The sequence below is a fragment of the Alteromonas sp. ABD4_190 genome (assembly GCF_056160105.1).
Genome location: NZ_JBSWWN010000002.1, coordinates 57672 through 173014 on the forward strand (window position 1 = coordinate 57672; position 115343 = coordinate 173014).

The 115343-nt window shown below is 43.3% G+C and carries 88 protein-coding genes (1 of these 88 only partly in view); 24 read left to right on the forward strand and 64 right to left on the reverse strand.

All coding sequences use genetic code 11. The features are described 5' to 3' along the window. Positions 1–128 precede the first annotated feature (128 nt). The 17 genes from ACXAFM_RS17850 to ACXAFM_RS17930 all read right to left on the reverse strand — a co-directional run bounded on the left by ACXAFM_RS17850 (position 129) and on the right by ACXAFM_RS17930 (position 20504). Positions 129–371, reverse strand: coding sequence for a DUF2835 family protein (locus ACXAFM_RS17850; RefSeq protein ID WP_474825653.1), 243 nt, complete (start codon positions 369–371; stop codon positions 129–131). Beyond that, positions 358–2967, reverse strand: coding sequence for an aminopeptidase N (pepN, locus tag ACXAFM_RS17855; RefSeq protein WP_474835625.1), 2610 nt, complete (start codon positions 2965–2967; stop codon positions 358–360). Before pepN ends, ACXAFM_RS17850 begins: the two co-directional genes overlap by 14 nt. Positions 2968–3014: 47 nt before the next feature. After that, positions 3015–4490: a Na+/H+ antiporter NhaC gene (gene nhaC, locus ACXAFM_RS17860; protein WP_474835626.1), complete on the reverse strand. Its 1476-nt coding sequence runs from the start codon at positions 4488–4490 to the stop codon at positions 3015–3017. Between the two features lie 73 nt (positions 4491–4563). After that, positions 4564–5898 (reverse strand): sodium-dependent transporter, encoded by a 1335-nt coding sequence (locus ACXAFM_RS17865; protein ID WP_474835627.1) that lies wholly within the window; start codon positions 5896–5898, stop codon positions 4564–4566. Between the two features lie 86 nt (positions 5899–5984). Then, positions 5985–8027 carry a carboxy terminal-processing peptidase gene (gene prc, locus ACXAFM_RS17870; RefSeq protein ID WP_474835629.1) on the reverse strand — a complete coding sequence of 681 codons (2043 nt, stop codon included), beginning with the start codon at positions 8025–8027 and terminating at the stop codon, positions 5985–5987. A 3-nt stretch (positions 8028–8030) separates the two neighbouring features. Next, positions 8031–8699 (reverse strand): RNA chaperone ProQ, encoded by a 669-nt coding sequence (gene proQ / locus ACXAFM_RS17875; RefSeq protein ID WP_474825643.1) that lies wholly within the window; start codon positions 8697–8699, stop codon positions 8031–8033. A gap of 16 nt (positions 8700–8715) precedes the next feature. Continuing rightward, positions 8716–9006, reverse strand: coding sequence for a hypothetical protein (locus tag ACXAFM_RS17880; RefSeq protein WP_118494789.1), 291 nt, complete (start codon positions 9004–9006; stop codon positions 8716–8718). Positions 9007–9008: 2 nt separating this feature from the next. Next, positions 9009–9464 (reverse strand): GAF domain-containing protein, encoded by a 456-nt coding sequence (locus ACXAFM_RS17885; RefSeq protein ID WP_474835630.1) that lies wholly within the window; start codon positions 9462–9464, stop codon positions 9009–9011. 12 nt (positions 9465–9476) lie between these two features. After that, positions 9477–10193 carry an SIMPL domain-containing protein gene (locus ACXAFM_RS17890; protein ID WP_474835631.1) on the reverse strand — a complete coding sequence of 239 codons (717 nt, stop codon included), beginning with the start codon at positions 10191–10193 and terminating at the stop codon, positions 9477–9479. A gap of 330 nt (positions 10194–10523) precedes the next feature. Beyond that, on the reverse strand, positions 10524–11645 hold the full coding sequence (locus tag ACXAFM_RS17895) for a pyridoxal-phosphate-dependent aminotransferase family protein (protein WP_474835632.1): 1122 nt from the start codon (positions 11643–11645) through the stop codon (positions 10524–10526). A gap of 508 nt (positions 11646–12153) precedes the next feature. Next, positions 12154–12678 carry a gamma carbonic anhydrase family protein gene (locus ACXAFM_RS17900; RefSeq protein ID WP_474825635.1) on the reverse strand — a complete coding sequence of 175 codons (525 nt, stop codon included), beginning with the start codon at positions 12676–12678 and terminating at the stop codon, positions 12154–12156. An 11-nt stretch (positions 12679–12689) separates the two neighbouring features. Continuing rightward, positions 12690–13550: an acyl-CoA thioesterase II gene (tesB, locus tag ACXAFM_RS17905; protein ID WP_474806742.1), complete on the reverse strand. Its 861-nt coding sequence runs from the start codon at positions 13548–13550 to the stop codon at positions 12690–12692. After that, positions 13537–15420: a protein kinase domain-containing protein gene (locus tag ACXAFM_RS17910; protein ID WP_474825632.1), complete on the reverse strand. Its 1884-nt coding sequence runs from the start codon at positions 15418–15420 to the stop codon at positions 13537–13539. Before ACXAFM_RS17910 ends, tesB begins: the two co-directional genes overlap by 14 nt. Positions 15421–15530: 110 nt before the next feature. After that, positions 15531–16448 (reverse strand): 23S rRNA (adenine(2030)-N(6))-methyltransferase RlmJ, encoded by a 918-nt coding sequence (locus ACXAFM_RS17915; protein ID WP_474835634.1) that lies wholly within the window; start codon positions 16446–16448, stop codon positions 15531–15533. Positions 16449–16592: 144 nt separating this feature from the next. Next, positions 16593–18323 (reverse strand): dihydrolipoyllysine-residue acetyltransferase, encoded by a 1731-nt coding sequence (locus ACXAFM_RS17920; protein ID WP_474835635.1) that lies wholly within the window; start codon positions 18321–18323, stop codon positions 16593–16595. A 16-nt stretch (positions 18324–18339) separates the two neighbouring features. After that, complete coding sequence (locus tag ACXAFM_RS17925; RefSeq protein ID WP_061095031.1) at positions 18340–19317, reverse strand: alpha-ketoacid dehydrogenase subunit beta; 978 nt, start codon at positions 19315–19317, stop codon at positions 18340–18342. Beyond that, positions 19317–20504: a thiamine pyrophosphate-dependent dehydrogenase E1 component subunit alpha gene (locus ACXAFM_RS17930; RefSeq protein WP_474835636.1), complete on the reverse strand. Its 1188-nt coding sequence runs from the start codon at positions 20502–20504 to the stop codon at positions 19317–19319. Before ACXAFM_RS17930 ends, ACXAFM_RS17925 begins: the two co-directional genes overlap by 1 nt. Before the next feature lie 518 nt (positions 20505–21022). Here ACXAFM_RS17930 and ACXAFM_RS17935 point away from each other — a divergent pair. Next, positions 21023–24991, forward strand: coding sequence for a S8 family serine peptidase (locus ACXAFM_RS17935; protein ID WP_474835637.1), 3969 nt, complete (start codon positions 21023–21025; stop codon positions 24989–24991). Between the two features lie 42 nt (positions 24992–25033). Here the strand turns inward: ACXAFM_RS17935 and rmuC are convergent, their stop codons facing one another. Beyond that, positions 25034–26323: a DNA recombination protein RmuC gene (gene rmuC, locus ACXAFM_RS17940; protein WP_474835852.1), complete on the reverse strand. Its 1290-nt coding sequence runs from the start codon at positions 26321–26323 to the stop codon at positions 25034–25036. 270 nt (positions 26324–26593) lie between these two features. Then, on the reverse strand, positions 26594–28123 hold the full coding sequence (locus ACXAFM_RS17945; RefSeq protein WP_474835638.1) for a fumarate hydratase: 1530 nt from the start codon (positions 28121–28123) through the stop codon (positions 26594–26596). Positions 28124–28390: 267 nt separating this feature from the next. On the opposite strand from ACXAFM_RS17945, the gene pabB reads away from it, so the two are divergent. The 3 genes from pabB to ACXAFM_RS17960 all read left to right on the forward strand — a co-directional run bounded on the left by pabB (position 28391) and on the right by ACXAFM_RS17960 (position 32030). Continuing rightward, positions 28391–29827 carry an aminodeoxychorismate synthase component I gene (gene pabB / locus ACXAFM_RS17950; RefSeq protein ID WP_474835853.1) on the forward strand — a complete coding sequence of 479 codons (1437 nt, stop codon included), beginning with the start codon at positions 28391–28393 and terminating at the stop codon, positions 29825–29827. 103 nt (positions 29828–29930) lie between these two features. Further along, a complete protein-coding gene (locus tag ACXAFM_RS17955) occupies positions 29931–30503 on the forward strand; it encodes a CoA pyrophosphatase (RefSeq protein WP_474835639.1) in 573 nt (190 codons plus the stop codon). Between the two features lie 153 nt (positions 30504–30656). Continuing rightward, a complete protein-coding gene (locus ACXAFM_RS17960) occupies positions 30657–32030 on the forward strand; it encodes an L-serine ammonia-lyase (protein ID WP_474835640.1) in 1374 nt (457 codons plus the stop codon). Between the two features lie 81 nt (positions 32031–32111). Here the strand turns inward: ACXAFM_RS17960 and cysB are convergent, their stop codons facing one another. Further along, a complete protein-coding gene (gene cysB / locus ACXAFM_RS17965) occupies positions 32112–33086 on the reverse strand; it encodes an HTH-type transcriptional regulator CysB (RefSeq protein WP_118494818.1) in 975 nt (324 codons plus the stop codon). A gap of 210 nt (positions 33087–33296) precedes the next feature. Here cysB and ACXAFM_RS17970 point away from each other — a divergent pair, with 210 nt between their 5' ends. Together ACXAFM_RS17970 and ACXAFM_RS17975 are read left to right on the forward strand one after the other, a co-directional pair. Further along, positions 33297–34001, forward strand: a complete 705-nt coding sequence (locus ACXAFM_RS17970) for a sensor histidine kinase (protein ID WP_474835641.1) — start codon at positions 33297–33299, stop codon at positions 33999–34001. 92 nt (positions 34002–34093) lie between these two features. Next, positions 34094–34852: a hypothetical protein gene (locus ACXAFM_RS17975; RefSeq protein WP_474835643.1), complete on the forward strand. Its 759-nt coding sequence runs from the start codon at positions 34094–34096 to the stop codon at positions 34850–34852. Between the two features lie 28 nt (positions 34853–34880). Here ACXAFM_RS17975 and ACXAFM_RS17980 read toward each other — a convergent pair whose 3' ends face one another. Beyond that, complete coding sequence (locus ACXAFM_RS17980) at positions 34881–35774, reverse strand: LysR family transcriptional regulator (RefSeq protein WP_474835645.1); 894 nt, start codon at positions 35772–35774, stop codon at positions 34881–34883. Between the two features lie 120 nt (positions 35775–35894). Between ACXAFM_RS17980 and ACXAFM_RS17985 the strand changes: the two genes are divergently transcribed. From ACXAFM_RS17985 to ACXAFM_RS18005, 5 genes are all read left to right on the forward strand, one after another. After that, positions 35895–36602 (forward strand): CoA transferase subunit A, encoded by a 708-nt coding sequence (locus tag ACXAFM_RS17985; RefSeq protein ID WP_474835647.1) that lies wholly within the window; start codon positions 35895–35897, stop codon positions 36600–36602. Further along, entirely contained in the window at positions 36602–37255 is a 654-nt protein-coding gene (locus ACXAFM_RS17990) for a CoA transferase subunit B (protein ID WP_474835649.1), read from the forward strand. The genes ACXAFM_RS17985 and ACXAFM_RS17990 overlap by 1 nt, the downstream gene beginning before the upstream one ends. A gap of 298 nt (positions 37256–37553) precedes the next feature. Then, positions 37554–38876, forward strand: a complete 1323-nt coding sequence (locus ACXAFM_RS17995) for a DEAD/DEAH box helicase (RefSeq protein ID WP_474835651.1) — start codon at positions 37554–37556, stop codon at positions 38874–38876. 250 nt (positions 38877–39126) lie between these two features. Then, on the forward strand, positions 39127–39660 hold the full coding sequence (locus ACXAFM_RS18000) for a hypothetical protein (protein WP_474835652.1): 534 nt from the start codon (positions 39127–39129) through the stop codon (positions 39658–39660). Positions 39661–40092: 432 nt separating this feature from the next. Then, the gene (locus tag ACXAFM_RS18005) at positions 40093–40329 is read left to right on the forward strand and encodes a hypothetical protein (protein ID WP_283626937.1); all 237 of its coding nucleotides are present in this window, start codon (positions 40093–40095) and stop codon (positions 40327–40329) included. Between the two features lie 399 nt (positions 40330–40728). Here ACXAFM_RS18005 and ACXAFM_RS18010 read toward each other — a convergent pair whose 3' ends face one another. The 4 genes from ACXAFM_RS18010 to ACXAFM_RS18025 all read right to left on the reverse strand — a co-directional run bounded on the left by ACXAFM_RS18010 (position 40729) and on the right by ACXAFM_RS18025 (position 44313). Continuing rightward, a complete protein-coding gene (locus tag ACXAFM_RS18010; protein ID WP_474835654.1) occupies positions 40729–41931 on the reverse strand; it encodes a hypothetical protein in 1203 nt (400 codons plus the stop codon). Positions 41932–42366: 435 nt separating this feature from the next. After that, the gene (locus ACXAFM_RS18015; RefSeq protein ID WP_474835655.1) at positions 42367–42609 is read right to left on the reverse strand and encodes an EF-hand domain-containing protein; all 243 of its coding nucleotides are present in this window, start codon (positions 42607–42609) and stop codon (positions 42367–42369) included. Positions 42610–42667: 58 nt separating this feature from the next. Continuing rightward, complete coding sequence (trhO, locus tag ACXAFM_RS18020; protein ID WP_474835657.1) at positions 42668–43663, reverse strand: oxygen-dependent tRNA uridine(34) hydroxylase TrhO; 996 nt, start codon at positions 43661–43663, stop codon at positions 42668–42670. Between the two features lie 77 nt (positions 43664–43740). Further along, positions 43741–44313, reverse strand: coding sequence for a VC2046/SO_2500 family protein (locus ACXAFM_RS18025; RefSeq protein ID WP_474835659.1), 573 nt, complete (start codon positions 44311–44313; stop codon positions 43741–43743). A gap of 121 nt (positions 44314–44434) precedes the next feature. On the opposite strand from ACXAFM_RS18025, the gene ACXAFM_RS18030 reads away from it, so the two are divergent. From ACXAFM_RS18030 to ACXAFM_RS18040, 3 genes are all read left to right on the forward strand, one after another. Continuing rightward, complete coding sequence (locus tag ACXAFM_RS18030) at positions 44435–46075, forward strand: response regulator (protein ID WP_474835660.1); 1641 nt, start codon at positions 44435–44437, stop codon at positions 46073–46075. A 250-nt stretch (positions 46076–46325) separates the two neighbouring features. Beyond that, positions 46326–47567, forward strand: coding sequence for a putative DNA modification/repair radical SAM protein (locus tag ACXAFM_RS18035; protein ID WP_474835661.1), 1242 nt, complete (start codon positions 46326–46328; stop codon positions 47565–47567). Positions 47568–47618: 51 nt separating this feature from the next. Further along, complete coding sequence (locus ACXAFM_RS18040) at positions 47619–48440, forward strand: TIGR03915 family putative DNA repair protein (RefSeq protein WP_474835663.1); 822 nt, start codon at positions 47619–47621, stop codon at positions 48438–48440. A 136-nt stretch (positions 48441–48576) separates the two neighbouring features. Here ACXAFM_RS18040 and ACXAFM_RS18045 read toward each other — a convergent pair whose 3' ends face one another. Beyond that, positions 48577–49419: a DUF6279 family lipoprotein gene (locus ACXAFM_RS18045; protein WP_474835664.1), complete on the reverse strand. Its 843-nt coding sequence runs from the start codon at positions 49417–49419 to the stop codon at positions 48577–48579. Between the two features lie 213 nt (positions 49420–49632). Between ACXAFM_RS18045 and ACXAFM_RS18050 the strand changes: the two genes are divergently transcribed. Continuing rightward, on the forward strand, positions 49633–50649 hold the full coding sequence (locus tag ACXAFM_RS18050; protein WP_474835665.1) for an ATP-dependent 6-phosphofructokinase: 1017 nt from the start codon (positions 49633–49635) through the stop codon (positions 50647–50649). Between the two features lie 123 nt (positions 50650–50772). Here ACXAFM_RS18050 and ACXAFM_RS18055 read toward each other — a convergent pair whose 3' ends face one another. From ACXAFM_RS18055 to ACXAFM_RS18070, 4 genes are all read right to left on the reverse strand, one after another. After that, positions 50773–51600: a LytR/AlgR family response regulator transcription factor gene (locus ACXAFM_RS18055; protein WP_179983431.1), complete on the reverse strand. Its 828-nt coding sequence runs from the start codon at positions 51598–51600 to the stop codon at positions 50773–50775. Position 51601: 1 nt separating this feature from the next. After that, positions 51602–52675 carry a sensor histidine kinase gene (locus tag ACXAFM_RS18060; RefSeq protein WP_474825569.1) on the reverse strand — a complete coding sequence of 358 codons (1074 nt, stop codon included), beginning with the start codon at positions 52673–52675 and terminating at the stop codon, positions 51602–51604. Between the two features lie 140 nt (positions 52676–52815). Next, positions 52816–53277, reverse strand: coding sequence for an Mpo1 family 2-hydroxy fatty acid dioxygenase (locus ACXAFM_RS18065; RefSeq protein ID WP_474835667.1), 462 nt, complete (start codon positions 53275–53277; stop codon positions 52816–52818). A gap of 64 nt (positions 53278–53341) precedes the next feature. Continuing rightward, positions 53342–54025 carry a PilZ domain-containing protein gene (locus ACXAFM_RS18070; protein WP_474835668.1) on the reverse strand — a complete coding sequence of 228 codons (684 nt, stop codon included), beginning with the start codon at positions 54023–54025 and terminating at the stop codon, positions 53342–53344. 189 nt (positions 54026–54214) lie between these two features. Here ACXAFM_RS18070 and ACXAFM_RS18075 point away from each other — a divergent pair, with 189 nt between their 5' ends. Continuing rightward, positions 54215–56047 carry a M61 family metallopeptidase gene (locus ACXAFM_RS18075; protein ID WP_474835670.1) on the forward strand — a complete coding sequence of 611 codons (1833 nt, stop codon included), beginning with the start codon at positions 54215–54217 and terminating at the stop codon, positions 56045–56047. Positions 56048–56171: 124 nt separating this feature from the next. Here the strand turns inward: ACXAFM_RS18075 and ACXAFM_RS18080 are convergent, their stop codons facing one another. From ACXAFM_RS18080 to yejK, 3 genes are all read right to left on the reverse strand, one after another. Then, a complete protein-coding gene (locus tag ACXAFM_RS18080; protein WP_474835854.1) occupies positions 56172–57023 on the reverse strand; it encodes a M23 family metallopeptidase in 852 nt (283 codons plus the stop codon). Positions 57024–57162: 139 nt separating this feature from the next. Further along, positions 57163–58038, reverse strand: coding sequence for a 6-carboxytetrahydropterin synthase (locus ACXAFM_RS18085; RefSeq protein WP_474835671.1), 876 nt, complete (start codon positions 58036–58038; stop codon positions 57163–57165). 66 nt (positions 58039–58104) lie between these two features. Then, positions 58105–59211: a nucleoid-associated protein YejK gene (yejK, locus tag ACXAFM_RS18090; protein ID WP_474825552.1), complete on the reverse strand. Its 1107-nt coding sequence runs from the start codon at positions 59209–59211 to the stop codon at positions 58105–58107. Between the two features lie 160 nt (positions 59212–59371). On the opposite strand from yejK, the gene ACXAFM_RS18095 reads away from it, so the two are divergent. Further along, positions 59372–59590, forward strand: a complete 219-nt coding sequence (locus tag ACXAFM_RS18095) for a YejL family protein (protein WP_179983423.1) — start codon at positions 59372–59374, stop codon at positions 59588–59590. A gap of 8 nt (positions 59591–59598) precedes the next feature. After that, entirely contained in the window at positions 59599–61125 is a 1527-nt protein-coding gene (locus tag ACXAFM_RS18100; protein ID WP_474835672.1) for a DUF3413 domain-containing protein, read from the forward strand. An 83-nt stretch (positions 61126–61208) separates the two neighbouring features. Here the strand turns inward: ACXAFM_RS18100 and gmhB are convergent, their stop codons facing one another. The 4 genes from gmhB to ACXAFM_RS18120 form a co-directional block, all read right to left on the reverse strand. Beyond that, a complete protein-coding gene (gene gmhB, locus ACXAFM_RS18105; protein WP_474835673.1) occupies positions 61209–61787 on the reverse strand; it encodes a D-glycero-beta-D-manno-heptose 1,7-bisphosphate 7-phosphatase in 579 nt (192 codons plus the stop codon). Further along, positions 61774–62664: a putative RNA methyltransferase gene (locus tag ACXAFM_RS18110; protein ID WP_474835675.1), complete on the reverse strand. Its 891-nt coding sequence runs from the start codon at positions 62662–62664 to the stop codon at positions 61774–61776. The genes gmhB and ACXAFM_RS18110 overlap by 14 nt, the downstream gene beginning before the upstream one ends. 207 nt (positions 62665–62871) lie before the next feature. Next, positions 62872–64002: an enoyl-CoA hydratase/isomerase family protein gene (locus ACXAFM_RS18115; protein ID WP_474835855.1), complete on the reverse strand. Its 1131-nt coding sequence runs from the start codon at positions 64000–64002 to the stop codon at positions 62872–62874. Positions 64003–64064: 62 nt separating this feature from the next. Next, a complete protein-coding gene (locus tag ACXAFM_RS18120) occupies positions 64065–65219 on the reverse strand; it encodes an acyl-CoA dehydrogenase family protein (protein WP_474835676.1) in 1155 nt (384 codons plus the stop codon). A 229-nt stretch (positions 65220–65448) separates the two neighbouring features. Here ACXAFM_RS18120 and ACXAFM_RS18125 point away from each other — a divergent pair, with 229 nt between their 5' ends. Continuing rightward, the gene (locus ACXAFM_RS18125; RefSeq protein ID WP_474835677.1) at positions 65449–67059 is read left to right on the forward strand and encodes a response regulator; all 1611 of its coding nucleotides are present in this window, start codon (positions 65449–65451) and stop codon (positions 67057–67059) included. A gap of 53 nt (positions 67060–67112) precedes the next feature. On the opposite strand, the gene ACXAFM_RS18130 is transcribed toward ACXAFM_RS18125, so the two are convergent. Next, positions 67113–67982, reverse strand: a complete 870-nt coding sequence (locus ACXAFM_RS18130) for an NAD(P)-dependent oxidoreductase (protein WP_474825540.1) — start codon at positions 67980–67982, stop codon at positions 67113–67115. A gap of 94 nt (positions 67983–68076) precedes the next feature. Between ACXAFM_RS18130 and ACXAFM_RS18135 the strand changes: the two genes are divergently transcribed. Both ACXAFM_RS18135 and ACXAFM_RS18140 read left to right on the forward strand, forming a co-directional pair. Further along, positions 68077–68559 carry a glutathione peroxidase gene (locus tag ACXAFM_RS18135; RefSeq protein WP_474825538.1) on the forward strand — a complete coding sequence of 161 codons (483 nt, stop codon included), beginning with the start codon at positions 68077–68079 and terminating at the stop codon, positions 68557–68559. Positions 68560–68757: 198 nt separating this feature from the next. After that, complete coding sequence (locus ACXAFM_RS18140; RefSeq protein ID WP_474835679.1) at positions 68758–69753, forward strand: 2-hydroxyacid dehydrogenase; 996 nt, start codon at positions 68758–68760, stop codon at positions 69751–69753. Between the two features lie 44 nt (positions 69754–69797). Here ACXAFM_RS18140 and ACXAFM_RS18145 read toward each other — a convergent pair whose 3' ends face one another. Both ACXAFM_RS18145 and ACXAFM_RS18150 read right to left on the reverse strand, forming a co-directional pair. Next, complete coding sequence (locus ACXAFM_RS18145; protein ID WP_474835680.1) at positions 69798–70550, reverse strand: methyltransferase domain-containing protein; 753 nt, start codon at positions 70548–70550, stop codon at positions 69798–69800. A gap of 15 nt (positions 70551–70565) precedes the next feature. Further along, positions 70566–71327 carry a Nif3-like dinuclear metal center hexameric protein gene (locus ACXAFM_RS18150; protein ID WP_474835681.1) on the reverse strand — a complete coding sequence of 254 codons (762 nt, stop codon included), beginning with the start codon at positions 71325–71327 and terminating at the stop codon, positions 70566–70568. Between the two features lie 249 nt (positions 71328–71576). Here ACXAFM_RS18150 and ACXAFM_RS18155 point away from each other — a divergent pair, with 249 nt between their 5' ends. After that, positions 71577–71912, forward strand: coding sequence for a hypothetical protein (locus ACXAFM_RS18155; RefSeq protein WP_474825530.1), 336 nt, complete (start codon positions 71577–71579; stop codon positions 71910–71912). A 95-nt stretch (positions 71913–72007) separates the two neighbouring features. Here ACXAFM_RS18155 and ACXAFM_RS18160 read toward each other — a convergent pair whose 3' ends face one another. The 4 genes from ACXAFM_RS18160 to ACXAFM_RS18175 form a co-directional block, all read right to left on the reverse strand. Next, a complete protein-coding gene (locus tag ACXAFM_RS18160; RefSeq protein WP_474835683.1) occupies positions 72008–72631 on the reverse strand; it encodes a TetR/AcrR family transcriptional regulator in 624 nt (207 codons plus the stop codon). 106 nt (positions 72632–72737) lie between these two features. Further along, the gene (sohB, locus tag ACXAFM_RS18165) at positions 72738–73778 is read right to left on the reverse strand and encodes a protease SohB (RefSeq protein ID WP_474835685.1); all 1041 of its coding nucleotides are present in this window, start codon (positions 73776–73778) and stop codon (positions 72738–72740) included. A gap of 119 nt (positions 73779–73897) precedes the next feature. Continuing rightward, positions 73898–76423 carry an acylase gene (locus ACXAFM_RS18170; RefSeq protein WP_474835687.1) on the reverse strand — a complete coding sequence of 842 codons (2526 nt, stop codon included), beginning with the start codon at positions 76421–76423 and terminating at the stop codon, positions 73898–73900. 240 nt (positions 76424–76663) lie between these two features. After that, positions 76664–79261, reverse strand: a complete 2598-nt coding sequence (locus tag ACXAFM_RS18175) for a VolA/Pla-1 family phospholipase (protein ID WP_474835688.1) — start codon at positions 79259–79261, stop codon at positions 76664–76666. A gap of 319 nt (positions 79262–79580) precedes the next feature. On the opposite strand from ACXAFM_RS18175, the gene ACXAFM_RS18180 reads away from it, so the two are divergent. Beyond that, entirely contained in the window at positions 79581–80324 is a 744-nt protein-coding gene (locus ACXAFM_RS18180; protein WP_474835689.1) for a YciK family oxidoreductase, read from the forward strand. 95 nt (positions 80325–80419) lie between these two features. Here ACXAFM_RS18180 and glnS read toward each other — a convergent pair whose 3' ends face one another. Next, complete coding sequence (gene glnS, locus ACXAFM_RS18185) at positions 80420–82087, reverse strand: glutamine--tRNA ligase (RefSeq protein WP_474835690.1); 1668 nt, start codon at positions 82085–82087, stop codon at positions 80420–80422. A gap of 298 nt (positions 82088–82385) precedes the next feature. On the opposite strand from glnS, the gene ACXAFM_RS18190 reads away from it, so the two are divergent. Next, positions 82386–83408, forward strand: coding sequence for a LacI family DNA-binding transcriptional regulator (locus tag ACXAFM_RS18190; RefSeq protein ID WP_474806833.1), 1023 nt, complete (start codon positions 82386–82388; stop codon positions 83406–83408). A gap of 109 nt (positions 83409–83517) precedes the next feature. Here ACXAFM_RS18190 and ACXAFM_RS18195 read toward each other — a convergent pair whose 3' ends face one another. From ACXAFM_RS18195 to sucA, 19 genes are all read right to left on the reverse strand, one after another. Further along, positions 83518–85218, reverse strand: coding sequence for an alpha-amylase family glycosyl hydrolase (locus ACXAFM_RS18195; protein WP_474835692.1), 1701 nt, complete (start codon positions 85216–85218; stop codon positions 83518–83520). Between the two features lies 1 nt (position 85219). Continuing rightward, complete coding sequence (locus ACXAFM_RS18200; protein WP_474835693.1) at positions 85220–86701, reverse strand: MFS transporter; 1482 nt, start codon at positions 86699–86701, stop codon at positions 85220–85222. 38 nt (positions 86702–86739) lie between these two features. Next, positions 86740–88638, reverse strand: a complete 1899-nt coding sequence (locus ACXAFM_RS18205; RefSeq protein WP_474835695.1) for a glycoside hydrolase family 13 protein — start codon at positions 88636–88638, stop codon at positions 86740–86742. Between the two features lie 176 nt (positions 88639–88814). Further along, a complete protein-coding gene (locus tag ACXAFM_RS18210; protein WP_474835697.1) occupies positions 88815–90758 on the reverse strand; it encodes an alpha-amylase family protein in 1944 nt (647 codons plus the stop codon). A gap of 131 nt (positions 90759–90889) precedes the next feature. Continuing rightward, on the reverse strand, positions 90890–91801 hold the full coding sequence (locus tag ACXAFM_RS18215) for a PEP-CTERM/exosortase system-associated acyltransferase (protein WP_474835699.1): 912 nt from the start codon (positions 91799–91801) through the stop codon (positions 90890–90892). Positions 91802–91902: 101 nt separating this feature from the next. Further along, positions 91903–92412, reverse strand: coding sequence for an RNA methyltransferase (locus ACXAFM_RS18220; RefSeq protein ID WP_474835700.1), 510 nt, complete (start codon positions 92410–92412; stop codon positions 91903–91905). 697 nt (positions 92413–93109) lie between these two features. After that, positions 93110–93970 (reverse strand): patatin-like phospholipase family protein, encoded by an 861-nt coding sequence (locus tag ACXAFM_RS18225; RefSeq protein WP_474835702.1) that lies wholly within the window; start codon positions 93968–93970, stop codon positions 93110–93112. Positions 93971–94137: 167 nt separating this feature from the next. Next, positions 94138–98469 carry an alpha-1,6-glucosidase domain-containing protein gene (locus tag ACXAFM_RS18230; protein WP_474835857.1) on the reverse strand — a complete coding sequence of 1444 codons (4332 nt, stop codon included), beginning with the start codon at positions 98467–98469 and terminating at the stop codon, positions 94138–94140. An 83-nt stretch (positions 98470–98552) separates the two neighbouring features. Beyond that, positions 98553–101603 carry a TonB-dependent receptor gene (locus ACXAFM_RS18235; protein WP_474835703.1) on the reverse strand — a complete coding sequence of 1017 codons (3051 nt, stop codon included), beginning with the start codon at positions 101601–101603 and terminating at the stop codon, positions 98553–98555. A 348-nt stretch (positions 101604–101951) separates the two neighbouring features. Next, positions 101952–103454: a tryptophan halogenase family protein gene (locus ACXAFM_RS18240; RefSeq protein ID WP_474835705.1), complete on the reverse strand. Its 1503-nt coding sequence runs from the start codon at positions 103452–103454 to the stop codon at positions 101952–101954. Between the two features lie 9 nt (positions 103455–103463). Further along, positions 103464–104951 (reverse strand): tryptophan halogenase family protein, encoded by a 1488-nt coding sequence (locus tag ACXAFM_RS18245; protein ID WP_474835859.1) that lies wholly within the window; start codon positions 104949–104951, stop codon positions 103464–103466. Positions 104952–105119: 168 nt separating this feature from the next. Next, the gene (locus tag ACXAFM_RS18250) at positions 105120–107987 is read right to left on the reverse strand and encodes a TonB-dependent receptor (RefSeq protein WP_474835707.1); all 2868 of its coding nucleotides are present in this window, start codon (positions 107985–107987) and stop codon (positions 105120–105122) included. A 327-nt stretch (positions 107988–108314) separates the two neighbouring features. Continuing rightward, a complete protein-coding gene (locus ACXAFM_RS18255) occupies positions 108315–109085 on the reverse strand; it encodes a polysaccharide deacetylase family protein (RefSeq protein ID WP_474835708.1) in 771 nt (256 codons plus the stop codon). Beyond that, a complete protein-coding gene (locus tag ACXAFM_RS18260) occupies positions 109082–109777 on the reverse strand; it encodes a GDSL-type esterase/lipase family protein (protein WP_474835710.1) in 696 nt (231 codons plus the stop codon). Before ACXAFM_RS18260 ends, ACXAFM_RS18255 begins: the two co-directional genes overlap by 4 nt. A gap of 1 nt (position 109778) precedes the next feature. Next, on the reverse strand, positions 109779–110687 hold the full coding sequence (locus tag ACXAFM_RS18265) for a sialate O-acetylesterase (RefSeq protein WP_474835712.1): 909 nt from the start codon (positions 110685–110687) through the stop codon (positions 109779–109781). Between the two features lie 163 nt (positions 110688–110850). Further along, positions 110851–111723, reverse strand: coding sequence for a succinate--CoA ligase subunit alpha (gene sucD, locus ACXAFM_RS18270; protein WP_025255209.1), 873 nt, complete (start codon positions 111721–111723; stop codon positions 110851–110853). Next, a complete protein-coding gene (sucC, locus tag ACXAFM_RS18275) occupies positions 111723–112889 on the reverse strand; it encodes an ADP-forming succinate--CoA ligase subunit beta (RefSeq protein ID WP_012518365.1) in 1167 nt (388 codons plus the stop codon). Before sucC ends, sucD begins: the two co-directional genes overlap by 1 nt. Positions 112890–113041: 152 nt before the next feature. Next, on the reverse strand, positions 113042–114553 hold the full coding sequence (gene odhB / locus ACXAFM_RS18280) for a 2-oxoglutarate dehydrogenase complex dihydrolipoyllysine-residue succinyltransferase (RefSeq protein WP_474835714.1): 1512 nt from the start codon (positions 114551–114553) through the stop codon (positions 113042–113044). A 9-nt stretch (positions 114554–114562) separates the two neighbouring features. Further along, positions 114563–115343 carry the 3' end of a 2-oxoglutarate dehydrogenase E1 component gene (sucA, locus tag ACXAFM_RS18285; protein ID WP_474835716.1) on the reverse strand. Its footprint extends 2039 nt past the window's final position, so only the last 781 of its 2820 coding nucleotides appear in the window; the start codon falls outside the window, past its right edge — the gene reads right to left on this strand; its stop codon occupies positions 114563–114565.

A 115343-nucleotide genomic window follows, 5' to 3' on the forward strand; every position in this document is an offset into this window, starting at 1 on the left:
AGGATTTATCTTATTTACCGTTAAGTAGCATTTTTAAGCGTGTTGCGTACTACTGAAGACCGTGAACTAAAGACGCGGAGGTAATTGAAGTATTGTTTAAATTATAGCTTTGAAAAAATAAAAAGGCCCTATCCGAGCCTCTCAAAAGATTTAATTTTTTTATTAGCGTCAATGACCATTCTGAAACGGCCTTTAATACCGTCCGATGTGATAAATTGGCGAAGCCGATTCGTAGGTACCTGAACACTAAGACCAGATTCACTCAACATGACCACATCGGGCATAGACGGGACATAAAGCACCTCACATTGTTTGTAAGGTGCGTTTATTGAAAAATAAAAGACGGAATCTGATGCGTTAATGCTTTTCATAAGCAAGACTTTTACTTACTTTTTCAAACAAGTCTTTACTTAGGCCCTTATGGTTAAGTAAGCGTCCAAGCTGCTGCTTCATATGAACTTGGTGTTCACTAGAGAAACCTTGCCATTGGGTTAACGGTGTTACAATACGAGCGGCAACTTGCGGGTTGACTGCATCAAGCTCTAGCAAATAGTCAGTTACAAACTTATAACCGCTACCATCTACGGCATGGAACCTTTCGCTATTATAGAACGCAAAACTACCGATAACAGAGCGGACACGGTTTGGATTGCTCATTGCAAACTGCGGGTGCTCACACAGCATAGTTATAGTAGCAAAGATATCTTCGCGATTTTGCGTTGCATGAAGCGCAAACCATTTGTCCAGAACCAGAGGGTCGTGGTTCCACGTTTGTTCAAAACTAGCCATCAAGCTATCGAACGTAGTTGAACTGCAGTGTTGCGCACTTCTCAGTGCCCCTAGTGTATCGGTCATGTTATCTGCATTTTCAAATTGCGACACGACGAGGTCTTCGTATTGAGATAAGCGTGCTAAATGCGCAAGCACGACATTTTTACAACGGCGCTGATTAATTGCATCTTGCGTGTAGCTATAGGCGCTGTGTTCAATGTTGTTAAACACCGCTAATAATTCTTGCTCTAGCGCGCGGGAAAACTGCTCACAAAATGCCTTTCGTGCTTTTGATAGCGCGGAGACAGTGATATTGCTACGACTTTGACACAAGGTTTCAAAAGAAGGAATAACTAGGCATTCGCCAAGCAGTTCCAGATTATTCTGCTCTTGAGCTATTGCTTGTTTAACGCCGTTCCAAATAGTGTTACTGATGGCAGAGCCCGGAGATTCTTCTAACTGCTTTATACAGCGGTCATACAAGGCTTGCATTGCGTCCCAGCGATTGAACGGATCTTTTGCGTGTTTGAAAATAGTAAGTAATGATTCTGTATCTAGCGGATTTTCTACTTTCGCTGGTGCCGAAAAGTTACCTAATACTACCGGTGTTAAATCAGTACTTTTAGCATTTACGGTTAAACGCAAAGAGGCATCTTTTAAGATAACCATACCATCATCAATGAGCGATTCGTTGTCAGCATAGGTATTGCCCTCTTTATCGATGATCTCAATATTCACTGGGATATAAAGGGGAAGCTTTTCACTTTGGTCTGAGGTGGCGGGTGTGTGCTGCGTCAAAGTAAAGGTATGCTTGACGGTGTCGTTGCCGATAGCTTCCGTACTGTGCTTAACAGAAATCACAGGTGTTCCAGATTGGCTATACCAGCGCGTAAACTGAGTTAAATCTAAATCAGTCGCCGACTGCATGGCGGAAATAAAGTCGTCACACGTGACCGCTTGACCATCGTGCCTTCTGAAGTACTCATCCATGCCACGTCTGAATCCATCAGGTCCAAGTAATGTGTGGAACATGCGAATGACTTCTGCACCTTTGTCATAAACTGTTACCGTGTAGAAGTTATTCATTTCAATCACTTCTTCAGGGCGAATTGGGTGGCTCATTGCGCTAGCATCTTCAGCGAACTGATGCTCTCGCATTACGCGAACATGCTTTATACGGTTACTTAGCGCCGAGGTCATATCAGCACTAAACTGTTGGTCTCTGAATACAGTAAGCCCTTCTTTGAGGCTTAGCTGGAACCAATCGCGACAAGTAACCCGGTTGCCCGTCCAATTGTGGAAATATTCATGTGCAATAACAGATTCGACATTGAAAAAGTCATCATCGGTAGCGCTTTTTTGATCAGCTAAAACAAACTTGCTGTTAAAGACGTTTAAGCCTTTGTTTTCCATCGCTCCCATGTTGAAGAAGTCGACGGCAACAATCATGTAAATATCTAAATCGTACTCTAGCCCGAAAACATCTTCGTCCCATTTCATCGCTCGTTTAAGGGATTCTAAAGCGAAGACGCCCTGGGACTTTTTGCCTTTATCGACATACAACTCTAGCGCAACGTCTTTACCGCTTGTCGTTGTGTAGCTATCGGTTAGTAAATCGAAATCACCGGCCACCAATGCAAAAAGATAACAAGGTTTAGGGTGCGGGTCATGCCATTTCACGAAATGGGTGTTTTCATCGATATCCCCTTTGTCTACAGGGTTACCGTTCGCAAGTAACATAGGTACTGATTTATCGGCAACGACAGTAACCGTGTAAACGGACAAAACGTCAGGGCGGTCCATGAAATAAGTAATTCGACGAAACCCTTCCGCTTCACACTGCGTACAATAGGCGCCGCCCGATAAATACAAGCCTTCAAGGGCTTTATTTTGTTCAGGGGCAATGGTGTTAGTAATTTCTAAGACAAATTCATTGAGATGAGTGGCAACGCTTAACGACGTATCCGAAACCGAATATTCGTCACCAGATAAAGCATTACCGTTAATAGCAATAGCGTTAAGCGATAAGTTATCGCCATCAAGGATTAAAGGGCTATCATGATTGCCATTGCGTGAGACAGATAATGTACTGACAACCTTAGTTTTCGTTGGATGTAGCGTAATATGTAGGTCAACTGTCGCTATTGAAAAAGCGGGCGGCTGATAATCCGACCGGCGTTTAGCTTGAACTGACATAGATCCTCCTAAAAGAAAGCCTACGTGGGTTTATTTGGAACGTTTGGTTAAACCGTTTCTTTACTGTTAACTTCAACGTGTGGTGGTGTAATACGTAGAATCTTAATACCTAAATACGCGTACACAACAGCAAGGATCGGGTTGATTACGTTAAAGAATGCATAGAATACGTAATCAAATGGGTTTACCAATAAAACACTGTGCATGTAGGCACCACAAGTGTTCCAAGGAATGAGCGGAGATGTAAGTGTACCGCCGTCTTCAAGACTACGAGAAAGGTTAAGTTGGTCTAACCCTCGCTTTTTAAATTCTTCTTTGTACATGCGCCCTGGCATAACGATAGAAATATACTGATCGGCCGTTACAAGGTTAGTTCCAAAACACGTAAGAATGGTTCGACTTACCATATCACCGGCTGACTTAGCGCCAATTAATATGGCAGACACGGCACGTTTTAACAAACCTACACGCTCAAGTACGGCTCCGAACGACATAGCACAAATAATAAGCCAAATAGTATTTAGCATAGAAGACATGCCGCCGCGAGACAGCAAGCTATTTAAATTTTCGTCTGGCGTAGAAAAGCTCACGCCATCAAATAGCGCTGTCCACACAACTTTTAGCGCGCCAATGTTTGCTGAGTCATCGCTACTTGCCATGGATGTAACCACATCCCACTGAAACACAACTGCCCAAACGCCCCCTAACAAAGCGCCAATAAAAACCGCAGGGAAAGCCGGCATCTTCTTAATTGCTAAAGTAAGTAGAACCACAAGAGGAATTAGCAAATGCCACCCCAAGTCAAAAGAGTCATTAAGCAAAAGCTGCATTTGTTCTATACGCTCTGCTTTAGCTTCACCTACTTCGCTAAAGCCAAGAACAGTGAATAATACAAGGGCAATGACAAAACTTGGGATGGTCGTCCAAAGCATGTAGCGAATGTGCTCAAATAAATCAGTGCCTGCAACAGCGGGAGCTAAGTTAGTTGTTTCAGACAATGGCGAAATTTTGTCGCCAAAGTACGCTCCAGAGACCACAGCGCCGGCTGTGATAGCAGCAGACATTTCCATCCCCGCAGATACGCCCATTAACGCCACACCTACCGTTGCTGCGGTAGTCCAAGAACTCCCAATACTCATAGCAACTACGGCACAGATTAGACATGCAGCGGCGTAGAAAAACGAAGGGTTAAGTAGCTCTAACCCAAAATAAATAAGTGTAGGCACGGTGCCGGCAAGCATCCATGTACCTATGAGTGAGCCTACGGCTAACAATATGAGGCAGGCCCCCAGAGACATGGAAATACCATCAACGATCCCCTTTTCAATGGTTTTCCAGCTGTACCCGTTTTTCATGCCGATAATAGCAGCTAAGCCCATTGCCAAAAGTAACGCAATTTGGTTTGGACCATATGAAGAATTATCCGCAAACAGGTAAACCGCACTTCCCATCATGACCACTAGCGCAAGAATAGGAAGTATTGCATCAAGTAGTGACGGCGTCTTTATCTCATTATTCGTCATTGTCGTTTTTAAAAACCTTTTTTATTGTATTTATAACGCGTTAAACGTGCTTTTTGCTGCAACTTATGGCGCTTTAGAACACAGAGCGATAAAACATCAGCGCAATGATAACTGGGCAAACGAAACGCACGTACCAAGGCCAGATTTTCCAGAAAATACTGTGTTCAGCAAACTCATCACCTTGCTTGAGTTCTTCCAGAATTGCGTCTCTTCGCCACACCCAACCAGCAAAAATACACAACGCAAGCCCAAGGAGTGGCTGGCTGTACTCTGTGGTTAGTGCGATTACAAGTCCAAACAAGGTTTCAAAATTTAGTATGATTATGCAGCTTAAAACAAAGATGATTGATGCCATCAATAGCACGGCTTTTTTACGTTGAAGACCTTTGCTTTCTACCATAAACGCAACGGGAACTTCTAACATTGAAATTGAAGACGTGACTGCCGCAATCGCCATTAGCGCGAAAAAGGTAAAGGCAACGAAAAGCCCTACAGTACCAATGGTATCAAACAGTGCTGGCAGTACTTTAAAAATCAGCGTGTCACCTTGGATTAACGCGCCTTCTGGCGTGAAGATTTCGACGCCGTTGTTCAGTGCAACGTACATAGCCGGAATAATTAACATACCAGCAATCACGGCTACACCTATATCGACTAGCGCAACGGAAGCGCCAATGCTTGGTAGGTTCTCACTTTTACTAAGGTATGAGCCGTAGACCAGCATAGTACCTACACCTAAAGACATTGAGAAAAACGCTTGCCCCATTGCATTAATTAGTAATTCCGGGTCTAAAACACGGGAGAAGTCAGGCACTAAATAAGCCGACCACCCCTCTGATGCTCCAGGTTGAAGACTTACATAAACGATTAGCGCGAGGATTAATATAACTAAAGTTGGCATAAGTCGTACTGACCACTTCTCAATACCTGACTTTACACCGCCAACAACAATAAATGCGGTTAAGCCCATGAATAAAAAGCAGAATACAACGTTACGCGTAACTGAGGAGGTGAGCAGCCATTCGCTTGCACTGGTTAATCCAACCATACTGACGGCAGCATCGGCAAAATAAACTAGCATCCATCCACCAACAATAGCGTAGAAGGCAAGAATGAGTGAAACGGTTACACAGCCCCAAATTCCGGTTAGCCTTCCGGCAAAATTACCTGAAATTTTACCTAAAGCGTCAACCATATTCGAACGTGAACTACGTCCAATGATGAGTTCAGCCATGAGAACCGGGTAAGCGAGAACGAAGGCAAGGAGTAAGTATACAAGAACAAACGCAGCCCCTCCGTTACTCGCTACTTTTGTGGGGAAACCCCAAATATTGCCGAGTCCAACTGCTGAGCCTGCCGCTGCTAGCACGAACCCTATCCGAGAGGAAAATTCGCCTCTGATAGCCATGTTATTTCCCTTTATTATTGTTTTATTAGTTTATTTATAGACACAAAAAAAGGGCTGGCCCTAGACCAGCCCTTTTTTCTAATCACTTAGTTTCTTGTGATAGCGTAACGGCCTGTTTCAATCATATCGAATGTAATGTTGGCGGCTTCATCCAAGAATGGGTCTAATTCTTCCATATCTTCCGGTAAGTCGTCCAATGATGTGACAGTTTCCATTCCCATTCGCTGTAAACGTTCGTTAGCACGTGCGAGAGACTTCTCTTCCGCCTCTTTCTTGTCTGCTTCGCGCACAGACTTCACCAGTGAAATAAAGTTCTTATCTTTGTTTTCTTTATATTCTTCAATATCATCATAAATATAAGAAAACTCTGGGTTTTGCAGAATGCGCTTGTTGTGTTTGGCTGTTAATACGTCCAAAGCAGCAGTGCCATCAGCAAACGTTGTGTAGTTAGCACGATTTATACTATCCCATGGCAGGGCGTTTTCTGCCTGCGCTTCGCCCCACTCTGATGGCTCTACAGCAGATGGATAAAGAATGTCAGGAATAACGCCCTTATGCTGAGTACTTCCACCGTCGATACGATAGAACTTAGCGATAGTGAACTGAACACTGCCTAGAGGGTTATCGTAAAGGTCATAAATCTTGCCTAAACCGCGGTGTTGTTGAACTGTGCCTTTACCAAAAGTTTGTTCGCCAACAATGAGTGCGCGGTTATAGTCTTGCATGGCCGCTGCAAAAATTTCTGATGCTGATGCGCTATAACGATCAACTAATACCGTCAGTGGACCATCGTAGGCGACCTCACCATCAGTATCACGATTTACGCTTACTTTGCTTTGACCATAGCGAATTTGAACTACCGGGCCTTTTTCTATGAATAAACCAGTTAACAATGTGGCCTCGGTAAGTGAGCCACCACCGTTACCACGTAAATCAACAATCACGCCTTTCACGTTTTGTGCTTTCAAGCTTTCTATTTCTTTTGCAACATCCATACTTAGATTGTTGTAAAAGCTTGGAATAGTGATAACACCTAAGGGTTCGCCTGAGTGCGGACCCGTTTCAGGTACATAAACTTCAGACTTTGCGGCGCGATCTTCAAGTTTAATTTTATCGCGAGTAAGACTAACCACCGAGGTTGTTTTAGACTCAGAGGCGCCTTTTTCAACTTGTAATCGGACAGTACTTCCTTTCGGGCCTTTGATAAGCTCAACGACCTCGTCTAGTCGCCATCCAATTACGTCTACAAATTCTTCATCGTCTTGCGCTACGCCAACAATCTTATCTTCAGGCTTTATTGCGCCAGACTCGTCTGCTGGCCCGCCTGGCACTACACTTTTTATAACTGTGTAGTCGTCTTCGCTTTGTAATACCGCACCGATACCTTCAAACGACAAGTTCATGTCCATTTGGAAACGTTCAGCGTTTCGCGGAGACAAATAACTAGTGTGAGCTTCTATAGTGCGAGCAAACGCATTCATGGCAGTTTGGAACACATCTTCGCTTTTCGCTTGTTTAGTACGTTTAATTGCTCGCGTGTAACGTTTGGTAAGCAGCTCTTTTGCTTCTTCCCACGTTTTATCTGCAAGTATCAAATTCAACGCATCATACTTAACCCGTTGACGCCAGATTTCATCAAGCTCAGCTTTATTTGCAGGCCAGTCTGCGTCTTCTCTATTGTAAAAGAATTTATCGCCTTCTTTTTCGAAATCAAATGGCCCTTTTTCTAACAATGATAATGCAAACTCATAACGTTCAATGCGGCGTTTCGCACTTACATTGTACATATCATAGGCAACAGAAAGGTTACCTTTACTCAGCGCATCATCGAACAGGGTGCGGTATTTTTCAAAACCTACCACGTCAGACAATAACAATACTTGCTTATTGTGATCTAATGAATCGATAAAGCGCTGATAAACTCGAGCAGAGAGCGCGTCATCCAACGATATTTCCTTGTAATGCGCCCTTGTAAAAAGTGCACTTACTCGCTTTGCGGCAACACTATGTTGAGATTCCTGCTGTAAAATAGGAAGCTCGACTACCTCTGGTGTTGACGTAACTGCGCCCGCTCCTACACCTACGGTAAGAAAAGCACTGGCGATGGAAATTCGAAGGATGTCTCTCATATATTACGACCTCTTGGAGCGTGCCAAACGTAAAGCGTCTGCGTTTACTTTAACTACCATGCCTGAGTCTAATTGAACGTGAATGCCATCTTTAGCAACTTCGGTAATTACTGCTGGCATAGGTGCTTTACCTAATTTAACGGTAACTTGCGTACCTTGCTGTAAATCGCTGTCGGTCAATTTCGCAGGTGGTGTAGTGTTTGGTCTGTTATTTTTCGGCTTAGTTCCGCGCTTACTATCAGCATGGTCCGAATTTGCAGATTTTTCACCTTTTGGACGATTAAATTGACGTTTGTCTTTACGCTTAGGCTGTTGTGCAAGCTTAGCTTTACGCTTTTCAGCGGCTTTTGCTTTGCTTTCTTCAAGCTGCTGTTGCGCGTGATCAGCATGTTCTTTTTCAATCGCATCGCCTTCAACGCCGTCTAAATCTACACGGTTTGCACCTTCTTTGATGCTATAAAGATAGCGCCAACTGTTGGTGTAATGACGTAGTGTAGAGCGAAGAAGCGTCTTGCTAACGCGTTCCTCTTCTTCTAAACGAGTGGCTAGATCTTGAAAAATACCGATCTTAAGTGGGCGGGCCTCGCCTTCAATGCTAAAACATTTAGGAAAGGTCTCTGCAAGGAAAGCTATCACTTCCTTACTGTTAGTAAACTTCTCTGGTGATTCCATTAACTTTCTAAATTATTCAGGAGATTTCATCGTTACTTGCATCATCCCAAGTTGCCAGCGTGTGGTCAACCCAATCAAGCAATTCGTCGTCATCTATTTCTAATAAATGCTTATCTTGTTGCCAAGATTCCCATGCGTAGTGCAAAATTTGCTCTAAACGCTGTGTTTCAATATCTTCTTCTGCATTGTCATAAACCGCGTGAAGAATAAAGTTTAAACGTTCAGATGCCTCATCCGGGTCATCATGAAAGTCTTCCATATCTTCAAATGTGGATAAAACAACGTGTATATCGACACTGGATTTCATAATTATTTCTGCGAATCCATGAGAATTTGAGCAATTTCAACGAGCCCTTTTTCGTCTTCTTCGTTAAAGCGTTCAAAAACAGGGCTGTCGATATCAAGTACGCCGATAAGCTTATCATTGAGTACAAGTGGAACAACAATCTCAGAGTTAGACGCGGCATCACAAGCAATGTGTCCTGCAAACTGATGAACATCGGCTATACGCTGAACGGTCTTGGTACTTGCACTTGTACCGCAAACGCCCTTTCCAAGGGGAATACGAATGCATGCGGGCTGACCTTGGAATGGACCAAGTACCAATTGCTCTTCTTTAAAAAGATAAAAGCCTGCCCAATTTACCTCTTCGAGGTTATTGAAAAGCAGCGCACTGATGTTGGCCATATTGGCAATAAGATCATGCTCACCAGAAACCAAGCTCTTTGCTTGGGCAACTAACCGGCTGTACTGTTGTTCTTTCAAACGAATTTCCTGCTATTGAACAATATTAAAAGACACATTAATCCGCGCTTCTACACGCTCTTGACCCGGTAAAGACATAGACATGTCTTTGGCAAAAGCTTCAGCACGCATTACTGGAATCGGCATATTGCCACCAGATTCTGAGATTGCAACTACTTCACCTACTTCCACCTCTAATTCTTTCGCCAACAGGTGGGCGCGTTGCTTTGCGTCTTTCACTGCAGCAATAAGTGCTTTTTGGTATGCATCGTCTTCGCCAATAGTAATAAAGTTAAACTGTTGGATACGATCAACACCACGTTTTAGCACACCATCTAGCACTTTATCGTAGGTTTCAAGATCGGTTGAGGTGACTGTGATATCACGAGACAGAATAAAACCTTCTTGCTGTCGCCCCTGTGGTGTATTGGTATAACGAGGTTGCAAACGCACTTGCATACTTTGAATATGCTTTTCGTCTATGCCTTGATTAAGTAAAAACTTAACAATAGAACGCAAGTCTGCATCTAGTCGCGTATTAAGTTTGCCTACTGTCGCACCCTTTTCTTCAACAACCAGCTTCACTGAGTAAGCATTTGGCGTCACTTCTACTGCACCTACACCTTGTACATTTATTACAGCATCTTGCGCTGCTTGAGCAGAAACCATTGGGGCGGACAATGCGATTACTGCTGAAGCCCAAAGCGCTCTTGTTAACATGATTGGTTTAGTATGCGTAAATAATTTCATAATGATTCCTTTTCAGATGACATGTTTAATCACTCTGTTTTGAGAATAAATGTACATGACTGAATAGTGTATGAATGTATTTGATGCAGGAAATATTAGCACTTAACTGTAAGTTAGAGAGTTACAACTTCGTCGAGCAGCGTTATTTATGAGGTAAGCCTCTTGTTAACAATAGAAAGAAGAGGCGACTAGTTGGAATTATTTCAAAAGGTGAAGCTCAAAAAGCCAACATGTTTAACAACTTAGAAGCTTCGCATGTTGGCGTTTATTAGGCATTAGGTAAAAGTAAATATTTGGGGTTTGGTCACCCTAGCTTGTTTCAAAGAGCTGCTATTTCAATACGCTTCGCAACGCTGCAAGACAGTGGTCTATGTTGCGTGGCTTACACGCATAACCCATTAGCCCGATACGCCATACTTTTCCTGCATGATCACCCAGCCCAGCCCCTATTTCTAAATTAAAATCTTCAAGCAATTGCTTTCGAACGGCTGCATCATCTACGCCGTCTGGTATTTTGACAACATTTAGCTGAGGTAAGCGATAAGCACTGTCTACGGTTAGCTCTAAACCAATGTCACTTAAACCTTGTGCAAGTTTTTCGTGGCCTGAAGCATGTCGCTGCCACGCATTTTCTAACCCTTCTTCTTTTAGTATTAGAAGTGATTCGTACATTGCATACATAGTGTTCACGGGCGCAGTATGATGGTACGCACGTTTTGCGCCTTGGCCCCAGTAACCGACAATCAAATTCATGTCTAAGAACCAGCTCTGCACTTTTGTATTTCTGTTTTGAATGACGTGAACTGCTTTATCGCTAAAAGAAACTGGCGAAATTCCCGGCACGCAACTTAAGCATTTTTGTGAGCCTGAATAAATAGCATCAATACCCCACCCATCAACGTCTAACTCAATACCGCCTAATGAAGTAACCGCGTCGACAATAGTTAAACAACCGTATTTTTGGGCTAGTTCACAAAGTACTTTTGCTTCATTACGTACGCCCGTTGATGTTTCTGCATGAACAAAGGCGAGAATTTTAATATCGGGATTGGCTTTTAGGGCATCTTCAACAGCATTAAGGTCGGTTTGCTCACCCCACGTATCATTTATAGTGATAGCTTCCCCACCGCATCGCTCAACATTTTCGACCATGCGGTTACCAAATACGCCGTTAATGCATACAAGTACTTTATCGCCTGGCTCAACCAGGTTAACGAAACACGCTTCCATACCCGCTGAACCAGGAGCAGAAATAGGCATAGTGAGTGCATTTTCGGTTTTAAATGCATATTGTAGTAGCTGTTTCGTTTGATCCATTAACTCAATGAATAGAGGATCTAAATGGCCTAAAGTAGGTCTGGCCATGGCATTTAGTATTCTAGGATTAACGTCGGATGGTCCTGGTCCCATTAAAGTACGCTCAGGCGGTATAAAAGTAGAAAACGATTGCATAATCCAACCTTATTTGTTGTGAGGGCTAATTATTATAGTAACCCTAAGCATGACTGATAACGTCATACTACAAGTTTAGTGAAACGGAACAACCGTCTGTGTTCAACATAAGCAACATGAATGGAAGTCATGCATTATATCTTTATTTAAAATATAAACAGAAGGTTTTAGGCCGAACGACAAATTGGGGAATATAACCAAGTAGAGCGATTAAATAACGGAATACAAAAATTTTTTACCACATCCGACCAGAGCTTAGTTCTTTGAATTTTAATGTTTTAATTGCGTCTTTAACCCACTTTATGGCCTGTAAGATAAAATTCACACAATTGTTGTTTATATTTTGAGCGCATTTAAACTATACTTATTGTCCGTTTAAAGTATTTTATTTAAACTCTCCCTGTAAAAGTTAGCGCACGGCTCAGCAATGAGCCATTCCCCTAGGCCCGGAACGTTTGTTCTGGGCATTTTTTATGGGGAAAGAAAAGTTAAATGGCGAGCAGGATTATTATTCATCAATTTGTTGCAAAGATGTCATGTAAGTCTTTGCGTTGCTGACATAGTGGTCTGCAGATGCCTTCAATTTTGGCTCCACACTTCCATCAAAAGTCTTGATAACTTTGCCTGGTGCGCCCACCACTAAACTGTAGTCTGGAATTTCCATGTTTTCAGTGATTAGTGCATTAGCACCAATAATACAAAACTTACCAATTTTGGCACCATTTAGTACAACAGCGTTGATTCCAACTAATGAATAATCACCAATTTCACAGCCGTGCAGCATAACTTTGTGGCCTACGGTTACACCTTTGCCGAGTACCAAAGGAATTCCCGCATCAGTATGTAACACGCTGCCGTCTTGGATATTTGTATTCTCACCCACCGATATTTTGTCCATGTCGCCACGGATTACCGCGTTAAACCAAACACTGGCACCCTCTTTAAGTTCTGTGTCTCCAATAACGTGAGCCCCCGGTGCAATGAAAGCGCTCTGGTGAACTTGCGGTGTTGTTGAACCTAACTTATAACGCATTCGCTTATTCCCTATTCGTCTACTTTTCTCATTAACCCTTCTTGCATGGTTGATGCAATAAGTTCGCCTTTTTGATTAAAAATCTGACCGCGAACTAAGCCCCTAGACCCACCACTAAATGGGCTTTCCATTGCATATAACATCCATTCATTCATGCTAATTGGACGGTGAAACCACATTGCATGATCAATGGTTGCGATACGAAGCGACTTATCAGTTACAGCAACACCATGAGGTTGTAAAGATGTACTTAAAAAATGATAGTCTGATGCATAAGCAAGTGCAGCTTGGTGCACGGCTAGTTGTGCATCCATGGTATCTCTTGCTTTTAACCAGATATAGCGGGTCGGTTCACGCTTAGCCGAGTGGTATGAATTCGCTGCATCTACGGTGCGAATATCAACCGGTTTGTGGTAGCTCAACGCTTCCTGCATAGGGCGCGCAATTTTGTTGAAGTTCGCTTCGTAAAACTCTATGTCAGATTGCACTTCTTCTGGTGGAGGGACATCGGGCATGGTGGGATTCTGATGCTCCATACCTTCTTGTGGCACTTGGAAAGATGCAGTCATGTAGAATATGTTTCTGCCATCTTGTATCGCTTTGACGCGACGAGCCGAGAAACTTCTTCCGTCTCGTACTATTTCTACGTCGTATACAACAGGTTTTTTAGCATCGCCTGGTAATAGGAAGTAGGTATGAAATGAATGGGCCACTCTGTCTGGTGATACGGTCTCATAAGCAGCTGCCAGAGCTTGTCCCAAAACTTGCCCGCCAAATAAAGCTCTAAAGCCTAAATCCCAGCTTTGACCTCGATAGATGCCAGCTTCCACTGTTTCAAGTTCAAATAGTGATGATAGTTTAATCTCGGACATGTTGTACGTTCTCTTCTATAACTGCTTTGGGGTTTCGCGGGTAATATTTTTCAGGCAATTTTGCTTTATGCTCAAAAAAGCGCGTATCTTTATAGGGTAACTTCATAAACCCTGAAATGCCTAGCCCTTTTATGTTAGGAATTTGTTGCACTAACTGCGCCAGTAAAGCTTTAAAGCGCTCTTCTTGGCTATGGTCAAGCAAGGTATAATAGTTGTGTATCTTCAGGTGTTTAGGTAATGCTTCAAATATAATACATCCTGTGTGATGAATTGTGTTTAACTGTACGATAGTTTCGATGATATCTTTCGGCAGCTTAAGTAATTCATCAGGATCATCGCCGTCTTCAAAGTAAGAGTGAGTTCGGCTCTCGTCTTTTTGTGCAGAAACACGTGACAATTCATAAGGAATGGAAAGGTCATTACCAGGCAAAAAATCTTCATCTTCGCTGTCGCGCTCAATATGAAGCGTATTCTTCGCATTAAACATACAACATTTAAATACCGCTGGTTTGTGTATGGCTCTCGCTAAATTGATGACGTTATTTACCGCTAAATCAAAGGCAGTTTTGAGGGTTTCATCATACAAATTCAAGCTGGAATCTACATAAATACCCTCTGGCTCCCAACGAACCGCCATTCCGCCTACTACTGGGTAGCGTCCTAGCCTACTGATGGCAGATACGAATGCTTTTTCAGTATCTCCCATACCTTGCAGGTAGTTTTTGTAGTAGCGGTCAAATTGCGCATCGTCTATGTAGCGTAACTCTTCTACGTCTTTATCATCTAAAGAGTCAGATAGCAGCGCCTGTTGGCGTAAATAAGACTTCCGCGAACTGTAAACGACGGTTTCAATATCAGCATTTAGAGTATGGGTGAGCCAAGTGGGTATTAACGGCGTGTATTGCGTAGGTTTGTCTTGGGTGAAAACCATGTTTTTTAAAACGTGAAGGTGGTTAAACAAATAATCGCCTCCCTGTCTTCTTTTAACAGGGTCATCACTAAGCATATATTCCAAAATATTAGCAAGCATTTTGGGTAACCCGAGGGATGATGGTGTAATAACTTTACTTCCATAGCGACAAGATTGCCCTGATGCTAGCGCATATAGGGTGCTAGCTAATCCCTGCTCATCAAAGCGCGGGCTTGAAAGCGCACCGTTTAACTGCTCTTCGCCGATAAAGTAAACGTCGCCAAGCCGTGCGTTTGTCTGATGAAGTTCGCCGGACATCAAATCCATGACGTTGTTACCCACATATTGCCCAGCGATATCGGTCTGAGCGAATACCGAAGACCCCCAGTCTATTAAGCCTATGGATTCATTAGTGGCATCCCAAACCAGATTCGAGGGTTTAATATCGCCGTGCACAATGGGTTTAATTTCTCCATTCTCGCTGTATTGGCGAAAACTCGACAAAAGCTCGCCCACTTGAACGGCTATTTTCACGATAATACGGGGCGACAAAGGGCCTGTTTTCAAGCTTACTTTTTCTAAATCTTCGCCAGGCGCTCTGCCCATCACTAAGATTGATTGCTTACGTATCTGCTGATATTCGATAAAACGCGGCACAAACTCGTGGTTAACGTGAGAAAGCATAAAGGCTTCCTCTTCTAACCTGTCCTGAACGTGCTGCGGTAAGGTTATACGCGAGAACTTAAATACCCGTGATTCTCCACTCGGCGCATTCCCTGCAAATGCAAAACCAAATGCGCCTTTTCCTAAAAGTTCAATGTCGCTATACCCTAACCCTTCTAGTTGAGACATACAGAGATTTACCCAGTCCTTTAGTTTTTTTGCATCCGCATGAGATAGCAAATAAATCGACTGTTCGTCGGGTATGTAAAAGTGTTTTAAACCCTTGAGCTGAGACATTTCATTATTTCACGGTTATGGATTTATAGTTGTGCTATTCACCCAGTAATAAGCCAATTAACTATGCGCTTGCCGTTAATTGGCCTCTAGTTGACCATCGATAGCATTAATTAGGTATCTTCATTTACCCAAGTGACCTGCGCCGTAGCATGAAAACCTGATTCATTTTCACCGAGCATGTCAATAACGCTTGTTAATGCACTGTCTAGGTTCGTATCTAGCTGCCATGGCGGGTTCAGTACAAACACACCAGAACCATACATGCCTGCGTCAGACGTATTTTCTGCAACACATATCTCAGCTTTGAAGCAGGGTCTGCCAAGTTCTGCGAGTTTGTCGCACATAGCCTCACTTGCACCGCTTTTAGCGCCAGCCCTTTCTGATAGCAGTGGGTACCACACGACAATTTGCGCCTGCTGCCAACGTTTCAACACCTGTGCAACGCCTTTAACAAGGTCGCTATACTCATTCGCTCTTTCGTATGGAGGGTCAATTAGAATAGCACCGCGATTGGGCTTTGGTGGGGTGAGAGCACGAAGTCCCTCGTAGCCATCCCGTTTGTGTGTATGGCTATGTCCGGTACGAAGTCGCGACACGTTTTTCTCTAATTTTTGAAACTCGCCAGGATGAAGCTCCATTAAATGTAAAGTATCAATACCGCGTTTAGCCTTAGCGCTTATTGCAGGAGAGCCTGGATATTGCTGTTGCGCTAAGAAAGGTTCACATAATGACAGGTAGTCATTAAGTAAGCTTGGCAAATTTTCCGTAGTTTTATTTTCTGGCGCCAGGTTTTCTGAAGCTGCAGTTCCATTACTTTGCCCAAAAAGACGGGAAATACCTGATTCGTACTCTTTGTTCTTTGACGATAGGTCGTCGGTTAAATCATATGTGCCAGCACCGGCATGCGTGTCAAAAAGCGTAAAGGGTTTATCTTTCTTTTTTAAGGCGTTGATAACACCAATCCAACAGAGATGTTTGATGACGTCGGCGTGATTGCCAGCATGAAAGGCGTGTTGATAACTAAGCACAAAACCTCAGTAAAATTTTTGTTTGTTTATAGTGAGCTATAATAACGCCATCCCGCGATGAGGTACACAAAACAAAAAAGGCCAATACGCTAATATTGGCCTCCTTCCTATTTCGCTACAGCACATAAAAATGCACTAAATAGATTATTTAAGGTGCATTAGCATTTTTTCTGGCTGGGTAAGATAACTCATCCATAAATTATTGAAGCGCACCATAGTTGCACCATCAATAATTCGGTGATCACCCGACCAATTAACTGCCATGATATGTTGTGCGCTAACACTACCCTCATCGTCAAAGCGAGGAAGTTTTTGTGTTTTACCTAACGCCACAATAGCGGCTTCCGGCTTGTTAATTACTGGCGTAGCAGTGATACCGCCGATAGCCCCAATGTTTGAGATACTGATAGTACCACCTTTTAAATGCTCACCGGCTACGCGCCCTGCTCTTGCTTGCTCAATGATTTCTTGCATTTGAACGGCAATATCTAGCAGTGAAAGGTCTTGTACCCTTTTAATGTTAGGCACAAGAAGCCCAATTTTGGAATCTACCGCAAAGCCAATATTGTGATCAGAATAGTAGCTAATCTCAGTGGCATCCTCATTGAGTTGACTGTTAATTACAGGGAACTCGGTAAGTGCCAACGACATTGCTTTTACAAAAAACGGCATAAAGCTTAATTTAACGTTGTTAGCCTCAAACTCAGGCTTAAGCAAGTTACGTAACGACATTAGGTTGTCCATCACTAACTCATCGCTTACAGTGAAGTGAGGAATTGTGTAGACCGACGCGGACATCTGCTTGGCCATTGCGGCCTGTATACCGCGCACTTTTTCCGTCTTAACACTGCCTTTAACTACAATATGTGCGCTATTTATATCGCCTTTTTGTGTGGTGGGCTCGTTTGACGAAGCAGTTGACGTATCTTGTGCCGACGCGCCACCATTTGTTTGTTGTAGATTCATTACGTCAGACTTAAGAATACGCCCTTTTTTACCAGAGCCTTTAACTGTAGACAGGTCGATATTCTTTTCTCTAGCAACACGTCTTACCGCAGGGCTCGCTAGCACTTTACCTTCTATAGCAATAGGTGGCTCGTATTCGCCGTCGCTGAATTTTGAAGGAGCAACTTGTGCTGATTGCTGACTTGAACCGTTTGTTTGCGTTTTCAGAGAACTTTGAGATGCAACGCTTGAAGCACTGTTGTTTACCGATGGTGATTCGTCATTAGTACCGCTAGTAATTGTGGCTTCACCGGCAACTTCTAGCGCAAACAATGCACTATGCACTTTGGCAATGTCGCCTTGGGCGTAATAAAGCCGATGCACGGTTCCTGCATTTTTGGCAGGAATTTCAACCACCGCTTTATCGGTCATCACTTCAACAACAGCTTCATCTTCTTCGATGTCGTCACCTTCAGCCACGTTCCATTTCACAATTTCACATTCAACAATACCTTCACCAATATCTGGCAATATAAAGTCTTCAATGTGCTTGCCGTTGGAATTACCTGAAGCTGATAAACGTCCTTGGTCGGCAGGTGTGTATTCAGGCCCTTCAGCGCTATCGTTTTCTTTTACACTCTGCGTATTTGCCTCAGTGCTTGTGTCGCTACTTGCACTTTCATCGTTCGCATCATCAGGCGTCATTGAAAATAGTGGTTCATGAACCTTAGCAATATCGCCAACTGCATAATGCAACTTGTTAACAATCCCAGCATGCATAGCTGGAATTTGAACGGTGGCTTTGTCGGTCATTACTTCAGCTACGGGCTGATCTTCTTCGATATGTTCACCTTCTGAAACTAACCATTCTAAAAGTTCACATTCAACAATACCTTCACCAATATCCGGTAAGATAAATTCAATTGTCATTTCATTGTCTCCCGGCTTAATAATGAAGCGTACGCTTGATAGCTTCGTATGTTTTGGTTTCGTCTGGCATGTATTCTTTTTCATGAGCCAATGGATACGGCGTATCTAAACCACAAACCCTCGCAATCGGCGCCTCAAGATATAGAAAACAACGCTCTTGAATGCTTGCTGCTATTTCACTTGCAAAACCGCCTGTTAATGGGGCTTCATGGTTGATAAGTAGACGACCTGTTTTCATGACAGATTGCATCACCGTTTCAACATCCCACGGAAGAATGCTACGCAAGTCGATAATTTCACAGGACACGCCATCTTCAAGGGCCATTTCTGCAGCTTTTTGCAAGATTTCTATCTGTGCCCCCCAACCTAGAAGCGTAATATCGCTACCTTCCTGCACAATATCCGCTTTGCCCAGCGGTAGCTCGTAATCTTCTTCTGGTACTTCTGATACGGAGGCACGGTAAAGTCGCTTAGGCTCCATAAACAATACGGGGTTTTTATCGCGAATTGACGCAAGTAATAAACCTTTTGCTTGGTATGGATCGCGAGGGATAACAATCTTGAGTCCTGGGCAGTGTGCAAAAAACGCTTCAGGTGATTGGCTATGGTAATGTCCGCCTGCGATCCCACCGCCGTATGGTGTGCGGATGGTTAATGTACCTACATCAAACTGTCCACCTGAACGATAACGCCACTTCGCTGTTTCGTTCACTATTTGATCAAAAGCTGGAAAGATGTAATCGCCGAACTGAATTTCTGCAACAGGAACCGAACCTTGCGAGGCTAAACCATTGGCAAAGCCAATAATGCCTTGTTCAGTGAGTGGCGTGTTGAAGCAACGGGCTTTACCAAATTTTTCTTGAAGGTGGCTCGTTGCCCGAAATACACCACCAAAGTGACCCACGTCTTCACCAAAGACCATTACTTTCTCATCTTCGGTCATGGCAGTGATGAGTGCATTATTAATTGCTTGTAGTAAGTTCATCTTGGCCATTATTTCACTCTCCCTGCGGTTTTAGGGTACATCTTTGGGTATTTCTTTATGTGTGCTTTTAGTTCGTTAAGTTGTTCTTTTAGGTGCCATGGCGCTGTGTCGTAAACGTCTTCTACTATATCGTCGATAGCACATACGTCTGTTTTCTCACAACTCTTCATCGCAGCTAATACGTCTTGTCTTGCTTTATCAACACGTTTTTGATTTTCAGCTGTATCAAACCACCCTTTGCTTTCTAGCCATTTTTCCATACGAGCGATAGGGTCTTTTGCACGCCATTTGTCTTCTTCTTCACGAGAGCGATAGCCTGTTGGGTCGTCTGATGTTGAGTGTGCAGCTAAGCGGTAAGTCATGGCTTCAATGAGCACAGGGCACTTTTCTTCAATGGCGATTCGGCGGGCTTCTTTAGTGGCGGCATAAATTGCTAACACATCGTTACCGTCAACACGGATAGTTTTGATACCGTAGCCTAAGCCACGAGACGCAATACCATCACCGGCAAATTGCTCTTCTGCGGGCGTTGATATGGCGTAACCATTGTTACGACAAAAGAAAATCACCGGGCAATTCAGTACAGCTGCCATATTTAAGCCAGCATGGAAATCGCCCTCTGAAGCTGCACCTTCACCAAAGTAGCAAATGGTCACCACGTCTTTACCCGACATTTTTTGTCCGTAAGCGTAGCCAGAAGCCTGGGGAATTTGTGTGCCTAACGGCGACGAAATAGTCATGAAGTTTAGGGGCTTGTCACCATAATGAATAGGCATTTGACGACCTTTGTTCGGGTCATCCTTATTGCTAAACATTTGGTTCATGAATTGTTCGGTCGTATAACCACGGTAGGCCAGCGCGCCCTGCTCACGATATTGAGACATAATCATGTCATCACTTGAAAGCGCTGCTGCGCTTGCTACTGATGCAGCTTCTTCACCAGTGCTGGCGAGATAGAAACTGATACGCCCCTGGCGTTGTGCACCAACCATGCGTTCGTCCAACACACGGATATAATGCATCGTGTTAAATATTTTTAATGCTTCATCTTTATCAAGTTCAGGCTCTACCGCTTTTTCGATAAGTTCGCCGTCTGCTGACAAAATTTGAAGCATTGGGATATCGACAACCCCTTTAGTGATGATTTCGACCTTATTTGTTGTTTTTACTTCGGCCAAATGATTTCTGTCTTTCACGTTTGTTCCCCTTAAATATGAGGGTTAATAGCGACTTAAAAAGATTTAAAATATGCTAGATGAGAAAACGCAGGAGCGTCTTACTTATTCAAAGGTAAATATTCAGATGTATGAGATAGGTATACTCAATTAACTACATTCAGAAGGATAGCTGTCCTAACAAAGTAAAAATTGTGTAAATATTATGATAACGCCGTAGGATAAAGCTTTTGCAATACGCGTTTTATTTAACGTAACGCTACAGATAGACGATGCTTTTTTATGTAATTTAATTACAGCTCAATGCGAAACTTCGACATTATTTCAGCCAATTATTCTAGCTTTATTTCATATTTAGCTTACACCTAAATGTAACAAAATATGTAAATTGTGTATTTCTGAAATACACATTACATAACCTCAAAAAGTGTGCTAACAATTAATGTGTCATGACGATCAATGGATATTAAAAAGGCAAGTGACCTTTAGAGCGTTACATAGATCGTCAGACCCAGGGAACTATTCACACGAGAATAATTATGAAAAAAACAATTATCAGTACGGTAGTCGCAACCGCACTTGCAGGCTCTGCATTTGGCGCGTTCGCACTAACAAATCAAATCTCCGGCCACAGCGTTGAACAACAAAACGCAATCGAGGCCTCATTCGACAAGAAAAACATACTTGCTAATGCTATCCAGGTAAACAGCGATAGTGTTCGTGTAATCATTCAGCTAAACGATGCGCCGATGGCGCAGTTCAGCGGAGTAAACCCCAGTGTTAGCAGCATGGCTGCGCACAAGGGACAAAAGGTTAACTTTGAATCTAATGCAGCGAAGGAATATAAATCATTCCTAGAGGCACAACAGCAATCTGTTATTCAATCGATCAAAGCTTTTGACAAGTCTTTTAAAGCAGATCTTTCTTATACTGCAGCATTTAACGGTTTTGCAGGTATCGTTTCTAAGAGTGCATTAGATAAGTTATCTAGCCTTTCAACAGTGAAGGCGGTATACCCTGACGTTATCCATCACGCACAAATGGATGCTAGTCTCGACCTGATCGGTGCAGTTGAGACTTGGGAGCAATTTGGCGGTAAAGAAAGTGCTGGTGCTGGTGTTAAAGTGGCCATCATCGATAGTGGTATCCGCCCAGAAAACCCACTGTTTAGCGGTGAGAATTTCGAAGCGCCTGCTGCTGATACGCTACCTACTGACGATTACTGTTCAGAAGACCCTGACTTCTGTAACAACAAACTAATCGTGGCACGTGCAGCCGACATCGTAGAAGGTTTTGCTGTTGTTGAAGAAGAATATGAAAGCCCGCTAGGTTTTAACGGTCACGGTACGCACGTTGCTGGTACTGCCGTTGGTAACTTTGGCGTTATGGCTGAACGTGATGGTGCTGAAGCGGAAATTTCAGGTGTTGCTCCTGCGGCGTATCTTATGGCTTATAAAGGCCTTTATGCCACACCGGCAAACCCTGCTTCTTCTAGCGGTGCTTCTTCAATGTTGCTTTCTATGCTGGAAGCAGCGCTAACAGACGGCGCTGATGTTGTTAATAACTCTTGGGGCGGCGGCGCTGGCGGTAACCCTAACGGTTCTGTATACGAAGATGTACTTGAAGCCATGCACGATGCTGGCGTAGTAACCGTATTTGCAGCGGGTAACGATGGTCCGGGTGAGGGAACTATAGGTTGCCCTGGTTGTTCTGAAGACGTTATTACTGTAGCTGCGACAACAACAGATCGCTTATTTGCTAACGAGTTGACAATTGAAGGTGACACTTCAATCGGTACTATCCCTGCGCTCTACTCTGTTGGTAACCCTGATATCGTTTTTGATACGGCTTTAACTGCACCTGTTGTTTATGCTGGTGAAGTTGCAGAGGCAAACGTTGAAGGCTGTGAAGAGTTTGCTGCCGGTGCGTTTGACGGTGCTATTGCACTTATCAGCCGTGGTACATGTGGATTCGTAACAAAAATTGAAAATGCTGAAGCTGCAGGTGCGGTTGCGGTTGTAATTCATAACGTTGATGGTCGCGGCGAAGCTCCTATCTTAATGGGCGGTCTTAGCCCAGATCAGACAGTTCCTTCATTCATGGTACCTGCAACGCCGGGTCAAGAGTTAGCAACCCTAGTATCAGGTACCGAGGAAGCGGTAAACATTACCATTGGTGCTGAAGTAGTTCGCGTCGTTTCTGAAAGCTTAGCAGATATTATGGCTGACTTTAGCTCACGTGGTCCAAACGGCGATCCTACTTTCCTTAAGCCGAACATTGCTGCACCGGGTGTGAGAATTTTCTCTGGTGAATCTCCAGATGCTCCTAATCATGAAGGTGAGAACTTCTCGTTTAAAGGTGGTACGTCAATGGCGTCTCCACACGTAGCTGGCGCAGCGGCTCTACTTAAACAAATGCACCCAGATTGGACTGCACAACAAATTAAGAGTGCCCTTGTAACTTCTTCTATCCGTGATGTACTTAAAGAAGATGCAGCTACTCAAGCAGACAACTTTGACATGGGTGCAGGTCGTCTAGATCTTCCTCGTGCTACTAGTGTTGAACTTACTTATAGCGACTTAAGCCTAGTAGATGGTAACTGTTATCTGAATTGTGAAATGTCTATAACGGTAACAAATACAAGCGACGAAGATGTGACTGTTGATGCAACGGCAATGTTTAACGACCCTGCAATTGTAGCAACCGTTACACCACAAATGGCTACCCTAGCAGCAGGTGCTTCAGCTGAGATTATGGTTGCAGTAGACGTTACTACAGCCTCTACAGGCTCATGGTCTTTCGGTGGCATCAACTGGGCAGATACAGACGATACTACGACGGATTACTTTATCCCTGTAGCGGTTTATCCAATTAGCAGCGATGAGCCTTCTCTATTTGATAGTGACGTAAGTAATCAATTCGCAGCTGAAGGTGAACTAGTCGTTACTGAAGCATTTGCTACTAACACTGACGTTACTGGTATGATTAGTATTTCTGGTGAAATTGATCACAAATACGACATCAACCCGTCAACGATTTCTGCTGTTAAAAACGGTAACCAAGAACCTGTAAGCTACGACGCTGAATCAGGCACGGTATATTGGGAAGGTGCGCTTAATACTGCGTCATTCTCAATGAATGCAGACACCACAATTGGCGACCTACTTGAAGGCTTCGGCTTAGGTAGATACGTTCCTATGGCTTCAATAGGCGTTGAGCCGCTTGTGTGTTCTGGTGCGTGTGATGATGCGTCTATCGAAATTAGCTTACCGCGTACTATCACCTATCTAGGTGCTGAGTACACTACCATGCAGATTTCTTCGAATGGTTTTGTTTCACTAGGCACAAGTTCAGGAAACATTACTACTCCGTTTGCAGAAGTACTTCCTAGTTTAAGTGAGCCGAATAACGTTGTTGCTCCATATTGGACCGACTTGGATTTAGCTGGCGGTGGTGCTGGTACGGGTAGTATTTATGCGGTAAGCCTGACAACCGGTCACTTCGTTGTTGAGTGGGAAAATGCTCAGATTTGGAATGAAGACGGTACAAGCTTTAACTTCCAGCTATGGTTTGAGTACGAAACAGGTAACGTGAACTTTGTTTACGGTCCAATGGACACGCCAGTGTATGCAACTGTTGTTGGTGCAGAGAATTCATCTGGTAGTGTTGGTACTACCCTTGCCTCACTAACGTCAGCAGGCCTTCAGGGCACGCTTCCAGTTGAAGGTGATGAGTTCGTACTAACGGCTAATGCAGGCGATGAAGTAACAATCAGTTACGCAGGTACTGTAGTTCCTTCAAGCGAGTATATGGACGATATGCTCTCAGTTAACGAAGATGCGTCGGTAACGGCCAACATTCTTGCTAATGAAATGGATAGCACCATCATTAACACGTTTACTATGGAATCGCTTTCAGGAGACTTCCGTACGTTTACGCCTATTACTATCGATAAAGCCCCACTTGACCCGTCAACTGTTACAGTCACTACTGAAGCAGCGAACGGTACAGTGATGGTTAACGATGATGGTACGGTAACCTACACGCCAAATGCAGACTTCTTCGGTGAAGACTCATTTACCTATACAGTTCAGGTTGAGGGCACCACTACCGACGCAGGTGAAGTTGTTGAAGGCGACATCATTGGCGAAGGTACGGTAATGGTTGCAGTTGCAGGCGTGCAAGATGCACCTGTACTTTCAATCTCTGCACCATCCAGCGTAGATGAAGGTGAGTCGTTCACTGTAACTGCATCAGCCACTGACGCAGACGGCGACGACGTTACCATCACTATTGACGGTGTTGAAACTACGTCGTTTACTGGCACGGCACCAAGCCACGAGCAAGCTAATCGTGTAACGGTTCAGGTAACAGCAACTGACGGTATCGATACAACAACAGACAGCGTAACTATTAATGTTAACGATAAGTCTGGTGGCTCTATGGGTTGGATTGCACTGCTACTAGCACCTGCAGTTTACCTACGTAGACGTATGAAACGTTCATAACGTTCTCGTCATAAGCAAAAAAGGCCGCAATCGCGGCCTTTTTTAATCGTCGTTAGAAAGTTGCTGTAAGTGCTGAGACATCCGTTTACTTGGTTGAACCCCTAGCTCACGAAATTTCTCAATTTGCCTAACGATATTCCCTCGCCCGCTAGTTAATTTATTCATGGCTTGCTCATAACTTGCGTGAGCGCTATCCATAGACTTTCCTACCTTTTCCATGTCAACGACAAAGCCAACAAACTTGTCGTAAAGCTTTGCCGCTTGGTCCGCAATTAGCTGGGCATTTTGATTTTGGTATTCATATTGCCAAATATTGTTAATGGTTCTTAATGCAACCAGTAAATTTGTAGGGCTTACCAACATGATGTTGTGATTTAGCGCCATGGTGACTAATTCGGGCTCTTCTTCAACTGCGATAAGAAATGCTGGCTCTATGGGGATAAACAGCAAAACGTAATCCAGTGTTTTGATGCCTTGTAAGGTTTGATAGTCTTTTGCGCCAAGGCCCTTAATATGGCCTTTTATGGATGCTACATGTTGACTTAAATATTGCGCCTTCTCGGTTTCATTGTCGCAATTGTAATAACGCTCATAGGCGGCAAGACTTACTTTTGAGTCAATAATTACATCTTTATCGTTGGGCAAATGAACGACGACGTCTGGTTGGAAACGCTTGCCCTGATCTGATGTCGCAGACATTTGAGTTTCAAATTCATGCCCTTCGCGTAAACCCGACTCTTTCAAAATACGCTCCAGAACTACCTCGCCCCAGTTTCCTTGTTTTTTATTATCACCTTTAAGTGCACTGGTGAGTGCAGCTGCTTCTTCTGTTATTTTTTGATTTAAAGCTTTTAAGCCTAATATTTCTGTCTTAAGTGACGCTCGCTCCTGGCCTTCGCGTATATGCTGCTCTGAAATTTGGCGTTTGAAGCCATCTAATTCATTTTTGAACGGTGCCAGCACAGCCTCAATGTTGTGTTTGGTTTGTTGGGTGTAGCGCTGCTGTTTCTCTTCAAAAATACGGTTTGCTAAGTTCTCAAACTGAGTTTGCAGCCGTTGTTCAGATGCATTCATAGCAGCTAATTTATCTTCATGTGCCGTATGCAGCGCTTGAATTCTGGCCTGGTGAGCCTCGTTTTGTGCCTGAAGTTTTGCGTTAGCCACCCTCTCGCTGCTCAATTCATTTTGCAACTTGTCACAATGCTGTGAAGATTGAAAAAGCTTCGCCGAGATATTTTGGCTGCGGATGAAAGAATAGAGAGCTAATAGACAAACACTAATAAAAGCAATTAAGAAAGCGATGGGTTCGCTTGAGATAAGGTTGGTAATCATAGTGCGCATTCATACTGTTATTTTGTACAGCACTATAAACAAAATAAGGAAAATATACCAACTTACAAAGATATAAACGGCATGTCTCTGCTTCGTGGTGGTCTTTTACACGAGTTATGTTCTGTATATCGGTATTAAAAAACGGGCGTGGACACGCCCGTTTATCGAATAGATTGAAGCATTTAAATAAGTTTTGGTAACCCAAACAAACCCACTATGTGGCGATCTTTGTGTTTGCTAACGTTAATTTAAAAGCGACAGTGTCACTGACTATTTAGAAAGAGACTCGTCAAGCTCTTCTATTTTAGCTTTCCAAATAGCTGGGCCATTCTTATGTGCATTGGCACCCGTGCTGTCTACAGCAACGGTTACCGGCATGTCTTCTACGTCAAACTCGTAAATTGCTTCCATACCTAAATCTTCAAATGCCACAACGCGTGAATTCTTAATCGCTTTCGATACCAGATAAGCTGCTCCGCCTACGGCCATAAGATACACAGCTTTGTGTTTTGCAATGGAGTCAACCGTTGCTGGGCCACGCTCTGCTTTCCCAATCATGCCGATAAGACCTGTTTGTTCAAGCATCATGTCTGTGAACTTATCCATACGCGTCGCTGTGGTAGGGCCAGCCGGACCCACTACTTCGTCACCTACAGCGTCAACCGGACCCACGTAATAGATAAAGCGATTGGTTAGGTCAACACCTTCTGGAAGGCCTTCACCATTTTCCATCATGGTTTGAATGCGTTTATGTGCGGCATCACGACCTGTTAGCATTTTACCCGATAGTAGTACGGTTTCGCCTACTTTCCACTCTTGAATGTCTTCTTTGGTCACTTCATCAAGGTTTACGCGGCGGGTGTTTTCACTCACTTCCCACGTTACTTCTGGCCAATCTTCAAGCTTCGGCGGCGTTAGTTCTGCTGGACCTGAACCATCTAAGTAAAAGTGTGCGTGACGTGTAGCGGCACAGTTAGGGATCATAGCCACTGGTTTAGATGCAGCATGTGTAGGCAGAGACTTAATTTTTACGTCAACAACGGTCGTCAAACCGCCTAAGCCCTGTGCGCCGATACCTAATTTGTTAACTCGGTCAAAAATTTCTAAGCGTAGTTTTTCGTCAGTAGTTTGAGGGCCACGTTCAATAAGCTCTTGAATATCTACTGGGTCCATAAGGCTTTCTTTAGCAAGTACTGCAGCTTTTTCAGCGGTACCGCCAATGCCTATACCCAACATACCAGGAGGACACCATCCCGCCCCCATTGTAGGCAGTGTTTTAACAACCCAATCAGCAATATCATCGCTTGGGTTTAGCATTACCATTTTAGATTTATTCTCTGAACCGCCACCTTTTGCTGCGATCATAACTTCAATCTTTTCACCCACAACCATGTCGATGTGAACAACAGATGGCGTGTTATCTTTCGTGTTTTTACGCGCGCCGGCTGGGTCAGCGACGATAGATGCACGAAGCGGGTTGTCAGGATTGAGATAAGCGCGGCGTGTACCTTCATCGACCATTTCTTGAACGGTCATGTCAGTTTTGTCCCATGTTACGCCCATACCCACTTTAACGAAGCAGGTTACAATCCCAGTGTCTTGACACAATGGGCGCTTTCCTTCGGCCGACATACGCGAGTTAATAAGAATTTGGGCCATTGCATCTTTCGCGGCTTGGCTCTTCTCTTTGTTGTACGCTTCTTCTACGGCCTTTACATAGTCGAGTGGGTGATAGTAAGAAATAAACTGCAGGGCATCTTCAATGCTGTCAATGAAGTCTTGTTGACGGATAACGGTCATGACATCCTCTTTTTATTTGGCTTTCGTGGTCTTAGCTAGCTAAAAAAGCGTATACTAGCGCATCTCAAGACATCGCACCATGCAAAACCATGTGCTTGGGGCTAATTCCAGATATTTTTACGCGCTATATTAGTTATACGCATTAGAAAGCGTTGTAATAGCGACAAGAAAAACGCTTGCTCGCAAGTGTCAGTTACAAATTGAAGGTCGCTCTTTTCTGCTTTAAAGCACTCGACGGCCTAGATGAAAAGAAGTACAGAAAAACCTATGCCACACGCAGATACTATCATTGTTCATGTCACCCGTTTTACTCAACAGGAGTTAGCCAACGAATTTGCGCTAGACTGCAATAACACTGCAGTTTTCAATAGATTATTTGAACAAATATCTGCACAGCCCTACGCTATTTTATTCGATACTTCAGGCTCTTCTAAGAGCGATGGCCGATTTAATATAATGGCCTTTTCACCTACCGCTGTTATTGAGGCGAAAGGTGAACAAACAGAACTAATCGATTTACACACCTCTTCACGCCAGCGTCTTAACATGCGGCCTTTCGAAGCGGTTCGAGCGCATTTGCATGCCAAAGTAGAATCTATAGAAGTAAAGGCTACTTTTGACACTACCCACTTACCTTTCATTGTTGGTGTAGCGGGAATGGCTGGATATGACACAGGTCGATTTTATGAAACATTACCCAGTATGGCTCAAAACGACTACATTACACCTGATTTCACTGTTGGCTTGTATCAGAACTCACTTATTGAAGACACTCATACCGGATATATCTACTTTTGCAGCGCAGATAATCGTTCGATGTCGCAAGTATTCAAGTCGTTAAAGCAAGTAGCAACATCTAAGGATTTTAAGCTCACATCGTCCTTTGAATCTAATCTATCGAAAGACGCCTACGAAACATGTTTAGGTAAAATCAACGCTTACCTTCGTGCAGGCGACTGCTATCAGGTAAATATGGCACAGCGATTTAGTGCGGAGTTTGAAGGAAGCATGTGGCAGGCATATTGCGAGTTACGTAATCAGAATCAAGCGCCCTTTTCTGCCTATTACAACCTTCCACAAGGCTGTATAGCGTCTATTTCACCTGAACGTTTTTTACGTGTGAAAAACAAGGTTGTAGAAACTAAGCCCATTAAGGGCACTCGCCCTCGCTTTGACGATATTGAAAAAGATAAAGCCAGTGCACAGCGTTTGCTTAACGCCGAAAAGGATCGTGCCGAAAACCTTATGATTGTGGACCTGCTTCGTAACGATGTTTCAAAACACTGCAAGCCCCACACAGTAAAAGTCCCCTCACTCTTTGCACTTGAAAGTTATGAAGCCGTGCACCACCTAGTTAGTACCGTAACAGGCGAATTAAACGACGCGTCGTCGCCTTTGGCGCTTTTAGCATCTGCGTTCCCAGGCGGTTCAATTACCGGTGCACCTAAGATACGCGCTATGGAAGTGATAGATGAACTAGAACCCCATCGTCGCCATATATATTGTGGCAGCGTGTTTTATATGGGGTACCGAGAAGATATGGATTCAAGTATCTGTATACGCACGGTGTTAGCTGAGAATAATAGATTACATTGCTGGGCAGGCGGTGGTATCGTGCTAGATTCTGTACCAAGTGAAGAATATCAGGAAACACTTGATAAGGTATCAAAAATACTGCCAGTGCTAGCAATGATGAATCAGTAACAGAACAGTTTTATGCGCTCTAACGGCAAGCTTAATATCTGGCTTTTGACCTGCCCTAGTTTGTAACTTGCGTTGGATTGTGACTTATAAATAATAAGTATCTATGAAGAAAAGCGAATTTCTATCACAATTTCATCACTTAAGGCTGACTCACACTGAGCCTGACTTTCCTCTAAAGAAAACGGGGCGGCCTGCGGCGGTGTTAATTCCTTTGATAGATTATGGAAGTTCGCTACAGCTATTGCTAACTGAACGTGCACATCATCTGAAACATCACCCCGGCCAAATCAGCTTTCCGGGTGGAGCGGTGGATGAAACCGACAATTCTTTTTTTGCCGCTGCGCTTCGCGAAGCAGAAGAAGAAGTTGGCCTTCCGTCTACTCACGTAGATGTTATTGGCATGCTGCCAAAATATAGAACAATCAGTGGCTATGAAATAGCCCCTGTTGTGGGCTTTGTAAACCCAGACTTCACACCTGTTATCGATAAAAATGAAGTAGAGAGCGCTTTCGAAGTCCCGCTTGCTCATGTGTTAGATAGAAAGAACCACCTGGTCCATAATACTCACCGAAATAACAAAACTTTTCCTATATACTTTATTCCTTGGCAGCACCGTATGATTTGGGGCGCAACAGCTGCTATGCTCCGAAACCTTTCGCACCATATTCACCCCTGATAGCGAAAGTTAGGCGCCTTTATCTAAAGCGCTATAAATTAAACTTTACAGCCTATTAGCAAAACTAATCTCACTATTAGCATTTCTGTATTGAGCTTTTAACGTAGTAGATGCATGATCTTAATATTACTTAGTTTTAATTAATGAATATTTATGATCAGTGTATTCGATATGTTCAGTGTGGGTATTGGCCCATCAAGTTCGCACACAGTAGGACCGATGAAAGCAGGTGCCGAGTTCGTTTCTGAACTTGCACAAGATACTGCGCTTTTCGATTCAGTTGATAGCGTAAAAGTTGAGCTATTTGGGTCACTAGGTCAAACTGGCATCGGACACGGTACCGGGAAAGCTGTCATCCTAGGTTTGTTAGGCGAAATTCCCGACTTAGTGGATGTTGATACTATTGACAGCAAACTCGAGGATATTCGTAATTCCGAACTACTTTGTCTCAATGGCCAGAAGCAGGTCCACTTCCCGAATAAAAATGCGATTGTATTTCATCGCCGTAAGACACTGCCCAAACATGCTAATGCACTGACGTTTTACGCTTACTCAAAAGATGAGCTGGTTAAAGAGCAAACCTATTACAGCATCGGTGGCGGCTTTATTATCAAAGACGAAGATTTTGACGCAACTAAAGCGCATGCCGCCAGCCTTCAAGCTTCGGTGCCCTTCCCTTTTAAAACCGCTGAAGAATTACTTACGCTGTGTAAGAACAACGGTTTAAGTATTAGCTCTTTAATGCTTCGTAACGAAACGACTTTTAGGCCGAAACATGAAGTAAAACAGCAGTTACATCATATTTGGCTAGTGATGAAGGCTTGTATCCAACGCGGTATTGAGAGCGAAGGCATACTGCCTGGTGGCTTAAAGGTAGTACGTCGCGCACCTGGGCTTTATCGTCGCCTTCAAACCGAGCATACGAACGATCCTATGCAAACTATGGATTGGGTGAACCTTTTTGCTTTGGCAGTAAACGAAGAAAATGCTGCGGGAGGGCGTGTTGTAACCGCGCCTACAAACGGTGCCGCTGGTATTATCCCCGCCGTACTTCAATACGTAGATAAATTTATTCGACCTGTTGATGAAGAAGTAGCAAACCGCTTTCTTCTCACCGCTGGAGCCATTGGCATACTTTACAAAGAGAACGCATCTATCTCTGGCGCTGAAGTAGGTTGCCAAGGAGAAGTGGGTGTTGCATGCTCAATGGCTGCAGGCGCCCTTGCCGAGATAATGGGCGGGACAGCGGCATCCGTAGAAAATGCTGCAGAAATCGGCATGGAACACAACCTTGGATTAACCTGTGATCCTGTAGGTGGCCTGGTGCAAGTTCCATGTATTGAGCGTAACGCCATGGGTGCAATAAAAGCAATAAATGCTTCTCGCCTTGCGCTTCGAGGCACCGGTGAGCAAAAAGTGTCGTTAGACAAGGTGATTAAAACCATGCGAGACACGGGTAATGATATGAAAACTAAATATAAAGAAACAGCCAGAGGCGGTCTCGCGGTAAATATCATCGAGTGTTAATCGTAAGCCCACCGTCAACATAGATTGAAAACAAAAAAGGGGCGACAGCCCCTTTTTCATTTATGCTCGTTTTTCACGCCGTCACTTTACTGGTAACGTTACGCCTTTGAACATTTTTTCAACTTCTTCATTATTTTTAAGCATCATGGCTTTTTCGACTTTGTCTTTAGTAAGGTGAGGCGCGAAACGTTCAATGAAGTCGTACATGTAACTTCTAAGGAATGACCCTTTTCTAAAGCCAATCTTTGTCGTGCTGTAATCAAACAAGTGGCTTGCGTCTATTTTTACTAAGTCATCGTCTAATTCTTCGCTCACGGCCATTGAGGCTATCACACCAATACCTACCCCTAAGCGCACGTAAGTTTTAATCACGTCGGCATCTGTAGCCGTGAAAACAATTTTTGGTGTTAACCCTGCTCTTTCGAAAGCCTGATCTAATTCCGAGCGCCCTGTAAACCCAAACACATATGTCACTAACGGATACTTTGCAATATCTGAGATATCTATCGTGCCTTTTTTGGAAAGTGGATGGTCTTTATTTACAATGACGCTTCGATTCCAATGATAACAAGGCAACATAACTAAATCGTTGTACAAGTGAAGCGCTTCAGTAGCGATAGCGAAGTCAGCTTCACCCTTGGCGGCTAGGTCACTAATTTGAGAAGGCGTACCTTGATGCATGTGTAATGACACCTTGGGGTACTTTGTCATAAAACCTTGGATCACGTCTGGTAACGCATAGCGTGCCTGAGTGTGGGTGGTAGCTATATTCAGCTTGCCTTGGTCGGGAAGTGTATGTTCTCTTGCGACGGCTTTAATGCTTTCCACTTTAGCAAGAATCTCGCGAGCAATGTTGATAACATCATTACCCGCGTCTGTTACGTGAGTAAGGTGCTTACCGCTACGGCCAAAAATTTGAACGCCTAATTCGTCCTCTAGCATACGCACTTGCTTGCTAATACCTGGCTGTGAGGTATACAAACTTTCTGCCGTTGCAGACACATTCAAATTATTATTGAGAACTTCTACGATATACCGTAGTTGCTGTAGCTTCATATTTTACACCGTATTATGGGATCGACTGACACTTTACTCCCTCCGTTATAACCAAAACTACGGTTTTTTACTAGTTGCTATTACAAAATTAGCATTATAAAGTTGAATTTAATTCATTTTTTTACAAATTTACGCGTAATTTGCCCTTCATTTTCAAATCTCTTCTACAGTATGTTTAGGGTTAAAAAGTCGCACGGCGTTTAATAGATAATGAGCAGTAGAAAACAAGTTACATCTTCAATCGATTTTTCATCTGTATTGGCTGCTGCTGTACACGATATGAAGAATTCACTATTTCTTTTAATTCAATCTATTGAAACATTAAGCGATTCGCTTTCACCGCAAAACACTGAAGCAAGAGAACAAGTAGCAAGTGTCCATTATGAAGCATCAAGGCTAAACACGAATCTTGTACAGATACTCTCTTTATATCGAGCAGAATTAGAAAGCCTGCCTATTACTGTTGATGAAAGTTTTGTCAAAGATTTAGTTGAGGATGTTGTCGGCTCCAACGCACTCTACGTCTCTCAGAAAAATATCGAAATTACTGTCGATGCTGAAGAGGACCTCAGTTGGTATTTAGACAGTGAGCTAATTTATTTGCTCTTAAACGATGTGATTATAAATGCAATGCGCTATGGCACGTCGAAGATACTTGTTTCAGCCCGTATTGATGAAGATGAGTTTATGACTTTAAGGGTTGAAGATGATGGGAGTGGATACCCCGAAGCAATGTTGTCTAAAAGCCACGACGCGCTATGTGACTTTGAATTAAGTCAAGGAAGGACGGGGCTAGGGCTGTTTTTTGCTAAACTCATTGCAAGCGCGCATTCTCAAGGCGACAGAAAGGGAACAATAAGCCTTTCTAATGGGGGAAGTTTAGGCGGGAGTGTATTTGAAGTAAAAATACCGTAAGATTGTCCGATAACAATAGATAATTCAAAAAGTAACGCTCGCGGTTAATAAAACTGACGTTATAAGATATAAAAACAGACGGAAACACACGCATGTACGTGATTATTATTATTTTGATTGTTGTTTTGCTCATTGCCGCTATTTTCATAAATGCAATTCAACAGCATCGTCAAAAACAAGAGGCAGAGCGTCGCACCGAGCTTGCTAAGCAGCGCACTATTGTCGACGAAACCGAGAACATTTTGTCTGCCAGTCTAAACATGCCTGTTTCTTCGCGCTTAATGGGGATTCTTCACAACCGAATTCTTCATGCGCTCAAAACCATGAATGAATTATCTAGCACCTCAGAATTAAAACAAAGGATAGCGAGTAGCGAGCAAGCAACCTCAGCCGCACTGTCAGACAAGTCGACCAGCTCTTCTGAATTTTCGTTGCCTGACAACGATAAAATGATAATTCAGTACATCCAAGCAGTAAAAAAACTTCGCATTATACTCCGCTCTGAACATAGCAAAGGGCAAATCGATTCAAAAGTGTTTATGGATGAAGATAAACAGCTAGAGCGTTTGCAATTAAAAGTAAACGTTGAAACCCTTATTAAACGGGGTCGCGCTGCTCTACAAACTAATATGTTTGGCTCCGCAAGGCAATATTTCGAAAAAGCCAAGACAGCGCTTGAGAACCAAAACCCGCAGGATGAATACTCTGCATCTAAGCTTTCCACACTAAACGAGTGGCTAAACGATATTCAAAGTAATCTTAAGAGTGTGAATGAACAAGATCGCGCTAAAAAGCAGGAAGAAGAGCGGGACGAGTTGGACGAGTTATTTGCACCGAAAAAGAAGTGGTAGTCCCTACTCTCATCAATTACGTTGCGTATTATGTCGTTTGAGCATAATGCGCAATAACCAAGTCCCACATAGACTGAGCCGGTAACGACAAGCCCTTTCTTGCGTTTTTGATTATTCCTATGTTTTTCACTAAAGGTTCATCAGTAATACTTTGTGCTACAAGACCAAGCCCCTCCATTTGATCTTTACAAATAGCAGGCATAATAGATATGCCTAAGCCATTTTGTATAAGCTTTCCAAGGGTAGATAGCTGACCGGTTTCTGCAATAATATTTAACTCGCCGTACTGCTGAAGCTTAGACTGCGTCCAGTGACGTACCGCCGACCCTCGGTTCATCATTACTAAGGGAAACTGAAGACAATCTTTCCAATTAAGTGCTTCTCCCATGTTAGGCAATAACGCTTTACTTCCTACCACAACAAATTCATCGGTAAAAAGGCTGGAAAACACCAAGCCGTCTTTTCGTTCCGGCTCGAAAGAAAAGCCTATTTCACTGCGCCCGGTAGTTACTTCGTGAATAACCTGTTCCATAACAACGTCTACTATTCTTAGGTTTACGTTAGGTATGCGCTGATGAAACATCGATAATATATTGGGCAAATGTGACTCGGCAAACGACGGCATAGCACATACAGTGAGTTGGCCTTTAGCCATAGCAAATAGGTTTTGCATGTCTGAGAATGTATTATCCCAGTCGTGTAGCAATCGCAGAGCGTTTGGAAAAAGCACCTCTCCTTCAGGTGTTAAACTGACATTCCGTGTATTACGCTGGAACAGCTTACCGCCTAATTGCTCTTCCATTTTTTTTATCGCAGAAGACAAAGCGGGCTGGGTTAAGTGCAGATTCACCGCAGCTTCAGCAAACGTCGAGGACTTTGCCACTTCTACAAACGCCTTTACTTGACGATATGAGACATCCATAAACACGCACCTTAACGGCTTATTAATAAATAATATCTATTAATTGAAAGATTAATTCGATTTTACATATCCTGCAACAATGCTGATACTTATTTTTAACAAAAGCATTGGAGGTAAAAAATGGCAGGGTTTAACAAAGTTGTTTCCTCATACGATGAAGCCATGAAAGGCCTTGAAGACGGGATGACGATTATTGCTGGAGGCTTCGGCCTTTGTGGAATTCCAGAAGGCCTAATTAGTCAAATTAAGACGTTGGGAGTGTCAGGCCTTACGGTAGTGTCTAACAATTGTGGTGTGGATGGTTTTGGGTTAGGTCTTTTACTTGAAGATAAACAAATCGCAAAGATGGTGTCTTCCTATGTGGGTGAAAATGCGCTGTTTGAAAAGCAATTGCTCAACGGCGAGTTAGAAGTTGAACTTACACCACAAGGCACGTTAGCTGAAAAAATGCGAGCTGGTGGCGCAGGAATCCCCGCGTTCTATACTGCCACAGGTTATGGCACGCCGGTCGGCGAAGGGAAAGAAGTTAAAGAGTTTGATGGACGCCCTTATATTCTTGAGCACGCCATTACTGGCGACTTTGCAATTGTAAAGGCGTGGAAAGCAGATACCTACGGTAATTGTGTTTATCGCCACACCGCACAGAACTTTAACCCTATGGCGGCAACCGCCGGCAAGATCACTGTTGTAGAAGCAGAAGAAATTGTAGAGCCTGGCGAGCTAAACCCTAGCGAGATCCACACCCCTGGAATTTATGTAAACCGCGTTATTAAAGGGTCATTTGAGAAACGTATAGAACGCCGTGTAGTTAGTAAGGAGACCGTATAATGCTTAGTAGAGAACAGATTGCAATGCGCGTAGCCCAAGAATTCAAAGATGGCGATTACGTGAATTTAGGCATAGGTATCCCTACCCTTGCGGCTAATTATGTCCCTGATGATATCAGCGTTATGCTGCAGTCGGAAAACGGTCTTTTAGGTATGGGCCGTTACCCTACTGAAAGTGAAGTCGACGCCGACATGATAAACGCAGGTAAAGAGACGGTGACAGCTATAACCGGGGCATCGATATTCAATAGTGCAGAGAGCTTTGCCATGATCCGTGGCGGACATGTGGATTTTACTGTGCTTGGTGCGTTTGAAGTTGATGTATCGGGCAATATTGCCTCGTGGATGATACCGGGCAAACTGGTCAAAGGCATGGGCGGCGCTATGGACCTTGTTGCTGGCGCAAAAAACATAATTGTTACCATGACCCATACTGATAAACGCGGTAACCCTAAGTTACTAAGCGAATGTACATTACCGTTAACCGGTGTGAACTGCATTACACGTATAATCACCGACTTAGCAGTGCTGAGCGTAGAGGACGGCGCCTTTGTTCTTCAGGAGCGCGCACCAGGCGTTAGCGTAGATGAAATCAAAGAGAAAACCGCTGGCAAGCTTGTTGTACCTGAGAACGTGGCAGAGATGCAGTTTTAGTAACTTCAGCAAGCACATACGACACACTTACATTCAACATTATACATTTACGTTTAAATGGCCCGCGCTTACCAAGTAACACATTGTGTGTTCAAGGTAAGCGCGACTTGTAAGGCAACACCATAATTCGTCCATTTTAAGACTAACGAGCTCCTCTATTATAGGATTACAGGCATTGTTTGTTCGTTATCAGTGCCATACACCCGAGTTTATAGCGGCTAACGCAATAAGCCTTTTAATACACTGTGCATTAAGGGATAATGCGTATGAACGTTATTTTTAAAGAGGCTCACCTTTCTTGCTAGTTACTGATTTACCTGTCCATCATAAAATTATTTCAAAGCTCGAAACGAAAAACATTTCGACGCTAACCGAAATTCAAGAGCGTACTATGCTTCCCGCGATTCAAGGTAAGGATATTATTGCGTCTTCAAAAACAGGGTCAGGTAAAACTTTCGCCTTTTTAGTACCTGCTATAAATAGGCTAATGTCGCAAAAAGCGTTAAGTAGACAAGACCCTCGTGCACTTATTCTTGCGCCTACCCGTGAACTTGCTAAACAAGTTTTCATTGAAGCCAAGTCAATGTGTACAGGTTTAAACCTTACTTGCTTACTTGTTGTGGGCGGTGAAAACTACAACGACCAAGTTAAAGCACTTCGCCGTAATCCCCACATTATTGTAGGCACAGCGGGCCGTGTAGCTGATCACCTATTAGATAAAAGTGTGTATTTGAATGGTTTAGAGCTGCTGATCTTTGATGAAGCCGACCGCATGTTAGATCTAGGCTTTTCTGCTCAGCTTAAAATGATCAACGACTATGCTGATCACAGAAAGCGTCAAACTATGCTGTTTTCTGCCACGCTCGATAATATTGAGCTTAAGCATATGACAACGCAGTTGACCCAAGGCGCTGTGCGAGTAGCGGTAGGAGACTCAACGGCAGAGCATGGCGATATTGAGCAGAAGTGCTTCTTTGCAGACAACGTTGATAACAAAGATCAAATTTTGCAGTTTGAGCTGGCCAATCGTACCTACAACCAAGCTATCGTATTTACCGCCACCCGTGAAGATACCGATAGAATTGCAGCTTTGCTTAACGAACAGAACTTAGAAGCTATTGCGCTCCGTGGCGATATGCTACAAAGCCAACGCGCAGCTGTAATGAGTGCGTTTGCTCGTGGACAGCACAGTGTTTTAGTTACTACCGACCTCGCCTCCCGTGGTCTAGACCTGTCAAAAGTTGGCTTGGTAGTTAACTTCGACCTACCGAAAAACGCCGATGAGTATATTCACCGTATTGGACGCACAGGTCGTGCTGGGCAAAAAGGCGAAGCTTTCTCGTTAATTGGCCCACGTGACTGGAACAGTTTTGAAGGGCTTAAGAATCACCTTCAATATGCGTTAGAGTGCTCACCGCACGACGAGTTTACAGCCTCGTTCAAGGGTTTCAAACCAAAGAAAAAAGTGTCGAAAAAAGCTAATGCGCAAAATGGCAAAAAGCGTGTAGCGAAACCTGTTAAAACAAATGTGAAAAAGCGCGTTGACACCATGTTGGGTGAAGATATCGGAATGGTTCCAGTTAAACGCAAACCAAGGAATACACTGCAGGACGACGAGTAAAACACGTTAAATAGTTAATACTAATCCGCCGCTAATTATCACAGACTAGCGTTAATAGCGGCGGTCATCGCTTCATTTATTCCTAACGAACACTTTCTTACATACGCTCTCTTACATACTTTCTCTATCATAGCTTCGTAACACATGCTTTAATTTGCATATATAGCGAGAGGATATCCTCTAGCGTTATTCGTTACTCTAATTACCTTTAAAGCTTCTTAAGCCTATCTTTAAAATGGATTTTATAAACATGAGAGCACTAAAACTCGTTCCAATATTACTCATTGCTGTACTCATTATTTCCATACTTTTTTATGAAAAAATAATTGCGAGTGTCTTATTGCCTCAATACATCGAATGGGCGCATGAAACTGATCAGAAAGGGCTTGAAATAGGTAAACCGCTAAATGAACAAGAGTTGGCTCTAGCAGCTGAAATAGGCATCAAATACCCTGAAAAAGTAAGAATCGTCTATTTGGATGAAGTGCCATTCCCTTATGAAAACTTTGCTTTGAAAGTATTTGGTGAATCAGTTGAGCTTGTCGGCGAAGGTATCATTAACAACGCACAAGTCTTTGGTTATTCAATTTACGCGCGTAAAGACTTTGTACTTAACAGGCCAAAATTAGCCCATGAGCTGGTTCACGTGTTACAAATTGAAAAAGCTAGCTTAGACGAAGTTGTTACCCAACATTTCTTCGATATGGCTGAGTACGGCTACGACCAAGCACCACTGGAAGTCGAGGCAGCAAAAGCTAATATAAAATACAGCTCAGACTGGTAACTCTTACTAGCTGGCGTACTTTTCTACCTTCGTCCAATATATACGCCCGCCTCTTAAGGATTAAAGCTCTGTTATAGACAAACACCAGACCTTTAAGGGTTAGGATATAAACTTCCGATTTGTGCCAAAAGCTGCCGTTCAAATATTTGTAATTGAACGGGCGAAGAGTACGTATTCCAACCTTTCATTTGCCTAATATAAAGCGAGCGACCCAATTACGCATTTGTGTCCTAGCATTTATTCGCCTTAGTTTCTTGCTGCCATTGGTTGCCTAGGCTTTCACAAACTCGATAACAATGGCAGTATATACTGTAACGAGTGGTAGCTTAGTAAAAAACGCGCAAATTGCGCATTGTTAATTTGTTATACTGATAAGTGACAAACTAGATAATCACTAGTAGTCGTAAAACTCTTTTGAAATAAGGAAGTTCCATGAAAAGTCGTACAAAGATAGCTTTATCAATAATTGCTTTCACTACTGTAATTAGCTTGCAGTCGTTCATCCTATATCAACAAAATCGAGCTAATAATACTCTTCAGTTCAAAGTAGATAAGCTTCAGAGTCAAATTGACCAAACAAGCAAAGCTAATCAAGGTCTTCTTTCAAAAATAGAAAGGTTGGAAAGTAATTTAGAGCTTAAGCCTCGTAGCCTTCTATCTATGAATTAATTGGCTATTCGTTTAACAACTCAATTGACTCACTATGTTCGCTGGGACTCATGCACGTGGCCTGACCGACTTCATTCGGGCTTAGCCCACGTGCTAATCAACATAATTTGGCGATACGCGTCCGCTCTTTCTTTTGAAACCAATCATTCTGTGTGGCTGAAGTGTACGTAGAGCCGTTAGTTCATTTCATCGTCAAGATTTTAGTACACACTGTCAGGCTTACTACTTCACCGCTGAACTCGTGACCGTCTCTAATAGTGCGAAAACTAGCAGTACACCGAGCCAAACTCAAAAATTTACATCGCTCTTAGAGTAGTAGATTTGCTTCAATTCGTAATATCTCACTACGAGTAAAACTCAAATATTGAGACATGAGCGATTAAATTCGTTATTAATAGGCTAACTATCCAGATTGTGTGTAGAGTTTTCTTGAACGTATTCTCTAATTATTTTTTGAGCTTCGAATGACCCAATAATTCCAACTAGCTTTTTGATGAAAGATTCAGGAAGAAGCTCATCGCTCTCATAGTGAGCTAGTGTGTCTACCAAATCATCTAGTGATGAGTTGTTCTTTGCTAACTGCTCATCTATGGCCTGCCAAAATGCTGCGCCTTTAGTGTAAAAAAATAGAAGGTTTTCGTTACTTGGCTCCACCTCTCCTATTCTTTTCGATAAATCGCCTTGAGCATCTTGCTTTCGAATTAATTCTTCAATAGCCGATTCATACTTCGGCTCTATGAGTCTTAAGGCTTTATGGGTGTAATATTCGGTAAGGCTTTCAGAAATCCAAAAACTTAAAGGTATATCAGTTAACGTATGAATTGTTTCGTGAGCAACTAAGTGTGCAGTATGTTCAAATCTCTGTTCATTGAGTTTGCCATTATTGGTTACGTAATTGACAACCCAAGAATTATACCCAGCAGCACCTCCAACAGTTTTATATTTTTCATCAATATTAACGAAACTAAGATCCCAATTTACAGGACCATTTTGAGTATTAAATATGGGTCTTAGATAGGTTATGAGCTTTGACATTTTTTCGTTAATTGCATTCTTTTTGCTATCTAGCAAAATATCATCGGCGTATATATTGGCTTCAAATAGGTGATTTGATATTAGTATCGGCTTACCCCCCCAAGCTTTTATCAAAGGGGCTTGGTTCATGGTTGGGATCGGAGAACAGCTTTTTCCATTGATACACACTTGTGATTCCACTATTCCTTTAATTCTATGGATATCTCCCCATTCAAATAAGATCCAATGACCGCTTGAACTATAGACGTTTTGTTGAGAGGAAATATCTATTCCATTTATATCTAAGGGCTTGAAGCTAATGTCCCACGAAACGCTGTCACACTTTGTTTCTTTTTCAAACTCAATCTTACTTACCTGATTTGATAAATGACATTTTACTTCTGAAGTAATGGTAGAAGGTATAGCCCTTGAAGGGTTTAGGACAAAATGACCTAAATGTGAGGTGTCAATGGTTACACTCTTCAAAAGAAGGTTATTGTCATTAGATTTAATATCGTATGTGAGTATTTCTTTTGCCTTTATCACAGGAGAGAGCAAACAAAAGAGTAACATTACTTTTAGTGCCATTTAGCTTATGTTCCCGTTTCTAATTCGCGCTAGGTTTATGAGTTGTTGTTTATGTAAAAGTTCGTAGAGCTTACCTCCGGTAACTTTTTAATTATTAGCAAACAACTGAAGTGAGGGCGAGGTCAGATTCATCCATTTAGAAGTTACGGCCCACATTGATTTGTAAGGTTTCTTAACTTCCGCTCCTTGTCGAAGCGGTCTCGCGAGTCAAAAATATCCAATGTCCGCTTAACGCTCAAAGCAGCCATCCAAAAACTAAAACATATCAACCTAAATTTTGCCCACCCATACCAGCGCAAAACTTAAACATAAAAAAACGGGCGCTTTACAAAGCCCCCGTTTTAACGATTTATTTTTGCGCAGCAATAGACTTTTCCGACACACTCAACAGAGCGTGGACAAAACTGAGCTATGATGTGCTTGACTAAGTAAACCTTAGTACTCCCACCACCCTTCTTGCCACCACGCTAAAAACTCTTCAAAGTCGATGTAGCCATCGTCGTTGCTATCGATAAGCTTAAAGCCCTCTTGTACGTGGCTAGCTTTAGTCTTTGGTGAAATTACGGTTAGAAGCTCGATGAACTCTGGCAAATCGATTTGGCCATTGCCATCACGATCGAAAAAGCTGAAGTCCTTTCTAATTTCTTCAATTTTAGATTCTGAAAGTTGAGTGTCCACTCGCATTCCTTATTTCAACTGCAATAAACACGAGTGTAACGCCCTTCTTTCTGACTGTCTACGCCTGATTTTCTTTTGCTTTAAGTGCGCGTAAACGTTGAGCTTCTGCTTTTTCCTTACGCTTTTGTTCCATGGTCAAACGCGCTTCAGTACCTACGTGTTCCTGCTGACGCTCTTTCGCTAGCTGAACTTGCTTTTCACGTTCTCTAAAGCGGGCAATTTGTTCGTCAGTATGTGTGCCATGGCAATGTGGGCAGCTTACGCCAGGCTCATATTTATCGCTTTGTTTGTCTTCTTCGGTAATAGGAAGTCGACACGCGTAGCACTGTTCGTAATGACTCTTTTCAAGGTCGTGGTTTACCGCAACGCGATTATCAAATACAAAGCAGTCGCCTTCCCACATAGACTCTTCTTTTGGCACATCTTCAAGGTACTGTAAAATTCCGCCTTCTAGGTGATAAACCTCTTCAAACCCCTGCTCTTTCAAATAGGCTGTCGACTTTTCACAGCGAATGCCGCCGGTACAGAACATGGCCACTTTTTTATTTTTTGAAGGGTCGAGTTCTTTTTCTACGTATTCTGGGAATTCGCGGAACGTGTCGGTTTTAGGGTCGATGGCGTTCTTGAAAGTGCCAATTTCTATTTCGTAACCGTTTCGGGTGTCAATTACGGTTACATCTGGGTCGCTTATTAGTGCATTCCAGTCTTTAGGCTTAACGTATGTACCCACAGTTTGGCGAGGGTCGATACCTTCAACGCCCATGGTCACGATTTCTTTTTTAAGTTTCACCTTAGTGCGATAGAACGGCTGTTCGTCGTGAAGTGATTCTTTGTAAGAGATAGGATTGATACGTTCATCGCTATTCAGATAAGCGAGCAATGCGTCGATACCTTCTCGGGTACCTGAAACAGTACCGTTAATGCCTTCGTGAGCGAGTAGAAGCGTACCTTTTATACCATTTGCTTCCATAGTTTCTAGAAGCGGCTGGCGGATTTCTTTAAAGTTTTCAAGCGCAACAAATTTATACATTGCGCATACAATATATTTAGACATATTTTAACCTTTGCTGATTGGAGCGTAAGACCAGTGCAAAATGCGGCGCGGAATATACCAAAACTGAGCGTTAAAAACTAGGCGATATTTTCAAATGAAGAAAAGTCTGGCGTTGTAGCTTGGTGCATATCTTGCCCATATTTCCCGTCATCATCGTCGCCTTGTGAAGAGATAATATCGTAAAGTAACGTATTATCTTCTTTTATGGCTTTGGCATATTGCCGTTTTAATCGCTTCTGCGTTGCTAGACTGCAGTTGTTTACAACATCATCCGGAATGCGTTTTGCGTCATCAGTTTGAGCTAACGGCGCTGGCTTCATACTCAGATAAAGGCGTGCACTTTCATAGTCAATAGCGACTAAATTTGAGTGCACTTGCATGTCTGTCCACTCATTTTCACTGACGGACAACGACGGACGCCTGTAGTGATTTAATGCGGCAAGTTGCGCTTCTATACTTTTTGAAGTGTCAGCATCTGACGTGGCCGATTCAATTTCAAACGGTTCAGCTACACTATGCTGCTGCATTGCAAGGTATAACGAGAACAATGCCCCCTGTGATGAAGCACGAGCGAGCACACCACTTCGCTCCCAGTAAATACTGGGGTCTAGTGTTGTTTGTTCACTTGCTGAGGCCAAATCTGGTGACATACGTACACAGTGCTGTTTATGTATACGTATGTTGTCGGCAAGATAATGTTTTTCTTAAGCTTATTTTCTAAAGTTAGATATACTTTCAAATAATGATAAAGCGTTTATTCACGGATTCGAAATGCAATTTAGCAACAAACAAGTATTGATTGTTGAGGACCAACGTCCTTTCCTTCTTCTTTTGAAAGGACTAATGCATTCTATGGGTGCGTCTGATGTTGTTACTAAGCCTTCGGCTGAACAGGCAGTATCGCTGTGTAAAAAACATAAATTTGATATTGTCATCTGTGACTTACACTTGGGGGCTGATACCAAAAATGGCTATGAACTGATAGAAGAGTTGCGCACGCGAAGGCTTATTAACCCCACCTCAGTATTTATTCTTATCAGTGCTGATAGTGCTCGACCGGTAGTGCTTGGCAGTATTGAACGGCGGCCAGACGATTTTCTAATAAAGCCCTTCTCACAAGTACAATTAAAATCTCGTATTGTTCGTGCATGGCAAAAACGACAATTTCTTCAACAAGCGTTCAACCTAATAGAGCAAGGTGAATACAATAGCGCCATAGATCACATTGAGACACTGTTAGAAAACCCTCAGCACTACAAAGGACACTGCGAACAACTGCTAGTTGAACTCTATTGGCGCATCTCTCAACCTCAAAAAGCTTTAGATGTACTAAAAGAGTATATTGAAGGTAGACCTGTACTATGGGCACAGGTAGCGATAGGTAGAACCTATTTGCTGTTAAATGAATACGAAAAAGCGATATCCATTGCCAAGAAAACGTTAAAACGCAACCGTTTCAATGCTGATGCTCATGATATTCTTGCGCAAGCGCACCACGCCTTGGAAGCAGGTGAAAAAGCCCTAGATTCAATTAAAGAGGCTATTAAACTATCGCCCTTCTCTTTACCTCGCCACTTTAAGGCTTGTGAAATTGGCCGGGAAAATAACGATTTAGTGCTAGCGGCCAACTCTAGCCAAGCAATTTGGAACCTATCGAAACGCACTGTGCATAAAGCAAGCTTACATTGGTGCACAATGATACGCAGCTTACTCGATGTTGCTGAGTCAGCTGATGACAAAAGCCAGCGCAATAAGTATCAGCAAGAAGCGTTACTCACATTGCAGCGAGGGAAATTCGATGAGCACCTGTATAAAATCGACAGGGATTTCGACGTAGATATTTTTGGAAATATTGTAAATGCAAGGATAAGCGCTATTGATGGGAAGCTTATTGACGCGAAGCGTCATCTTGACCAGTCGCAAACGCAACTTGATGATAAATACTCAGAGGTACCCACTGTATTTATTCCAGATAGCATAAACGTTATGTACAAACTCGGTGAATTTGACGACGCGTTAGCGCTCAACGCCATTCTTAGCGCTAGAAATGATGAACTCGACCAGAACAGTTCAAAGATGCTGGAGGTCCAGGCACACAGCGCGCAAAAAAGCCTTGCGAGCTATCAGCAGTTTAATCGTGAGGGTATTCAACACTATCAGCAGCAAGACTATGAACGAGCCAAAGCCTCATTTGCTCTCGCTCAAGGTTTTGCACCGGTTAATACAGGCGTAGCGCTCAACTTGCTGCAGTGTCTACTTCAAATAGCTATTCAAGAAGATAAGGCCGAAGTAAAGTTAATAAACGAGTGTAAACGACTGTTTAAGCTAATTGATGACATGCCACTAAAAGCGGCCTACAAAGAAAAATACGATAACATTCGAGATGAACTATCTAAATTTATAGGATTTTAGCTTTAGCTTATTTTAATCGGTTAACAGCGAGATAGTCTTCGCCGTCACTCACCGGCGTCAATCCTGAATTGGGACAATCCTGCCAACATTAAATCTTCACCTTCAATTACCACGTGCAATTGCACTGTATATATATACATGCTATAACACTTTCACTCTCAGCCTAGATTACAAAACACGTTTAGTCGTGTTTCTAAAAGAATTACTAGGCTGTTTGACTGTAATTACTTATAGGAAAGTTAAATCTGCGATGTATGACAGACTGATACAAAAACTTGAAATTCTTTCCGATGCGGCCAAGTACGACGCGTCTTGCGCGAGTGGTTCAGCAGGTAAACGACAAGCTGGAAAAACCGAAAAGACCGGTATAGGTTCGCTTACTGGTGGCTCGGGAATATGCCATAGCTTCACACCTGATGGAAGGTGTGTTTCGCTGCTTAAGATCCTTATGACAAACTACTGTATTTATGATTGTCATTATTGCATTAATAGGGTTTCAAGCAATGTTCAACGGGCGCGTTTTACGGTTAAAGAAACGGTAGATTTAACCCTGAATTTTTATAAGCGCAATTACATTGAAGGTTTGTTTTTAAGCTCTGGAATTGTGGGTTCGCCCGATATCACTATGGAAAGCATGGTACGTATTGCAAAGTCGCTACGTCTTGATCACGGATTTAAGGGATATATCCACCTTAAAACTATCCCGAATGCGTCGCCAGAATTACAAGCAGAAGCAGGTCTTTATGCTGACAGACTTAGTATTAATGTGGAAATGCCTACACAGTCTTCGCTAAACAAGTATGCACCAGAAAAAGACCTTGGCGATATTCACGGCTCGATGAATACGCTAAAAGAAAAAATTGCAGAACATAAAGTTGACAAGACATATTCGGGTAAGCGCCCTCCCCGTTTCGCCCCAGGCGGGCAGTCTACGCAAATGATTATAGGTGCCGATGGGTCAAACGATAAAACCATTTTAGGTACAAGCGTAAAGCTCTACAGCGATCAAAAACTTCGTCGCGTGTATTACTCTGCATTTTCCCCTATTCCTGATGCTTCGGAAGTTTTACCGCTAAAACCGGCGCCATTGATACGAGAACACCGCCTGTATCAAGCGGATTGGCTTTTACGCTTTTACGGTTTTGGCCTAGATGAAATCTTGCAAGACGACATGTTAGATATGGACTACGACCCGAAGCTTTCATGGGCATTACGTAACCGTCACCTATTTCCTATTGATTTAAACAAAGCTGATAAACAAATGCTGCTACGCGTTCCCGGTCTTGGTGCGCGAACGGTACAAAAGATTTTATCCATAAGGCGTAATACAAAGCTCAACTGGATTGACCTTACTAAAATGCGGCTACCTCTTAAAAAGTTGAAGCCCTTTATCAGCGTGGGAGATTACTTCCCTGATATCCATTTACTCGACAGTAATAATTTCGAGCTTCAGTTTAAACAGCCTAAACAGTTTGAGTTGTTTAGCGCTTAAGTATGTTGACAACGAAAAAAACTTCAGCCGCAGTCTTAAAGGTTGTTTTATATGAAGACCATTACCATTACCTCAGTACCTGGCTTTGATGAATGGCGGGAAGCCTCTCGAGAGTGCATTGCTGAGCGTATCTCCCCTGAACATATTATTTGGCAGAGCGCTCATTCAGTACAAGACGATCTGTTCGGTAGTGGCGCTGAGCCATACGAAAGTAAAATGCCGCGAAAAAAGCCGCGAAGCAACCTTAGAATTCCTAAACCTACACTGATGCTTTTAAAGTACGCCCTGTGCCATAACGATGATAATCGATTTGCGCTTTGTTACCGGGTGTTGTGGCGTGTTGTTTATGAAAATAAGCAACTCATACAAATGAAAACTGACGACGATGTTATGCAGCTTTTCGCTATGGCGAAAGCGGTAAAGCGTGATGCTTATAAAATGAGTGCCTTCTTGAGGTTCAGAGAAATAGACGTAGAGGGGCAAGAGCATTTTGTCGCCTGGTATGAACCCGAGCATTTCAGTTTAGAGATAAAGCTTAACTTCTTCCAAACCCGATTTAAGAATATGCGTTGGTCAATTTTAACCCCCTATCGCGCAGCTCATTGGGATACCGAAACACTAGTTTTAGAAGATAATCCCGATTCAAGCGTAGTGCCTGACGATGACCGCATTGAAAAATATTGGCTGACCTATTACGCCAATATATTTAATCCTGCGCGTATCAAGACAAGTGCGATGTTAAATCAAATGCCGAAGAAGTACTGGAAAAATATGCCAGAGACATCGCTAATAGACGATATGATTAAGCAATCGAACGCTCGGGCCAGAAAGATGATCAGCGATGGTAATAAGCTTTGTGGTAACAAAAATTAGCCAATATAAACGAACTAATAGTACCGGGTTAGTATAACAGAGGTCATATATCAGAGCTTAGCCCGTTATCTTAGGGCCAAGCTCTGATTATACGTTGGTTTAACTGTAGAATAGCACTGGCGCTGTAAGAACCAACTTAGTCTCTGAAGTTGTCTACAGTATCAATCAGGTCGTCTATGTTTTCGATAAGGGTCTCTCGCTGCTTGTCAGTTAGCGTGGAAAAAAGCTCGGATATTAACGTAGCGCTAACGGTCATGTTATGGGCGCTACTTTGCTTGTAAATATCACTTTTATAGCTATCTGGGTTTTGCATCAAGTCAACGAGTTCTGCTTCGAAGTTGTCGTTAAATTTACGGGTTACAAATAGCTTTCGTGCCGCGTTTTGAATATTCCTGCGATAGGTTAGCCATTCCGCCCCCGTGGGAATAAACTGGGTCGCGTACGTGGACACTAACTGCTTTTGTTCGCTAGTCAGCTTGCCTATGCGTTCACTGATGGTCTCCTCAATGCGCTCAACACGGTCTTTTAACCGTTCTTCTTCAGACTTTTCCAGCGCCTCTTTTCGCTCTTCTTCTTCCTCTTTGTTGTCTTTCTCAAGGGCAGCAAAAAGCGTAACAACTTGTTCGTCATCAAGTGTTTTTGCAATTTGTGCAAGCTCAGGGCTTACTTCATCACGCACTCTTTCCCAATGCGTTCTTGCGTTTGCGAGATGCTCAAGGACAGTATCTGAATCTAAACGCCCTTCTTTGATTTGACGTTTAATTTCGGTAAGTTGAGCTTTGTAACGCTTAAGTTCAGAGGTTTTATGCCAGCGTAGCCAGTTTTGTAGATAGTCATCAAATTTTTCTTCTTGTGCATCTTTAAGCTCAATATAGTCGTCCATGTACCAGTAAACCCACCAATCCAAATTGTTGTAGGCTAATTTGGAACTACATGAAGCAAGAAACGCCACAGAAATAAATACTAACAGTACACGCATAACTTATCCTTTTTTGTTAACTACGTTATTTGCTGTAAATTCGCTTACTTATAAATTCAATTGAAAAGCAGACGTAAATAGTCAAGCGCTCAAGGCTCGTTCTGCACTCTTCCTTTCAGTTATTTAAATTCTCTACGAAACACATGTTCACTTTACGTCTTGATACCTTAACGTTACCTTAATTGTTATGCTGGTAAAAAGAAGGATTTTAATGTGTCAAAACGTGTCGCAATTTTAACCTCTGGTGGCGATGCACCAGGTATGAATGCATGTATACGTGCTGCAATTATTGCGTGCCAGAAAGCGAACTATACTTTGCTTGGCTATAAGCATGGATACAATGGACTGTTGCAACAAGAGTATATTCCCCTTTCACTAGACTCTACTCACAACTTGATTCAACAAGGCGGAACCATTTTGCACAGTGCAAGGTGTAAAGAGCTTAAGAGCCAAGAAGGAATTAAAAAAGCTGCTAACAACTTAATGAAGGCAGAAGTTGATACGCTTATTGTGATTGGTGGCGACGGGTCATTTCGTGGTGCAGCGGAATTAGGGAAAGAATGGGACGGCCAAATTTTAGGAATTCCCGGCACGATAGATAACGACATTAACGGCACAGATGCAACCATCGGCTATTTTACCGCTATAGACACTGCGATGAGCTCTATCGATAAAGTTCGAGATACTGCAGATGCATTTGAGCGTATATTTCTTATAGAAGTCATGGGCAGGAACGCGGGCTTTTTAGCATTGAATGCTGCACTCTCTTCTGCAGCCGACTACGTGGTTGTACCGGAATATTTTGAATCTGCTGACAAAGAGATAGAAAAGCTTGTAGCCCAAATAAAAGCCCAACGCGCGTTAAAAGGGCCAGTTAGTTTCATCGTTGTTGTTGCTGAAAACGTATGGCCAAATGGCTTAGCTGGCCTTACTGATGCATTACAGAGCCACGATATTATTGACGTCAGGCCGGTAACCTTAGGCCATGTTCAGCGTGGCGGTTCGCCTGTTGCGCAAGACAGGTTGCTTGCAACAACCCTCGGAGAATTCGCTATAAGTCTAGTCGGTAGCGACATTACTAACATTATGGTGGGTGAAGTAAATCAACGCCCTGTTACTGTGCCCCTTAATAAAACGTGGGAAAATACCAAACCTCTAAACCAGGCCCGTGTTGACGCTATGCGTACGCTTATGAATGAGCGATACAGCAGCAACTCAATTGACGGTTAGAGGCTATAATTAGAAAACAAGAAGCTTATACCAATCCGCATAGTTAGTTCCTGAAAACCACAAACAAAAAAGGCGTTGTCTATTTCTAAACAACGCCTTGGATATTTTATTACTTAAGCTTAGTTACATTTTCATAGCCGCTTTGACTTTATCGCGATGACTGCGACTCACCTTAAGTTCTGTATCGTTTTGGAGTATTAAGTGGTACTCGCCGCTGATGTGACTGACTAGCTTTTTAACAAAACGAATATTAGCTATGGCGGAACGGTGCACGCGAACGAAAAATTGCGGGTTTAGTTCTTGCTCAAGCTCTTTCATGGTTTTACGCATTATGTGCATGCCATCGAGCGCGTGTACGCACATATAATCCCCTGCCGCATCAATCCATTGAATGTCTTGTACATTTACACGGGTTACTTCTGAACCATCCTTAATTGCTAAAACATCAGGGTAAGGGTTCGTCTCAACCGGCTCTCCGCTAGCTAATTTACGTAGAATTTCCTCGCAATCATCACCGGTTAGTTCAGCCACTAGGCTCACCAACTTTTGAGACTGCTCATCTTGATGTTGGGTTGAGAAGTATTCGCGAACCTTATCTAACGCGGCGCCAAGACGCTCATCGTCCGCAGGCTTTAATAGATAGTCTAGCGCGTGTATGTCAAAAGCTTTGATCGCATAGTTGTCGTAGGCAGTTACGAAAACAATCATTGGAATTGGCTGCTTTAATTCACGAAGCTTGTGAATAACTTGAAAGCCATTTAAACCCGGCATTTGAATGTCTAAAAACACTAAGTCTGGACGATGCTGAGAAATACTGCTCACAGCTTCAAGACCGTTCTGACATTCTGCAAGAACCTGTACATCATCATGACGTTCTAACCTAGCACGAAGGCCTCTGCGCGCTAAAGGTTCGTCGTCCACTACAATGGTTTTAATCACTTGCTTTGTCATGTTATACGTCCTTAACTTCATACGGTATGCGAATTCTAACCCGCACACCGGAAGGCTGATTGTGTTCTATAGAGAATGCAAAATTACGATGATAAAGGGATTGCAAACGCTCTTTTATATTGGCTAAGCCCACACCATTTTCACGGCTAAGGTTTCCATCTTTGATATCTGCACCTGGGCCGTTATCAGCCACGTCCATCAATAAATCATTACCAAACGTACGTGCCGTTATGGAAATACGACCACCATTTTCCATCTTAGATATGGCATGCTTTATTGAATTTTCAATAATTGGCTGCAAGATCATACTAGGTACAAGAGCACTTTCGCAGCCTTCATCAATATCCCACTGTACATCCAACCTATCATCAAAACGCACTTTTTCTATTTCAAGATAAAGTCTTAACGCCTTTATCTCTTGACCTAACGGGACGCGTTTTATCGGGTCATTATCTAGCGAGTAGCGCAAGAAATCACTTAAGCGCGAGACCATAGCCTCCGCCGTATCATTTTCTTTCAAAAGGATAAGGGTAGAAATAGCGTTCAGCGTATTAAAAAGAAAATGCGGGTTAAGCTGATAGCGAAGCATTTTGATATGCGCCTGGTGGGCCATGGTGCTGGCTTTTAGCGCATTTTGCTTTTCTTTTTGCAGCATCTGAAAGTTTTTGATGCCGAAGTACACACCACTCCAGCAGCCGACCATTATCAGTGAGTTAATGGTGTTGGTGAAATACATATACCATTCATCTGGGCGATACCCGTGTTTATATATTTCCCAGTAGTTAATGTTTTTCACTACCGCCCACAATAACGCTATTAGATAACACGACACTATCACTATTATGATCATGTTTAGCGGCGATTGTTTTCTTGCCCAGCGATAAACGTAGCGCAGTGGAATAGTTAACAACCACCCTGCATAGGCATTAAGCATGATTATAAAAACCCAAATGGGCCTTACATCATGAAGAAACGAACCGATGTAATAAATTATCGCAAACCCTGCCCAGCCTGCGCTGTGCAACGTCCAAAATAACCGTTCATTACTTTCTATTACACGCTGAAAGCGACTCACAATATTACCAATTTAAAAACTAATAAGAAGATTATACGCCAGCGCTGCTGTGACCCAAGCGGCTTGGTCGTACACCTTATGCTTCTGGTCGCAGGGCAAATGTTTGAAATTAAGCATTTTTCAATAGAACGTTGCTTATATTAATAGCTTATGTTCATTCTCTTAAGCCAGTGAACCCACCACCAAGCGGGGCCAACTAACAGAAAACGTAGATCTTCGAAGAACGATGGTTTTTTGCCCTCTATATGGTGCCCAATAAACTGCAATACCCACATGACGACAAACAAAACTAAAGAGAATAACCATACTGAGATATTAAAGTGCTCTAACGTATTAACAGCGCCAAAGCATAATATGGTGAGCAGTGTCATTGCTGCACCTATTGGCCCAGACAACATGAAGTAATAATAAAGCACGGGTACTGCAATAATTTGTGCCCAGGTTATATCAAACTGGGCAATAAAATCCGGTACCGGCAAGCTCCAAAGCAAGCCTATAGAAACGAAGTAGATACTTGGTACGGCGATAGCGTGAATGATAACGTTCGTTTTGTTTTGATGACTTTCGCCATACTGCATTAAAAGACGCTCAATGCTTCTCATACCTGCCCCTTTGCCTGTTTTTAATAATTATCTAAATCGCCCCGTAAACACGTTTAACGAACCACTAGGTCAACAATGTATGTCGGGACAACAGTGTTTTTATCAGTTTTTCATCACAGGTAAAGGCGAGCCCATAATAAACCATATCACTTTCATGCTTATGGTTTTTAACCCTTGCTGTAAGGGCTACTTCTTTACCGTCTAACGAATAGTTTAGCCGAACTTCGGCTTCATCAAGCATTACAGGCCAATTTGGCTTGACCTGGAGTGCAACTTTGCATCCTTTCTCACTTAAATCAATGATTATACCTGTCACATTTTCATCATTTGGATACACTTCAGACTCCAATGTTACAGATACACCCAATTGCGCGCGCTTTACCGCGCGAAGCCCTATACTTTCGATGCGTTTAGGAAACGTTGTGATAAGTAAACCTGAAGGCTTGGCGAGCAACTTTAACACTTTTACTTTAAAGGCAATAACTTGGCCAGTATCGCCTTCGAGTACGGAACGAACGACAACCTCGTTACCTACAGTGAGTGCATCGCGAACGGTTATCCACTTGGCCGAGGTAGGGATATGAAAAAGCAAGCACTCATCTGTAAGCATGCCAATATAGTCTGTTTTTACACGCTTCGGGGCAGCAGGCATCGCAATTTGTAAGTCGACGATACCGCCAGGTACTAGCGTTCGCAACGATTCCAAATTATCTTCGCTCAGTAAGTCGCTTTGTATTTTGTCAGCCATTTGTATTTGTTATTGCTGGATTTAATGTAAGTTCGTCCAATTTACGCATCAAATCAAAACTTATCAACACTATGATGGAAAACCGATTTCTATAAACCTAAAAATCTATAGGGTGGTTTCCAATCTATTGGGATTAACCTAATAGGTTGATATAGTTAAGGTATCGTTTTTTTACCCTATTGGACGTCTATGCCTTCTGCTCTTCACTATACGTTAACTATTTCAAATTGGCGTGCACACCAATTTACTGTTGCGCTACACATTCCTGAACATGAAGATTCATCGCTAACACTTACTCTTCCAAGCTGGATCCCAGGAAGCTACATGGTTCGCGACTTTGCGAAAAGCATAGTTAGGTTAAGTGCTACGTCAAGTGCCAGCCACATAGAGAATGCTAGCGGCGAAAACGCTAATCATATTCCCGTAACTAAGCTCGATAAACAAACGTGGCGTGTTGAAACTGACGGTAAACCTTGCACCGTTAACTACACGGTTTATGCCAATGATTTGTCAATTCGCTCTGCCTTTATGAACGATCAGTACGCATTTATAAATGGCACGAGTGCGTTTTTACGCGTTTCCGGTTTTGAGCAATCAGCCTGCGAACTAGACATTGAACTCGATGATAGTGACCCATCTACCGCAAATTGGAAGGCTTACACCTCTATGCCAATTCGCAGTGAAAGTACGAGTTCGAAGCGCTGGCATTATGTCGAAAAGAATTACGATGAACTCATCGACCACCCTATTTACGTTGGTATTGCAGACACCCACAGCTTCGACGTAGACGGTATTACTTTTACGTTGCTTTTCTCTGGAAACAACAATATCGATTACCCGCGCATAGCTAGAGACCTCACACCTATTTGCAAGCATCACTTGGATTTGTTTGGTGCTCCCCAACCCATAAATAATTATCTGTTTATGACTTTGCTTGCCGATAACGGCTTTGGTGGTTTAGAGCATAAGCACTCAACCGCCCTTCTTTATCCACGTTTTGACTTGCCACAGATTGGTGAAGGTGAAAACAAAACCGACAGCTATATAACTTTCTTAAGCTTGTGTAGCCATGAATTCTTTCATACATGGCATGTGAAGCGCATCAAACCTGAGGTGATGGTTAAACCTGATTTATCTCAGGAAACCTACACCAATCAGCTTTGGATTTATGAAGGCTTTACAAGCTTTTACGATGACGTAACCCTAGCAAGAGCTGGTGTTATTGAGCCTCAAAAATACCTAGATATTGTGGCTCAAAATATCAGTCGACTGTTACAAAACGCTGGGCGTTTTAAACAAAGTGCAGCTGAAAGTAGCTTTGACGCTTGGACAAAGTTTTACAAGCAGGATGCGAGCGCTACCAACAACATCGTCAGTTATTACACTAAGGGCGGCATTATTGCCCTTGGTCTAGATTTGCTGCTTCGCGAAAGGTCAAACAACCAAGTAAGCTTAGACAACGTAATGCAACTGCTGTGGAAGCACTATGGTATTGACGAGTGTGGCACACCCGATAACGTGATCCAGTCGCTGTGCGATACCCATTTTGGCATTGATGTTTCAGACTATTTAGACCGAGTTGTTTATAGCACAGACGATGTAGAATTGGCGTCACTGGTTTCTGGTATGGGCGTTAGTTACAAAACACGTACACGTGTGTCAGCCGAAGATAAAGGCGGTTCTTCGCAGCAGCCTTCAATCAAAAACCAGCTTGGCGCCACGTTAAAAGCCGCAACGTTTGGACTTTCGGTAGTTCAGGTATTTGAAGGTCTTGCCGCGATGAAGGCAGGTATTCTTCTTAACGATGTGATAATTGCTCTAGACGGCCATATTGTTAATGCTCAAAAGCTACAACGCTTATTGGATAACGCGCAGACATCGACGGTAGACATAACGCTTATCCGCGATGGGCGACTTTTAACCCTGCCTCTTGAAGTCACTCGGGCTAGACAGGAAATGGCGTACTTTAAAATTACCGATGAAGAGAAACTTAATCAGTGGTTAGGTAAATCCAATAAGTGATTAGGTAAATAAGGCAACGCATAATTACTTAAAAGATCACTAAAAAAATACTAGAAAGGCGCCTTCGGGTTCTACCTGAAAGCGCCTTTCCTATGTTGCTTTAACCACTAAAATTTATTTGCTTTTATTGTTCGGGAGAACCAGAGATTATGGTCTGCGGATCTAGTCGAGTTTTCCCTAAGTTAATACGCCAGTCTAAATGCGGGCCGGTGGAGCGCCCAGTTGACCCAATCGTACCGATTTGTTCACCTTGTTTAACGGTATCACCCACTTCAACCGTAAAACTATCCATATGTAAAAACGTTGAAAAAACACGCATACCGTGATCTAGAATTAAGGTATTACCTGAATAATAGAGATCGTCGGCCATGGTAACCACACCATCCACAGGCGCATATACGGGAGTGCCTGTTTTGTTAGCGATATCTACGCCGTAATGCGGCCATTTCGGCACACCATTTAATATGCGTTGACTACCATACACGCCCGATATTCTACCTTTAGCTGGCCACTCAAAACGGGTGAACAAAGCGTCTAAATCGCTATTTCCGCTGCGCGCATTGGCAACGTTGACGTTATCTCGTTTTATCCGTGCAGTTACCTCAGCAGGCGGCGTAACCATTTTCTGCTCTAAACCATCAATGCGCTGAATATTGTACTCGCGCTTTTCAAGGGGAATGTCGCGCTTCCACGTTTTACCATTATCTAGCGTCACTATTAAACGTTGCTGAAGAGGTGCTTCTCTTTCAAAACCTACAACAAATTTGCCGTCCTTGTTTGTCTGCACTGGCTCGCCATTAAGAGTGACCGTAGCGTCTACTGGTGCCTGACCACGTAACAAGGCGCCTTGGGTAAATTTTCCATTTAGCGAAACTTCAATCTGGTCTTGCCCTTCGACTGAGCCAGACGATATTTCAATGCCTTCATTCGTTGCAGTTGCCGCAGTCACAACAGGGCTTGTGATAACAACACCCATTGCAAAAATACACGTTAATGCACTTGGTGCCCTATTACCCAACGCTTTTTTTATCACGCTGATTATGGGGTTAGTTAACGCGTCTTTAGTATGTGTGGAAGCCATATTATGCCCTATCCTTTGCTGCTTTATGCTAACGCTAACCTTTAACCGTAGCGCCTTTACCCACGCCCTCATAGGCAATTACTTGGCAAACGCCGTCAGGTGTGCGCTTCTTTTGTTCATCAAGAAGGTACTGCGCTAAACACTCAACCGTCGAATCGGTCTCGATGACTTCACAGTCTGATTTAGGAATAAGTAGTTCAAAATAGCCCTGTGATGATTCATAAGCAAAACAGTAGTAGTCTTCAGCATTTGATACTTCACCTTTAAGCTTTCTGTCGCTATAGGCTATTTCATCTTCACGGGTTGCAATATAAATGTCCGCCCAACGGTCTGCCCAATATTGCTGACTTTCCGTGCTCACTTCGCCATCAAGGATAATATCAATGCGAGAACGGTGTCCGTGAGCTATACGCTGACAGTTACCATCGTGCTTCTTAAGTCCATGAGTGTAGTGATAGAACGGTGAGTTGATAATTTCTTCACGCAAATGCAGCGTTATGTTCTCAACGTTTTCAGGTAGGTGTGTTGCCAACACTTCCTTTAGGTAAACGCCAACAGACTCCATGTTTATTTCATCTGAATAAACAAACGCATACGCTTCAGCCGGGCAATGTAGCATAATGCTACGCCCATCGGTGCAGGTAAAGCGGGTCTCTACCTGTTCAGTAACGTCATCGTGAATAACTTCTGAACCGCTATATTCCGCGGGTACTAAAAGCTTATGATCGACATATTCGTCAATAAGTCGCTTTAGGTTCTTTTTCACGTGACCGAAGTCTTGAACCATGCTCTCTTCATTAAGTTCACCGTCCAAAATCACATCGACAATCCAGCTTTCACCCACCATGCCGCGCTTCGGGCAAAGGTAAGAGAAGTCCATCACTGTCAAATCATTTACAAATAATTGCATAACACCCTTGAATCGAGTTGATATTCTGTTAACTAGTATACGTTTTTTAGCTTCGCTTCGCAGCGACTAGTCCATTGAAGATTGGCGATTAAGCTGATCTTTTAAATTTGGTGGAATTCCACGAATAGTTAGTGTGTCCGTAGCCGGGTCGTAAAACACCCTGTCGCCCATTAGCTTACGTTCAAAACTTAGCGATATGCCGCCACCCTGCCCGGTAAACTTCGCAAGCTGTTTCAACGCTGCTGGGTCGGGCTGAATCTCTTTTTCAAGCGGAGCTTCCATAGACTGAGTAAAGGCAGAAAAGTTACTGCTAGTCTCTTCGTTTTGAGGAAGTCGATTTGCCAGTTCATCCACCGACAGACTTTCACCGGCATCAATCTTTTCTTTGAAGTACGACTTAACTTCTTCTCTGTGTTGATGCTGCTCTTGCGGATCTAAAGACTCACTAGCTAGGTACGCATCCACCGTAGAAATTAACTGCTTATTCTGTTGCTTAACATCAACTAACTCTTCACAGCCCACAAACTGCATGAAGAAATCGGATACCTTGCGACCCATTCTACCTTTTATGAAGCTAACGTAACGCTGCTGCTCTGGCTGAATATCCCACTGTGTTAAATCAAAACGCACGGCCAGCTGCATTTTAGCTAAATCTAAATGTTCACGGGCAGACAGGTCTAATGAATTAGTCACCTCAACATGTGAACGAGTATTCAGTAGCGCTATCATTAAATACTGTGTGGCTAGGTATTCATACTGGCAGAATATAAGAAAGCCAGTTTCTACCGTACCTGTATCAGCTAAAGTACGTACTAAGCGGTTTGTCGCCGATACAGAAAACCCGTGAAACGCGTCTTCTACGTTGTCGCCCGCTGCTTTTTGAATATCCATGTACTGTCTAAGACCTTCAGCGAACTCAGCCACATTCTCGGTGCTTTTTTGTGTGGTTGCTTCGCCTTCTTCGTTTTCCACTTTTGCTTCGCGGGTAACCTCAGTGACAAAATGCCCCACGCCTTTTCCGGGTTTAGCATTGAAGCTATGGTTTATTTGATGGGCTAAAAGCTCAATTTCCGGCGTTACTGCCAAGCAGTTATCACGGGGAATTGCTTCAATTTTCTCTTCTTTGTTTACAATCAAGCGATGTACAACAAAGTGATGAATCAGTGCACTCATAGAGTATCTGGTGTCCTGTTGCTTAAAAAGTGTCAGAAATATTCAAAGAATTGCGGGATTTTAGAATGAATGATTGTACTCACTCAAACAACGATTATAATCATTTTACGTTTAAAACCATTCTTTTTATCAAAGATAATCATAAAAAAGAGGCGTAGCAATGCCCCAACAGAGCCGCTATAGCAACGACGAATTCGAAACGCTAATGAATAACGTTATTCTAACCCTAGAAGAAGGCGGTGCAAACCGCGATCTTTCACTTATGGTGTTAGGCAACGTCATTACACATATTTTAAATACTCAGGTTGCTCCTGAAAATCGCGAAGCCATGGCAGCACAGTTTGCCGATGTACTTAAGAAAAGCGTAACAAAAAGCTAAGGGATTGCATGATACTTGCCGAATCACCTCGTCGCCAGCGCGTTACTAAACTGGTAAATTGGGGGCACTGGTTTGCCCTGGCGAATATTATCATCGCCATTGTTATTGCCTCGATTTTTGTTTTCTCATCACCTATGCCAGGCACAGGTGTCGGCACCGTGTACCTTTTAGCCAATTGGTTTGGCCATATTGGGTTTATGACCTTTTTTGGCTTTGTCATTTTTGTTCTCCCACTTTGTTATTTGGTTAATAACCCGAGAGTGATAAAAGCTAGCGCATCCATTATTGCTGCGGTGGGCTTAGCACTTTTAGCGTTTGATGCTTTATTGTTCAACCGCACAGGGTTTCATATTAGCTTTCATGCTGCAGACTTACTGCGCAGCGAAGCACAATCTACAATGGCTATAGAGAGTTGGCAGCAGTGGGCCTTTTTGTTCCTTCTGTTCATTGTTTGGCTTGGTTTTCAGCTAGTTTTAGCTAATGCGATATGGAAGCGTGTTGAGCGCTTCACGCGCTATAAAGTGGGCATACCTGTTACAACATTTTTCGTGAGCTGTTTTGTAACCAGCCACGCTATTCATGTGTGGGCTGATGCCAAGCTTTATCAACCTATTATTGCCCAAGACAACATGTTTCCGCTTTCCTACCCTGCGACAGCTAAAACCACCATGTCGCGCTACGGTTTGCTTGACTTAGCGGCCTATGAAGAGCGAAAGCGGCTGCAATTTAACCCTGACATTCACAATATCACTTATCCTGCTGAACCAGTTTATTGTTCTATTGAAACCAATAGAAATCTTACCGTAGTCGTTCAAGTAGATAATGATAACGCTGTTGACTTAAATGGTATTGAAGGTGTGTCGTTAAATACCGTTGCCAATTATTATTCAACGGCCAGCAGTGTTGAAGGTCTTATGACGGCAACCTTATTTGGTGTACCGGAAATTTATCAGGATGCCTTGTCTCAAAAGCGGCCTGTACTATTGGCCTTGCCTCTAGGTTCGGGTATGCCGGTATCGATACATAGCGATGTCGCACTCCCCCTTCCTCAATTGTCTGGCTACGTACAGCCTTTAAGCAATAATCACGAAGGGCTGCACATTACGTTTATGAAAGGTTCGGATATCAAAGGCTACGTTGAAAATACTATTGATAGAAAACATGACGTACTAATAGCGACAGGCTTTGGCAGTGAAAACGGTAAGGGTACGCTTTACAGCACGCTAGATATCAAAGGTAAATTAGCGAGCACTGAAGATTTGGCTCCAACTATATTAAATGCCTTGGGTTGTAACGCACCGTCAACTTTCTATTCAACTGGGCAAAACTTATTGGCACCATCGCGCCCTTGGTTAGTAAGTACATCAGGCGAGCGAATCGTAGTATTTCATGGAAATAAACGGACAGACGTTCTAAGTAACGGTAGCTATGAAATCAGCGATTTATCTTCCGGCAAACGCAGTAAAGATTCCTTAAATATCGATTTACTCAGTCAGGCTATAAAGCATTTATCCCGCTTTTCCACACAAAACTAGTCAGAACTAGCGCTTCTTTGTAGCAGCGATAGAACAATCTATCGCTGCAACCCATTTTACATTTTTCTATTAGTAATAAAGACTTAAATGGTTACGCGTAACTGCTTTGTTATTTCAGATAAGCTAGCAACGCGAGATACACGGTGAGAAGAACAAAGCTTACTCAACTGCTCATCAGTTATAAGTTTATGTGACAAATAGAAGCTTTCCGTTAGACCCGCAGCATCAGCAGCCTCTATATCTCGCCAGCTATCCCCAATGAGTATGCTGTTCACTAAGTCGACATCAAGTTCTTTAGCAGCTTGGAGCAGCATGCCTGGCAATGGTTTTCTGCACTGGCACTCGATAGCAAACTTTTTTACGCTACCTTGGGTGTGGTGAGGGCAATAATAAACAGGGATATGTTTTACATCGTGAGAAGCGAAATCTTTTTGTACCCGCTCCATTAACCTATGAAAATCTTTTTCAGTGTAATAGCCTCGCGCTATTCCACTTTGATTTGTGACAATTACAGGTAGGTAACCCTCATTTTGAAACTTGCGCACAACGTCGAAGATACCTTTTACAAATTCAAAATTTTCATATTTACCTACGTAACCGTGGTCAACGTTAATAACACCGTCTCGGTCTAAAAACAGCGCTTTTTGTTTATGACTGGACATCTACTTTCTCATCACTAACAGCCGCGCCTTTTTTCCAAATTTGGATATGAAAGTCTGCGGTTACTTTTTCTAACGACGCTACAATAGACTCAATTTTACCGTGTGGTAACTTCCAATAAAAAGGCGTCATCTTTATAAGCGCTATCTTGTGATCTTCACTTTCAAAATTGATGGGAAATGAAAAACACTCGTCATGGATGCGAGTGAATCCGCTTCTAGGCCCATTATCAATTTGATGTTTTCTAGGTGTATCGTAGACTTGCTGTTTAAGCTCAAACAGATGGTTAGGCGCAGGGTCTACAGTTAAAAGTAGCCCTTCACTTTTCAATACCCTTTCATACTCGTCGTTGCTTCCAGGCGCAAAGACCTGTATCACTAAATCTTGAGTAGACTTTTCAAGGGGTAGTTCAAAGCTGCTTGCTACAACAAACTGAGCATGTTTATAAGCCTTAGCGGCTAACTCAACGGCTATTTTAGAGATATCACTGCCCGCAGCCTCAATAGAGAAACCTTTAAGCGAAAGACCCTGAACCATTGCATCTAAATAACTTCCTTCGCCGCAACCAGCGTCGTAAATAGAGATACTTTGTTTAGATGCGTACTCTGCCAATCCTTTTTCTTTGCACGACTCAGCAATTAAGCCCCCTACCAGCTCGATTAACCTGTCTTTCAGCGGTTGGTAGGTGTTTAATTGATGAAACTCTCTTCGGGCTTTCACCATGTCCTTATCGTCACCCGGAAGTTTCGACTTCTTAAACTGAACCGGTAATAAGTTAACATAGCCAGATTTTGCTTTATCGAAGCTATGATTATTTTCACAGCGGATTGGCGTTGAATTTAATAAAATAGGTGACTTACAAAGTGGGCAGTGCCACATGACAGGATCTTTATTATTGTGGATTTGCAGTAAAGGATATCAAAACCGACACCTTTACGGCAATAACAGCGCAAAATAACGGTAAAGGTGCAAAGGTACAAAGGAAATTAAACCCAACGTTATCAGTGATGATTACGCTGGGCACGCTGACTAAATTTATGCCTATTTGTTACAAATACCTTTGCTACATTCAATTAAAAAAGTATTTTATAACCCTGATAAGGGGTGCTTATCTTCCGGCCATGGAGAGGTAAAGAAATGCTCTACCACATCGTGAGGAACATCTTCTACGCTCTCAAATTTCCATTTGGGCGACATATCTTTGTCAATCAACAGAGCTCTAACGCCCTCCTGAAACTCACCACTTTCACCGCAGCGACATGACATATTAGCTTCCATTCTAAAGCAATCAGCGAGAGTCATAGCTGCCCCTCTTTTACACTGTTCATAAACTAAATGCATAGTTATCGGAGAGCCTTTCGCCAATGTGCTCTGTGCTCGAGACAACCATTTATCTTGGCTCACATCGGCGCTAAGAATTGCATTAACTACGTCAGTGACATTGTCAGCTGCACACAAGTCATCAATAAGTGCCATGTTAGGCTCTACATTGCTGCTAGGCACAGAATCCGGAGCCTTTAAAGATTCAAGGATAGAGGTTACAGACTCATTTAGACGTTTACTTTCTATTTCATCCCAAGAATAGTTCGAAAGCTTTTGTATCAAAGCCTCTTTTTCTGAGCTTGCTACTAACGCATCCGCTAGACCCACAAAACGGGCGTCGGAAGCATTCATCTGCCCGCCTGTTAAGCCTAAGAACAATCCTGATTTTCCCGGTAGACGGGGAAGGAAATAACTCCCACCTACATCAGGGTATAATCCGATAGTAATTTCAGGCATAGCTAACCGCGACGTTTCAGTTACAACGCGATGGCTAGCACCACATAGCAGCCCCATACCGCCGCCCATCACAATGCCGCTTCCCCACACTACAATGGGTTTGCTGTAGTTGTGAATGGTGTAATCTAAGGTATATTCGGTTTCAAAAAACGTTTCTAAGAACGATGGAATTTGCCCCTGCGCTTCCACCATCGACTTATACATAGATACGATGTCGCCACCAGCGCAAAACGCTTTATCACCAGCAGCATCAATGACTACAGCTACAACATCACTACGCGACTGCCACTGTTGAAGTGCCTTTAGCATGATTTCTGCCATCGCTAAATCCAGTGCATTCAGTGCTTTTGGCTTATTAAGCGTTAAACGTCCTATTGTAAAGTCGCCGTTCGATGTTTTTAACTCATCAACAATAACTACTGACTCCACATCTGTCATATTCACTTTCTCCATTGTTTGTGCCTTGAAACGCATTTTTTACTGACTTAATTACAAGCACGTTAAAGAACGCTTCGCTCGTCCGAAAGTAGGCGACGCCCAATAATCACGCGCATAATTTCGTTGGTGCCTTCAAGTATTTGATGAACACGAACATCTCTAAAGTGACGCTCTAGTGGATACTCTTTAATATAACCGTAACCACCGTGTAATTGGAGCGCATCGTTACACACATTAAAACCTACGTCAGTTGCAAAGCGTTTAGCCATAGCGCAGTAAGTCGTTTTATCAGCGTCATTGTTGTCCAATTTGCACGCTGCCATACGTACCATCTGTCTAGCCGCAACTAACTCAGTTGCCATATCAGCTAACTTAAATTGTAGAGCTTGGAAGCCTGCAATAGGTTTACCAAACTGCTCGCGCTCATTCATATAATCACGGGCTACGTTTAGCGCTTGCTGTGCTGTGCCTACTGAACAGGTAGCAATATTAATTCGGCCGCCATCAAGCCCTTGCATGGCCATTTTAAAGCCTTGACCTTCTTCACCTAGCATCCAGCTATTATCGAGCTTTACATTATCAAAAGTAATCATACGAGTGGGCTGGGCATTCCACCCCATTTTCTCTTCTGCTTTTCCGTATCCAATGCCATCTGCATTAGCTGGAACTGCAAATGCAGATACGCCTCTAGGGCCATCCTCGCCAGTACGAGCCATGACTACGAGAACATCTGTACTTCCTGCTCCAGAGATGAACACTTTAGAGCCATTTAGTACATATCCATCGTCAGTTTTAGCTGCTCTAGTCTTTAGTGAAGCAGCATCAGATCCAGCGCCAGGCTCTGTTAAGCAATAAGAGGCAAGTTTGTCACCTGTGACTAATTGTTCACACCACATATCCTTAACTTCACTGGCACCCCATGTCGCTATCATCCACGTGGCCATGTTGTGAATAGTTAACATGGCTGTAGTTGTAGTACACCCCATTGAAAGCTGTTCGAAGATAATTGAAGAATCGAGTCTTGACAGCCCAAGGCCACCTGCACTTTCAGGGGCATACAAGCCACAAAATCCTAACTCACCGGCTTTCTTAATTGCCTCTACGGGGAAATGGTGCTCTCTATCCCACATCGCAGCATTGGGTGCCAATTCTTGTTGTGCAAATTGGCGGGCGGTTTCTTCAAAGGCTAATTGGTCATCGGTTAATTCAAAGTTCATTAGACATACCTTCAACTGAGTTGCTTTCTAAACACAATAACCAATACCTACCCCTTACGTAAACGTAAAGGTAAATATTTATTTAAATATATGGATGTATAACGTAAATAATTTGTGACGAGATAATAATTTTGATTCTGAGACTAATACTGGTAGTCAAAACTTATCCTTTTTAATAATGCACTTTTTCCCAACCGCTGATAAGCTAGCTTTAGTTTAAAGTATTCATATGATCGCCGTGGAATTTAGAATAGCCATAGTAGAAGACAATGCTACCGCTCGAACCGCGCTTCGAGGCCACCTCATGTCTATTGCAAATTTATCGGTGAGTAGCTTTGCATCTGGCGTTGAATTGAAAGCGGCACTTAAAAAACAGAACTTTGAACTGTTATTAATGGACTACCACCTTGGTCAGGGCAAAACTGGTGTCGAGTGGGTGCAAAATTTAAGAGAAGCAGGATTCATTCGACCGAGCACAGGAGTTATCTTCCTGACTTCAGATCGCTCACCACAGATAATTGGCAGGATCATGGATCTGCAGCCGGATGTTTTGCTCATCAAGCCCTACACTATCGCTTCATTAACACGGCAAATAAATCACTATTTAACGTACCGTGAATTTATCAAAAACGTTTTACACTCCTTGGACAATAAACAATTAGAGAGAGCGATCTCTGTTGTACGGGCCAAGATTTCAGAAGGCATTCCCCCTCGTCTTGTGGCAGATATACGTAAGCTATATGCACGGCTGCTTTATGAAAACGGCGATATTCAAAGAGCATTGAGTATTTATGATGATGTGCTCACCCGCAGCGACAAAGTGCTGTGGGCGCAATGGGGCAAAGTTAAATGCCAGTACGCGTCTGGGCAATGGCCAAACTGCAAAAGCCATCTAAGCCAAATGGTAAATTCAAGCTTGGCACGGGATAAGGCATTTGAATGGCTAGCCTCTATTTCCTTTGAGCAAAACTCTTATGAACAAGTAGAAAAATACCTTAACGAAATAAAGTTCAGTGAATTGAGTTTGCCCGCCGCCAAACTTAAAACTCTTGCTTATCAAAAACAGGACAAAGTAGTTGAAGCTATAGATCTTTTGCAAAAAAAGCGTGCAATGCACCGCAGTGCAAAAGACAGCTTTAACGATTTCACCTTTGAATTGGCAGAGTTTTATTTGTTCTTGGCAGAAGAGTCTCCTGAAACCAATAGAGAAGAAAGCTTGTCTCAAGCGAGAAAGCTAGTTGGTATTGCGGGTAGAAGCCAAGGAGACCCACAAACACTGCAAAAAAGGGATTACCTTTTGGCATTTTCAGCCGTATTAGATGGCGATCTAGAAAAAGCTGCCCACCTACTAGAAGGTGATCATATCGATAATTACCTGCGTACCGAGCCATCTGTCTTGGTGATTGCTGCAAAGGTTCATCACGGGCTTGGCGATGAACGTAAGGCAGGTGAATTGTTGTTAATGGCGAAGCAGAAAAATGCTGAGCTACAGGCCATTTCAGAACAAGTGATGAACGATGAGTTAATTTTCACTGGTGGCGAACGGTTGGGGCTTAATCACGAGCAGGCTATTTCCATTAACGAAACCGGCACCCAACTGTTTATAGAAGGAATGTTTGATAAAGCAATGAAGCATTTCTACGATGCATTTCAGCTCTCGCCAGATACTGCAGCTTTTGGGTTGAATCTGCTTCAATGCATGATTGAAGCAGACACAGGCGTTTACCGTAAGTTCAATATCAATTTCTTACTTGAAAAAATCACTTCATTACCCTTGAGCGAGACAAATAAAAGCCGTTTAGAACAGCTTACCTTGTCCGCCCACGAGCAATCACTTTAGTTACCCGAAAGCAGGAGCGTTTTTTATTACGATAAATGCTTTGCGTAACGAGACTACTTTAATCGAGTAAGCAAACTCGACGTATCCCAACGACCACCACCAAGTTTCTGTACATCAGCATAGTATTGGTCCACGAGCGCTGTGAGCGCCAAGGTAGACCCGTTTTTACGCGCTTCATCAAGCGCTATGTTTAGGTCTTTACGCATCCAATCTACAGCGAAGCCAAAATCAAAACTGTTGTTTAACATGGTGCTGGCTCTGTTTTCCATCTGCCAAGACTGTGCAGCGCCTTTGCTTATAACATCAATGACTGCGTTACAATCTAGTCCAGCGCGCTGCCCGAAGTGAAGCGCCTCGGCTAGGCCCTGTACAATGCCAGCAATACAAATCTGATTCATCATTTTTGCTAGCTGACCACTGCCGCTTTTACCCAGCAACTGACTATGGCGAGCATAATGTGCCATTACTGGCTCTATTTGAGCGAAAACCGCTTCATCACCGCCAACCATGATAGTCAGTTGACCGTTTTCAGCCCCAGCCTGCCCTCCAGAAACTGGCGCATCTAAAAATCCAATTTGTTTATCTTTACTGCTTGCGTAAAGCTCTCTCGCCACATCTGCTGATGCGGTTGTGTGATCGACCAGCACGCTACCTGCTTTCATTATTTCCAGTGCTTGCGTACCAACATCTCTTACGTCATTGTCATTACCTACGCACATAAAAACGATATCTGCGCCTTTAACGGCTTCGGCCACCGAATTACACGCACTAGCATCAACGTTGCCATAGGTGGCTAGCCAATCTTGTGTCTTTTTCGCCGTACGGTTATATACAGTAACAGAATAACCCGCTTTGCTAAGGTGCCCTGCCATAGGAAACCCCATTACACCTAAGCCCAAAAAACTCACTTTCAAATTACTCATACAGAATATACTCTAGATACCAAATAAATAGGTTTGCATTACCTAAGAGTAACAGACTTAACAAAAACAAAAACAAAAACATAGGAATTCGAATTTGGAACTTTACACTCACCCTATTACGCTGAATAACGGCGAGCAAACTACACTTGAGCAATACAAAGGGAAAGTACTGCTCATCGTTAATACCGCCAGTAAATGCGGCTTTACACCTCAATACGAAGGGCTTGAAGCGCTTTATAAGAAACATAAAGACCGGGGGTTTGAAGTGCTAGGGTTTCCGTGCGACCAATTTGGCCATCAAGAACCCGGAAGTGATAGCGATATAGCACAATTTTGCAGCCTAAATTTTGGCGTGTCATTTCCGCTTTTTAAAAAGACAAATGTTAATGGGCCCGATGCAAACCCGCTTTTTGAGGCTTTAAAACAAGATGCACCCGGGCTACTGGGAACCAAACGTATTAAATGGAATTTCACAAAGTTCTTGGTCAATGCTGAAGGTAAAGTACTAAAACGCTACGCGCCTACCGTAAAGCCAGAAGCGATTGAAAAAGAAATTGGTAAACTTTTAGGGGCGTAAGCTATACGCCTCAGATATTTAAAGCAGAGTGCATTGGGTCGGCTAACGCTACTATTATTTTATTGATCTGTGTCTACACAGTGCAAATAGTAGCGTGCTAATTTATTGCGCATTGTTGCGCACTATATAGTGCATTAGCAGTTGAGTAGTTAAGTGATAACTACGCCTAATGAAAATACGTACACGTATGGAAATACTATGCAAAATAACCACATTGCCTTTTTTAGTACTCGTCCCTATGAGCAAGTGGTATTTTCACAGCTATTAGAAAAACACAATAGCGTCAATAGCCAAAGCATTAAAAGCACTTTTTTCGAACACCCACTTAACCCATCAACTGCTATAAGCTGTAAGGGATATAGCGATGTGGTTGTCTTTGTGAACGATGAACTAAATGCGGCGACCATCAAGGTGCTGAAAGAATGTGGTGTTAGACACATCGCGCTTCGCTGTGCAGGTTACAATAATGTAGATGTTGGCGCTGCAGCAGAAGCTGGCATAACTGTAAGTCGTGTACCCGCATATAGCCCTGAAACGGTAGCTGAACACACACTCGCGCTTATTCTTACCTTAAACCGAAAAACCCATAAAGCCTATAATCGGGTTAGAGAAGGTAACTTTAGCCTAGACGGATTGATGGGGTTCACTCTTCACGGAAAAACGGTAGGCGTTATAGGTACAGGGAAGATTGGTAAAGCCGTTATTCGCATACTTCTGGGGTTTGGGTGCAAAGTTCTTTGTTTTGACCCAAATCAGGATGATGATGTGCTCGCTATGGGAGCCCAATACGTTCCGCTAAACGAACTGTTAGAACAAAGCGTCATTGTGACGTTGCACTGCCCGCTCAACGACAAGAGTTATCATATTATCAATGCTGACAGCATAAATAAAATGCCTAAGGGCGTGATGCTCATCAATACCTCTCGGGGCGGATTAGTTGATGATACCGCCATTATAAAAGGGCTTAAATCTAAACAGATAGGCTATTTGGGGTTAGATGTTTACGAAAGAGAGTCTGAACTCTTTTTCAGTGACCATTCACAGGAAATCATACAAGACGACACTTTTCAGCGTTTAACAACCTTTCCAAATGTATTGATAACGGGGCATCAGGGCTTTTTCACTTATGAGGCATTAAATGAAATTGCGGTAACGACGCTTAACAACATCCTTACCGGTGACAACACGCTCTAAGCATCTTTTAGAATAAACCCGATACGTCAAAGCTGCCTGTAAACTCAACCGACTTGTGGCTTTTCCAGAATGAGTTGGAAGTATTTACCTAACCACAAATAGGGCTCCTGCTTGTGATACTTTCTTTCAAGAGCAAGCAGGTCATCAAATTTGCTGCTCTGGTGAGTAATATCGCGCATATAATCGTGAAAACAGCGAATGCCAGCTTTTTCCAGTATGTTGAAGCCCAACGACGCACAATACTCAACCACTCGCATTGCGCTAAGCGGCTGATTGGGATTTAGCCTCACCTGCTTTTTCGCCTTCATTCCTTTGGCGATATAATCAAAATTACCGTAAATGGCATTAGCAAATAAATTCGCATCTTGATTAAAGAAACTTAAGCTTAAGCGCGCTCCGGGTTTCATATTGCTATATATAAAATCTATGGCGTCAAAGGGCGCATCTAGCCATTCTAGAACCGCATGACAAACTACAAAGTCGAAATCACTAAGGTCTTCTAATTGTTGTAAATACTGATGCCGAATTTTTATATTCGGCGCATCAGAAAGGAAAGGTTCCGCTTGATCAAGCACATCCTTTGACGCATCGGTGAGCACAACAGAGTGTCCTTTCGCAGCTATATGAGCCGTCATTACCCCTGTGCCCCCACCTATTTCGATGGCTCGAAGCGGCGCTTTTAAATAGGGTTCAAGTACATCACATAATAATGTGTGGCGCAATTTGCCCTTGGTTGTCCCGTAAATATTGTTTGAGAACTTCTCAGCAATACCGTCGAAGATACGATCGTTATTCATATACTACATACTTCGCTATGCAGGGTTATCGATATCAATAAACTCAACAGGCACGTCGAATTGCTGCTCAATGTGTTCGCCTAAAGACTTCACACCGTAGCGTTCGGTAGCATGATGGCCAGCCGCAAAAAAGGTAATACCCATTTCTCTTGCTGTATGCACGGTTTGCTCAGAGACTTCACCGGTAATAAATGCATCTACACCAAACTCAACCGCTTGCTCTATGAATCCTTGACCTCCGCCAGTGCACCAAGCAAGTGTCGTAATTGGTTTTGACACAGGCCCTTCTATTAGCACATCTCGTCCTAACAGCTGCTGCAGCTTATCTTGTAAAGCCACGCCTTCAATTGCTTCCTCAAAATTCCCCTGCATAACAACACCCACAGGTTTTACGCCGCTGACTGCACTTACATTTTGAACATCGAGAAGAGATCCAAGCTGGCGATTGTTACCAAATTCTGGGTGAACATCTAAAGGAAGATGGTAAGCAAACAAATTTAAATCATTGGCGAGTAAAGCAGAAAGACGGCGCTTTTTCATGCCGGTTACAGCCTGCGACTCCCCTTTCCAAAAATACCCATGATGTACAATAAGCGCATCGGCGTTAGCTTCTATCGCAGCGTCCACTAAAGCCTGAGATGCTGTAACCCCTGTAACAATTTTTTCTATTTTGCTTGTGCCCTCTACCTGCAAACCATTGGGGCAATAATCACTGATTTCGCTAACTCTTAACATTCCATCAAGATAATTTTGTAGTTCTAGGCGGGTAATAGACACAAGTCCTCCGGTTGAAAGTTAGACAAATTGTTAAAAAAACGCTATAAAATACGCGAACGTTTCGTATAACACCTATAAGTCGACTGGCGTTTATTGCGGGAAAACGAAAAAAAGCGGATTGCTTAACGCATTACCTACTTTTTATTCACTTTATGGGGAGCCAAATGTGCTCTAACCAATCTGCCGTTACTTATTGGTGATACAAGTCAAAAACGTTCGTCATCTTAACAAAATAAAGAGCAAAAAAGCATGGCAAACTTAGACAAAGATGCAGTTATCGCGGCTTTCACTGAAGCCTATAAAAAAGCTAATGGCAAAGCGCCGACTATTGAAAGTAAGAGCGGTTGGTACAGCGTAGATGGCGGCAAAAATATGCGCTTAGCACAGCTTCAGGAAATGGCAGAATCGCTAGCATCGAATTCGTCTGAAAAAACAGAAACGAAGAAAGAGAAAAGCGAGACCAAAGCAAAGGCCAAACCTGCTACGAAAAAAGCATCAGCTTCTAAAAAATCAGGTTTCTCAGTTAAGGATTTTTGGGCTGAAAAGCTAAACGCTGAAGCACCTGGCGCGACTCTTCCCCGCTAGCTTCAACAAGCATTTCTCATAACGCCTATTCCACACTATGCCTAGCCTTCATTTTGGAGGCTAGCGCTTTTTCATACGTAAGCTATAAAAATGGTTTATTTGCCGGCAAGTCCCTGTGCGACAAATGGAACAAGATGCTGGATGACTTCTTTTATATCTACGTGTTTATGAAAATCGGACTCAGCGATTTCAGTTAATGCCTGACTCGATGCCATCGAAAAGACAAAACTTCCCATCGCAAAATGCAGTCGCCAGAACAATTCTTCCTCAGGAAGTTCAGGTAAACAGCGTCTGATAGCGTCTACTAGAGCGCGTATACAGTCACCGTAATCATGCATCAAAAACTTACGCAAGTGCCCTTGTGTTTCGTTATATCCTCGGCCGAGCAGCTTAACAAAAGTGGCAGTGCCCTGCTCGGAGATAGCATTAAGATTTAACATGGGAAGGATAAGCGAATATAAGAGCTGCTCAACGCCTTTGGCGCCTTCAATAGGCGGTAAACCGTCTAAGCAAACCTTTACCTGTGGCATAAGCTCATCAAAGTATCGCTTAAACACCGCTTGTATTAAGTTTTTCTTGCTACCAAAATGGTAATTCACCGACGCCAGATTTACTTCTGCTCTGGCAGTGATTTCCCGCATCGAGGTTTGGGTAAACCCACTTTGAGAAAACAAGTATTCTGCCGCATCTAATATATCGTTTTTAGTATGCCGTGCCATATTCTTTTTATTATCTTTTGTCGGTTAAAAATTTAACATCCATCTGTGCTTATTGACGGTGGGTGCTATACGTCATGCCGTAATAAACACAGATGGTTTATAGCTATTAAAACCAATGGCGCGCTTTGTTCATGCTTTTCATAAACACACGCTCAACAACATTGGCTGCAGACATACCTAGCTTTTCCGCAACGTTTTTCTTCACAGCATACTTAACGCTGAAAATTTCGCGTGCAGGGTAATTCGAAAGAATGTAGTCATCGGACGTTGTTATATCGTCAACCAAGCCAAGTGTTTTTGCCTTGATCCCTGGCCAGTATTCACCAGTAGCTACTTTGTCTATATCCATTTCAGGGCGCTGACTTTGCACGAAGTCTTTAAAGAGTACATGAATCTCTTCAATTTCCTCTCTAAACTTAGCGCGACCTTCATCGTTATTTTCGCCAAAAACCGTCAGCGTGCGCTTAAACTCTCCGGCGGTATGTTGCTCAAATTCTATATCGTTTTTCTTCAGCAACTTATTAAAGTTAGGTAGCTGAGCTAAAACACCAATACTGCCGATATACGCAAACTGTGACGCCAACAACTTATCGGCAACACACGCCATCATATAGCCACCGCTTGCCGCAACTTTATCTACAGCAATGGTCAATTTAAGACCCTTTTCTTTGATACGCTGTAGCTGCGACGCAGCAAGTCCATAACCATGGACTACGCCACCGCCACTTTCAAGGCGTACTAAAACTTCGTCTTCTTTATTTGCTACGCATAAAATCGCAGTGATCTCTTCACGCAGGTGTTCGACCTCATTGGCATCCATAGACCCTTTAAAGTCGATAACATATAACCGAGACTTTTCAGACTCTTCACCCTGCTCTTTTGTCTTGTTCTTAGCCTTGCTCTTAGCTTTGGCCTCTTTTTTCTGTTCTTTAGCTAACTTTTTTAATGCGTTTTTATCTAAAAGGACTTCTTTCGCGTAATTAGTGATGTCCTTTAACTGCTCAGATATAGAAACGATTTCAAGTTGTCCTTTCCCCTGTTTCTGCTTACTCGCTACACCAACAATCGTTGATACAACGACAACGAAGGCGACAACTAACGTTACTGCTTTGGCAACAAACAAACCGTATTCGTACAAAAACTCCAAACTTTACTCCTAGTAAAATAAACGGGTAAGCAACGTTGTTTACCCACAACGTAAAGAGCGGCCTTACCTAATATAAGGCAAAGCCGCTGATGTAATCACGTTATAATACCAGTCTCAACTTAGTCTGACGATAGGTTAACCTGCTCTATCTTGTTTGCTTCAATCTCTTCATCGGTGAAATAGATATCCCGCAGTGTAGGTTGTGTAGAATAAAGTTGTGTTTGGTCTAAGAAATGCTCACTGCCGAACTTACGAGACTGTGAGTAAGTCAATATACCTCGGCCTTTTGGCCCTTCATCGGTGAAGTTGATAACCATTGCCCAGCTTGTGCCATAATTAATGTGGTAGCCCTCAGCTTCAGCACTCATTGCCGTGTTACTGCTAATTGTTTCGTAGCTATGTCTAGGCAACTGGGTTCCATTTCTACTGCTACTAACATCAAATACGTTAAAGCCACCTTCAATGTTATGTGCACCAGCCCATGGTAGCTTAACACCTGAGGCAGAGCCATCAGGTAAGCTACGTTCAACAAATTGCACTTCACCTAGCGGCGCATCAAATGCTACCCCGGCTTGTTCAATAACCTGTGTAGCGCGTGCCAATTGCTCAAGGGTAGTATCGTTTTTTACTAAACCTGATGGCGTAGTCACAGGTGCATCAAGAGAGAACGGTACTTCCCATTGAGGCGCTTGGTTAAACTGAAAAGCGAATTCTCTGAAAACGTGCGCGCCAGTACTCGTAAGGTTCATTGTACCGTCCCAGTCCTCTAAGGCTGCACAGGCTTGCGATACATCGACGCTTGCACCATCAACATCTACTGGTGTTTCACCTTGATCTGCGCATAGTTCAAGGAGAGATGGCAATATGTTCTCTGCCAAGTAGCTTCGGTTATTTAATAATAGCCCTTCAACTTCCTCAGGTGTGAAAGTACCATCACTCCCCGCTTCATTTTCAATAAACTGCTGCCCTAAACGTGAACGCAGTGTTTGCTGATATTCCACGCTACCAAACAACGGGTTGCTCACAACAATCGGTGAATTTAAATTGGTTAACCAGTAGCTGTCGTTTGAATTTTGAACTGAGTCTGTTCCCTCGTATTTCGGCGCCTCTTCATAAGGAACCGGCCCATCAAAATCGAATTGAGAAATATTACCCGGCAATACGGTAAAACCGGCTGCCGCTTTAGTTTGAATAAGCAAGGGGTTCGTTGTTAGTTGTTCAATTGCAGTTTCAGTTAAGTTCGGTACGGTTGAATCGTCAATATAGAATACCTGGCCATCGGCTGAGGCCGCCATTGTGTTATTGAAAATAACCCCATCATAGTCTTTAAACGCCTGCTTAAATTCGTCCATTGACGTAGCCATATTCATGGCAAGCCAATGATCAACAATATCAAAGTTAGGCAGATTGGCGTCTTTAATGGCAAACGCATTGTTTGAGTTCCAATCGAAGTTACCAGGTACTTCAATCATTGGGCCGTAGTTCGTGTAGTATGCGGTTTTATTAAGCTTTATGGTTTGCCCGCCACCTATAGCAACGTCAATTTGAAGGGTTTTTTCATAGATAGTGCGTTTGCTTCCGTCAACTACATGGGTAAGACCTGATGCATCATCTTCATCAAGGGTTAGCTGATAAACCACGAAGTGTTCAGCAGTTGAGAATGTGTGAGTCCAGGCTACGTTTTCATTAAAGCCGATGTTTACCGCGCCGGGTAAACCTGTGAGAGAGCCACCTGTAACATTCAAATGACCAGGTACTTGTGCGTGAAAGTTCCAAAAACGTAAGTTTCCAGTGTGAGGAAAATGAGGGTTACCTAATACCATTCCCTTCCCATTAGTGGTTTTATCGCTGCCTAACCCCCATCCATTAGACCCCATTTCTTGAGGATTTCTGTCAGGCAGCCCCACTGTTGGCGAAATCGTAAATGTAGAGGCAACTTCACTTGATGACTCGGCAGGTGTTGGTAAATAGCTCTCACCTTGTGGTGCAGCAATAAACATTGGGCCTAAAAAGTTTGCAGCGCCCGGTAAAAGCGCTACGCCCAAGGAGTATGTTAGAAGATCAACGCTATCAATTTCTGTTACCCAAGGTTGTCCTGCACAGCTTTGATCTTGCTCTTCTACAGGCGTTTCATTTAAGTATCTGTTATACCCTGCCGTATACCCCTGAAACATTGCGCGAGAATTTGCAGACAAGCGGGGCAAATTCTCTTCTGCAAGTTCTCTGATACCCAATGTTAAAAAGCCAAAGTCGTTGATGAGGTGTTCAGAGTCGCCGCTACCAGGCACCTGGTCTGGGCCAAAAAACTTTGCACGTTCAGAGTTGTACTTAACAATTTGATCAGCCAGTACGCAAAGGTTATCTCTCGCAAAGGCATAACCTACCCCATATGCCATACTTTCGAGGTTATCAGCTTTTACATGCGGAACACCGTAGGTTGTCCATGTTACGTCAGCAGACAAAGTACCATCCGGTGAAAAAGCAGGAATAGGTGTAGGCGAAGGTTCTGGGTTTGGGGAGGTGGGTGGCGCTGGTTGCTCTATATTTGAAAAATCGTTGTCGTTATCGCCACATGCAGTTAATAGACCGGCAATTGAAAGTGCAATTAGCGTACGCTTAGCAGAGAATGACTGTTGGTTGATCATCGCAAATGTTCCCTAATGATGAATGAATATGGTCAATGGCTTCTATTTCTCTTTTCCATTAGCGGAGTTAATTATTGTCTTTAGAATACTCATCGGACCATCATTTACACTACATTAACATCCCAAAACATTCAAATAACATTCCGCTTTTAAAGACAAAAAAGCCGGCTACTACGCCGGCTTTAACTCGATAAAATGTAAGCAGGTGTAACTCTGCTTTGTCGACCGCATTAGAGGTGGCTAGTTGGCTACAACACTCTCATCAGAAATTGGAAGCGCTAGCGCGTCAGACGCAATATAACCTGCCACTTCTTTTTGCATTTCTGTAGTTACCGCTGCACTTGATGCTGGACTTAAGCTAGAAGCATGTGCGCCGCTATTGAACTGCACAATACCGCTAATTGGGTCTGTACCAGGCCCTTGGGTAGTAGTGACTTGCTCTAGACCAATTGTCGCTGCTAACGGAAGCTGACCAGAAAGCGGTAACGCTGTGGAAACAGGAATTACCTGATCAGGTAAGTTTTCTTCGCTACCATCACCTACAACCGTCATCATGTGAACAGGTGTATTACTTCCTAGCGTTTGTGCATAGTTAGTTGGGTCACCAGCATCCATTACTGTTTGCGCAGCGAATGCGAATTCCGCAAATACTGCATTTACTTCAGCTGCTTGCTCTGCAGTTAGGTTATCTTCAAAAATAGTAACAGCCGCACTAAGCTGCTCTTCACTTACATCTGTTGTCTCATAAAGTTGATTAAGCAATGCAACAAACTCTTCTGACGCCTGTGATAGCAATAGGCCTTTAATTAGAGGTCCGAATGAAGGCGACTCTAATAAGAATTGCGCTACGCCGCCTCCTGGAGATTCTAGAGATGCTTGTCTAACAGCAAACATACCGTCAAGCGCAGCTAAATCGCCACCCATTGATGTGTTTGCTACTGCAGCAAAGTTACCACCAGTAATGGCACCTAGTGATACGCCCATGATAGACACACGTGACATATCAAACTTAACATTTTGTGCTGCGGTCGTATCTACAACTGCATTAAGTCCTAAACGCAGCCCCAGTAAATCAGATACACTTTGACGTAAGTTGTCGCGGGCAGTTGGTAAGCTAGCAAGGTTCATGTAATGCGTTGCACTTACGCTTGTAGCGTTTAAGTCATCTGTACCGTCACCATCAAGGTCGAAACCTCGACTACCGTGTAAAGGTTGGTCGATAGCGACTGACGCAATACCTGCTAGGGATAAAGTTCCGGTAATCGCAAGCATGTCTTCTTTTTGACTGGTAATACCGTGGGCCAAAATCACCACTGGCCAGCCAGCTTCAGGCATGCTAATTGGGAAGCCTAGAGCGCCCGCAATTGCAGGGTCTGGGATAGTTACCTGCACGTCTAACGTTTCCGTACCCATATTTCCGCCAGTTGGCTGTGGATACGGGTTAAATTTAGTGATGTTTCGAGCGCTATCAAGCATTTCGCCATTTATACGAACATCAGCAAGACCAAGGGAAGAACACATTGCTGCATTTGGACCTGGCTCAGCACTCGCAAGTAGCTCTTGTGGTGCACCAGCAAGTACGATGCCGCTGTCACAGGCGGCTTTCCAGAAATCATTTACCGGCGCTAATGGGTTTTCAGCACTTGGTACACCCAAGAAATAAGGCAATGCGATATTACCTTCATAGCGTTGTGCCGCACAAAATGGGCCCGCTTGCTCCAAAATGCCCGTAGATACGCCAACAGCAAATTCGTTCAATGCACCCCATTGAGCCTCTAGTTGACCCGATGCTGTACCGGCAAGACCTGCACAGGTTTCTAGTAGGCTAAAATCTGTTGCATCAATGGCCGCTTGAACATTATCTGGCAGACCTTGTTTGCCAAGTTCAACCGCGCCCGCTACAACAGTTTCGTTCACTAGGCCTAAAGCTTCCATGGCATTTGGCGCAGCAGACACATCGCTAACGGTGATCGCCGGAAGTGCAGCAGGTGCTGACGGATCGCCGCCAGCTGCAAGCTGAGCGAAGGTACCAATCATTACCTTTTTAATTGTATCAAGTGAATTTCCTACCGATTGTGTAGTAAACGCAGAGACATAGGTTAAATCTTCGCGGGCAAAGCCAGCCTGCAGAAGCGGGTTAACATAAGAATTAACCAAAGCCTGCAGGTCTAACTGAGAAGCGCTTGATAGTGGATCGGTATTAATATCTTGTCTTGCCAAATCCCAAGTTGTTGAACCCTGCACTGACTTACCTGACGAATCTTTCAAGTCTGTGGTCATGACCAACATATAACCTTGAGCAGGCTTAAGAGGCTTTAACGGAACAAATGTGATGGTATTGCTATCGGCGAGGCTAAGTACGTAATCCACGCCAAAGGTAAGTTGATCGCCAAGCTTACAACCTGCAGAAGGTGTTGCTACCTGCGCACAGTCTGGGTCGTTTTGGTCAAGACCCAGCGTGGCTTCATATAGCAATACACCAGAAGCTAGCGTGCTTTCGTCTAGCGAAGCGCCCGCTGGTGTTTCAACGTTGATAACGAAAGGATGCTGCGTCGACCAGCCGTCTAGCACATTAAGTGCATTTTGCGGGTCAGCAAAATCTGTGGGATCAGCCACTGGAATGTTGAGTGTATAATCAAAGAAACCGTCATCGCCAGGAAGCATTAGAAGGTCGTTAGGAATATTTAGGTTACCATTGGCAGGGTCAAAAAGGATCCGCGAAAATGGTGTTTGGACTTCTGTTTCGGCCTGAATGTCGGAAAGGGTTTCATCGGAGCCACCACAGCCTGCTAGACCCAGCGCAAGGGCCACACTGGAACTTAATACGAGTTTTCTCATCTCTACTCCCTACAAGCATTGTTGTTATTCTGTGTCTAAAACTGAACTCTATTAAAAGTAGCTTGGTCTACCCTGTCTTTACAGGCGTAGATGATAGTTTTAAACATGTTAGACCAGTTGTATCTTCCTCAATCTTATTGACTTTGTTGCAACTTTGCAAAGTTTTGTTAACTACTTTTGTTAACTTTTTTTACGTTTGAAGAATTTTTCATTCATTGTTTTACTTGTGAGTCAGGCTGAGTATGATCTGACGTATGATTCTTAGCGGGGTCTACAAGCCCCATACAATGCGAAAAAATTAACCTTTTGAAGGAAAATGATGAACGATTACAACGCACCAGCGGATTTGTTACGCGATAAAGTTATTCTTATCACCGGAGCTGGCGATGGAATTGGTGCTCAAGCTGCAAAGACGTATGCTGCACACGGCGCTATTTGTATTCTATTAGGGCGCACCGTGTCGAAACTTGAAGCCGTTTATGACGATATTATCGCCGCAGGCGGTCAGGAACCTGCCATTGTTCCTTTAGATATAAAAGGTGCAACGCCCTCTCATTATCAACAGATGACGCAGACCATTATTGACCAGTTTGGTCGATTAGACGGTGTTCTTCATAACGCTAGCATTTTAGGCCACCTTAGTGCGTTTAAAGATATTGATGCGCAAGAGTGGCAAGACGTAATGCAGATAAATCTTAACGGCATGGTCTATATGACGCAGGCCCTTATCCCGGCATTAGAAAAAGCGGAAAATGCATCAGTTATTTTCACTACATCGAGTGTAGGTAGAAAAGGTCGCGCGTTTTGGGGAACATATGCTGTATCTAAGTTTGCAACAGAAGGCGTAATGCAAACTTTAGCAGATGAGTATCAAAATAAGACGTTGCGTTTCAACTGTATTAATCCAGGTGGTACTCGCACTCATATGCGTGCACAAGCTTTTCCTGCAGAAAACCCGGATACACTTAAAACACCAGAAGATATTATGCCTATGTATCTTTACCTAATGGGTGACGAAAGTAAGGAAGTAAACGGTCAGTCTCTTGATTGCCAGCCGAAGTAATTAATTAAACCTTATACTTTTATAAACAAAAACCGCTTAAGTTTGAACTTAAGCGGTTTTTTCATTTAGCATATAGCGCGCAATCAACAATTATATTACTCGCCTATTTTCGCCCATGTGTCTCTTAGCCCTACCGTGCGGTTGAAGACAGGCTTATCGTCTGTGCTATCTTTATCTACACAGAAGTAACCAGTACGTTCAAACTGCCAGGCGCCAACGTCAGGAACACTGCTAGCGAGTCCTGCTTCTACCCAGCCTTGTTTAATTTCAAGCGAACCAGGGTTTATTGCATTGGTGAAGTCTTCTTCAGCCGCCGGATTAGGCACGTTAAACAAACGATCATAAAGTCTAAATTCTGCTGCCTGTGCCGTTGCTGCGTCCACCCAGTGAATAACGCCTTTGACCTTACGCCCATCAGCTGGATCTTTACCCAATGTTTCTGGGTCGTAAGTGCAGTAAACAGTAGTTACATTGCCGTCTTCATCTTTTTCAACGCGATTAGCTTTAACCACATAGGCGTTACGTAGACGTACTTCTTTATCTAGTACTAAGCGTTTAAACTTTTTGTTTGCCGATTCACGGAAGTCTTCTGCTTCAATATACACTTCGCGGCTAAAGCTAATGCTACGCGTACCCATGGTTTCATCATTAGGATGATTCGGTGCATTCAGCGTTTCTGTCTGCCCTTCATCGTAATTTTCAATAACAAGCTTAATTGGGTCTAATACCGCCATCGCACGCGGTGCGTTAGCATTTAAGTCATCGCGAATACAAGCTTCCAACATAGACATTTCAACCATATTGTCCATCTTGGTCACGCCAATTCGCTTACAGAACTCAACCACAGAGCCCGGTGTATAACCACGACGGCGTAAGCCCGCTATAGTAGGCATACGGGGGTCATCCCACCCGCTCACATGGTTTTCATCGACTAATTGAATAAGACGGCGTTTGCTTAATACCGTGTACTCAAGATTAAGACGTGAAAACTCATACTGACGAGGCGTACAGTCAATTGAGATATTTTCGATAACCCAATCGTAAAGACGACGATTGTCTTGGAATTCTAATGTACATAATGAATGCGTGATCCCCTCAATAGCATCCGAGATGCAGTGAGTAAAATCATACATTGGATACACACACCATTTATCACCGGTTTGGTGATGGTGTGCATGTTTGACTCGGTAAATTACCGGATCGCGCATACACATGAACGGCGACGACATGTCGATTTTGGCGCGCAAACTACATTCGCCTTCTTTGTAATCGCCTGCCGTCATCTTGGCAAACTCACGAAGGTTAGTTTCGACGTCTGTGTCGCGATAAGGGCTATTTTGACCTGGCTCTTTAAGCGTACCACGCATCTCGCGCATGACTTCTTGCGCAGAAAAATCGACGTATGCTAAACCTTTTTCGATAAGCTCAACCGCATATGCATGTAATTGATCAAAATAATTCGATGAATAACGCGCTTCGCCATCCCAGGTAAATCCAAGCCACTGAACGTCTTCTTTTATAGAATTAACGAACGTAATGTCTTCTTTTGCAGGGTTAGTATCGTCAAAGCGCAAATTGCACGAGCCTGTGTAGTCTTGTGCAATACCAAAATTCAAGCAAATAGACTTGGCATGACCAATATGTAAGAAGCCATTCGGCTCTGGTGGAAACCGAGTTTTAATAGCGTCGTGTAGACCACTAGCCAGGTCTTTATCAATAATCTGACGGATAAAATTGGTCGGACGGTGTTCAGTCTCGGCCATTCGCTTGTTCCCCTTATGCACATAATATTTCAAAATCTCGCTGAGTATAACACTCTCGCAATTACTTCAACCATGTTTTATTCAAAGAAGCCTAACAAGTGATTGATTTAAGAGCGATCCACACAAAGAGTGCACTATAAAAACTACAACAAAACCCTCTGGAATGTACTTGATGAGCAACGCTTCATTAATTTTGATTAGCATTTAAGCGCATATATAGCAAAAAGCACGCGCTATTCGAAAAATATGGTAATCTAATTTAGCGACAACATTGTCGTAGCAGCAAAACATGGTGTTTATGAAAGAAAAAGCAACCTCTTTTGATATTGCCCACTTGGCAGGGGTTTCTCAATCAACGGTTTCGCGAGCGTTAAACAACAGCCCGCTGGTTAACCAAGAAACTCGCGACCGCGTTCAGCGTATTGCCCGGGAACTCAATTACAAGGTGGATAAGAACGCCAGTAATTTAAGAAAACAAAAGAGCAGCACAATTGCCCTACTCTTGTTCGAAGATCCAACGTCTGACGACTCAATGATCAACCCTTTCTTTTTAGCAATGCTCGGTAGTATTACTCGCGCTTGTGCACAAGCAAACTACGATCTTCTTGTATCGTTTCAGAACTTAGAAGACGACTGGCACGCGGAATACGAAGATTCAAACAAAGCCGACGGAATTATTTTGTTGGGTTATGGTGACTACACTGACTATCAGAACAAAGTCGCTCAGTTAGAGTCGCAAGGTACGCATTTTGTTCGCTGGGGTGCACCTGATGAAGCGCACCCAGGTGTAAGTATCGGGTGTGATAATTATCAAGGTGGTCAAAGCATTACCTCACACCTCATCGAACTGGGTAAAACATCGTTTGCCTTTATTGGCGATAATGGCGAGCACGCACCGGAATTTAAAGCACGCTTTGACGGGTATTTTAAAACACTACAATCTCATGGCTTAGCGCAATCAAGTGTTCAGCGTAACGCCATTTCTACCGAAGATGCTGGCTCAGAAGCAGTTAGATCATTGCTGCAAGCAGGCGAACTACCTGAAGCTATTGTTTGTGCATCTGACCTTATTGCTATGGGTGTTTTGCGAGCGCTGCGCCAAGCGAAAGTGAATGTTCCGGACGATGTTGCTGTTGTTGGGTATGACAATATTGCGGTGTCTGCTTACACGACACCATCGCTTACCACAGTACAGCAAAACACGAAGCTTGCCGGTGAGCTATTGGTAAATACCCTATTGAAAGCAATAAACAATGAAGAAGTTGAGGATTACTTAATGCCAGCCGACATTATTGTACGTCAATCTTGTGGCAGCGAATAAACGGCTTAAGCTTGTACTTTATCTGAATAGCTACTAATCAAATAATAAGCCCCGAACGTTTAACGCTCGGGGCTTTTTTTGACTCTCTATTAATCGTGCTTTGAGTGCTTTATTGACGGGCCAGCTGATGTTTTATTTGAGAGAGCAACGCTGGGTTGGTAGGTTTGCCCTCGAGAACCCAAACTTGAACGCCATTAGCCTTAACCGTAGCGCTTAACGCAGCGCCGTCCTCTACTTGTTGGGTTTGCCCAGACAATTGTTCTACCCAGTTGCCTGACTGCATGAAGTTACTTATCTCAAACGACTGGGGTTCATCACCCTTGTTTAGTAACACAAGCGCTGTTTGCTGCGCATCTTTAGTGTCGACAACGCGATAGAATGCGGCACGATGACCGCTAAGCTCTAGATTAACCTGCACACCGCGCTGCAAGGCGACAGTATTTTTACGTACGTTGGCGATTTTTGTTAGCGCTTGTTGAATAGGATGACTCTTAGCCTGATTAATGCGTTCTTGACCAAGGTAGTTACGATTACCGGCATGTTCAGCCGTACCGCGCATGAAACCTATCTCAGAGCCCATGTAAACAACCGGTATACCGCGAACAGTAAACAGCCAGTTGTGCGCATTAATGAAGCCTTTATCTGTCGCGTTAATGCGCGCCATATCATGGTTATCATAAAACGTGGTTAATTCATAGGGGTTATTATAAGGGCCGTGAGTAAGATGAAGTACTTTTTCTAAGTCTGCAAAATCGCTTTTAAGCGGCTTTTCAAACACGCTTACCATGGCTTTTTGCATAGGAAAGTCTAGAACGCTTACGCCGCCATTTTTAGGCAACGTATGCTGCGCAATATTGTTAGCTTCGTAATCGAACGCTTCGCCAAACATAAAAAAGTCTGGGTTTTCTTTGCGAATACGGTCAGACGCTTCACGCCAAAATGAATGCGGTACGTGCCTTATGGTATCTATTCTAAATGCATCAGCGCCTTGCGATATCCAATAAAGATAACTGTTAATTAAGTAATCCCGAACTGCTGGGTTCTCGTCATCTAAGTTTGAAAGCTTGACTAAATCTGGATAGTTGTGAAAAAAGCTATGCAGCGGGTTGTTTTTAGGGTCTAACTCTTCAGGTGCTAGGTTTTGATGGTCAGCAACTAAGTTTCCATCTTTATCGTAAAGCTCACCATAACCTGGCAAGTCTTCTTTCATCGTGAAGCTTGGTGTGCCGTGATTGGCAACTATATCAAACACTGACTTAAGGCCGTGTTCGCGCATCTTCGCGCTATAGTCACTTACGCTCAAATCGTCACTAATCAGATGCTCATCAGCTTTATAAAAGTTTGTCGCCCAATAACCGTGATAGCCAGTTTTTCCGCCATCTTTGAATGCACCGCCATATGTAATAGGCTCGTCGCCGTTAAATGCATAGTCAGGGTTATCGTGAACAGGCGTCATCCATACGGCAGTGAAGCCCATATCTTTAATGTAATCAGCGTTATTTAAGATACCTTGTAAATCACCGCCCATGTAACCCACATAGGCTTTTTCACCGTCGGGACCTTCAAGCGGTAGCTGCCAAGTGGGATGTTCCCCGCCTTGGTCTTCGTGGTTATTCGAAGAGTCGCCGTCGACAAAGCGATCAGTTACCACAAAGTAAACTGCCTCGCTAGCAAATGGCGTACTGGTACCTACTATAGCCTGAGCGGTATGCTTTTCACTATTGTCTAAAGACGATGTAGCCGTGCTAGTGCAAGCAGAGCAAAATAAACCGGCTAACGTTAATGCAATTGCTGAACGTTTGAATAACATATTAAGCTCCCTGCTCAGCTTCAAGTTCTTGTTTATCCGTCTCTTTAACGAAAAAGACAGACACGGCACCAATGAGCATAGAAACACCGGCCACGACAATTATGTACTTGGCATCGTTGTTAAATACACTGCTTAAGATCCAACCGGCAGTTAAACCTGAAACAATTTGCGGTGCAGCCACGGTGAAGTTGAATATTCCCATGTAAACACCCGTCTTGTTCGCGGGTAGTGCGCCGGCTAACATGGCGTAAGGCATAGCAAGAATTGCCGCCCACGCAATACCTACCCCTATCATTGGGGTAAGTAGTTTCACTGCGCCTAACGGCACAGTTACTTCAGTAATAAGCAGGTTAACATTCACCATAGTAAGGTCTTGGAATAGTAAGAAACTTACATAGCTAAGGCCACCTAGCGCTAAAGACGAAGCGTATACAGTCTTGCGACCGAATTTATCTGCCAGCTTTGCTAAGAAAATGGAAAAAATAGCAGCGAACACAGAATATGCCGCGAAAAGTATACCTACCCAGTCACCAGCAGCACCTTTTGCCATAACAATAGTTTCAGGCACCATAGGCGCAGCGGCGATATAAGCGGGATCAAACCATTGCTTATCTACGTTCCAAATATGTTGAGTAATCGCAGGTGTGGTGTAAACCCACATAATAAAAAGCGCAAACCAAGAAAAAAACTGAACAACAGCCAGTTGTTTCATGGTGGTTGGCATGTCTTTTACTAAAACGAAAAACTCACCTAAGCGCTGGCCAAGCGGTGCTTTAGCCTTACTTTCACTTGCAGGGGCTTCTTCGGTAAGGCCCTTGTAGCGATTGTATTCGTCTGGCGCATACTCTTTCGTGCGTATAACGGTCCAAATAACCGTACCTAGTAGTACAGTCGCACCTATGTAGAATGCCCACATTACAGAAGGCGCAACCTCCCCCATTTGAGCGGTATTTTCTAGGCCTACCACATTAGTTAGAATGAATGGCAGTATAGAGCCAATTACCGCGCCGATATTGATAAGAAGCGACTGTATTGAATAACCCACGTTGCGCTGTGACGCTGGTACCATATCAGATACCAAAGAGCGAAACGGTTGGAAACACACATTAAACGATGCATCCATCAGTGCAACCATTAAAGCGCCCATAACCATAGGCGCTAAGAAGGCAACGAAGATCGGCGCATTGGGTAATAAGATCATACCTACCACCGCGGCTATCGCCCCAGCAAGTATAAACGGCCGGCGGCGGCCCAATCGATTCCACGTTCTATCTGATGCCGAGCCAACAATGGGCTGCACTATCAAGCCCATAATGGGCGCTACAAGCCAAAATAGTGATAGTGAATGAAGATCTGCACCTAGGTCCGATAGTATTCGACTAACGTTCGCGTTTTGCAGTGCAAAACCAAATTGAACACCCAGAAAGCCAAAACTGACATTCCATATTTGCCAAAAGGAAAGGCGTGGTTGAGTTGCTTGCATATTTTGCTCTATTTATTGTTTTAATTTAATTGATACGGTTATTGCACAATAAACACATTAGCCGACATAGCAGGAAGGCTTATGGTTTCAAAGGCGTTAAATGTTTGACCGTCGCTCACGCGAGTTATTGATACATCCGTACCCAATACTTCTGCGTACTTTGCTAAAGATAAATCTACCGATTTTTTATTGAGGATAACCATAAGCTTCTGCGCTGTATCCTCGGCTACACGAAAATACGTGTAAACACCGTCTACGGGCGCATAATGTTTAAGCTCACCTTTAAAGAGTTGAGGATGAGATTGACGCAGCGCTAATAGCTTTTTTATACGCTCTTGAGCCCACTGCTCGTCATCAGAAAGGCCTTTGCCGCTAAACGCATTTTTTTCGCTATCCGATGGCCACCCGCCAGGAAAATCAGACCGGATAATACCGTGATCTTCTGTCCCTTCATTACCCATCAAAATCTCAGTTCCATAGAATACTTGAGGTATACCGCGCGTTGTTAAAAACAACGTCATTGCCATATTCCACTTGGCCTTGTCGTTATTTAATTGGGTGAAAATTCTGCTCATGTCGTGATTATCCGGAAAGATAACCAGATTATTTGGATCACCATACAAGAAATCGGTAGCTAATGTCTCATAAACTGAAATAAAACCAGAATTCCAGCTTTCATCGCTATTAAGCGCTTTAACAACGGCAGCCTGAAGAGGAAAGTCCATTACAGATGGCAAAGCACTGTCGTAATCGTCGTGGCGTTTGCTACCTGCTTGCCAATAAGCCGTAATCACAGGGTTTACCGACCACTCTTCACCTACTATGTTGAAGTTAGGATATTCTTTCATGATACGGTTAGTCCACTGACTTAAAAACGCTTTATCAGGATATGAATAAGTGTCTACTCGTATGCCACTCAGATTTGCTGTTTCCACCCACCAAATAGCATTTTGAATCAAATAAGTTGCCAAATGTGGGTTGCGCTGGTTCAGGTCAGGCATGGTTGGTACAAACCAACCGTCACTAAACCCTTTGATATCGCTCGCTATGGCATGAGGGTCGTGAAGCGATTCACGCTTATGGGTAGTACCGACAAACTGTCCATTATTGTTTATCCAATCAGCAGACGGTGTATCCTCCATCCATACATGCTCACTACCGATATGATTAAGCACCATATCCATGATAACGCCAATGCCGTTTTCGTTGGCTTTTTTACTTAGCTTTACAAAAGCGTCATTAGAGCCAAAACGCGGGTCTATAGTGTAATAGTCGGTGGTTGAATAGCCATGGTAACTGTACTTTTCCATCGCATTTTCAAGCATCGGCATGGTCCATATTTGGGTGAACCCCATCTCTTTTATATAGTCGATGTTGTTAACAATGCCCTGAATATCCCCGCCATGACGTCCGCCTTTAAAGGCCCTATCTACTTTATCTTGATACCCATCAATGTTGTCATTTTCCACGCTGCCATTAGCGAATCGGTCAGGGGCAATTAGGTAAATGGCATCTTCAGGTCCGAAGCCTTCTCTCGACGACGAACCTTTAGCTCGTTTTTTCAATGAATAGTGAATGTCCCGTGAACTTCCTTCTTCGTCTTTTAACGTCAGTACCAATTCTTGCGGGTTCGCTTCAGCAAGATCTAACGTTACAAAAAGATAGTTTTCACTATCAAGTGCCCTGCTTTGCTTTATTTGGACACTGCCTTTTGAAACGGAAACCTTGTCATCGGCCACGTCTTTGCCAGAAATCATCAGTTCTACTTCATCATGTTGCATACCTGCCCACCAGTTGGGCGGGTAAACGTCTAGGTTATTTTCTTGTGAGGAAAAAGCAGAAAATGCAGGAAATAAAGTAGCAAGGCTCACAACGAGTGAGAGCGAGACACTGCGTGATGGGAAAATAGCATTAGATACGCGGTTGCGATTAAACATATAGACACCGATGTTAAAAATACGTTAAGTGCAAAATATTACCGAGATACTACATTGCATAGCCTGACTGACCAATGCTCTGCATACGTATTCACGAGATACCATGCCAATACACATGGTCTCTCGTTTAAATAAAATCTCTAGTATTCGATTTCGTTAATAGCTTTACACACTATCTAGAAGGCAAATACTTTCGTCTCTAGCCCTTCTAGTGATAACGAGGCTCTGTAGTTAATATCATCTTTTTCTAGGCTAATGCTGTCATGAGAAAGAAGTGGCTCAAGGCTAATAGTTTTGCTAGTTACATCTAATACGCTCGCTGGTACTGTAAATTTTATTTCCCTTACTGGTGCATCACTGAAGTTAGCGATAACGACAAAACCATGATCATCTTGTACGCGAGCAAATGTAAATTGCTGCTCTGAATACGCTGAATTTTCGACGCCAAGATTGAGCGAATGGAGGCTTTGGTACTCACCAACGATGGCCGGATTAGTAGCGGCGATAGACATCACGCGTTCGTAAAACTTATGCAGTTCTTTTTCTTCCTTTGTGGATTGACCACCATCAAATTTTCCATCATTCATAAACCGCTGGTGAGCAGGAACGCCAACGTAATCGAAAATAGACGTACGCGTTGGGTCGCCAAAACCTGTCTCTTCGCTACCGTCTTCGCCCACATCTTGGCCAAAATAAAGCAGCGTTGGAGAACTGCTTATAAGCGCACTTACCGCAAGCGCTGGCTTGCCTTTTTCAGCGCTACCAGCAAAGTCAGGGCTAGCGATACGCTGCTCATCATGGTTCTCTAAAAAGTGCAGCATATGCGGTGCGATATCGCTAACTTCTTTATGGACAGCGACTAGATCAGTAACTTTTCCCTTTCCTTGCATAATTGCTTTTAACGTATCGTAAAACCCTACCTTGTCGTATAGATAGTCCATCTTGCCTTTATGCAGGTAATCGCGATATTTGTCTGGCTGGTATACCTCTGCCAGCAAGAATGCATCAGGTGCTTTTTGCTTTATGCTGCTGTTAAGAAAAGACCAAAACTCTACTGGCACCATTTCAGCCATGTCAAAACGAAATCCATCAACACCTTTATCAATCCAATAGTGAGCAATGTCTCTGAATTTGTACCACGAATCAGGAAGATCTTTTCCTTGCCAAAACGCGGCGTGCGCTTCGATAGATTTTTGACTGTATTCGTCAGGTAGCAAGGGAAAATCATAAGTGCCATCTGGCTTCACGCCATAGTTCACCTTTACCGTTTCATACCAGTCGTTAATATCTGGCTGCGCTGCCCTTGCACCATTCCCTGTCCACTTTGCAGGAAACTCATCGAACTTACCGTCTGACAATGGGTGGGGTTCGCCGCCTAGAGGCTGGTAGCTGTCAGCAGTGGGTACTTGAAATGCTTCACCCACAACATAATAAAAGTTGTTGTCACGAGCATACTGTACAGACGTGTCATCGTTTGCGCCAAAATCGACTGTACCTTCTGGCGCAGAAAGCGAATGATAATCACGGGCCACATGGTTAGGAACAATATCGATAATAACTTTCATACCCGCAGCATGCGTTCTTTCAATCAGAGCTTCGAATTCTTCTAAGCGCTTAGCAGGGTTATCAGCTAGATCAGGGTTAACATTATAATAATCTTTAACGGCGTATGGTGAACCAGCGCGGCCTTTAACCACATCTGGGTCGTCATTTGAAATACCGAAGTCGGTATAATCATTGATTACCGCATGATGTGGCACGCCGGTATACCAAATATGACTGGTGCCTAAAGCTTTAATGGCTTCAAGGGCTTTAGGGGTAAAGTCGCTGAATTTGCCTACGCCATTTTGCTCAACCGTACCCCAAGGCTGGTTGGTAGAATTAGTATTTCCAAATAGTCGAGTAAACACTTGGTAGACCACAGGTTTCCCTTGCCTTTCACTGTTTTCAGAATGCGTTGACATATCACCTTGTTGATTTGATGCTGAAGGCCTACTTCCTTCACCCTCAAGTGTTTGATTATTTACTGATGGAGATGGACCAGTACACGCCATTAAACCCAACGAAAGCATAGCAACAGATAAAGGCTTAAGAGAAAAAGTCGACTTTTGATTAAGCATAGTATTCGTGACAAAAATGTAAATGATGCCAACAGGATACGCGTTAAATGTATGTTAAAAAACATGCATACGTATTCAGAAATGAAAAAGCCGTCCAAGAGGACGGCTAATAAATATCGCGATATTAAAATTTAAGCAGCTTGCGCCACTCGCAAAGGTTTCTGCGTCGGACGAGCAGTGTGTGCTGGAAGAGTTTCAATAGCATTTAACGCACTATCAAGCTCGTTATGGATCTTTTTGTGAAAACTTTTAAGAGGCTTGGCTAAATCCTCTAATAATACTTGTGGCGATAACCTGTAAGGCACACGCTTACCGTTAAACTCTACTGCGTCGCCTACTGAATTAAAATTAATGCCAAATGCTTTCATTCTTCGTGCTAACTTTGGCTCCATCAAAACGTATGCGTGCTTAACATTTAGATGTTGGCAAATGCTGGTTGCCATTAAATACAGCGCAATAGACAGGTAAGGAAAGTGCTCAACATTAAATGGCGTACTTTTCTTTTGCTTTATTTTTTCAAGCTTTTCCAATGGCAGAATTTTAGAACGCATTTGGCGAACTCTGAACTCTCTTGGGATTGCCAATCTTGATATCTCACACACGCTTAATGGGTCGCAATTAGAGGGTAGCAGAGCGCAATCTTCAAACGCTTCAGCGCATTTTTCCTCTAAAGGTAACGATAATCCAGCTTCAGTTGGCAACACCAATCGAATTGTACCCGCGCATTCACCTGTCGGGCGGTGTTTGATATAACAATTGATTGCGCGATCATCGTACTTATCTTTTTCAATAGCAGCAGCGTTTTTTTGCTCGAAGCTCATTTCCTCGCAATAGACTTTATGGCGGGTTTTGTAGCTAACTTGTTTTTCATTTTCTTCGTTCGCTACAACGAGTTCATAACGGCTAAAAAAGAAATTGGAAATACTTTCTTCAAGTGACAATCGGCGTGGAAATGCTTTAAGCAGTTGTCGAGGTAACTGGTTTAACTTATTAGTTACAGCACTATTTAGCGCACGAGCAGCGCTCATTGTTGTTGTTTTCAACGCAAAAGTCCCCTAAATTTAGTTTATTGTTTGGCTTATGGGTAACTTCCTGTTAGCAACAGTAGCCTTAGGTTTATTTTTCTTAGTTAATAATTAAATCGCTATCTTATTTTTGTCTTATTATTCGTATCTCGGCTCTGTCTGATAAGTGCATCCCCACTTACGTACTCAGACTTTGATAAACGGTCATACAGTAAAACATTGGCCGTGGCCGCCAAATTCATACACGAATAAGTAGGTACATAGACGACGTGATCGCACCATGACAAAACATCTTCGCCTACGCTTCCATCTTCTGGCCCTAAAATATAAAAAGCATTTTCAGGATGTTCGAACCTTGGTAAAGGCTCAGCACCTTCAACAAGTTCAACCGCAACTATGGACGCCCCTTTTGGAGCAACATCCCGTAAATTGTCAACGCCAACTGTCGGGATTACTTTATGAAACGCTTTCGTATCTGCATTAAAGTCTTTAGCGAAACGATAACGCTGTCCCGTATAAAATACACTAGCGACACCGTAGCATCCCGCAGCACGCAAAATAGACGCTACATTGACTGGATTTTTTGGGTTTACTAGCCCAATCGAAATTTTTTGATTTGCTATTTGCACGTTTTACTAGCTTTTTATTATTTGAGTTTGATACTGCCACGACTTAAAGGAAGCTACTACGCGTAACCTTAAAAGTTAGTCATAAGTATTAGAACGAATACACAAAACTTACAGCAACCTCATCGTGACTGATGGGTTGTTACTGGTGATCAGTTGTCTGTTATTACCTTCGCAGAATCCTATACGCCGAGCTATTTAAATGCTCTAAGTGCTATTTGCCCTTTTACAACTTTACGCTTTTTTATTTTTCCCCGAGCGTTTCACATATACGTAATTAACGTATTAAAGAAAATAACTAATGTTGCTTAGGTTACAGCAAATTGCAGACCAACAACGTGAAAATTTTGCAAATTCGGTGCAAAGTTTACATTTTTGATAATAAGCAGAAGACAAACACGCTTTTTATCAGTTAGTTATGATTTTATTAAAGGATTAAGCGCCTCTAACATTTTGTAAAAAGGTATTAGTTATATTACTAGATTGTTTGCTCAATTAGGGCCAAACACCAATAAGAAGCGGAAGTGATAAGTACAATATAGGTGATAAGCTGATGATGTGTTGCCATTTTGAAACACGATAAACTCTTGTAAATCAGAGCTTTCCTTACGAGCAAAAAAAAGCCTAATTGAAATCCAAGCTTTTAACGACAACTGTTGCTAAAATCATACAACCTCAAGAAAAAATTATTAAGGGAGCTTTACGCTATCTGATAATTTTTACCAACCTCATTAGTATTTAGGCTCTTAAGATGGCGTCTGGCCATACGCCTACCCTGTCCATAACCTCTCAATAACTTTTTCTTGTCCATAGTTAGTCGTTTAACGCAGAAAGCTTCGTCTGGCGCTATTACCCTAATGGTGCAGTCTCTTGGTGGGTTATGGAGAAAATCGAGGGTTTCATTATAAATTGCTGCACGCTGAAGCATCTTTTCTAGAATAGCGGGCTGGTCTCCATACACCTTCTGCATTAACCAGGTTGATTTTACTTCAGGTTTGGTAAATCCAAGAGGTTGTGAAAGTATCACGGTAATGTCTCTTGCGCCCATCTTATAGGCTTTAATAGCTGGTATTGCATCGGCAACGCCGCCATCAAGATAGCGTGTACCGTTTATCATTATTTCATCCCTATATGCGGTGGGTAACGCACAAGAAGCTACCATCAAATCATCTACATTATCCTTCGTGGCCTTTATATATTCACACTCACCAGATTCGGCATTCGTAATCCCTACGAACAAAGGTATGCTGCTCTTTTCGCCAGGGGCGGGAATGTTCAATGACTGCTTTGAGTGGTGCCATAACCAATGGACATCCGTCATATGCCCCCCTTTTATGAAACGAAGCGGACTGAAGAACTCTCGCTTGGTTGCATATTGGGTGATAATAGTTTTACTCAAACCGTGCATTTTAGAGACGTAAGTCGACAAATTTGTCGCCCCAGCGGACACCCCTAGCGTAAAATCAAAGGGATAATAGTCTTGCTCCATGAATTTATCTAGAACGCCTGCCGCAAATATTCCACGCATAGCGCCGCCTTCTACAACTAATGCACTTTTCATCTGTTCTCTCCCTGTAGATACATTCACAACTTTCTGGTACGACCACTGTCGGTAACAACCATCCTACAAGAGAATCAAGAGATATGCCAAGAAGAAAAAACCGCGAACAAAGTCGCGGTTTTTTAAATATTAACGTCTAAACGTTAATTGGGCTCGTTGATGAGAATTTATTTCATCACTACAGTTAACATGGGCGCATTACCATCGGGGCCGGCAACCTTAAACTCATACAAACCAGATTCAGCTATTTCAATCATAAGGTTGTTATTACTTGCTCCAAGTATTTTAGGCTCGCCAGGCGTGACAGCGTTACTCGCGGCATCATTAGGATTACCCAGGTTTACCGTCGACCAATCTTCAGAGGCAACTTTAAATTCGATGCTGCCTGCGCTTAACTCAATGTTAGCTGTGTAGACACCTTCTCCTTGATATTCAAACATATCTGCTGCGCCCCATCCGTTCATGCCACCACGGATGTAGACTTGAGTATCACCCCAAAACGCTTCTTTGAACACACCGATGGTAGGCGCGTCTATATCAGTTACGTTGAACACGAACACATAGCGGTCAGCAGTTTCAATATTTAGAACAAGGTTATCGTTAGTCGCAGCCAACCCGAGAGTTTGACCTGGCACTAAGTTGCGATCGGCATCGTCGGCGGACAAAGCACCAAAGTTCACGGTACTCCAATCTTCAGACGCCACTTTAAACTCGTAAGTGCCAGGCTCAATATCTCGAGCAAAGGTATAGATACGCCCACCTTGGTAAGAGAACTCCTCGTCTGTCCCCCATCCATTCATTGCACCACGAAGATACACAGGCGTTCCAACGTAGGGCTCTTCGTTTTCAACCATCAGAATAGGCGCTTCGCTGTCTGATGCATCAATGGTAAACAGGTATGTTGCACTGATATCAGGGGTAAACGACAAGTTAGTGTTAGTACGTGCAAGTACTTTCTCTTCACCTGCGATCACCAACCCTTCTTCACCATCGGCAGCACCAAAATTCACGGTACTCCAATCTTCAGAGGCAAACTTAAACCCATAAGTTACGCCACCTTCAAGTGAAGCGGTAGCCGTATATACACCGTCGCCTTGGTAGGTAAATGCATCATCCGTTGACCAACCGTTCATGTCTCCACGAAGGTAAGCAAGGGTATCGCCGTAAGGCACAACGTCAGGTGCACCAGACGTGGCAAACGCTGATAGACCATAACCTTGAGCGCCAGACTGTGGCTTAACAAACACGGCAATAGTAAGTGCAGGTACGGTAAAGGTACCGTTACCGTCTTCACCCTCAACAAAGCTTGCTCCGCGCACCGCTGCATCAACTGAGTTCATTTGTGTAGCGTGAAGTGAAAAGCCGGTTGCTGTATTTACAGTGATAGATTTCTCTTCGTAACCCGTGTTAACGAGTACCATCACCGCATCGTTCATCATATCTAAGTCTTGACGAGGTACTTCGCTGTTAGCTGATACACCATCGTCGATACTCATAGCGATAAGACCACGCTGTTGGCGTGCGCCGATATTGTGAAACCCAATACGGTCGATAATCTCTTCTGCAGTGGTTAACCTAAACAATGGGCTCGTCATTCGAATGTTGAGCAATTCTGCAAACACATCAGAGGCAAACATAATATCAGCCATAGACGCTGCTCGATTCGGGTTATAAATGAACTCCCCCATTTCTTCCCAACGGGCTTCATTGTCTTGTGCTAACGGTAAACCCACATTCCAGTTATTAGTCTCGTACGTGAAATCTACATAGTTAAACCAATCACCCGAGTCGTAGGTATTTCTGTCCATTGACTTAGAGCGAAGCATGTCGCCGCCCATCTGTAAAAATGGAATACCCTGAGACACTAGGTTTATACCCATTGCCACGTTTTGTGCGCGAACTCGCTGCTCTAGCGTGATGTCCTGTGGAAGCGTGTAATTTAATTGGTCCCACAAGGTTTCATTATCGTGTTTAGACACATAGTTAATGATGTCTGCCGGGTCTTCTGCATAGCCGCCCAAGTTACTCGTTGCACCGGCACTGCCCGAAGAAGTTTCCAATACATAGTCTTTAAGCGTTCCAATCATGCCCATTTTTACACGGTCTTGAGCACTTAACAGCCCATCATCTTCGGGTCTGAATATAGCGCCCTGACGAATGGCTTCACGAATGCGATCGTTATAAGTACCAATTTCAGTACCGGCCATATTTAGCTGGCTGGCTTGCTCATAACCGCGGTCTATTTTGGTCCAACCCTCGCCATAGAAGTAGTTGTCTTCATCAATAGCTTGAACAGCATCACGAAGGCGTACCATGGTATCCTTGGTCGCTTGGCTCATGATGTCAAAACGGAACGAGTCATACTTATAGTGTTCAGCCCACATTAGCAACGAGTCTTCCATGAATTTTTCCATCATGACGTTACGTGGCTCTGTGTCATCGCAGCAGGTTTCGCGCACTATCGCCCCAGTGTCCACTTCGTAACGGTGGTAATATCCTGGTACAGCTTTGTCTAGAACAGACTTACTGAAAACACCAGATGCATTGGTATGGTTATAAACCACATCAAGTGCAACACGCAGGCCCATTTCATGAAGCGCTTGGATCATAGCGCGCATTTCTACAATACGCTCAACACCTTCGGCACTAGATGCATAGCTACCTTCAGGTGCATTAAAGTGATGAGGATCGTACCCCCAGTTGAACGTATCCAGATTGCGTAAGTCATTAGTCAACTGCTGAGCTTTACCCGCTTGTGATAACGGGTCGTAAGCGTTGTATACGTCAATCAACAATGCGTCCGAGCTTTCTTCTTCACATACCGCAGCACTGCTATTTAAGCGACAAAGTTTTCCCACGGTATCGTACAAGTCAACTGTGTTGGTTGGGTCTTCGTCAATGGTTGCAATGTCATTGGTCGGAAGGATATGGAAATAGGTTAGCCCTGCGTCTACCAACTTTTTAAGGTGCTCAACCGGTGCCGTTCCCTCTTCAGTAAAGGCAAGGTATTTGCCACGATTTTCTTCAGATGTAGACATATCGCGTACGCTGAAATCACGTATGTGACCTTCATAAATAACCGCGTCTTCATAATTTTCTACCGTAGGAATGGTGTGAGTATCCCACCCCTCAGGTTTTAAATCTTCATCGGCAAGGTTTACAAAGCGTGAAAAACGCCCGTTTGTGCTAAGCGATACAGAATATGGGTCTGTTACAAGCAGCGTTTCTACGTTACCTGTAATAGGGTGATATACCGTAACCTCATAGCGATAAAGCTGACGGTCTAGCGACATATCGCCTTCATAGCGCCATACGCCTGACGCGTCATCACGCAGCATATCTATACGCTGACTCAACGTTTTATCATCGTTATAAAGCAAAAGGTCGACATTTGAAGCGGTAGGCGCCCACAGTGCAGCGGTAATACCTGCGTCTGTGTAAATGCCACCTAGCTGTGCTTCGTCAGCATCTTCTTCACCCATGGTGTAAAGCGCATCAATTGCGTTTGCCAATTGAATACCGGTCGCTGCTACAAGGGAACCATCAGCATCATATCCACCAACTACCGCTTGTGTGGTCAATACCGTTTTTGCATCTTCTACTGACCAGTCACCTTCCCATGCTTGCATTGAATTTAAATGCGGTGCACGAGCAGATTGCTCTTCGGTAAGTGTTGTACCTATTAGCGCTACTTCAGTACCATTGATACCCTCTTCCAAGGTGCTCTCTAAATCAGCCTGCGCTGAATAGTGAAGCTTTACCTCTGATACAGTTTCGGGTACGTCCCATAAAATAGTGTTGGCGTCTAACCAATGAGCACCAAAGCCTTCTATATCAACCGGCTGTGGACCAAGGGACATAATTGGAAATTCAAAGATCGTTGGTTCACCAGAAAGGGTAAAATTCATGCGTACAAAGGTTTCGTCGTCTTGAACAAGTGAGCCTTGGAAATCACCTCCCCCCATTTCTTTACCGGCGTCATCGGTACCTTTGTGTATGATAAAGTTATGACAGCTTCCGTAATCGTCTTTAAGGTCTAAGATCCAGTACGCACCATAGTTAGGATCTATGCCGCTATGAATACGACCGTTCGCCCAATCCGTGTCTGCGTCAGCATAAGCATCACACTGGTCATTGTTCCAGGTATGTAGCCTCCACCCTTCATACGCAGCGTCGTTACTTGAGTTATCCGCATCCACTGCAGCGCGGTTATAGTAAAGCACAGCTTGATTAGATGAGGGGGTGAATACAGGTGCCGGTAAACTTGGATCCGCGCCCGCTTCACAGGCATCGTTTGCCTCGTTCGGCACTAACGGCGCATCGCATTGAATAGGCGGTGGCGGCTCGCAGGCCGTTCCTGCTGCGTTTGGAACATTGGGCACTTCACAGGTAAGCAAATCGTTTGTGCCCGACTCAACGCCAGAGCCTCCGCATCCTGCAAGTGTATAAGCGCCTACTAAAAGTAACGCTGCGCGCACTACTCTCTTTTTAGTAAACATAGAATTCTCCTGAATAATTTTGCTATTTTTAGCAACCAAATGTTTATGTGGGTCGCCAAATAAATGACCTAAGATGTTGTTTTTCATAGTTGGTAGGTCATCCCTAGGTAATATTGGGTGCCAAAGTACTGAATGGTGCCGGTTTGCTCTTCAGATGCGAAATAGCTTTTTGTAGGCTCGTCAGTTACGTTGTTTACTTGAAACAGTAGGCTCCAATTGTCGTTAATCTCATAAGAGGCTTGGTAATCAATAACCAGCTCTTCATCGAAATTTACGACCTGATCGTTTACCGCTACTTGCTGAGAAACGAAAGCATCCCGATAGCGACTAGACAGGCGGGTTTCGAAGCCTTCGTATTCCCAGAAAACGGTTAATGTGGCTACATTTTCAGAAAGCCCTGGTAAATTTGCAGCGTAAACGCCATCGCCAAGGGTGCGCTGGATTTCGCTTTCCGTATAAGAGTAGCTAGCGCTAACACCTAACCCTGACCATAACCCAGGTAGCATGCTGTAAATTTGCGTGTAAGCGACTTCTAGTCCTCGAATGTAACCACCTTCTGCGTTATTTACTGCCGTGCTATAGCTACCATTTTCTGTAGGCACTGTCACAAAGATAGGGTCGCCGTTTTCATCCCGTGCTAGTTCGGCTTCTTGCCCAGTAAATTCTGGGGTTAAGTAGACTGGAACACTTACGTTGTCTGGAATGACTATGCCGTTTGCTTCAAAGTCATAAGGCTCTATTTCAATGTCTTCTACAAACGACTCAATGTCTTTATAGAAACCCGCTACAACTAAAGCACCTTCTGTATCAGAGAAGTAATATTCCCATGACACATCGTACTGTGTAGCGTAAAAAGGCTCTAAGTACGGACTATTACGGGCGTTACCACTGACCCTTGCAGTAGGGTTTGAAAGGGTAATTTCACCTGAATCTCTATCTTGAAAAGCGGTGACCGTTTCAATAGTCGTAGACGCATTTGCCGCAAAACGGTTAATTGGTGCTCTCCCCATAACCTTTGCAGCTGCCACTCGAAGTTGAGTATCATCAGTAAGTTTGAAGTTTAAGTTAATAGACGGCAGTACATCTGAATACTCGTGGCTGATTAACGCTGGACGATAAAAATTATTGATGAGCCCTACGTCATCTGTAATGTTTTGCGCGCCTGCGGTTGGGTCGCTTACTTCAACCGACGTACCCGTTTCTAAGTCTTGAATTAGCTGGGTAGCACGCTGTAGTGTAGTTGAGCTTTGTTTACTTTTAACGTATCTAACACCGATATTACCTGTAACAGGTATACTGCCAATTTCGGTATTAATATTTGCCATTAAGTAAGCCGAGTTTACGGTTTCAAATACATCACCGCTTTCTTGTAGTGTCCACGCTGTAGCCGGGCCTGTACCTGGGCCATTAATGACGCCAGCAGCCCCTGGCCCCCATGTTTGAACAGGCTGCGGTCTACCCTCTGGGAACCAGGCATTGAGCGCGCTGTTTAAGTCGACTGATAAATAGCTTGGGAAATATCCAAAGTCACCACTCCAATCAACTTGTTCAACCATATCTGACGTTAAACGAAGTGGTGGTTCACTGACCGAAAAGGCACTGTCATTACCGTATTCAAAGACAGAGCGATCATTGTTGTATTCCCGATCTGAATAACGATAGCCAAATTCAAATCCAGAAATAATGGGTACGTCTACGTAATACTGGAAGTCGACACGGTATGCATCTAGCTCATCTTTATTTTCAAATGGATAGATACCGTACTTACTCACCATGACCCGGTCTAAATCAGTAAAGGCATCAGTTTGGTTAAAGCCAATATCAGGCAGATTCAACCCGTTCAGCAAATAGGATATTTGAACGTTTTCGTCAAACACTGGGTTCGCAGCTGTCGCATCTTCGCCTACAAGCGACCATAACAAGCCGTTTCTAAAGTCACTTTCAGCACTTGAGCGAGATACGTCAAACTGAACCGATAAATCTGGAGATATTTCCCAACTAGCATTAACACCCAAGTTTGTAACACTGTCGAAATCTTGATTGTCGTCGTTTACCAGTTCAACTCGGGTGAAGCTATTGTCTGTACGAGAAAAAGTACCGCCAACGACGCTGTTGTTAACTACAACCGGGTTAGTAATACCCGCGTTAATACCGCCTAACTTAACGCGAAATCCCCGAGCAAAAGCTTCAGAATCAAATTTTGAAATGAAGGCATCAGCTTTTAGCGTAAACGTATCGATAGGCGCCCATTCAAACGCTGCAACGTAGCCATCGCGCGTTTCTTCACCGCCCTTGTGCTGCATCTCAAAACCTTCTGAAATGAGTTCACAGTTTGGACAATCTGCCGGGCCGTCGGTATCCCCTTCCAGGCCATCAACATCTACCTGACCGTTATACGCTAAACCGATGAACTGCGTAGAAACGCTTGGCTGAAATAGACGTGCATAACCCAATGATACGCCCAAGGTATCGTCTAGGAACTTGCCTTGATAAGAAAAGCTTAGTCTATGACCGTATTCTGTAGCATCGCTTATTTCGGATGCTCTATCGTTATACATACCACGCATGTTGGCGCTGAACTTATGTTGCTCTTCAATGGCCAGAGGTGATGCTGTTTTTAGTTCTACCGTACCCGCAATGCCGCCTTCAATAAGCGATGCCTTGGGAGATTTATAAACCGCTGCCTCGCTAATAAGCTCAGACGGATATTGGTCAAATTCAATAGCGCGACTTCCGCTGGTGGATACCTGCTCTCTACCGTTTAACGTTGAAAAAACAAAGTCGCCTGATAAACCGCGAATATTTATCTGAGCAGCTTGTCCGCCGGTACGCACTGCCGAAATACCTGGCAAACGGGTCAAAGCATCTGCCATAGATACGTCGGGAAGCCCGCCAAGGTCATCTGCAGATATTTGCTCAGAAACCGTGTCAGAGAAACGTTTTTGATTGAGTGATTGAATTAAGCTGGTACTGAAACCACGTACTTCGATACGCTCTAAGGTATCTTCTTGTGGACGTTCAACTTTATCTTCGGGAGTGTCAGGTGACTCTTGAGCATAGAGCGGTAGCGCACTAAACGCGACCCCACTACTGATCAAGGCCGCCATTATAGTGCTGGGTTTGAATGTTTTCATTGGTGTCCCATCCTTGTTTATTATCGACATTTTTAGGACTACCACACCCAAAAATGCCTTTTATACCAATCCGCATAGATAAGTGCTCACTCAGAAGGTTCTGGCAGGGCGAGTGGGTAATTATCTATGCGGACTGGTTTTATGCTTCAACACCAAATACTACTGGTTTGTATAAAAAGAGAGCAACGCTATGCATACGTATTCATTTACATTTATGAAGCATTATTTAAACAAAGTTCAGAAGTGATTGTTTTATATAACTTTTGCAGGAGGGATGTCAGCAGATTAGGCCAGTTACTTATGGGAAATTATAACATTATTGAAAGCCATCCCTAGCTCTCGGGGTTCTTACTCACCGTGTTGCTGTGTTCGAAGTACAACATTATGATGTTCGAAATTCAACGCGCAGCCTTGAATAAAGCGCTCAACATTTTGCTCTTTATACAAATCCCCTCGACCAGGCTGATTTTGTGCAAGTGCCGGAAATGCACCATAACCAGCAAATAAGCAATGCCATGATATTGAGTCCCAGTGCATACCTATATTCTGCCGCTCGATTTCATTCGCTAGATCTTCGCGATTAAACCAAGTGGTAATGATCGATTTTAGGGAGCCAGACAACACCATATTGTTTCTATTGTCACGCCAGTAGTCAGAATCGTTTCTTGTATTAAGTTTATAGTGCGCCACAATATAGTCTCGCACTCTATCAAAACGCGCTTTGGCAAATGCATTATACGTGGTTCTCTCGCTGTTAGAGAAACCACCCTTTTCAAACATATCTGTGAAATACTCGATGCAAATCTGCACAAGGTGAAGCGCCGTTGCTTCAAGCGGCTCTATAAACCCTTGAGATAGCCCTAATGCCAAACAGTTGTTTTGCCAGTGCTGCTCAACTTGCCCTACTTTCATTTTAAGGTGTCTGGCTTCAATATCGCTGTTTTCAAGACCTAGGTGATGTCGCAATTCTTCTTCGGCCTTATCCTTCGATAAATGAGCAGCACTGTAAACGTAGCCATTACCTGTGCGGCTCTGTAACGGTATTGACCAACACCAACCGTTAGAAAGTGCTGTAGACTGAGTTTCTACTTGAATATTCTCTTGTGCATGTGTGGGTAAAACTACTGCAGAATCGTTGAACAAGTTATCAGAATAGGAATTGAATTTAACGCCTAAAGCCTGCTGTAATAGGGTTGAAGAGAATCCTGTACAATCAACGAAAAAGTCTCCTTCAATATTGCCTCTATCTGTTACTAAATGGCTGATATCTCTGTTAGCATGAAGTGCCACGTCGCTGATTACGGCATTAACGTGGGTAACGCTCTTTTCAACCGCAACATCACGCAAATAGTTGCCCAGCAATGCGCTGTCAAAATGGTAGCCATATTCCATTCTAAATGGAAAATTTTCAGGCGTAAGAGGCGCCTTATTTTGTTTTGCCAACACACCATTTAACAAAAAATCTTCTGGGTTGACGTGACTATCAAGACCTAGCCTTCGAGTGCGGCAGTTAACTTCAAAAGCACGCTGGGTAAAGGTGTCTGTTTGAGAGATAAAAGGATGGCGATACTGTTTAACCCCCGAACTAGGGCTCCAGTCTTTAAACTGAATGCTTACTTTGTAGGTTGCATTACACTTAGGCATCCAATCACTTTCTTTAATTTTTAGCTCTTCAAAGAAGCGTTTTAATGTCGGTGTGGAACCCTCACCTACACCAATAATGCCTATATCGGGAGACTCAACAAGGGTGACTTTAACCTTGTCCGAGGGCCATTTATGTGCAAAATAATTAGCCGCCATCCAGCCGGCAGTTCCGCCCCCGGCAATCACAATGTTCATTGGTCTATTCATGTTAAACGACTAAGCACAAAACTGCTTCAAGAACTCATCATGAGTAGCAATTTTTCCGATGGGTTCATTCTTAATACGTTTAATATTTTGCATCAACTCTTCCAGCTTTTGTTCAGACAATGCATTGGCAAGTGGATGGTAGTCTTTTTGCTTCACCCCCTGCCCCATGAGTACTTGCAACCATGAGCTTTCTAGGAATAAATCATTTTGCTCTCTGAACAAGTTTCCTGACTCTCTAAATAGCTCTATTTTATGCGTTAAGCTGTCTGGCACATCCATTTCTCGTAAATCCTTCCAGAAATGCGAGTCAGTTCTTTCATTAACGTGATAGTGCAAAATAATGAAATCACGTATTTGTTCGTATTCAAGCTGAGACTGCTTGTTATACTCATCTATCTGATATTGCTTAATCCCTTCGTGTGGGAATAAATGGATTAGTCGAACTACTGCAGACTGAATAAGATGAATACTCGTTGACTCGAGGGGCTCTAAAAATCCGCTAGAAAGCCCAACGGCCACCACATTCTTATTCCACTGCTTGCGTCTTCGCCCTGTTTTAAAGCGGATAAAATTAGGATCGGCGAGTGGTTTGGTATCTAGGTTACTTGACAGTATGTCTAGTGCTTGCTCGTCAGAAAAATAATTACTGCTGTATACTAAGCCATTACCATTGCGGTGCTGAAGCGGAATACGCCATTGCCAACCTGCAGAGTGTGCAATCGAACGAGTATAAGGACGGGTATGTTCGTGGCGCTCTGAAGGCATAGCTACTGCCCGGTCGCAAGGTAACCAATGCGACCAATCCTCGTAGCCGGTATTCAGTGTTTGCTGCGTAAGTAGCCCTTTAAACCCTGAACAGTCAATAAACAAGTCGCCTTCGATATGAGCACCGTCTTTAAGCGTCACCCCGGTAATAAAGCCGCTGTCTGCATCCTGTTTAACATCAGTAATAATGCCTTCTTTGCGAGTAACGCCCATCGCCTCACATTTCTTACGAAGGAATCGAGCATACAGCGACGCATCAAAATGATAGGCATACGGCATTTCTATAATTGGGTCGGGAGATTTGATATGGGCAAATTTACCCGCTTTACAGGCAAGGTAGTTTAGATCGTATTCCCATATCGAGTCAGATAGCCCTAACTCTTGAGCGCGTTTGAAATAATGATGAAAATGACAAAAAGCGTAGCTTTTACCCGGGGCGCCAAAAGTGTGGAAATAGCTTTCCCCTTCTACCCGCCAGTTTTCAAACTTAATCGCCAACTTCATGGTGGCGTTTGTTTCGCGTAAGAACTCTTTTTCGTCGATACCCATCACGTTGTTAAGGGTAATGATAGGCGGAATAGTTGCTTCGCCAACACCGACGGTTCCGATCTCTTCAGACTCAACTAAGGTTACGTTTACGCCCGCACCGATAAGACGCTTAATTACCGCTGCTGAAATCCAACCTGCCGTGCCACCACCTACAATAACTACATTTTTTACCGCTTTGTTCATCATATTTCTGCCGTCAGCATTTTTTTGTGCCCACATTACTATCATCTCTAAATATCATGACATCTAGTGCTATACAACAAAAAGCCCCAATACATTACGTGAATTGGGGCTTGTTTAATGTTACTCGTTTAAGCGCTCGCATATAACAAGCGCTGTTTCAACAACCACTTAGAAAGCGTAGTTAAAACCAAGTAGGAAGTTACGTCCGTAGCTCTGGTACTCAGTAATTTGACGACTGTCGCCCGGATTAACACGAACAGTAGGCTCGTCAGTCAGGTTCTGGCCTTGAAGCGTAACGCGAAGCCCTTCAAGATATTCAATGCCAGACTCACTGAAGTCGTAGCCAATCTGTGCGTCTATCTGCTTAACACCGTTATCTTCAATAGGTGCTAGAGAAAGGCTGATTGCACGGGTCTCAGTAGCAAACGCATCACGTTTAGTTCCAGATACACGAATTTCAAAACCATTGCTTTCATAGAAGGCGGTTAGTGAGTAGGTCTCTTCAGATAAACCTGGTACCGCTTCACCATTCTCTAATTCACCGTCAAGGAAGGTCGCACTAGCGAATACACCAAAACCTTCAAGTGAATCGTGGATCATGTCAAACGGCAGACTACCCTGCAGCTCCCAGCCTCGAACAAAACCTTCTAGTCCATCTTCACGGAAGCTTACAATTCCGTTAAATGTACCTGGTGGTACGATATCGTTTTCATCAAGTACCTCATCACCATTGATGTCAGTTTCACCAGACGTCTCGTGGAAACCTTCAATGTAAGACTCACTAAAATCGCCAACAGTTTGTCCAGCTACGTGCCAGTTAGTCAGATCTTTATAGAAGAAGCTAGCGGCGAAGTAACCTGAGTCCGCGAAGTAATTTTCGTAAGCAATATCAAACTGGTTTGCTTCAAGCGGTCTAAGACGTGCATTACCCGCGCTTGCAGACCATGGGCCATTAGCAACATTTGTTGAAATGATTTGCTGGTCGTTAAAAGTAAAGCTTACTGTGTTGTTCGGACGCATATCATCCATACGAGGACGGCTAATCACCTTCCCTAAAGCTGTACGAATAAACTGGTTCTCAGCAATTTCGAAGCTCAAGTTCAATGTTGGCAATACGTCAGTGTAAGAGTCGCCATCCGATACTGGAGTGACCGCAGTGAATCCTGTTGGACCAGTAGTGGTGTTAAAACCTGTACCTGCTTGGTCAACATTAACAACCTGTAGCCCAAGATTACCAAATACCAGTACATCACCAATTTCAGTTTCAATGTCTAATTTTGCATATGCAGTTAGAATATCTTCAGAGATGGTGTAAGAGTCACCAAAGCGACCATTTTCAAATAGTTCTGCTTCTGTCTCTATGTAATAACCGCTTCTATACAAACCAAGACCATCGTATGCAATTACGCCATCGATACCAATGTGGCTTAAATCCGCTGTACCAATAGGGTTTGGAACCAGTTCTTGGTTTGGCCATTGTGGCGACGTTAGGTAAGCACCGTTATTATCTTTAGACTTTTCGCGCTCTTGATAGTTAACACCGGCAGTTAACTTAGTGAAGATACCCCATTCAACAAAACCCTCAAGGTCAAGACGAACAGCATCAAGTGACTCTTCAAAAATAGGTTCGTTAACAAAACCATCCTGTGCTGTATTAGGTCCAAAACCTTCTACGCCCTGGAAGCGCTCTACTGGAGTTAGTGAACCACCCCAGGCTTGCGGACCAGCTAGGTAGATTGAGTTAGGGTCTGCTAAATCGACACTGTCTAAAGTAGGATGGTCGCTGTAAACCGCACCAGTAGATGTCATTGTCCATGCGCGTGGAGTAAGAGGACGACCATCGATACCTGCACGACCTACACCTGAGTAACTTTCGATATCAGTGATAGTTTTGTCCACTTCACCCATAGATACGTCTAACGTTGCTGTCCAGTTATCATTGATTGTATATTCAACGTTTAGACCAAAGGTAGTAAGCTCAGCTTCTTGTTGACGAGAGTCGTTACGAATTACAGATAAGAAGCCATCATAGTAACCAGAGGTTACTAGACCATCTTCAACACCAGTGATTGTGTAAGCGCCTGTGCCCCATTCAGCGCCACCTTCTTCAACACCGCGGCGTGCATCATTTTCTTCAAAATCAATGTATAGCGCATCGAATTGAATTTTCAAATTGTCAGTGGGTGCGTATTCAATCACCCCAGCAACTGATGTGCGCTCTAACATTGCTGAACGAGTAAAGGAATCGTGACCACCAAGTATTACTGTTCCCTCAGGTACTTCAACACCTTCTGCTGCATTGTCGGGGTTTGCAGTCGCATAACCCCAACCACGGAAGTACTGTTCTTGACGAGGTGATTCCATATCGGCAATAACTAACGCCACACCAAGCTTATCGTCAGCGAATTGATCTACGTAGTTAAAAGATAGACGATGACCTTCATTATCAAAATCAGGGTTACCCGCCTCTTCTTGGTTTGCTTCATACGTACCGTTGATTGTTACCGTTTTTTGCGCGCTTAGTGGACTGACAGTTTGAATATCAACAGTACCACCAATGCCCTGAGTCATTAGGCCGGCTTCAGGAGTTTTATAAACTAAGATATTTGAAACAATTTCCGTAGGGTAAAGGTCAAATTCCACACCACGGTTATCACCCATACCTAATAGCTCGCGACCGTTCAGTGTAGTACCTACATAGTTTTCGTTGAAACCACGAACAGAGATACCGCTAGTACGACCGTTACGGCGTTCACCAGCTAGACCAGGAAGACGAGCGATTGACTCAGCAATACTTGTGTCTGGAAGTTTACCTATGTCTTCAGCAGATAACGCTTCTACAATTGACGTGTTATCCATTTTGATTGCTTGTGCACGCTGCAGACTGCCACGAATACCGCTAACTTGAATAACTTCAAGACTGGCTTCATCAACAGCATCGGTATCTGCTTCCTGTGCTAGTGCCGGCGCACTACCAAACGCCATACCACCAGAGATAAGCGCAGCTTTTATTAAGTTGGGTTTAAATTGTTTCATAAAACGGGTGTCCCATACAGTTATAGTTGTTGTCTTTTTGTTGTTCTTATGACAAATAAATGACAATACATCTCACGGGGACAATGCTATAGACGAGCTAGGGTTTGCACAATTGCCTGCATACGTATTCAATAAAATTTATGCAACACAGTTTTAACAACCCAACATTTAAAATTGAATTAAATTTACAAAATAAATGCTTAAACCCGCTAAAAACAAGAATTAATGAAATTTTATTACATAAACGTCTAGTAACATTTTTTGATAAACGCTGAAAGGAAGGTTACAAAAGTGTTAGTAAAAGTAATACGATAGCTAGGCTACAAGTCAACGTATGGTAGTGTAAAACTGAGCAAACTCTCCTGCTGTGGTAAACCAAATATCTTCACTACCAGCCAGCTCCTGTAGAACAGACTCGAAATAGTCCCAATTATTTTCTGGCAAGTTTTGGTCAAACTCCCAAGAGTGTCCCCACACTACAAAAACAGTGAGCTCATCCTTTTGCAATTCAACATACTCTTTGGCAAGCGATAACGCTTTACTGTGGTGAACAGACGGATGCCACTCAAACAGGCTATTTGGCAATGAAAAACTATTAGTGCTTCTCACTGTTCGGGCATTAGAAAAACCGGCAGCTTTAATAAGTTCAATAGTAGTGTCATTATAAGCACCCAGTGGGTATGCAAAAGACGTTATTGCATAAGATACAATTTCAGATAACAACGCCTTATCTCTCTCAACCTGGTTCTTCGCGTTACACCGATTGAGATTTGGAAGTACAGGATGGGTATAACCGTGACTAGCGACTTCGTGATTTTTATAAAGAGAAGCAACTTGATCTCGACCGACATAATGACTGGGCTTTCCAATAAAATCATTCAACCAAAGTGCTTTTTGGTCAAATAATCCGGAGCTTAAATTAAACGTTCCTACAAGATTATATTTATTAAATAGCTCGACTAATCTCGTGTCTTGTTCCAGTCCATCATCGAAGCTAAATATTACTGCTTTTTTATTTCCATCTGGATAACTAACTTCAGCTTTTAATTGATGAATACATAAAGTTAATGAGAGGAAGATTAAGGTACGCACAATCATTTTAAATCATCCAAATAAGGCATAATTGCATTCCTCCAAACTTGGTAACCTGATTCATTTAAATGGGTTCCGTCAGTTGTTAGTTTGGGGTTCATCATCCCATCGACAGCAAACAAATCATGCAGATTTATAAAAGTGAAGTTAGCATCGCTCTGGTCAGATAGCTGTTTGTTTACTTCTTTTGCCAATACTGAAATAAAATCCCGGTGATCAGGGAGAAGGCTAAGTATGTAAATTTTTGTGTTGGGAAGAGACGACTTCAACTGCTTAGCTATGTTATGAATATTTTTTGCAGTATCCGATAGCTTCTCAATTTGATTTTCATAAACAATATTGAAAATATCATTTATACCGATCAAGAGAAAAATAGCTGATGGATTCCGTTGTTTTAACTCATCCAATCTCGCTAAAACACCATAGGTGGTGTCACCACGTATTCCTCTATTACGAACTTTCACATTCTCGAACCGGACAGCCCAGTTTGCACCCAATTCAGTAAGGCTATCACCAACGAATACAATGTCCCCCGGATTTAACGGTTGTGTCTTGAAAAGCGCTAACCGGTGTTGATAGTGGGATTCTAGCCATTCGTTTTGATAGGGTACCCCATTCTCTGAAGCCGAGCTAACAGATGGTGCGAACAGGCTTAATAACGCAACGAGAAAAAGCGATAACGTCGTAACAGTTGACATACTATTCACCTTTCATACCGCGTTGATTTGCAGCCTTTTGATAAGAAACTCCGAAGTCCTTCCCCATTTGTAAAAAGCTTTCACTCGTATAGTGCCAAGGATCATCACCATAAGTATAATTATCAGAATTAGACATATAGCTGGCGCAACTGTCTGACTCGACAAATAATTGCTGAGCAAGGTGCACTCGTTCAATGTAGGGCATAATATCTTCTTCGCCCATTTCAGAATCGGTAATTTTGCCGATAACAACAGGCAGATCATCTACCCTAAGTGCAGCACGAAACAAATTCATCATAGTTGTTAAATTGGTAAGGTACGCATTGGCTGACACTTCGCTTGCGTGCGCATCGGCTTCACCCTGCATCCAAATAATACCCATAGGTTTTAACGAGTCTGGCTTGCCATCGCCATCGATATCGTTAACTGCATAGGCGTTGTTAATTGTCTTTAATGCAAAATCGTACTGATTGAGGCCGCTACCCTCTGAAAAATTCGGGTTCCAGTTACTGTAACCTGTATTAAGCGCAAGGCCTGTGCCACCAACCGCATACTTTATAATGGCAATTTTTTTGTCTGGATACTGCTGCTGTATTGCTTTGGCAAAGGTTAATTCAGCTCCGAATCGCTCTGAAAGCGTATTGGTCTTTCCATCCGATTTAAAACCTGTACCGTGGCCCGGTTGAAGTTTATCCCACTTCCCTACACCGCCGTTGTCCTGATTGTCGAAAACCCCATTTCCATGAAAAATCATCACGTCTTGTTCTTTTGCTAAATCGTTTGGCAGTTCAGAAACGTATCCATAGCCGTCCATATTGGATTGCCCTGCCATAAAAAAAGTCAGGTATTCATCAGCTATAGATGAGCATGACAATAAGGAAGCGAAACACGCTAACGCAGTTTTTTTCATAAAAATATCTTTATGTTATTCGGTTGGTAAAAATAGAGTACTTATAAACGCAACGTTAACAAGGTGAATACGTTTGCAAGCACTTTAAAGCAACGCACGTTTAAATACAGGTATAAAAAAGCCCGCTTAAAGCGGGCTTTCAAACATATTAATAAGCGTTAGCTTACCAACCTGTAGTTTCGCGAAGCGCCTTGCCGATTTCAGCAAGTGAACGTACAGTCTTAACGCCTGCGTCTTCTAGTGCTTTGAATTTCTCGTCAGCAGTACCTTTACCGCCTGCGATGATTGCACCAGCGTGACCCATACGCTTGCCCGGAGGAGCAGTAACACCAGCAATGTAAGAAACAACTGGCTTAGTTACGTTCTCTTTAATGAACGCAGCCGCTTCTTCTTCTGCAGTACCACCGATCTCACCGATCATTACGATAGCTTCAGTTTGTGGATCGTCTTGGAACATCTGAAGGATGTCGATGAAGTTTGAACCAGGAATTGGGTCACCACCGATACCAACACAAGTAGACTGGCCAAAACCTTCGTCAGTAGTTTGTTTAACCGCTTCGTACGTAAGCGTACCAGAGCGAGAAACAATACCAACTTTACCAGGCTTGTGGATGTGACCAGGCATGATACCAATTTTACACTCTCCAGGAGTGATTACACCTGGGCAGTTTGGACCAATCATGCGAACGCCTTTCGCTTCTACGTATTCTTTAACGTAAAGCATGTCTAGCGTTGGAATACCTTCAGTGATACATACGATTAGCTCGATACCCGCATCTGCAGCTTCAACGATTGAATCTTTACAGAAAGGTGCAGGTACGTAGATAACTGTTGCAGTTGCGCCAGTTGCTTCTACCGCTTCACGTACAGTATTAAATACTGGAAGACCTAGGTGCTCGGTACCGCCTTTACCTGGTGTTACACCACCAACCATTTGCGTACCGTAAGCAATTGCTTGCTCAGAGTGGAAAGTACCCTGACCGCCAGTGAAACCCTGACAAATTACTTTAGTATCTTTATTAATTAATACAGACATTATTTGCCCTCCGCTGCAGCAACAACTTTCTGCGCTGCATCAGTTAGCGATTCAGCAGCAATGATATCTAGACCAGAGTTCGCTAGAACTTCACGGCCAAGCTCTGCATTGGTTCCTTCAAGACGTACAACTACCGGTACTTCTACGCCAACTTCTTTAACCGCACCAATGATACCTTCTGCAATCATGTCACAGCGAACGATACCACCGAAGATGTTAACCAATACCGCTTTAACATTGTCATCAGAAAGGATGATTTTGAATGCTTCAGCTACACGCTCTTTAGTTGCGCCGCCACCAACATCTAGGAAGTTAGCTGGCTTACCACCGTGTAGGTTTACGATGTCCATAGTACCCATTGCAAGGCCAGCACCGTTAACCATACAACCTACGTTACCGTCTAGTGCTACGTAGTTTAATTCCCACTGAGCTGCGTGAGCTTCACGCGCGTCTTCTTGTGAAGGATCTTGCATATCTTTCAGCTTAGGCTGACGATATAGTGCGTTACCATCGATACCTACTTTTGCGTCAAGGCAGTGTAGGTTACCGTCAGTTTTGATAACTAGCGGGTTGATTTCGATAAGCGCAACATCAAGCTCTTCAAACATCTTAGCTAGGCCAAGGAAGATTTGAGTGAATTGCTTGATTTGTACGCCAGAAAGACCTAGAGCGAACGCCATTTCACGCGCTTGATAAGGCTGAGGACCAACAATTGGGTCGATTTCAGCTTTAAGGATTTTCTCTGGTGTTTCTTCTGCAACAGTTTCAATCTCAACGCCACCTTCAGTAGATGCCATAAATACAACGCGACGGGTTGTACGGTCAACTACTGCACCAAGGTAAAGCTCGTTAGCGATATCTGTGCAAGATTCTACAAGGATTTTGCTCACAGGCTGACCGTTTTCGTCAGTCTGGAAAGTCACCAAATTTTTGCCAAGCCAGTTTTCAGCGAAAGCGCGAATGTCGTCTTTGTTTTTAACTAGCTTTACACCGCCAGCTTTACCGCGACCGCCCGCGTGTACCTGACACTTAACTACCCACTCTTCACCGCCGATGCGGTCAGCCGCTTCTACAGCACCTTGAGCAGTGTCTGCTGCGTATCCTTCAGAAACAGGCAAGCCGTATTCTTTGAATAGCTGCTTACCTTGGTATTCATGCAAATTCATGGTGTTTCTATCCGATTTTTAGTAAGACAAAAGCCGCAAATGCGACTTGATTATTTAGACTGATATTATAGGGTAAATATCAGCGTTGCGTTAGGCGCTAAACAAGATAACACAAGCAAAGCGCCCAACCACAATTCCGTGAGACGAAAGTCTTATACGTCTAGTAGTAGACGTGTTGGATCTTCTAACATCTCTTTAACGGTTACCAAGAACCCTACTGATTCTTTACCATCGATAATACGGTGGTCATAAGAAAGCGCTAGGTACATCATTGGTAGAATTTCTACTTTACCATTAACTGCCATTGGGCGGTCTTGGATCTTGTGCATACCAAGAATTGCGCTTTGTGGCGGGTTAATGATTGGTGTAGACATTAGTGAACCAAACACACCACCGTTGGTGATTGTGAAGTTACCACCTTGTAATTCAGCCAATGACAACTTACCGTCACGACCTTTAAGTGCTAGTTCTTTAATTCCTTTTTCAACACCAGCCATACCTAGTGTGTCAGTATCTTTAAGTACTGGTGTCACAAGGCCACGAGGTGTAGACACGGCAATCGATACATCGAAATAGTTGTGATAAACAATGTCATCACCGTCGATTGACGCGTTAACTTCTGGGAAGCGCTTAAGTGCTTCAGTAACTGCTTTAACGTAGAACGACATAAAGCCTAAACGAATGCCGTGACGTTTTTCGAAGCTCTCTTGATACTGTTTACGAAGGTCCATGATAGGCTTCATGTTTACTTCGTTAAACGTAGTTAGCATTGCTGTAGAGTTCTTCGCTTCAAGTAGGCGATTCGCAATAGTCTTACGAAGACGCGTCATTGGAACACGCTTCTCAGTACGGTTACCCGTTGGTAAATCTGCCACTTGTGCTTCAGCTGCAGCAGGCGCTGCCTTAGCTGAGCTATCGCCGCCTTTAAGGTACTTTTCTACGTCTTCTTTAGTGATACGGCCATTTTTGCCCGTACCTTTCACTTTAGCTGCGTCTACGCCTTTTTCAGCAAGTAGACGACGTACAGACGGACTAAGCGCATCGCTGCTGTCTTCACTGTCATCGTTTTCGCTAGATGCTGCTGGAGCAGAAGCACCGCTTGCCGCACCTTCTACAAACTTCGCAATAACTTCTTCAGCTGTAACAGTCGCACCTTCTTCTGCAATGATTTCAGCTAGTGAACCGTCTGTAGGAGCTACAACTTCAAGTACTACTTTGTCAGTTTCGATATCAACCAAGTTTTGGTCACGAGAAACTGCTTCACCCACAGCCACATGCCACGTTGCGATTGTCGCGTCAGCTACAGACTCTGGAAGTACTGGTACTTTAACATCAGATGTTTTTCCAGAAGCCGCTGGAGCCGCACCTGATTTAGAATCGTCTTTCGCATTGCTTTCTGTTTTAGCTTCAGCTGGTGCAGCAGCACCACCCTTTTCTAGTTTAGCAATAACTTGCTCGCCTAAAACAGTTGCACCCTCTTCGTTTAGGATCTCACCAATTGTACCGTCCGCTGGCGCCACAACTTCTAAAACCACTTTATCAGTTTCAATATCAACCAGGTTCTGGTCTCGTTTAACTGCGTCACCGGCCTTTACGTGCCAGGTTGCAATGGTGGCATCGGCAACTGACTCAGGTAGAACCGGAACTTTTATCTCAATTGTCATTACTGTTCCTTATTTAATTGTGAGTGCGTTTTCAACCAGGGCTTTCTGTTGCTGGTTGTGAACGGATACATAACCTACTGCAGGTGACGAGGATGCATCACGGCCTGCATATGTTAATTTTGCACCATCTGGAATTGCTTGCCAGAAATGGTGTTGGCTACAGTACCAAGCGCCTTGGTTTTGAGGCTCTTCTTGACACCAAACCCAATCTTTTACATGGCTGTATTGTGCCACAACTTTAGCGCATTCTTCTTGTGGGAATGGGTAAAGTTGCTCTAAACGAATGATTGCAACGTCTGTTTGCTCATTTTTACGGCGCTGGTCTAACAAATCGTAGTAAACCTTACCTGAACACATAACAACACGCTTAACGTTCTTCGGATCGATATTGTCAATTTCACCAATGACGTTATGGAATTTACCTTCCGCAAGTTCCTCTAACGAAGATACTGCCATTGGATGACGTAATAGTGACTTAGGTGACATTACAATCAGCGGCTTACGCATTGGGCGAACGACTTGGCGTCTAAGCATGTTGTAAACCTGAGCAGGTGTTGAAGGTACACACACTTGCCAGTTGTGGTCAGCACACATTTGCAAGAATCGCTCAAGACGCGCAGAACTATGCTCTGGGCCTTGGCCCTCATACCCATGCGGAAGTAAAACGGTTAGACCACATAAACGGCCCCACTTAGCTTCACCTGAACTTAAGAACTGGTCGAATACTACCTGCGCACCGTTAGCGAAGTCACCAAACTGGGCTTCCCAAATAGTCAGACATGTAGGCTCT

Bases quoted from the DNA above. Each gene is read 5' to 3' on its own strand.
- ACXAFM_RS17850 (WP_474825653.1), bottom strand. From the start codon at position 371: ATGAAAAGCATTAACGCATCAGATTCCGTCTTTTATTTTTCAATAAAC.
- pepN (WP_474835625.1), bottom strand. From the start codon at position 2,967: ATGTCAGTTCAAGCTAAACGCCGGTCGGATTATCAGCCGCCCGCTTTT.
- nhaC (WP_474835626.1), bottom strand. From the start codon at position 4,490: ATGACGAATAATGAGATAAAGACGCCGTCACTACTTGATGCAATACTT.
- ACXAFM_RS17865 (WP_474835627.1), bottom strand. From the start codon at position 5,898: ATGGCTATCAGAGGCGAATTTTCCTCTCGGATAGGGTTCGTGCTAGCA.
- prc (WP_474835629.1), bottom strand. From the start codon at position 8,027: ATGAGAGACATCCTTCGAATTTCCATCGCCAGTGCTTTTCTTACCGTA.
- proQ (WP_474825643.1), bottom strand. From the start codon at position 8,699: ATGGAATCACCAGAGAAGTTTACTAACAGTAAGGAAGTGATAGCTTTC.
- ACXAFM_RS17880 (WP_118494789.1), bottom strand. From the start codon at position 9,006: ATGAAATCCAGTGTCGATATACACGTTGTTTTATCCACATTTGAAGAT.
- ACXAFM_RS17890 (WP_474835631.1), bottom strand. From the start codon at position 10,193: ATGAAATTATTTACGCATACTAAACCAATCATGTTAACAAGAGCGCTT.
- ACXAFM_RS17895 (WP_474835632.1), bottom strand. From the start codon at position 11,645: ATGCAATCGTTTTCTACTTTTATACCGCCTGAGCGTACTTTAATGGGA.
- ACXAFM_RS17900 (WP_474825635.1), bottom strand. From the start codon at position 12,678: ATGCGTTATAAGTTAGGTTCAACAACACCGCAAGTTCACCAGAGCGCT.
- tesB (WP_474806742.1), bottom strand. From the start codon at position 13,550: ATGTCCGAGATTAAACTATCATCACTATTTGAACTTGAAACAGTGGAA.
- ACXAFM_RS17910 (WP_474825632.1), bottom strand. From the start codon at position 15,420: ATGTCTCAGCTCAAGGGTTTAAAACACTTTTACATACCCGACGAACAG.
- ACXAFM_RS17920 (WP_474835635.1), bottom strand. From the start codon at position 18,323: ATGACAATTGAATTTATCTTACCGGATATTGGTGAAGGTATTGTTGAA.
- ACXAFM_RS17925 (WP_061095031.1), bottom strand. From the start codon at position 19,317: ATGGCCAAGATGAACTTACTACAAGCAATTAATAATGCACTCATCACT.
- ACXAFM_RS17935 (WP_474835637.1), top strand. From the start codon at position 21,023: ATGAAAAAAACAATTATCAGTACGGTAGTCGCAACCGCACTTGCAGGC.
- rmuC (WP_474835852.1), bottom strand. From the start codon at position 26,323: ATGATTACCAACCTTATCTCAAGCGAACCCATCGCTTTCTTAATTGCT.
- ACXAFM_RS17945 (WP_474835638.1), bottom strand. From the start codon at position 28,123: ATGACCGTTATCCGTCAACAAGACTTCATTGACAGCATTGAAGATGCC.
- pabB (WP_474835853.1), top strand. From the start codon at position 28,391: ATGCCACACGCAGATACTATCATTGTTCATGTCACCCGTTTTACTCAA.
- ACXAFM_RS17955 (WP_474835639.1), top strand. From the start codon at position 29,931: ATGAAGAAAAGCGAATTTCTATCACAATTTCATCACTTAAGGCTGACT.
- ACXAFM_RS17960 (WP_474835640.1), top strand. From the start codon at position 30,657: ATGATCAGTGTATTCGATATGTTCAGTGTGGGTATTGGCCCATCAAGT.
- cysB (WP_118494818.1), bottom strand. From the start codon at position 33,086: ATGAAGCTACAGCAACTACGGTATATCGTAGAAGTTCTCAATAATAAT.
- ACXAFM_RS17970 (WP_474835641.1), top strand. From the start codon at position 33,297: ATGAGCAGTAGAAAACAAGTTACATCTTCAATCGATTTTTCATCTGTA.
- ACXAFM_RS17975 (WP_474835643.1), top strand. From the start codon at position 34,094: ATGTACGTGATTATTATTATTTTGATTGTTGTTTTGCTCATTGCCGCT.
- ACXAFM_RS17980 (WP_474835645.1), bottom strand. From the start codon at position 35,774: ATGGATGTCTCATATCGTCAAGTAAAGGCGTTTGTAGAAGTGGCAAAG.
- ACXAFM_RS17985 (WP_474835647.1), top strand. From the start codon at position 35,895: ATGGCAGGGTTTAACAAAGTTGTTTCCTCATACGATGAAGCCATGAAA.
- ACXAFM_RS17990 (WP_474835649.1), top strand. From the start codon at position 36,602: ATGCTTAGTAGAGAACAGATTGCAATGCGCGTAGCCCAAGAATTCAAA.
- ACXAFM_RS18000 (WP_474835652.1), top strand. From the start codon at position 39,127: ATGAGAGCACTAAAACTCGTTCCAATATTACTCATTGCTGTACTCATT.
- ACXAFM_RS18005 (WP_283626937.1), top strand. From the start codon at position 40,093: ATGAAAAGTCGTACAAAGATAGCTTTATCAATAATTGCTTTCACTACT.
- ACXAFM_RS18010 (WP_474835654.1), bottom strand. From the start codon at position 41,931: ATGGCACTAAAAGTAATGTTACTCTTTTGTTTGCTCTCTCCTGTGATA.
- trhO (WP_474835657.1), bottom strand. From the start codon at position 43,663: ATGTCTAAATATATTGTATGCGCAATGTATAAATTTGTTGCGCTTGAA.
- ACXAFM_RS18025 (WP_474835659.1), bottom strand. From the start codon at position 44,313: ATGTCACCAGATTTGGCCTCAGCAAGTGAACAAACAACACTAGACCCC.
- ACXAFM_RS18030 (WP_474835660.1), top strand. From the start codon at position 44,435: ATGCAATTTAGCAACAAACAAGTATTGATTGTTGAGGACCAACGTCCT.
- ACXAFM_RS18035 (WP_474835661.1), top strand. From the start codon at position 46,326: ATGTATGACAGACTGATACAAAAACTTGAAATTCTTTCCGATGCGGCC.
- ACXAFM_RS18040 (WP_474835663.1), top strand. From the start codon at position 47,619: ATGAAGACCATTACCATTACCTCAGTACCTGGCTTTGATGAATGGCGG.
- ACXAFM_RS18045 (WP_474835664.1), bottom strand. From the start codon at position 49,419: ATGCGTGTACTGTTAGTATTTATTTCTGTGGCGTTTCTTGCTTCATGT.
- ACXAFM_RS18055 (WP_179983431.1), bottom strand. From the start codon at position 51,600: ATGACAAAGCAAGTGATTAAAACCATTGTAGTGGACGACGAACCTTTA.
- ACXAFM_RS18065 (WP_474835667.1), bottom strand. From the start codon at position 53,277: ATGAGAAGCATTGAGCGTCTTTTAATGCAGTATGGCGAAAGTCATCAA.
- ACXAFM_RS18070 (WP_474835668.1), bottom strand. From the start codon at position 54,025: ATGGCTGACAAAATACAAAGCGACTTACTGAGCGAAGATAATTTGGAA.
- ACXAFM_RS18075 (WP_474835670.1), top strand. From the start codon at position 54,215: ATGCCTTCTGCTCTTCACTATACGTTAACTATTTCAAATTGGCGTGCA.
- ACXAFM_RS18080 (WP_474835854.1), bottom strand. From the start codon at position 57,023: ATGGGTGTTGTTATCACAAGCCCTGTTGTGACTGCGGCAACTGCAACG.
- ACXAFM_RS18085 (WP_474835671.1), bottom strand. From the start codon at position 58,038: ATGCAATTATTTGTAAATGATTTGACAGTGATGGACTTCTCTTACCTT.
- yejK (WP_474825552.1), bottom strand. From the start codon at position 59,211: ATGAGTGCACTGATTCATCACTTTGTTGTACATCGCTTGATTGTAAAC.
- ACXAFM_RS18095 (WP_179983423.1), top strand. From the start codon at position 59,372: ATGCCCCAACAGAGCCGCTATAGCAACGACGAATTCGAAACGCTAATG.
- ACXAFM_RS18100 (WP_474835672.1), top strand. From the start codon at position 59,599: ATGATACTTGCCGAATCACCTCGTCGCCAGCGCGTTACTAAACTGGTA.
- gmhB (WP_474835673.1), bottom strand. From the start codon at position 61,787: ATGTCCAGTCATAAACAAAAAGCGCTGTTTTTAGACCGAGACGGTGTT.
- ACXAFM_RS18110 (WP_474835675.1), bottom strand. From the start codon at position 62,664: ATGTGGCACTGCCCACTTTGTAAGTCACCTATTTTATTAAATTCAACG.
- ACXAFM_RS18115 (WP_474835855.1), bottom strand. From the start codon at position 64,002: ATGACAGATGTGGAGTCAGTAGTTATTGTTGATGAGTTAAAAACATCG.
- ACXAFM_RS18120 (WP_474835676.1), bottom strand. From the start codon at position 65,219: ATGAACTTTGAATTAACCGATGACCAATTAGCCTTTGAAGAAACCGCC.
- ACXAFM_RS18125 (WP_474835677.1), top strand. From the start codon at position 65,449: ATGATCGCCGTGGAATTTAGAATAGCCATAGTAGAAGACAATGCTACC.
- ACXAFM_RS18130 (WP_474825540.1), bottom strand. From the start codon at position 67,982: ATGAGTAATTTGAAAGTGAGTTTTTTGGGCTTAGGTGTAATGGGGTTT.
- ACXAFM_RS18140 (WP_474835679.1), top strand. From the start codon at position 68,758: ATGCAAAATAACCACATTGCCTTTTTTAGTACTCGTCCCTATGAGCAA.
- ACXAFM_RS18145 (WP_474835680.1), bottom strand. From the start codon at position 70,550: ATGAATAACGATCGTATCTTCGACGGTATTGCTGAGAAGTTCTCAAAC.
- ACXAFM_RS18155 (WP_474825530.1), top strand. From the start codon at position 71,577: ATGGCAAACTTAGACAAAGATGCAGTTATCGCGGCTTTCACTGAAGCC.
- ACXAFM_RS18160 (WP_474835683.1), bottom strand. From the start codon at position 72,631: ATGGCACGGCATACTAAAAACGATATATTAGATGCGGCAGAATACTTG.
- ACXAFM_RS18170 (WP_474835687.1), bottom strand. From the start codon at position 76,423: ATGATCAACCAACAGTCATTCTCTGCTAAGCGTACGCTAATTGCACTT.
- ACXAFM_RS18175 (WP_474835688.1), bottom strand. From the start codon at position 79,261: ATGAGAAAACTCGTATTAAGTTCCAGTGTGGCCCTTGCGCTGGGTCTA.
- ACXAFM_RS18180 (WP_474835689.1), top strand. From the start codon at position 79,581: ATGAACGATTACAACGCACCAGCGGATTTGTTACGCGATAAAGTTATT.
- glnS (WP_474835690.1), bottom strand. From the start codon at position 82,087: ATGGCCGAGACTGAACACCGTCCGACCAATTTTATCCGTCAGATTATT.
- ACXAFM_RS18190 (WP_474806833.1), top strand. From the start codon at position 82,386: ATGAAAGAAAAAGCAACCTCTTTTGATATTGCCCACTTGGCAGGGGTT.
- ACXAFM_RS18195 (WP_474835692.1), bottom strand. From the start codon at position 85,218: ATGTTATTCAAACGTTCAGCAATTGCATTAACGTTAGCCGGTTTATTT.
- ACXAFM_RS18200 (WP_474835693.1), bottom strand. From the start codon at position 86,701: ATGCAAGCAACTCAACCACGCCTTTCCTTTTGGCAAATATGGAATGTC.
- ACXAFM_RS18205 (WP_474835695.1), bottom strand. From the start codon at position 88,638: ATGTTTAATCGCAACCGCGTATCTAATGCTATTTTCCCATCACGCAGT.
- ACXAFM_RS18210 (WP_474835697.1), bottom strand. From the start codon at position 90,758: ATGCTTAATCAAAAGTCGACTTTTTCTCTTAAGCCTTTATCTGTTGCT.
- ACXAFM_RS18225 (WP_474835702.1), bottom strand. From the start codon at position 93,970: ATGAAAAGTGCATTAGTTGTAGAAGGCGGCGCTATGCGTGGAATATTT.
- ACXAFM_RS18230 (WP_474835857.1), bottom strand. From the start codon at position 98,469: ATGTTTACTAAAAAGAGAGTAGTGCGCGCAGCGTTACTTTTAGTAGGC.
- ACXAFM_RS18235 (WP_474835703.1), bottom strand. From the start codon at position 101,603: ATGAAAACATTCAAACCCAGCACTATAATGGCGGCCTTGATCAGTAGT.
- ACXAFM_RS18240 (WP_474835705.1), bottom strand. From the start codon at position 103,454: ATGAATAGACCAATGAACATTGTGATTGCCGGGGGCGGAACTGCCGGC.
- ACXAFM_RS18245 (WP_474835859.1), bottom strand. From the start codon at position 104,951: ATGAACAAAGCGGTAAAAAATGTAGTTATTGTAGGTGGTGGCACGGCA.
- ACXAFM_RS18250 (WP_474835707.1), bottom strand. From the start codon at position 107,987: ATGAAACAATTTAAACCCAACTTAATAAAAGCTGCGCTTATCTCTGGT.
- ACXAFM_RS18255 (WP_474835708.1), bottom strand. From the start codon at position 109,085: ATGATTGTGCGTACCTTAATCTTCCTCTCATTAACTTTATGTATTCAT.
- ACXAFM_RS18260 (WP_474835710.1), bottom strand. From the start codon at position 109,777: ATGTCAACTGTTACGACGTTATCGCTTTTTCTCGTTGCGTTATTAAGC.
- ACXAFM_RS18265 (WP_474835712.1), bottom strand. From the start codon at position 110,687: ATGAAAAAAACTGCGTTAGCGTGTTTCGCTTCCTTATTGTCATGCTCA.
- sucD (WP_025255209.1), bottom strand. From the start codon at position 111,723: ATGTCTGTATTAATTAATAAAGATACTAAAGTAATTTGTCAGGGTTTC.
- sucC (WP_012518365.1), bottom strand. From the start codon at position 112,889: ATGAATTTGCATGAATACCAAGGTAAGCAGCTATTCAAAGAATACGGC.
- odhB (WP_474835714.1), bottom strand. From the start codon at position 114,553: ATGACAATTGAGATAAAAGTTCCGGTTCTACCTGAGTCAGTTGCCGAT.